Here is a 111,233-nt window from a genome sequence, read left to right on the forward strand (position 1 = left end):
GTTTGAAGAGCGGCTGCAAAGGTAAGTCTTATTTTTAATTCAGCAAATAAAAAATGTATTTTTTGAATCTTTTTTTTGAAGCGAAATTCAAGTTACAAACTATCTTTTCTTTTGTCAAAAAATCAACTTACTCAACATGTCGTTTAGGCCTTACTTTCCTTGCCTAGTGCGCCTTTCAGAGTAACCATTGTTTCTCAAAGCGGGTGCAAAATAACGGAGTTTATTTTACACATCCAAATCTAAAAGAATATTTTTTTGAGGCCAATTACAGCAACTCTTCTTTAGGAGCTGATTTTGTGTAGTTTGGGTGGGTAAATATTTTTGAAGTGAGTATGAAATAGTACATCCACATGCTGAATTCTTTGGAAAGTACGCCTCTTTTAAAGATCATGAATAAGGAAGAAAGGAAGCAAACTCATACTAAAGTCATATTAAACTCAAAGTAAATTCAAAGTAAATTCGATTAGAGCTGAGTTAAGTGTGAGGTGGCGATAAGATTAGTAGCGGGAAAGTATAACAAAGGCTCCTCGTTGGGAGCCATTGTTTGTATTTATTCTTAGGTATTTTAAATTCGAGCGTCATATGATCTATTACCAGAATCGTCTCCTCCCCAAACCTTTTTTAAATCACGCGTATCAAACTGCCAGCTAAGGGAAACGTAAAACATTTGCGTTTTTCCATAACGTGAGTAATCATTTCTTGGATTATCTCCTTTTTTGTAATCTGTATTCAGAAAATCATCTAAGTAGTACTTAAACTTAACATTTAAACCTCGAGGCAACTGAATACCTGCAAATACAGAAGGTACAAAACGATTCGTTCGATCACTAAACCACTCTGATGTCTTATGCTTGTCTCCATCTATCCAATACTTATACTTATAGTGGAATAACAATTCATATTCAGCTCCTCCGAAAACATAAAAATGATTTCGGAATGATCCTAGTTTTATGGCCAATGGCAAACCTAAAGTATATGAGCGGTGCTTTTCTTTCTCTAAATCGAGTGCATCATCCTCGGTAATAAAACCAATATTTCGAATGGCTAGTCCGGAATACAAGCCAACAGCATCACCAAAATCCATATGTACATATTGACCTACATGAAAAAAAGCGGTAAATCGAAGGTTGGATGAAATATCTTGCATCTCCCCAGGGAAAGGCACTTGCTGTTCTACATCTGCCCAACTAAAAATCAGCTCTCCACTTGTTACTGTATATACATCGGTTTGGGCGTAAACTTTAGAGAGGCTAAACAAAACCAGTGCAACTAATAGAACTTTCTTCATAGAGTAAAAATTTAGGTTAATAATTAATGTTTAAACAAATATACACAATAAGCGTTCACTTGAAAGCAAAAAAAAAGAGACGTCCTATTATGAACGCCTCTCTATATTTTTATGCATTAATTATTAATCCTCAGTTGACTCCTCTTCCTCCTCTTCGGTAGCATTCGGGTCAAATAGCTCGTTTTCGATTAACAAGTTATACCATGTTAAGACTTTTTTAATGTCAGACACATATACTCTGTCTTTGTCGTACAGAGGTAAAATATCTTCAAAATAAGCTTTTAACTCTTTGCCCGAACTTTTAGGAGCAATAGAAGCTCCTCCATTCTCTTTCTCATAAATTGCTTTGAACACATCAAACAACTTAACATCCTCATCTTCGGTATATATAGAGATATCCTCTAGAGCACTAATGCGAGAAGTAGCGTAAGCTGGCATTCTTTTACCGTCAATTAGCGACTCAACAATAATCGAGTTTTTTGCTTGCGACACTACCTTAAACAACCCGCGTTGGCCTGAAATTGCTAATATTCCTTTTAACATTGTCTACATTTTTATTTTCTGCAAAAATATAATTCTTGATGCGTTAAGCAAAAAAAATCTTTTCAAAATAAACGAAAACCATTACTTTATGCCCCGCTCCTTTTTTATTTGCTGATACGCTTCATTCACTTTCTTGATCTTTTCTTCGGCACTTTTACGAATATCGTCGCCAAGGTGTGCCACTTTATCAGGATGGTAGCGCAAGGCCAACTTTTTGTATGCTTTTTTAAGATCCTCATCGGAAACAGATGAATCAATCTCGAGGACTTTATAGGCAGATGATGTACTTTTAACAAACATGGCCTGAATAGATTCAAAGTCGGTGCGCGAAATACCAAGGCCATGAGCGATTTGTTGAACCATTGTCAACTCTTCTTTAGAAATATGTCCATCGGACAAGGCAATACCAAAAAGCATTTGAAGTAATTGCAGTTTTGCTGCATACTGGATATTTACTCTAGCCTGATGTACAACTTCATCAACTGGGATGTTTTGGTTTAAAATATCACGCAGCATCAATAGAGCCTTACTCGACTCTCGTTCTCCAAACGTAGCCACCAAACTGCGCTTAACAAAATCAAGTTCGGAGCGCACGACTTTACCATCAGCTTTCATTACCGCCGCTATCAAAACCAATAAAGTAGCCAAAAAACCACTTCGAGCCTGTTGTTGACGGCCAACTCCTTTGCCCTTTACAAATGATGTTTGTTCTTCGGACAAGTGCCCTAGAACAAGACCCATAATCGCTCCAATAGGCCCTAATGTCCACCACCCAATACTTGCTCCTACAAATGAACCTAATAATCCCATTATAATTGTTTTAATACTTTTAATAACTGAGGAATAACCAAATGATAACCATCACATTGAATGGAAAAATCAGCTAATTCCATTTTTTTATCATCACTCCATTGGTTGTTAATGCGCGCCATCACTTCTTTATGGCTCAAGTTATCGCGCTTCATCACTCGCTTAACGCGAATCGCCTCGGGGCTTGTGATTAATATTGTTTTATCGAACTTTAGGTACGATCCATTTTCAAACAAGATAGCTGCTTCCTGAAATACATATTCACTGTTTGAATGACTTTCTTTCCAGTCTTTGAAGTGCTTAGCAACGGCAGGATGAACAATATCGTTTAGACCTTGTAATAAAGCTTTATCATTAAAAACCTTTTGAGCAACAAACAACCTGTTGTATTTAGTTCCATCATACGCCTCTTCCCCAAGTAAATTGATGATTTTAGCTTTCACACTTTGATCTTCGCTAATGATTTTTTTAGCTTCAACATCGGCTTCATAAACAGGATAACCTAATATTCTTATGAGCTTTGAAACCGTTGTTTTTCCACTGCCAATACCGCCAGTTAATCCAACACTAATCATTCACTCTCCTTTCGTTCAAGCAAATACTCGACAAAAAGTGGTTGATAAATCATGTTATGAATTTGACTTGGATGATCGTTTATTTTTACTTTTAGTCTTCGAGGTAAGCTATTAAGATCAATATTATTAAAATCTACAACAGCATTAAAGTCATCATTTTCATACAATGGACGACTGAGTCCCAAATGATAAGAGATACTTACTTCAGCTGGAAAAGCTTTTAGGATAAGACTATCTGGTAAGTTATTTGCAACAATTGGCACATTAATACTGGCTTCGGTAAATGGCTCAACAGGCAATGTAACAACAATTCTTTTGGTTGTTAACTCAACATCATCGGGCTTCTCCAACAACACATTTCTTACAATTGTGTCTGATAAATTTTCAAAAGTGATAGATCGTGTGCTTACAAAGCTCATGGTATCCAAAACATCTTGTGCTCCAGCTACCATAATTGAATCTGGCACTACAGAAATAGCGCCAGACAGTTGACACTGCTGCTCAAAACTGATGCTAGCATTAACTTTTACAGGTAGTGATTTAGTAACACGTTCCGTAAGAGGAATGAACAGAGTATCTGGTGTGATACTAACCAGTTCTACTCCAACTGCTAACTTCCCCTCTATCAACTGATAATAATCTTTGGAATTAAGATATGCCCCCTCAACCCCATTAATGGTAACACGATTTAAATTACTAATATCAATTGATTTCGCTGCAAATTGTTGTTTTAGATGATAAGGCAATATTTTAAAACCTCCACCTTTAATTTTTAGGATTAGATCGCGTTTTAAGCTACCATTTACAATTTCATTGGCATCAACATTCGAAAACTTTATTGGAAAAGAAACTTCTGTTGTATAGTTGTCTTTTTGCAAAGCATTTAGAACCCAAAAACAACCTGATAGAAATAAAAAAACCAAGAAGATAAACGCGTTTCCACCTTCGCGTACCTCCTTGGTTTTTCCTAAAATAATTTGAATATATTTTTGAATAAGTGCTTTAATATTCTCCATAATTTAAAAATCAGATTACAACAAAAGTAAGCAATCTTTATCAAACATTGAGACACCTTAAAACTTACACCTACTACTTATTGGCTGCTACATCAGACATGTCCATTACAATTGCCGACTTGTCCATTTTCACTTTTACGCCATCAGCTATTTCCACAACAACATGCTGCTCTTTAATTTCAGCAACTTTACCGTAGATTCCGCTTGTAGAAATTACCTTATCTCCCTTTTTTAGTGCCTCGCGGTATTTTTTCAATTCTTTTTGACGTTTCATCTGAGGACGAATCATGAAAAAGTAAAATACTACGATAATCAACACAAACGGCGCGAAAGACATTAATGGATTACCCTCGGCAGCCTGTGGAGGCATACTTAAAAATACGTTTAATAAATTCATAATTATAACTGTTAGTATTATTTAATATTTGCCCATACAAGCAGTTCGTGACGTTTGATTGAATCATTGGCCACTATTACAACCTGTTTAACTTGCCTACCAAACCATCCGTTTGAATCAAAAATGATTTCAACGTAAGCAGTATCCTGGGGATTAATTGGTTTCTTTGGAAATATAACATCGGTGCAACCACAGCCTTTATCAGCCTTTTGAATGACAGCAGCTCCAGTTCCTCTATTGATTACTTGGAAGCGATGTCCTACAACATCGCCTTGACTTAATTCTCCAAAATTAAATGAAAGCTCAGTAAATTCTAGCTTTCCCTTTCCTTCTGTTGAAGAATTAACTGAGCGTGCTCTTTTTTGAGTACACTGAGTCAATCCAGCCAGTAATAATAAAGACACTAAAATGATGCGCATTATTCCACTATGCTTTACCAGGCTTATTAATTAGTTTTTCAGCCAACAAATGTTCTGATATTTTATCAAGCACACCATTAATGAAAACACCACTTTTGCTTGTTGAATAGAATTTAGCAATCTCAATGTACTCGTTTAAGGATACATTAATTGGAATTTGCTTAAACTCTCTTATTTCGGCAATTGCTACCTGCATTAAAACCAAGTCGAGATAAGCCACCCTATCGAAATCCCAGTTTTTTGTGAATTTTTGGATAAGTTCCATGTTTTCACTTTGGTTAGCTAAGGTTTTTCGGCATAAACGCTGAACAAAATCACGATCTTCGTCATCTTTGAACTCTGGTAACAAAGCCTCTTTTTCCTCATTTTCCTGAGAAAAACCTTTTATAGTTTTAACCACCATTGAAATAACAAATTCAACTTCATCGTTCCAATACACGCTTTTCTCTTCAAAAATTGTGTACAAGTTGGCATAAGGAGCAATGACCTTTTCAAGCAGCTTTGCAATAAAGCGTTTGTCAGCCTCATAATCTCCTCCCTCAGTCTTCATGTACTCTATAAATAATTCAGACTCATTAACGATGTTAAAGATGGCCTTAATTGTTTCTGGATGATCAACCCATGGCGTACCATTTTTTGAATTATAAGCCATTAGAGTCTCATTGTTAGCCAACTGAACCATAAAAGCATTTTCAACAAAACGCATATTTGGGTTTAAGTCTTCTTCTGAAGGACGCTTCTTTTGCTTACGTAGTTCTATTCTATTTTCGGCAAAATTCTTTAGTTCGAGTAGTAGTAACAAAAAATCATGATACATTTCATGAGATTTTGATATACTATGGAATAACTCATTTTCAGTCTGTTGTATCGACACTTCACCCTTTTGATGATGTGCATAAGCCATTTGTACAACTTTAACTCTTAACAATCTTCTACTTAACATCCTTAAAGAACTTTTTTACTGTTATAAATGCAAAAGTAGCTTTTTTTTTAATTGCATCAAGCCCTTTTTATAAGACAATACACATTCGATAAAGTATCGCATAAAATTTAATGGTTTTAACGTAATTGAAGGATTAGAAAACGGTTTTTATTCGAGTATTTTATGATGTAAAAATTAATAATTTATGATCTACTTCAATATCCGTCGCACGTTTTTACCATCCGGAAATTATATTAAATATCTGACACTGCACATTTTAGCACTAATATACAAGAGTTACCATTGGTTTTTGAATGTATAATTGTATAAAAATACATGAAAAAATTGTAAAAAAAAGATTGGTAAATATGGAAATAATTGGCACTTTTGAAGCAAACAAGCTGTTTCCAAAACAATAAAACAAACAATGGAAGGATTTGAAAAAAAAGATGGATTTGAAAAGAATGAACGTGAGGAAATCTTTTCAAAAGCAATAAGAGCGGGTAAAAGAACTTACTTTTTTGATGTAAAAGCTACTCGAAAAAATGACTATTACCTAACCATTACAGAAAGCAAAAAACGCTACGACCAAGATGGTAAATACCATTTTGAAAAGCATAAAATCTTTCTTTACAAAGAGGATTTTGAGAAGTTTGTTGATGGACTACAGGAAACAGTAGGATTTATTAAGCAAAACCAATCATTTGACAACCCAAATGAAATGATTGAAGAAACTGCTACTACATCGGAATATACAAGTGTTGAATTTGAAGATTTACACGAATAAATATTCCCTTAAATAAAATACAAAAAAGGTTGCCGATGGCAACCTTTTTTTATGCTTCATACTTTCCAATTTTATCTTCTATCGTCACTTCGTCGATACTGTGGGATTGAATTTTAAGATTGCATAGTAATTTCTGAGCTCCAGATTCATAACATGCCTCCTGCACTTTCTGAACCAATTGCATTACTTCGCTATACACGCCCTCCACTACAGTTTCAAAAGGCGTTACCTTATATTTCAAACCAGACTTTTGGATCAGTTCAATGGCCGAATCAACCATATCATACATATCGTGTTCGTTTGACATGGGCAAAACCTGAATGGCAACATTAATTATCTTGTTATCTAACTTCATCAAATCTGCTTTAATTTATTTTCATTTATCAGATGAAACTCGCCAAAATCAATCACGCTCCTGTGAGAGAAACTGTTCTCATGGCTCGTTGCATGTTATTTATCAATTGAATTGTTTTTTTGCTCTTCTATCATCGCCTGTATTTCAAGGGATGATAACTTTTTAACATTGGTTACCAACACCGATGTATTTAAAAAATCTCCAATCTCATTACACTGAGCTATAATTTGGCTAATCATTTTCTTCAGCCCCACGTCTAGTGACACCAATCCTGTTAGAGTAAGGTAGTTGCCCTCACAAGTTATCTCTTCTAAAACACTCTCACTTTTTTTAAATGCTGTTTCAAATTCGTTACGTACAAGTTTCTTTTGGTAATCAACAAAATTAGCATAATCCTTAGTTATAATAACTATAAAATACCGAAGCATCTTACCTTGTCCTCCTAGGCCAGTTGAGATAAACAAAGGCTTTTCATCAAGCAATGTACTTTGCATTAGCATTTTACTTTGCTGATAGGCTAAAACAGACCAGGATAAAAGCTGTTTATCAGGCAATTGACGGTAACGTTCTAGTGCTTTAAAAGCCTCAACTTCATCAACTAAAGCCAATTGACAAAGTAGCTTTTTCTTTTCGTTAAGAACTAACTCATCGGAAAAAATCTCTTCTTTTCGATTCAACACCTCTTCCTTAACTAGTTGGCTCTTTTGCTCACGACTTTCTTTAAAGTATTCCATTTGCAACTTCACATCTATTTGCTCTTCAAGAACACTAATATTCCCATGGTATTTCTCCATGAGTTTCTTAAGCTTTTCGTTTCCAATTACACCTTTCATACAGTTGTAAACGCTAGTGTGAACAAAAAGTTATAAAGCAAGGTTGTTTTTATTTTATGAAAAATGAAAATTCACTACTTTTAGCTATTGTACTATCGACATAGCAAAGTTACATTTGCAAGTTCTATATTTATTAGAAGCATACAATAAAGATAATTCATGAATTTATCGGAGTTAAGTAATGGCAACGAAAGCGTAATTGTAAAAGTAAAAGGACACGGCGCTTTTCGTAAACGAATAACAGAAATGGGCTTTATCAAGGGTAAGAAAGTTACTGTTGTTAAAAATGCCCCTTTAAAAGACCCAATTGAATACCAGATATTAGATTATAAAGTTTCATTACGCAGAAGCGAAGCGAAACTAATTGAGGTGGTTACTGTTGATGAAGCCGAAAAAATAGAAGCCAATTACCAGGGAACAATTACCGATGATATCCTAAAGCATTCTGCTAATAAAAAACATCGAACGATAAATATAGCATTGGTTGGAAACCCAAACTGTGGAAAAACAACCTTGTTTAACTATGCCAGTGGAGCCAAAGAACATGTTGGCAACTATAGCGGCGTAACAGTTGACGCAAAAGCGGCTACTTTTTCTCACAATGGTTACTTGTTTAATATTATTGACTTACCAGGCACTTATTCCATCTCTGCATATTCGCCTGAAGAAACGTTTGTGCGCGAACATATAACCGCCGAAACGCCTGATATTGTAGTCAATGTACTTGACAGCTCAAACCTTGAGCGCAACTTGTACTTAACAACTCAGCTCATTGACTTGGACATTAAGGTGGTGGTTGCACTTAACATGTATGACGAATTACAAAAAAGAGGCGATGAATTAGATACAAAGCAGCTTGGAGGCATGCTTGGCATACCATTTATTCCAACTATTAGCTCCAAAGGTAAAGGTGTTACCGAGTTATTTGACAAGTTAATTGATGTGTATGAAGATCGAGATCCGATTGTTAGACATATACATGTTAATTATGGGGAGCTTCTTGAAAAAGCCATTGCCAAATTAGATGATTTATATACGCAAGCTGGGGACATTGCCAATCAGATTTCGCCACGTTATCTGGCTATTAAAGCTCTTGAAAAAGATCAACAGCTGTTTGACTATATGCAAGAGCACCCTGAACTTTATAATGAATTACTTCAAGAGGTTGAACGTTTAACGGAGAAAATTGAAAAACAATCTAAGGAAGATTCTGAATCTATTTTTACAGATGCCCGATATGGCTTTATAGCAGGGGCACTGAAAGAAACATATAAAGGAAACCCGCTCACTAGAAAACGTAAAACCGATAGTATTGATACCATTATAACTCACAGGTTATTTGGTTTTCCAATATTCATCTTTTTTATGTGGTTAATGTTTCAAACCACCTTTAAATTAGGAGAATACCCAATGAATTGGATAGAAAGTGGTGTAGGCTTTTTATCTGATTTCTTAAGTGGTGTGTTGCCCGATGGCTCATTTAAACACCTATTGGTAGATGGGGTTATTGGAGGTGTAGGCGGTGTTATTGTATTCTTACCTAATATTCTTATCCTGTTCTTTTTCATATCGTTTATGGAAGACACTGGCTATATGGCTCGTGCGGCTTTTATAATGGATAAACTGATGCATAAGATGGGTTTACATGGAAAATCCTTTATCCCTTTAGTTATGGGTTTTGGCTGTAATGTTCCGGCTGTAATGGCTACCCGAACAATTGAGAACCGTAATAACAGGCTTCTGACCATGCTAATTAATCCTTTTATGTCGTGTAGTGCACGCTTACCAGTGTACATCCTTATAATTGGAGCTATTTTTCCTGAAAATGCAGGTACCATGCTGTTTGCGATTTATGGCATTGGCATATTGCTAGCCGTTATTATTGCCCGCATTTTTAAGCGTTTTATTTTCAAGCACGATGAAGTACCTTTTGTTATGGAGCTTCCTCCCTATCGTATTCCTACATTAAAGAATACCATCCGCCACATGTGGCATAAGGGAGCCGAGTATTTGAAAAAAATGGGTGGCATTATATTAGTAGCCTCCATCATCATATGGTTTTTAAGTTATTTCCCTCAAAATGTAGAGTATTCACAAGACTTTGAAACTCAAATAGAACAACTAAAAACTCAAGAATCTATAGCTCAAAATAATGAAATTAGCTTTCAGCAAAACCTACAATTTAAAATTGACTCTTTAGAGTTATTGAAAAAAGGGGAATTCCAAAGTAATACCTACATAGGTCGCTTGGGTAAGTCCATTGAACCGGTTATTAAACCTCTGGGCTTTGATTGGAAAATGGGTGTTAGCCTAATCACGGGTATTGCAGCCAAAGAGATTGTTATTAGCACCATGGCTGTTATCTATCATTCCGACGATGAAAGCGAAGAATCTAAACAGTTAATTAATCAAATTAGGGAAGAAAAATATGCCGATGGCTCCCCTGTGTTTACGCCAATAACGGCTCTTGGCTTTATGGTGTTTATTTTGATTTATTTCCCTTGTGTTGCCGTGATTGCTGCCATTAAAAAAGAAGCTGGATCATGGAAGTGGGCTCTGTTTACCATTGCTTACACAACAGGATTGGCGTGGATAATGGCTTTTGCAGTGAACCAGATTGGTAATCTGTTGTTTTAATTTTATGATTCAGGATATTCTGACATACATAGTGGTTGCCTGGGCCTTTTATCAGGTTGTGTTGTTTTTTGTGCGGCTATGGAAACCCGCACCAGGAAAAACAGCCTGCTCAAGTGGCAGCTGTGCTTGCGATGCCAAATCAGAATTATTTACTGCCATTAAAAAAGGAAAATACCCAACTTTAGTTGAATGATACAAAAAAGCCGGATTTCATATCCGGCTTTTCTATTATTATGCTTCAGGTATTCTGTCTAAGACATCAACAAGATGTTTCCAAAACTTATCAACAGTTTCAATTTCTATTCTTTCATCAGGAGAGTGAGCTCCCCTAATTGTTGGTCCAAAAGAAATCATATCCATTCCCGGGTACTTCTCCAAGAACAAACCACATTCAAGTCCAGCGTGAATTGCTCTAACCACTGGTTCTGTATCAAATAATGTTTGATACGATTCCTTTGTAATTTTCAAAATTTCAGAATCGGTATTAGGCGCCCATCCAGGGTAACCTCCCCCGTGCTTAACATCTGCTCCTGCTAATTGAAAAACTGACGCCACCATATTAGCTATATCTTCTCTTGCACTTTCAACTGAACTGCGCTGACTAGTGGTTACAAACACATGATCGTCCATCATTTTAACAGCCGCCAAGTTGGTTGATGTTTCTACCAAACCATCAATATCACGACTCATCTCTATAACACCATGAGGGCATGCGTAAAGACCGTTTAATAAGTTTGCCTGGCTTTCTTTATCAAACACAAACTCAGGCGTATCAACAGATTCAAGTTTCATCCTCAATTCTGGTTCGGTTACTTTTAGCTCCATCTGCACATCGTGAAACAGCATATTATAAGCCACACGAACTTGTTCTTTATTCGCCGTTGGAACAACCGCAATCGCATGGGCTTCACGCGCAATAGCATTTCGCAAATTACCACCGTTAAAAGAGGCTAAACGTAAATCGTATTTCTTACTTGCTTCCCACAAAAAACGATTAACTATTTTATTGGCATTTCCTAAACCTTTGTGAATATCATCGCCAGAATGACCACCTTTTAAACCACTCACAGTTACTTTAAAGGCAAATCCTTTGTCAAGTGGAGCTTCCTTTTTAAATGGAAACTTTGCTAAGGTATCAATACCACCGGCACATCCAATAAATAGTTCCCCATCATCTTCTGAATCAAGGTTTAGTAATATTCTCGAGTCAAAAAAGCCTTCTTTCAGTTCAAAAGCACCTGTTAAACCAGTTTCTTCATCAACCGTAAATAAGCATTCGATTGGTCCGTGTTCAATATCTTTAGATACTAATAAGGCCATTTGAGCAGCCATACCAATTCCATCGTCGGCGCCTAATGTGGTCCCATCGGCTTTTACCCAGTCTCCATCAATTACAGGTACAATTGGATCGTTATCAAAGTCAAACTTTTTATCGCTATTCTTTTCACACACCATATCAATGTGTGATTGTAAAACAACCGACTTAACATTTTCTCTGCCTGCTGTAGCAGGTTTTTTAATCAACACATTGCCAATATGATCCTTGGAAGCATCCAAGTTATTGTCTTCTGCAAATTTTAAAAGAAAATCTATTATTTTTTCTTCCTTCTTGGAGGGACGAGGCACCTGACATATCGCATCAAAATGCTCCCATACCTCTTGAGGTTGTAATTCTGATAATTTACTCATTATCTAATAATCTATTGTTATTGTTATTTTGGGTCTTTATTTACGTCATCAAATAACGCTAAAATCTTTTGAATCTCCGCTTTTTTTTCCTCTTCACCTTTACTATCGTAGCCAAAACTAAGGTTGTTTAACATTCGTCTTATGGTTGTAACATTATCACACGGCAAAAAGTATTCTTCACTAGGTTGAAGTTTTTGTTGTTTAATAAAATACTCAATCTCTTTTCTACCTAATACCGCACCTTTGTTAATTGGGTTAATATAAAAAAGAACAGCAGCCTCAGCGCTTACGTTTTCATTTTCCGTCATTGCCGATTCATCAACAAATGCCAAAATAAAATTTTTGGGCAGGTTAACGCCAAATACCGGCATACCTAATTCTCTGCATAATATGGAGTAGATAACTGAAACGGATAAGGGATTTCCTTTGTGTGAATTTAAAACTTCGCTGATGTAATTGTTCTCAGGGGCAAGGTATTTACTAGTATTACGCGAAAAACCGTGAACATCGAACATTACATGATTAACTATGCGAATTTTCTCCAAGGAAGTGAGGTGTTCGTTGAGTTCTAACCAAATATCCTTACGTAATTCTGATAACTGCTCTTTTAACCTAACTATACTTGACTCGGGATATTGATACTTACAAACCAGATATGAACCATACAAAAGATCCTTATTGGGAGATAAAAGCCATGTGCGAAATTCTTCGTGGATATCGTTTAACTGGATAGAGTGTATAATATTCTCAACACGTTGCTGAAAAAGTCCATTTAAAGATTCCTCCCAGGCCTTTTCTAATTCCGGAACAATATCAACACGTTCTTTTAGCAATGCATTTTCAACCGTCTCAAACACTTCATCGTTGGGATCATCCAACAATGTAATTAGTGCTTTTATCTTCTCTCTATCCATAAAAATACTATTGTGTTAATCCATTCAAAACATGTGCTACCAAAGCTTTCATAACAGGTTTATAATCTTTACTGGCAGTTCCGGCCAGGCGATTAGCGATAATAACACAAACGGTAGCTGCCTGATGGCCCAAAAGAGCAGATAATCCATAAATTGCAGAGCATTCCATTTCATAATTGGTTATGCGATGGCTTTCGTACCTAAAGTCGCTAATTTTGTCATTAATAGCCCTATCTGCAATTTTCAAGCGAAGCTCTCTTCCTTGTGGCCCATAAAACCCTGGTGCCGAAATAGTCACACCCCTTACAACATTATTACCCTCTAATTTTGACAAAAGATTATCGGCTGCATTAACAACGTAAGGAGCTGTTAACAAAGGGTTCCAATTTAAATCTTTCGTAAAAGCTTGCTCAAACGGTAGATCAACTACCTTATTACGATTAGCATAAAAATTAAGCAAACCATCAAAACCAATGGCTTTCTCACTTAACAGCCAAGAATCTACAGGCAAGTCTTGTTGCAAAGCACCCGATGTACCAATACGAACAAAGTTTAATTGGGTGTGGTTTTGTTTAACTGTTCTTTTATCAAAATCGATATTCACTAAAGCATCAAGTTCATTTACCACAATATCAATATTGTCGGTACCAATACCTGTTGCAACTACCGTAATACGCTTGTTGTTATATGTTCCTGTGCAGGATACAAACTCACGATTTGATTTTTTAAGTTCAATAGTATCAAAAAATGAACTGATTAATTCTACCCTTCCCGGATCGCCAACCAATATTATATCTTTAGCAACATCTCCCGGCTTCAGGTGTAAATGAAAAACACTACCATCGGGATTTATTATTAATTCTGAGGCTTCTATTTTTTGCATTCGAAAAATTTTAGAATTCAAATTAATGATTTTTTATGGCAATATGCAGTGACATGTCTCATTTTTACTTTAACAAAAGGAAATAGTCGGCAAAGTAGCTTTATTAAGGTTTTGTTTTGATTGTTTTTGCGTAAGTAATTATGGAGAAATATGTAAATTCGCAGTTTTCAACATTAAAACCAAGAAACGATGATACAAAGAATTCAAACTGTTTATCTTTTATTGAGCACCTTGCTAATGGGCAGTCTCTTTTTTCTTCCATTTGCCCAAATAGAAACTGAATCGCAAGAAATTTACAACTTCATATACCGTGGTTTAAACAATGCCGATGGAGAAACAGTAATTCCTACACTGGCACTAAGCATATTACTTACTGTGGCTACTTTCGTTTCCTTAATCAGTATTTTCGTGTTTAAAAAGCGCATATTACAAATTCGTTTATGTGGCTTAAACATGGCTTTGCTATTGGGTTCAACGGGTATGATTTATTTCTTAGGCACCCAATTAATTGATGAACTAACAGGTGTTTTAAGTTATAAAATTACAGCGGCGCTGCCCGTGATTGCTTGTATACTAACTTTTTTAGCCTTAAAAGCAATTGCCAAAGATGTGGCACTATTAAAATCGATGGATAGAATTAGATAACTCTAATTTTTAAGAATAATGAGAAGCTCTTTAATCGTTGATTGAAGAGCTTTTTTTGTGCATTATTAAATGGTTTCTGGAGGCCAGACCTGTCCAACGACCAATTCCTCCTAGTATATTAGTTGGTGTTTTTTGATCGACAAAAGAAAACGGACTTCCTTGACTTAAATGGTCGATAAAAATACCATTTAATAAGGACTTTCCGATTGGATGATAGCGTATGTTGAAATACCCCAAATCATCCTACAATATAAAAGTGGTTTTACTTCAAAACACGACCACCTACCTTACCTCAACGCACTATAAGCTACAAATTAAGTTTATCGGCTATTTGTGAGATAAAAGGTATAGATATACCTACAATAAAACGCCACCTTGACCAATCTATCTCAGCCATTTCATCACTAGATAATATATCTACAGCATCAACTTCTCCATCAGGAAAATCGATGGGGCGTGGCACTTCATAATTTGCTGAAGCATTGGTGGCTCCTAATGTTATGTCGGCCCAACTTAAATCCATCAGAACACCAAAAGCAAAATGCTGTACATCAGACTTAAATGTCGAACCAATATAAGCTAAGCTTTCTCTTGCTTCAGCAGCACTATATTTTGTTTGGGCAGCTGAAAAATCAGTCGAATAACTCAGGTAGCCTCCTATCTTATCATTAATTCGAAAATTATACCCCACGCCAAAATTTATAACCGAATTAAGCTGATTCACTACTCTCGCATCCCACTCTTTTCCTGTACTCTGTCCTACAAAGGGTTCAGCTTGCATAATAGCATAAGGATCAACATTACCATAATACTCAGAACTAAAATGCAAAGTACCAGCTGTAAATACATCTACACCTAGGCCAAGAGCTACCGCCCATGGCGTTTTATAAATGGCATCAATACCTCCCTGAGAATCCAATTCATAAATGGCATTATTAGATAGGTAACCTGTATTGAATTGTTCATAGTAAAAATCTCCATCGCCGGCTATTGGAATCGTTGGTGAGGTCATTGTAGTTCCAATCCTTACCTTTTCCCATTCATAGGCAAAGCCAGCTTTAAAAACTAATCCATATTGCTTAAAGCTGTAGCTATTTTTAGCATGATACATTTCTAGAATTTCATCTTGAGTAAAGGCTTGCAAACGTGTTTCCAAATTTGAACTCTGATTTCTAGTTGAAAAGAACCCGGAAATACCAACACTAGCCTTTTCTCCTAATACCTTGCTCCAGGTTACCCCCATCCACTCTTCTTTAAATTTCTTGCCAATACGCATACTACCACTAAAATATTCCTCACCCACAAAGCCTTCAATAACATCTCCGTGAACTTGGTTACGGGTGGCAAAATCGGTGTCGGACGAATTACGCGTTAAAAAGGAATAGGCAAACTTATGACCAGGCAACCACTTAACTTTAAAGGTACCAGCAACTAGGCTTGGTGCACTGCCGAATTTAGATTTTTTCAAATCCTTGTTATCGCCAGTGGCATTTTCAAACTTAGTATTGGATAACTGATGCACCTTGGCACTAATAACAAAAGCTGGGTTCTCAATCAAACCCAGTCGACCTGGATTATAAAAAACTGCGCCTAAGTCAGACACGCTACCCACCACTGAGTTACTTAATAACATTGATTTGGTACCATATTGCTCTGTCCAATAGTGTGCATCCTGTGCTTTCGTTTCAAAAACAAAAGAAAATAGGATCAACAAAAATATATGTAGACTTGATTTTCTCATTGCAATAATTTTTAATGCCAATGCAAGCATTGCAGTTTAGGTTTGTAAGGTTATCCTCAATAATTATTTAAAAATTTATTCTAAAATGAGGATTTACCTATGTAAAATTACTTGTTTCTATTTAAATGTAAACAATTAGATGATACAACATCCAAAAAAATTACAATGTTCTTCTTATTTGGTTTGAACAAGTGATTTATCTTGTCTTTTAATCTGATAAACAATGAACAAAAAACATCAACAAAAGACTTTTTTACTATATTCAGAAATTCAAAATGAAATAACCAGACCACTTTAGAATGCAGCTACTTGCGCAGGGCCAATATTTTTTAATGGATAGAACCTTAAAGTCAATTAACTTTTTTAACGAAGAAGTTGATGAAAAGACTATCTGCGTTTATGAGGTATTTCGTATTGAACAATCAACTCCCTTGTTTATCAATGAACATTTGGCGCGTTTGCAAAACAGCTTAATATCTGCGGGCAAAGATATTCATATACAGATCAGCAGACTCACACGCCAGTTAAAGACCCTGTACTCGGCTAATAATATTAGTGATGGGAATATTAAACTTGACTATCGTTTTACACCCACTGGTGAAAGCTTATTTATGGCCTATTTTATAAAAAGCAACTACCCTAGCGAACGCATACAAAAAGATGGGATCGTCTGCTCATTTCAGTATGCGGAAAGAACGAAACCCGGTGCTAAAATTTACAATGCTTTAGTAAGAAATAAGGCCAATGCAATAATTGAAGAAGACAAGGCATACGAAACCATTTTAGTGAATAAAGACCTTGGTATGACTGAGGGCAGCCGATCTAACTTATTCTTTATTAAAGACAATACGCTTATTACTGCAGACGAGACAGTAATTTTGCCGGGGATAATGCGTCATCAAATAATTAAACTGGCCAATGAGTTAGGAATTGAAACTACATTTCGTATTGTTCGAGTTGATGAAATTGAACAAATGGACGCTGCTTTTATTAGTGGCACCTCGCCACGAATGCTTGCCATTAGAAAAATTGATAACCACGCGTTGGATACTGAACACCCCATATATAAAAACCTACGAACGACTCTTTGCAAGCATATTCAGCAACAGCTAATTAACGGTTGACATCTCTCTTTTTTGCGTAGTAATTAAACTATCTCAAACTACTTTAAGCAAGTTAATCATTGACGATATTTCTAGGAGGTCTTAAATTGCAAGTAACACCTTAATCGTTCCGTTGACAAACAAACTTGTATAATTATTTCGACATCTTACTATTGGGTGCATAATAAATTTACAAGAATAGCTCACCATTTAAAATAAGCTTTAATTGAATTATCATGAGCTCCCAACTAAGATTTCTAATCCTATGGCTTTTTATTATTCTCACAGCTTGTAAAAAAGATCCCCTAGAAGAGGTAAATCCCAAAAGTATCGACTTGCGACTTTCTACAGTCACAAGCTACGTATACAATACCCCTCAACAAAAAACAGAATTTATTTATGAAGATCAACTGCTTGTTCAGGCTTTGGAATTTGAGTTAGTTGATAATGAATGGCTACAGTCTGCACTAACAATAGTTGATTATACCAATGTCAATATAGGTTTAACTTATGAGTATTTACTCAATGGTCAATGGATCAAATCATCCTATTTAGAACTTTATTTAAAAAATGATTTATTAATGGAGCGAAAGGTATTCTGCCAAAATGAAACGGACTGGATTGAAGAGGGTAAGTATGTTTATAGTTATAGAGATGGTCGATTAATAGACGAAGTTTATTCTCCAATTATTAATGGCGAGTACCAATTAGAGTATAAAACCATGTGTTTTTATAAGGAAGACCGACTTTTTGAGATACGTGATTATGAAATACAACAAGTTATACTATGGGTTTGCAATCGAATATTTGCCTTTAACACGATTGATGCTGATCACATTGAAATAATTGAATCGGTGAAAAATAATTTGGATGAATGGGATCCCATTAAATCTTATCAATTAAGATTTGAAAATGGCCGAATAAGTGAATACACAACTCCTGAGGGCTCTATCAATTTTATGTATGATGAATATGGAAACCTCATACAAGAATCAAATAGCGCCGGCGAGCAAATAATATACAGCTACGAAACCGGCAAAGGCAATGCTGCTCTTTTATACATGAATCCTTTCGTTAATCAAATGGGCTTTCCAAGCATAAAAAGTACGCAAGCAAATGCCAACATAAGGAGCCTCATCGAAATGAAAACCCATGAGTAGTAAGCCTGTATTACCTGATAAATAAGCATAAATTTAGTTTTCACCTTATTATCCTGTTACTATGAAATATTTTATCCTATTGTGTTTAGTATTCGCTTCAACTGCTAGTCTAACACAAAATAATGTACATTTATACAATACAGAACAATTCATCTGTGAATCAAAACACTACCCCAACGAACACTTTACCATACAAGTTGCTTTTCCATCTGATTATCAAGCCAAAAACAATTATCCAATTGTCTATCTACTCGATTCAGACACCTCTTTTGGTTTGACGAAAGGAATTGTTGACTTGCTCCTGGCCGGAAAGGAAATAAGGCCAATAATAATAGTGGGCATTGCTTACAACAAAGATCTTCGCACTTGGTGGGTCAATCGTTCCCGAGATTTTATTCCAACATTAGACACCCTCAGTAATTTTGGCAAAAAATGGCCCAAAGCAGGTAAAGCCGATACTTTTGCTAATTTCATTAGCAATGATCTAATGCCAACGATTCGCAATAAATACCATGTAAATGAAGCAGAAACAGGTATCATAGGCTTCTCATTTGGCGGGCTTTTCGCTTCTTATGTCCTTTTTACTAATCCAGATTTATTTAATAAATATGTAATAATATCACCTCTTACTCAATGGGATAATAGGCTGATTTCCAAACTAGAAAACTCATACAAGCAAAACAACAATACCTTGGACAAATCAATCTATATTGCCTTATCATCACTCGATTCGCCGGCCTTGGTTAATACCCCAACTCTTGAATTGATAGAATCCATTAACACAAAAGCCTATTTAAACCTAAAAATAGAATATAAAACCAACGTGGGTGACACTCATTACTCTGGTTACCCCAAGGGGATTATTGATGGATTAAAATTTGTATACCCACCTAAAGATTAAACTCAATTAAAACAGATAAAATACTATTAAACAAACTATTGCTAATTATTAACAAGCATTAGCACCTGCCTCAAACACTCGTCTTTATTTAGGGACGATACATTCACCACACTATAAGCCCCCTCTCCTTTGATGGCCGCTAAGCGCCACTGCATCTGACTACAGGTATGCTTTTGTCCATTGGAATACCACCAACACGAATACATGGGTTCTTCACCGTCTTTCTCTATTTGAAAAGTATAAACATCATGGCCTCCAATCGTGATGATATTCTCATTTTTGATGTGATAACCACTGGCTCGCCAACAGATAAACGGATGATGGTCGGAACCCAGAAAAAAGGCTGGTGGTTTAATGTAAATCAGCACTTTGTCATTGCTCATTTTCACCACTCCATCGGTACTGCACGATTGCTGCATGCCATCTATACCTAAATCCAGAGGCTCTTGTGCTTCCTGTACCTGATTACGATCAACAAAGTAAGCGCCTGCAATAAGAAGCACAAATAGGCTAGCAACAATCAGCGGTAAGCGGATTGCTTTTGAATGGGTGTTTGTTATCGTATTGAAGAAACGCCTGGCAAAAGCCCCCAACAGCAATAAAGGCAGGCATATATAGATAAGAAATACTACCAAACCTATGAACTCATGCAAAGCCGTATCGGGCATGGCACTGAGCATGACTGTGAGTATGATGCGAACCACATTACCTGCTGCCACCAAAGCAAAAGCAACTGTTGCAAAGGCGATAATCACGAAGACTCCTCCTTGAGCTTTACTTCGCTTGCTCCAAAAGGCCAATGAGAAAACAGCTACAACCAGCGTTGAAGAAAGCATATTGAGGCCCAAACATTCGGGTGCAATGGTGAAGTTGATACCATTTAATACCAGACAATTGCCCGCTACCTCAATTGTCGGATAAAACACCTCCAGAACATTACCTGCTACCTGCGTTAGATGTAAACGTATGGCAAAACTAAACACCTGAAACAGGTACTGTAAGGCCGGTGTTGTTACGGCAATCAACATATAGGACAAGAGTGTTGGTCGATACGGTATCGCCATTAAACAAAGCATGACAGTCATGCCCAAGCCGATGTAAAACATACTGTAAATATGTAGCACATAATACAGGAGCAGAAATACAAATGCTCCAATCATCGTTAAGCGTTGGTATACTTTGCTGTGGCGTCGAAGGGTAAAAGGCAGAGCCAGTATAAACAAAATTTGCTCAAAGCGTAAGCCTCCGTATTTATCAATTACCGGTACTGCTGTAATGACCAATAAAAACAGGACGATAAAAGCCTTGTTTTTACCACCTCTTGTGTACTTGCTTATGTGAGTCATTAAGCTCGTAACGATTGTAGCCAACGAAGCAATTTTCTCACATAAGCAAGGGTTATTCAAGCACACATTTAGCGCCAACTGGCGGATATGACGGTAATACATCATGTTACTTAAACTTGAAATAAACAAAACTAAAAATGGCCAATACAACAGCTATTAAAGCCCACTCATGTGGTTCCGGCACAGCACCAGAGTCTTTCAGATTGGCATTTTTCAGGCTATCAACACTTTCATCAATATCAAAGCGCTCGTAGTCCTTTTGTGTTTCAAGCACAATTAAGCTGGAAACGGGTGATACAATATAGGCTGCATCACACATATCGTAAATCACTTCCGGTATTTGCTTACTGTCTTGCAAAAGCAAATGACCGGCTTTTTTCATTACAGCATGGTAGTTATACAAGCGCATCAGGTGAGATGGCCCTTCTACCCTATTATTCAATTCATTATCTGCATTTGAGCAACTTATAATCATGTTCGAATGAGGCAAGGCAATCGCATTGCTATTTAAATCATATTGACTATACCATTGATCCATTTCTTTGCTTTCACGCTCGTAAGAATTTATGGACTGACAGCTCAGTAGTTTATACTGCTCCAGGCTTGCTATATAATCCGACTGCTGTCCGTTAATCAGCAAACATGATAAAGGTTTCCGGTAGTTTGAAAAGGATTTTATCAAGCCATTGTAAAACGCCGACCCCTCTAATTCTGTTGGTACCGGTGAATTCTTCTGTCCTTTGGTGATGAGTAATGCGGAGTCAACATCTGTAATTTTGTGCACAGGGAACAAACTAAACGCTTTCTCTGATAGTTGTTGATAGAGTTCATCCATATTTGATAAATCCACTTTCATCAATTCATTGGTGTACACATACACCGGTCGATCACCAGCTTTAATAAACATCTGCTCCATTTCATCCTGAGTCCATTCACGATTCACATCTAAATAAACCACTGATGGATCAAAGTAACGATCTGACACCAATGCCTCCACACGGTATTCCTTTCCTTTAAAAGCAAAAGATTTCTCACTTAGTGGAATCAGTCGTAAACGGGCTTGCCAGTTATCGAACAGACTTCCATTATACAGGTACTGGTTCCTAGCTTTTTTATCAAATGATCGCGGTAAATGCACCTGCTGGGTATCTCCAATCACCTTTAGATGAATAACTTCTTTAGCTCCTGTATTATCAGGCCCTGATACTTGCATGGGTTCGAAATACAAGTATCCACCCTTTTGCTTCATTGGCGATGTGATGCCAATCATCACGCGTCGGGCCTCACTCGATGTACACGGAAAAATGGTTGCCGTTAATCGATTGCCCTCCTGCCAATGCAATACCACCGGGTCGCGCTGTTCAACACCAACAATCTGCTTGTAGGCGGTGGCTGCTTTCCGGCGCGTTGTCAGCCTCGACTTCTCTTCCTTGCCATCAATCCACAACGATAAGGATGACGCTACAGCACCTTCGGGCAGGTAAAAAGTAAACAGAGCCTCCTGTTGATTGCGCTCCCATTTATTATTGTTTTCAATCCAAAATGTTTTCTCAAAATAAGCCAAACGGTAAGCCGGATAGAGCCTTACATCGGTTAATGCTTTGCTCACTTTTAAGTCGCGCCCCGACCACAGCTTCTCGTAGGCATAATGGCGCGTATTGGCACTGGCAGATAATATCTTAACCTTTTCCTCATTGCTTAACTCAATTGTCCCCTGCCTCAAGGCAGCAGTAGCAAGCAATGGATCGTGTTCACGTATCTCGGAAAAAGAACCACGATTAAAGTCAAATCCCCACCAATCGCTTGTGTGTTTATCGTATAACAAACCCAAACCAAGCGTGCGTTTAGCCCAAAAGGATGAATGACATTTTTGGGCGTACAACACCCACTCTGGTAATTCGGATTCCTCGTTTAGCACAATATCCTCCTGTGCAGAGAGTATTTTGTTAGAATGGTAAGCATACAATCCGGTATATGTCATCAAAATTAATACAGCACTTAATAATCCAGTCATGACAAACTTTGGTCGCACATTTATACAGCTTTGCTTCCGAACACACTGTATAAGCATCACCAGCATAATAAAAGGCACTACCAGATGAATGGAAAGCCCTAATAAGATAAGACCGATAATGGCAATGGGTATAGTTGGTAATAAAACGATGGTGTAATACAATAGCACCAATATGCCTATCCCTGTAATAAATGACAAGGAATTTGACAGCCAGAGTGGTAATTGCTCATTCACGGCGATAAATACAAAAGCAAACAAAACCAGTATCAGTAAAACCTCTAACCACAAGGGTGTCAAGGCAAATACATGCACATCTTTGTTAAGACTGAAACAACTAACCAGTAATATGGCCATGAGTATGTGCCAGTTAATGCGCGGACGAACCAAGCGAAACAGATTCGTTTTCTTTGGCCAGTCGCCAAAAGAGATAAAGAAATACAAGGCTGCAATGCCATAATTGATAAGAGCCATCCCCTCTAAAGACGAATTGCTTTCAGGGACGAAGTGATAAATGGCCATCGTCATTGGCAATAAGGCCAATCCGATTTTTTGTACTGGGCTTAATTGTGTTTTCATAGGGAATAGTAAAGTACTTTGAATTACAAAGTAGTTATTTTAAAAAAATTATGCGTTAATGTTCTGAATCAAATTATTCAAGCCATCCAAGTGCTGTTTAAAGAGGGCTCGCCCAAGATCAGTGGTCTGATAAGTTGTTTTAGGTTTACGCCCAACAAATTGCTTGTGCACAACAATTAGTTCGTGCTTTTCCAGTGCTTTAAGGTGACTTGCAAGGTTACCATCCGAAGCATTCAAATGCTCCTTTAAGGAATTGAAATCCACCTTCTCATTGACCATTAAAATGGCCATAATGCCCAGTCGCAGACGACTATCGAAGAGCTTACTTAAATTATCGATGATACTTTTCATGAGAACAGTTTTAAATTATTTCTCATGTTTTAAATACATCACATTACCATATACAATGTGCAAAACTCCAAAGCCAAATAACCAGAAAACAATGCCATAGCCAATAAAGAACGTGCTTACCAAACCAAGAACAATTTCAGATATACCTAAATATCTTATTTCTTGATGTGTGTATCTGCTGGCGTTGAGTAAGGCCAATCCATAGAATATTAAGGTACAAGAGGCTAGCAAGTATAATTCGCCATGATAGATTAAGGCAATACAGAATAAACCGCCGCTAAGGATTGGAATAAACAAGTTAATTAGGAAATACTTGGTAGAGGCATCCCATATCTGCAGACCTTTCTTTTTACTGTTTTGAAAAGTAAAGAAGAATGCAGCACCAAGAGCCAAAACAAGTGTAAAAGCTGCTATGAAAGCAACATGTATAAAGGGCTTGCTATTAATTGGGAAACCAAAAAAACGATTAGTTACTTCAATGGGTGAAGCAAATTGGCCTCCTCCCACATACCACCAGGCATAACTTCCACAAACCAAAGCAATGCAACCGGCAGCTACCCCCGATAGTCCACTTAATGACAAACATTTACTTGAGCGTTCCATCAAGGCTTTAATCTCCGATAATTGACTTAATTGTTCCTGTTGATTCATTTTAAAAGTTCTTTGAAATTCAAAGTAAGTAAATCTGATTTAGTTTTGCAATTTTTTTATTGCAAAAAATAAAAGAACCAACACAAACCCCAATCACAAACAACCATAAGTCACACTTTATATGACAGTTACAATACATCATTGACTTTTAATCTTGAATAGGTCTATTTGGAATAATTCTAATATCGGATAATGGCATTTATTAAATCAAGCTATTTACTTTTTAAGCCTAACTCACTAAAAATCCACACTCATGCTTATCTACGGATGGAGAACAACACACATTAAATCAGAGGCTAACACCTATGTTTCATGCCCACATTGTGGCGAAAAAGGAGGTATTACAAACAATGTATTTGGCAGCTATGTCCATATCTTTTGGACTCCAACCATCTCGATCGGCAAAAAAGGTGCTGCTCAATGTCATCATTGCAAAAAAGTTGCGAACCCAAAGAGATGAATGAAGATCTTAAACAGGCCTACAAAACAATGAAAAGTGACACTAAAATTCCTTTCTGGCATTTTTCAGGTGCATTCATAATTGTCTTTCTTATAAGCTTATTAACGATATCAAATAAAGCTGAAGCTCAAGATGAGCTACTTTATTTGGAAAGCCCGTTAAGTGGTGATGTTTATGAGTATGAGAATGGCCCTGAACGGTTCTCTACCTTAAAAGTAGTGGAAGTAAGTGAGGATAGTGTTTATTTTCTATATAACAACTACGATTTCTCTCAAAGGGCTGGTATCGAAGAAATTGATGTCGACTCCTGCTATTCAGAAGATATTTACATGATGTCGCGCCAAGAACTGAAAGACATGTACAGTTCAGGCACCATCTATGATATTAATAGAAACTAAAAGTCACTTAAATCAATAATCTGACTGATAGAACAACTCTATCAGTCTTTTTTACGCCTCTTCACTCCTCTTAAGGCCTCTGCTTCCAAAGGGTTATCCGGCCAATGATGCTTAGGATAGCGTGCTTTGAGCTCTTTCTTGACTTCGAAATAAGCATTGTTCCAAAAGCTATTAAGATCGTTGGTTATTTGAACAGGCTTAAAACCTGGAGATAATAGGTGCAACAACACATTTACTCCCCCTAAGTTTACCTTTGGTGTCTCAAGCATGCCAAAGACCTCTTGCAAACGAACCGCAAGAATGGGTGCTTCGCCATTGGCTTGGTAGCTTAGCTTTACAGAAGAACCACTTGGCACCGCTATGCGCTCAGGCGCCTGTTTATCTAATAAGCCCTGTAATTCGTATTCCAAATGATGGTGCAATACATCTTTCAGATTAATCTTCTTGAGATCTTCGGGCTTTTTAACAGATGATAAATAAGGGGATAACCATTCGGCATTGGTTTTTAAAAGATTATCAGTTGACACGTCGGGCCAGCTGTGTTCTTTATCCCATTTTCTTAAACTTAAAACTCGGTTTTGCCATTGCGTTACATCCTTGCTAAAATCGAGTAACCAAGCTCCTTCTTTCTTCAATGCATTTGAAATTGCTTCACTTTTTAAGGATTCATCAAACTGTTGTAAGGGCTTACTTTGCAACACAATACTTCCAATTCGCAATTCTGTTTGAGCCTTAAAGCCGCCCCTTTTAGTATCCCAACTAACAGCATCTACAGTTTTTAGCATTGGAGCCAAATCCTGTGGATTCAATGGCGATGCTAAAAATATCTTGCCTACTCCTTCGCGCGCATTCACATTAGCAATGGCCAACCAGGCCTCATGTGCCAAATCATCTTTATGTCCTGCTGCAGCTATACTACCATTGGCCAATTTAAACTGTGCATTATTTCCAGGTTTAGCATGCGCAATGCGTTCGGGAAATGCATGCACCAACAACACCCCTGTTTCAAAGGGATCATGTGACGAATTATCGGCATCAACATTTAACATACGACTGTATTGCTCTGCAATTTTAGCGATGCGACCCAAATGTTTGTTTTTAATTGTCCCTGTTCTATGACGTCGCAAGGCATCAATCCTTGTATTAATGTCAATACCAGCCTCTTTTCCCAAAGGATCACGTTCCTCTAACAAAGCTGCCACATCACTCGCCAAAGCCGTTAATCCATCCTCTTGAGCCATTAACAGCATGTGCGCCAAACGCGGATGACAAGGCAAACGATGAACGGCTTTACCATGCTCTGTAATTCGGTTATCATCCATGGCTTCCAAATGATGTAACAATTCTGTAGCCTGCGATACATGACCTTGCGGAGGAGCACTCATCCACGTTAAAGTATTTATATTTTCAACTCCCCATTGTGCCATCTCCAATACCAACGAAGCCAAATCGGCCTCTTCAATTTCGGGTGTTCGATGCTCTTGCAAGCGATTATGAGTGGCTTTACTCCACATTCTGTAGCACACGCCAGGTCCTAATCGCCCTGCACGACCAGCTCTCTGATCAGCTGAATCGAGAGTTATATCAACCGTTTCTAAACGTGACAAACCTGAATTTGGATTGAACTTAAGCGTTCGTGAAAAACCACTGTCAACCACAACTTTAACTCCTTCAATAGTAAGACTGGTTTCAGCTATAGAGGTGGCTAGTATAATTTTACGTTTACCCTCCCTGTGTGGCATAATTGCAGCATACTGCTTATTGGGTGGTAATTGTCCGAATAAAGGATGAATGGAAATATCGCGATGCTTTTTCTTCAGAATAGTTTCACAAGCTCTTATTTCTCCTTCTCCAGGCAGAAATACAAGTATATCCCCATCTTGTTCTTTCACAGCCTTTGACACAACCCGAGCTGTAAGCTCAGGCAGCATTGTCACATCATTATCTCCTTCATGTATAATCTCGACTGGGTATTGTCGACCTTGACTAAGCACTGCTGGTGCTTGCAATAAATGGGTTAATTGGGGCATATTTAAGGTGGCCGACATAATCATTAAGCGAAGATCGGGGCGCAATACCTGTTGTGCCTCACGTGAGAGTGCTAAAGCCACATCTGCAAACAAACTACGTTCGTGAAACTCATCAAAAATAACCATACCAACGCCTTCCAAAGCATTATCGCTTTGCAGCATACGGGTTAGTATTCCCTCCGTTACAACTTCTAGCTGTGTATTGGGTCCAATACAATTATCGAAGCGAATACGATATCCTACACGCTGCCCAACTTTTTCGCCCAAAAGATCAGCCATGCGCAGGGCAATACTACGCGCCGCTAATCGTCGAGGTTCCAACATGATGATTTTTTGACCATTGAGCCAATTCTCATTTAACAATGCCAAGGGTAGAAGTGTACTTTTACCTGCTCCAGGAGGCGCATTAACAATTAAGGCATTGCTATTGGATAAGTGCTGCTTCACCTCATCAATAACCTCAGTAATGGGTAAATCTATGTTGTATGGATTGAAATTCACGCTTTCTGTATTAGAGTGCAAAAGTAGATATTTATTAATGAAAAACCCGACATGAATTACTTCGTGTCGGGCTACTTACCTTTTGTAAAAATGCTTTTACTCCTCTATCCCATAATTCTGACCAAACTTCTCTACAACGTAATCGATATCCTTATCGCCACGTCCAGAAAGGTTCACTAATATGGTTTGATCCTTTGGCAGTTCTGCCGCCAACTTTAAAGCATAAGCCACTGCATGAGAACTTTCTAAAGCGGGAATAATACCCTCCTGACGCGCTAAAAGCATAAAGGCATCAACAGCCTCTTTATCGTTTATACTTTGGTAATTAACGCGCTTAATATCTTTTAGGTATGAGTGTTGTGGCCCAACACCAGGGTAATCTAATCCAGATGCTACTGTGTTAACAGGTGCTGGTTCTCCATTTTCATCTTGCAATAAGTAACATTTAAAGCCATGGATCATACCTGGTTGCCCCAAGCTTAAGGTGGCAGCATGTTCGCCGGTTTTAAAACTGGTTCCAGCAGGCTCAACTCCATAAATATTTACCTTTTCATCATCTAGAAAAGCAGTAAACAAACCAATGGCATTGGAACCACCACCAACGCAGGCAACCAAGTTGTTTGGTAAAGCTCCTGTTAACTCTTGAAACTGCTCTTTGGCTTCGCGACCAACAATGGCTTGAAAATCGCGCACCATCATAGGAAAAGGATGTGGTCCTACTACCGAGCCAATGGCGTATAACTGGTTAACAGGATCGGATAGATAGGCTTCAAAGGCTGAGTCAACGGCCTCTTTAAGGGTTTTTAATCCATGAGTAGCCGGAATAACATTGGCCCCTAAAATTTTCATTCGAACCACATTGGGATGTTCTTTGTATATATCTACTTCACCCATGTAGATATCGCATTCCAGGCCAACCAAAGCCGCAGCGGTAGCCAATGCTACACCGTGTTGCCCTGCACCTGTTTCAGCAATAATTTTTTTCTTGCCCATTTTTTTGGCCAGCAAAGCTTCGCCTAAGCAATGGTTAATTTTATGTGCTCCTGTGTGGTTTAAATCTTCGCGCTTGAGGTAGATTTGCGCACCGCCCATTTTTTCAGAAAGGTTTTTTGCATGAAAAACCGGAGATGGACGTCCTGTGTAGTGTTTTTGCAAATAGTATAATTCTTCTTGAAAAACCGGATCGTCTTTAATTTTTTGATAGGCCTCGGTAATCTCCTGCATAATAGGCTCTAGCATTGGTGGTACAAAACGTCCTCCGTACTCACCAAAAAAGCCTTCTGCATTAGGCATTACCTCATCGGCTAATAATGATTTATCCATTTATTTTAGTATTACAACCTTTACAATTAATAAAGGTCATGGTTAATAATTCTATAAAAAAACAAAAGCCGCAGGTGGAATTCCTACGGCTTTAAATATTTTAATACATACAGCTTCTATCCCACCTTATTAAAAGTTGAGCATTGCCACCAATACATATGAAGTTGTTGCTTTATCATTTTCTTAATTTCCTACAATTATACTTATTTCATTGATGGAGACCAAACTTGCATCCTTATTTCTGTATCATGACATAAAGCTGGCCATGTAAAAAACGAGTGACCCTTATTTTGGTTCCCTTTTCAATAAAACCACTTTCAGCTACAGCATCATACAATTCATCGTTAATGATTATTTTGCCTGATGGTCGTAAACTGGTGTTGGCCTCTCCAAGCTCACCTACCAAGTCAACCAATGCTGCTTCTACACCAATATAACCCAATTCAATGTTCTCTTCGGTTTGCAAAGCAATTTTAGCTCCGAAAGTAGACGAGGCAAACAGCTTTTTACTCAAATAGATAATAGCAAGAAAACCACCAAAGAGACCAGATAGAACAATGCCCATCGCTTCCAGAAGCTTATTGAATCCGACCCCATCGAAATTAAATACATCGTTATTGAGCAGACTTAAGGTTAAGCCTCCCAAAACAAGTGTTACACCAGATACACCGGCTACACCAAAACCAGGAATCACGAATACCTCCAATGCGATTAACACCAAACCAATAATGAAAATGATAATTTCCCAATTATCCGCCAGTCCATCGATGTACAAAGGAGAGAAATACAAAACTGCTGCAATGCCTGCTGCCAACAAAGGAAAGCCAACACCTGGGGTTTGTAATTCAAAGTAAATACCTCCCATTATAACCAGTATTAAGATACCTTGTAGTACAGGACTGGTTAATAATCCTTTTAAACCATCGTAAAAAGACGGCTTGAAAGATGTCATCTCATAGTCATATATTTTTAATTTGGCCAATACTTCTTCAATACTATTAGCTTGCCCCTCGCAAAAACCATTTTCAATGGCTTCCAATGTGGTAAATGTTAATATCTTACCAGTGTCCACTACATTTTCGATATAAAAACTCTCATCTACCATTGCTTCAGCAATATGTGGATCGCGACGCCAACGATACGTTGTATCTTGCCCCATAACAATGGTATCTTTGCCATGTGCTTCTGCTGTTGCACGAATGGTAGAACGCATGTACGACTGATATTTATCTGGCATCTTTTCTCCGCTTTGGTTCACCACCGTTGCCGCTCCAATATTTGCTCCTGGTCGCATATAAATACTATCGCAGGCTATGGAAATTAAAGCTCCTGCTGAGGCAGCATTGTTATCGATAAACACATGAACTGGAATACTACTATTTAATATTTTAGTACGGATTGAATCGGCAAAAACTACTTGACCACCGTAAGTATTCATGTGCAAAATAATCACATCGGCCTCTGCAGCTTCTGCTTCAGCAAAAGCTTCTTGCGTGTGTATCCAGGATGTACTGCCTATTTCACGAAAAATTTGATAGGTATACACTTGTGTTGTTTTGATACTATCGGATGTTTGAGCTGCCACTTGCCAGCCCATTAATAAACAAAGGAGTAAACTTATTGTGCTTTTTTGAATCATCGTATTTTAACCATTAAGTTAGATGCTTAAAAGTAGAAAGAAATTATTAATAACTAAGCTATAAATTGTGATAGTCGATTGCCAATCTTAGGAACGTTTACACTCGCTGTGTCGGTAACAACTTATAATATGATCATTAACCATGCCTGTAGCCTGCATAAAGGCGTAACAAATAGTGCTTCCCACAAATGAAAAACCATCTTTCTTAAGCTGCTTACTCATGGCATCAGAAACATTTGTTGTTGCAGGCACTTCTGATAGGTGCTTAAAACTATTTTGTATGGGTTGATGATTGACAAATTCCCATATATACTGATTGAATGAATCGTGAACTTTCTGCATGTGCAGAAATGCTTTAGCATTTTTAATGGCTGCGTTTATTTTTAGTCTATTACGCACGATACCTTTATTATTTAGCAGTTCTTCAACCTTTTGAGGTGTATAATTCACTATTACCGAAGCATCAAACTCATCAAAGGCATCTCTAAATGCAGCTCGCTTGTTGAGTATGGTTGACCAACTTAAACCAGCTTGAAAACCCTCTAAAATTAAAAATTCAAATAACTGTTGATCATCGTGAAGTGGTACCCCCCATTCCTTATCATGATAAGCTCGGTATAATTCTGATCCTTCGCACCAGTTACACCTTATCTTTCCCTCATTCATAAGCAGCTTTTTAAATAATCGTTTTTAATTCATCATCATCCAGTCCCAATTGGTTTGGCTTAGTATTTATTAAGATACAATAAGCAAGCATCTATAATGCAAAAAAGCGCCCTATTGCAGGCGCTTCTCGTTCAGTTACTTTTTATAATACTTTAAAGCCTCTGGCATATAAGCTTGTAAATTCTTTATCCTGGTATCATCGGCAGGGTGGGTACTCATAAACTCTGGTGGCTTTTGACCCCCTGAGGCCGCCATACGCCCCCAGAATTGAACAGCCTCCTCGGGATTATATCCAGCCATGGCCATAAAAATAAGCCCCATCTTATCTGCTTCTGTCTCATGCGTACGAGAGTATGGCAACATAAATCCATACTGAGCTCCTAAGCCGAAAGCCGCCATATAAATGGCTTTTGTCTCTTCAGGCTTTTCATCAACTGCGACAGAAAGAGCCGTTCCTCCCATTTGCACAGCCATTTCATTACTCATTCGTTCATTACCATGTTTGGCAACAGCATGCGCTATCTCATGCCCCATAACAACAGCTAAGCCCTCTTCGTTTTGAGTAAATGGTAAAATTCCAGTGTAAAAAACCACTTTACCTCCAGGCATACACCAAGCATTGGGTATATCTTCATCCACCAAATTAAACTCCCAATCAAAACCTTGTATATGGCTTGAATATCCATTATCCGCCATGTATTTCTCAACAGCAGCTGCAATGCGTTTGCCACAACGCTTCACCATCTCAACCTGCTCTTTATTGGTCGACAGTTTATTTTCTTTCAGAAACTGATCATATTGATTAAAACTCATATTCATCATTTCAGAATCTGAAACTAGGTTTAATTGCTTACGGCCAGTAATTGGCACAGTTGAGCATCCGTCGAATAGTAGCATGGCTATGGTCATTGTAACAGCAAGTGACGAAACCTTTACAATTTTCTTCATATTAATTGTTTTAAGTCCTTTTTATAAAATCATCAGCTACAAAAATAAGGTGTTAGTTCAACAATATTTCTACTTTTGCTGCTCAAATAATATAAAACAATTACCCTGCTGATGAATAAGCTATTAAAGAACCACCTAAAACTACATTTTGTTGTGCTTTTATATGGTATTACAGCCATTTTAGGTAAATTAATTCTGTTACCCGCTGCCCAAATGGTTTGGTATCGAATGTTTATAGCTATGGTGGTACTTGGTGGTGTTATTTGGTTTAAAAAGATACCATTCCAAATTGGCTGGCAATCCATCTTAAAAATAATGGGTGTTGGTTTGGTTGTTGCTTTTCACTGGATTACCTTTTTTCATGCGGTAAAAATATCCAATGTTTCAGTCACACTAGGATGCATGGCTTCCACCACTCTCTTTGCGAGCTTTCTCGAACCTATCATATTTAGAAAACGCGTACAATGGGTAGAAGTATTCATTGGCTTATTAATAATTGGAGGACTTTACCTCATCTTCCAATTTGAGCTAAGCTTTTGGAAAGGCATTGTTACCGCTTTAATTTCAGCTTTTTTGGCAGGTCTTTTCACAGTTTTAAACAAACTCTTTATCGATAAGCATCATCCAGTAACGATCAGCTTTTATGAGATGATAAGCGGTTTTATTAGTATAGGTGTGTTTCTTTTACTAACCGATGTACTACCAAACAACTTACTAATGCCAAACAGTACGGATATAATCTACATCCTTATTTTGGGTATAGCATGCACAGCTTATGCATTTGTGGTGGCTGTGGATGTAATGAAAGTGCTTTCGGCATACACCGTGGTTCTTGCCATTAATATGGAACCCGTGTATGGCATTTTATTGGCCTTTGCTATATTCGGACAAAGTGAATTTATGTCAGGAGGTTTTTACATTGGTACTTTGGTCATTCTTGCAGCCGTTTTCTTACATCCTGTTATTGTAAAAATGCAAAGTAAACAGGGCAAACCCGTTTAGTAAATTTACTTTACAATTGAACATTAAGCCAATCAATTGCTTTCTATTATTATGAAGGTATTATTGACAGGTGCAACTGGCTACATTGGTAAACGCTTACTTCCTTTGTTAATTCAAAAGAGGCACCATATAGTATGCCTTGTTAGAGATAAAGATCGGTTTCATATACCTAGTTCTTTTCAATCCTCAATTACAGTCATTGAAGGTGACTTAACAACTTTTGAGTCATTAAATTCTATACCGGAAGACATTGATGCAGCCTACTACCTAGTTCACTCCATGTCCAGTGCAAGCAATTATCAATCATTAGAATTAAAATCAGCATTAAATTTTAGAAAAAAAGCCGATCACATTGGTATTAAACAGGTTGTTTACCTAAGTGGTATTATAAATGAGTATAAACTATCGCCACATTTACAATCACGTAAGGATGTTGAGCTAGAATTAAACAAAGGAACTTTTGCTTTAACATGCCTAAGAGCTGGGATTATAATTGGTGCTGGAAGTGCATCTTTTGAAATAATACGCGATTTAGTTGAAAAGCTACCAGTAATGATAACTCCGAAATGGTTGAATACAAAATGTCAACCAATAGGCATTTATGATGTTATAAATATCCTCATTAAAAGCCTTGGAAACCCACAAATGTTGAATACTAATTTTGATATTGGCGGCCCCGATGCACTTTCTTATAAAGAAATGCTTTTAAAGTTTGCCTTCGTGCGTCAACTTAAACGGTACATTTATGTAGCACCTGTGATGACTCCTCGTTTATCGTCTTATTGGTTATACTTTATCACTTCAACCTCGTATAAATTAGCCACAGCCTTGGTTGACAGCATGAAAATTGAAGTAATTTGCAGAGACAATAGAATTAATCAGCTTCTCGAAATCGAACCAGTTAGTTATGTTGAATCTTTAAAATCAGCATTCAGCGAAATAAAAGATGAGAAAATATTATCAAGCTGGAGAGATGCATTGATTGTTAGCAACCATGACTTTAAGTTATCTGATTTTATAATGGTACCCACCTATGGCTGCTTTATTGACAAGCGTATAATCAATGTTTCAAAACCCAATGTAACCTTGGAAAAAATATGGCGCATTGGTGGTTTTACCGGATGGCATTTTGCCAATTGGTTGTGGCAGTTAAGAGGTTTTATCGATCGTTTAAATAAAGGTGTCGGACTAAGAAGAGGGCGCACTCATCGAACAAAAATAGAATCGGGTGACGTCATTGACTTTTGGCGCGTTGTTTATGCCAATAAAGACGAAGGGCGATTATTATTATATGCCGAAATGAAACTTCCTGGTGAAGCCTGGCTTGAGTTTAATTTAGACGGTAGACAGTTAACACAGACTGCCACATTTCGCCCAAAGGGTCTCTTGGGAAGGCTATATTGGTTTGCAGTTCTACCATTTCACCATTACATTTTTAATGGTATGCTAAAGCAACTTGCATAAAAATTTTTTCAGGCAGTTGCTTTTATCAAAGAAAAAGGGAACACAAACGCGCTCCCTTTATCATTTAAATTCTGTACATATTTTATAAGCCCAACACTGCTTGCTCAGGATCAAAACCTCCTGCTAAAAGTTTTGCTGGGTCTTCAATCATTTCTTTTACTTTTACCAAAAAGCCTACCGAATCTTTACCATCAATAATACGATGATCGTAGGACAAGGCTAAGTACATAATTGGACGAATTTCCACTTGTCCATTCACAGCTACTGGACGCTCAACTATGTTGTGCATTCCCATAATGGCTGATTGCGGTGGATTGATGATTGGTGTACTCAACATGGAGCCAAAAACACCCCCGTTGGTAACTGTAAAAGTGCCTCCAGTCATATCTTCCAGGCCAATTTTTCCTTTCCGTGCTTTTTCAGCAAGCCCCTTTAGCCCCGATTCGATACCATCAAGACTTAATGTCTCAACATTTCGGATAACTGGCACCATTAATCCCTTGGGTGTTTGAACTGCCACCGAAACATCATGGTATTCTGGCATTACAATTTCTTCTCCATCAATCATAGCATTCACCATCGGATGATGCTTTAAGGCCAAAGATGCAGCTTTAATGAAGAATGACATAAAACCTAGTTTTACACCATGCTTATCAATGAATTTAGCTTGATACTTTTTTCGCAATTGCATTACTGCCGACATATCCACTTCGTTGAAAGTCGTTAGCATGGCCGTTTCGTTTTTAACGGCCACTAATCGCTGACTTAACTTCTTTCGAAGCGATGTCATCTTCTGTCGTTCAGCATCGCGGCTGGCAGAATTGCTAATAAAAGCTGAAGTACCACCTGTTGAAGCTTCACTTTCGGCTGGCAGTTCCTTTACCAAGTCAACTTCCTTAGTTGATATGCGCTTTAAGCCATCAATTACTTGATTAACATCTAAGTTAAGATCATCCATTTTCTTTTGAGCCAATGGAGATACTTTCGCATTTGGATAATCATTTGATTTTTCAGGCTTCACATCAGCCTTTGCTGCTACTTTATCATCTGGTTTTACAGATTTTTCAGGCTCAACTGTTTCTTCAGTATTTACTTTACTCACACTCGCTTCACCAGCAAAATCAGTATCTACTGAGCAAGCTACTGCACCAACAGCCACTGTTTCGCCACCTTCAACCAAAATTTTGATCTTACCAGCCTCTGTAGCCAACAAGGAAAGGGTTGCTTTATCAGATTCTATTTCTGCTATTTCCTGATCTTTCTCTACAATATCACCATCTGAAACCATCCATGTAGCCAATTCTACTTCAGTAATGGATTCACCAGGCGTAGGAACATTTATTTCAACAATCATATTTACAAAATTTTAATCCGAAGTGAGAAGACTTAAGCCTTATACCCATACTTCTGACTACTGATATTTAACTACTGACTAATTCTTATATTGAAAACCTTGGTTTTTCTTCAAAATACTTGTGTTGTTTTAAAATCTCAGTTCTGGATTTTCCTTCAACACATTGCAAACCACAATACTTCAATTGACGTTCGCAGTGACAAGCCTTAAATACTTTATTCACAATTTCGTTTTGACCAATTACATGCAGGCCATTTAGACCTGTTGCAGGACTACCACTAGCAATACGAGCTACAGGAACAATGTCTACTCCAACCATTTTACTGCGGATGTAATTCCAAGCACCCATATTTTCAGGCTCTTCCTGCACCCAAAGGTGTAACATTGCGTTCTTGTATTTTTTAAGGATATCGTTCACTTGTTCTTTTGGGAACGGATGCATCTGTTCCATACGAATCAAAGCCACATCACGCGCATCTAATTCTTCTTTGCGTGCCAAAAGATCGTAATAGATTTTTCCTGTACAAAATACCACACGCTTCACTTCATCCACATCCACATTGTTGTCATCGATGATTTCTTTAAAACCACCCTCTTCAAAATCACTTAATAAAGATGTGCATTTTGGATGACGCAACAGACTCTTAGGCGTAAATACCACCAAAGGAATTCGAAACTCTCGTTTCAACTGACGACGTAAAACATGGAAGAAGTTAGCTGGTGTGGTACAATTAACAACTTGCATGTTGTTGCGGGCAGCCAATGACAAGAAACGTTCTACTCGTGCACTTGAGTGCTCAGGACCTTGCCCTTCAAAACCGTGAGGCAGCAACAATACAAGGCCATTCATTAAGCCCCACTTTTCTTCGGCTGATGAAATATACTGATCAATGATAACCTGTGCCACATTGTAGAAATCCCCAAATTGTGCTTCCCAAATGGTTAATCCACTGGGTTTAGCCAATGAGTATCCGTATTCAAATCCCATCACACCATACTCCGATAGTAATGAGTTAAATACCTTAAAGGTCGCCTGATCAGGTGAAATATGCTGTAAAGGCCGATAGCGCTTGTCGGTGTCTTCTTGCATCATGGCAGCATGGCGGTGAGCAAATGTACCTCGCTCTGCGTCTTGTCCGCTTAAGCGAACAGGATGTCCTTCACTTACTAATGATGCATAGGCCAACTGTTCTCCCAAGGCCCAATCTAAACGATCTTCTTCTACCATCGTTTTTCTATCGCCAACAATTTTATGCAGTTTCTTAAAGAACTTCTTATCCTCTGGCAAATAGTTGATTCGATCTAGCAGCTTTAAAAGGTTCTTACGTTTTAACGATGTGTCTGGTGAAGTAACAAAATCTTCAGGTTCTGAGTAGCGATAATCAGTCCAGTCATCGTGCAGGAATCGTTGAATAACCACTTTCTCAATGGTTTTAGAAGCACTTAACTCCTCCTCTAATAATTGATTGAAATTAACTTCTTCTTTTTTAGCGTCTTCTTTCGACACCACATTTTCACTTTCTAATTTAAGCTTATAAATATCACGTGGATTCTTGTGTCGCGCTATTTCCTTATACAACAATGGTTGCGTAAAGCGTGGTTCATCTCCCTCGTTGTGTCCGTATTTACGGTAGGACAACAAATCAATAAATACGTCTGAATTAAAGCGCTGACGATACTCCATGGCCAGCTCTATGGTATAAACCAAAGCTTCCACATCATCTCCATTCACATGAAAAACAGGCGATCGGGTAACCTTACCCACATCGGTACAATAAGTAGAAGAGCGTCCCTCGAGATATCCTGTTGTAAAACCAACCTGGTTGTTAATAACAATATGAATAGTACCGCCCGTTTTGTAACCACGTAGCTGTGCCATTTGCACCACCTCATAAGCTACACCTTGTCCTGCAATAGCAGCATCGCCATGCACAACAATCGGTACTACTTTATCAAAATCTTTGTTGTATTTATGATCAATCTTCGAACGGGAAATACCCTCAATAATTGGAGCAACGGTTTCTAAATGAGATGGGTTTGGCGCTAAATTAACCCTTACTTTCTTCCCGTTTTCTGTTTCAATATCGCTGCAATAGCCCAGGTGATATTTCACATCGCCCAATGAAATGCCATCTTCGTACTCATCGCCCACAAACTCTTTAAAAACGTTTTGATAGGGCTTTTGAAGTATGTTGGTCATAACATTCAAACGACCTCGGTGGGCCATCCCAATCACAACCTCCTCGGCACCTAACTCAGCACCTTTATTAATAAGAGCGTGTAAACCTGGAATTAAAGTCTCTGAACCCTCTAAAGAAAAACGTTTTTGACCCACAAACTTTTTGTGAATAAAACTCTCGAAACCAACAGCTGTATTCAACTGCCTAAAAATTGTCTTTTTCTTTTCAGGCGAAAAGGCTGGGGTGTTTTTAACACTCTCCATACGCGTTTTCATCCACGATAGAATTTCGGGGTGGCGAATATACAAGTATTCAACCGCTACCGACTGACAATAGGTTTGTTGCAGGTGCTCTATAATTGTTTTTAAAGGGGCATCGCCTATACCCAACTCATTACCAGCCTGAAAAACCGTATTAAGGTCCTTATCAGATAGTTTGAAGTTCTCAACATCTAAGGTTGGAAAATACTTACGACGTGAGCGAACCGGATTGGTTTGCGTAAACAAATGTCCTCGCTGACGATAACCGTGTATCAGGTTTAAAACATGAAATTCTTTATCAACGACCCCTGAAGAGGTTGGTTGCTGGTAATTTTCAAGTGCAAAATCAAAACCTTGAAAAAACTGCTGATAGTCTTTATCAACCGAATCGGGATCTTGCTTATATTGCTGGTAAAGTTCGTCTATCGAGCCGATTTCACTGTTACCCAGAAATGAGAATTTATCCATAAAACTAAATTAGTCTCAAATACTATTTGTGTTTCTTTCCTCTATTAACAAAGAAGTGACTTTAAAGTTAAAATTTTTTTATGCTCTAAGAGGTATTATAAAACAGGTTTTTATCACGGGCTTTTACTTGTGTAAGATTCTGAAAAGTTTATACAGCTTGCTTGTGGTCATTAATGTCATTAAAAAACATGCTACATTTGTTATCCTAATATCAAGCTCATGACACAAGGATTTCTGAATGCAATAGCGACTTATTATTATCAAAATGCCAAAGATGAACTGGCTGATTATTGCTTTGTTTTCCCTAGTCAACGATCTGGTATCTTTTTCACTAACCACCTACGGCAAATGGTTAAGGAGCCATCGTGGGCGCCACAAATAATGACTGTGAACGATTTTTTCGATTCTCTTTCCAATTCTATTGTGGCTGATAACATTACGCTTCTTTTTTCCTTGCACCAGATTTATAATCAAGTAACGGGCAAAGACAGTACTTTTGATGAATTTTTACCTTGGGGCGAACTCTTTTTGGGTGATTTTGATGACATTGACAAATACCTGGTAAATGTTGATCAACTTTTTTCAAATATTATATCGTATAAAGAATTAGACGATGATTACAGCCACCTTAGTGAAAAGCAACTCGAAGCCATTAAAACATTTTGGGGCACATTTAAAGCCGACCAGTTATCGTCGCATCAAAATCATTTTTTAGAAAACTGGGAACATATACCTCCTGTTTATAAGCAATTTAAAAACTACCTAAGCGAACGTTCTTTGGCCTTTGAGGGGATGATTTACCGACAGGTAGCTGATCAACTTAAGCAAGATGGTCAATTGGAGATTAAGTGGAAGAAAATTGTTTTCGTAGGTTTAAATGCCTTAACACCTGCCGAACGCAAAGTAATGGACAACCTACAAAAAAGAAATCTGGCCCATTTCTTTTGGGATTATTCGCCCTGGATGCTACCATCTGAACAATCGCAAGGAGAAGCTTTTCAAACGCGTGGCCCTGGCTTATTTTTAAACGAAAACAAACTGCGCTACCCATCGCCCAAAGATTTTGTTTTACCACTTAACGAAAAAGGGCCCGAAATAACAATAACGGCAGTGGCGAACCCTACTGAGCAACTTAAATCGGTACATTCGTTTCTTAAACAAGAGTATGAAAGTGATTTAAAAACTGCCCTCGTTCTGGCCGACGAAACCATGCTGATGCCGGCACTTCATGGTATACCTGAAAATGTTGATCGCGTTAATGTTACAATGGGTTACCCGCTTAACCACACACCCATATTTGGTTTGTTAAATCTATTGTTTGAAATGCTGCGCAATGCCCGCAAAAGCAAAGAAGGCATTTGGCTTTATCATCGTCATGTATTACCCATTTTACAACATCAATATATTTCATTACTGGCCGAAAACGATTGCCGTACCCTGCATAAAAAATTGGTGAAAGAAAACATCATATTTGTTAAGGCCAAAGATTTGCACATTAACCCTTTATTTAAGTTGATATTCAGTAAGGTTAGTAATGGCAGTGAAATGACCACCTACCTGACCAATATATTGAATAAGATTTATGAATTACTACAGCCACAGGAGGATAAAATTTTAGAACAGGAATTTGTTTTTACTCTTCACAAAAGCATTGTTCGTTTGCAGGATTTACTGGAGCATAATCAGCAAAAAGAAATTAATTCTGATACATGGATAAAGCTATTTAAGAAACTGGCCGATTTTCAAACAGTTCCTTTTAAAGGGGAGCCATTGGCTGGTTTGCAAGTGATGGGAATATTGGAAACCCGAGCCCTTGATTTTGATAAACTAATCATTCTGGACTTAAACGAAGGGGTATTTCCTCGAACTTCGGCACCCAATACATTTATTCCTGCTACTTTGCGCGCTGGCTTTGAACTGCCAACCATCGAGTTTCAGGATACCATTTTTTCATATTATTTCTTCCGCCTCATCCATAGAGCAAAAAAGGTAGAGTTGTTGTATTCAACAGGTGCTCAAGGCATGAAATCCAATGAAATGAGTCGCTACCTCTATCAGTTAAAGTACGAGTTTAACGCTCAAATACAATCACAATCGTCATCGGGCCATGTTTCTTTATTAAGTCCTCCACTACCCATTGCACACAAAACACCTGAGGTAATGGAGCAACTGGAAAAGTACAAACAAGGCAACGATAAGTTTCTGTCGCCAAGTGCCCTTTCGGTTTATATCGAATGCCCCATGCGCTTTTATTACCAAAAGATTGCAGGTATTCGTGAGCCAGATGAAATAACCGAAGAGGCTGATGCCCGTATCTTTGGCCTTATTTTTCATGATGTGGTGGAGAATTTATATAAAACACAGGAGGGTAAAGAAGTTGATGCTAGTACAATAGAAGCATGGATAAGCAATAAAAAACTATTTGATGGATTAATTCGTGACGGCTTTAATACCCACCTGAGTGATTATGAAAAAGGAAAAAACACCTTTACCGAGATCCATGGTAAAAACGTCATGGTTTTTGAAGTTATCAGGCGTTACCTCTTACAATTTTTAAAACTCGAAAAAGAAAGAACTCCCTTTACCATTGTTAGCCTTGAACCCAAAGTGGAACATTGTTACAGCAGTGGAGAACTGAATTTGAATATTGGTGGTTACATCGATCGCCTGGAAAGTAAAGATGGTATTTTACGGGTAATGGACTATAAAACGGGAACAGGAGATCCGACCATAAGTAAGGTAAGTGATTTATTTGATACCGATAAACACAAAAAAAATAAGGCCACCTTTCAAACACTTTTGTATTCCTTAATATTAGAAGAAACCGAATACGAAAATACACCCATACAGCCTGGTGTAATATGGGTGCGCGATGTATTTAAGAAAAGCTATGATACCCAATTATTTCTGAAAGAGGGGAAAACAAAAAATCCAATCTTGCTACAATCTGTTCGAGATCAGTTTAAAGCAGGGTTGAATGAAATGCTGGAAACCCTGTACAACCCAGATATCGCATTTCATCCAGTAGACAATGTGGATAAATGCAGATTTTGTACTTATAAGACACTTTGTAACCGATAATTACTCATCCAACAAATCAGGGCGTATCTTTTTGGTACGCTTATAAGCCTCTTGCTCTCGCCATTCATCAATTTTAGCTTGGTTACCACTTAGAAGCACATCAGGAACTTTCCAACCATTGTAATCGGCAGGTCGCGTATAGACAGGTGGCGACAACAAATCATCCTGGAAACTATCTGTTAAGGCCGATGTTTCGTCAGACATCACACCTGGAATCAAGCGTATGATGGCATCAGACACTACTGCGGCAGCCATCTCCCCTCCTGTTAATACATAATCGCCTATGGATATTTCCATGGTTACATAGTTATCACGCACACGTTGGTCAACGCCCTTATAATGGCCGCATAAAATCATAATATTACCACACAAGGATAGGGAATTAGCAATTCTCTGCTCAAAACGCTGACCGTCGGGAGTCATATAAATAACATGTTCATATTCACGCTCTGCTTTTAGCTTCTCTATTAAATCAGCTATTGGCTGAATCGTCATGACCATGCCTGCACCACCACCAAATGCATAGTCATCCACTTTTTTATGCTTATCCAGGGTATAATCACGTATATCATGAAAACACATTTCCACCAGACCTTTATCAACAGCTCGTTTCATTATCGACTGAGTTAATGGTCCTTGAAACATCTCTGGAAACAAGGTTAGAATATCTATGCGCATGGTATCTTATATTTTGTCACAAAGATAAAAATATGTACCATGTGCTTCGTGTTTATCTACCAATAAATCCTACAAATACGGTCATTTACCATACTCCGAAGACTATTCACAGAGCAGTTATCTCTTTTTAAGGTAAAAAATTTGCCTATTGCCCGATTTACAATATATTCGTAAGATAAATTGACGCTAAGGCCAACAACTAGTCTGGCGATGTAAACGAACTCAAAGCTTATGGAAGCACAAGACCTAAACAAACCAAGCGAAGAAGGAGCTGGTTTGAATTCAGAAAATCAAACTGAAAATACGCCAGCTAGCAACACACCAGAAAACGAGGTGCCTACTCCTGCGGAAGAAACTCCAGCCGAGGAAACTAAAGAAGTAAAAGAAGAAGAAGAAAAAACAGAAGCAGCCTCTACCGAAGAAGTTGTTGAGGAAACAAATGACGAAAGTCCTCAGTTAGAAGCTGTAGACCACATTATGCTTAGCAAAGAAGAGTTGGTACAACGACTTGGTTCTGTGCTTAAAAACTTCCCTGTAGAAAACATCAAAGATGAAGTAGAAGCGATTAAATCGGCTTTTTACAAAAAGCACTCTGCCGAAGTTGAAGACTTGAAACGTAAATTTATTGAATCGGGCGAAAAAGTAGAGAATTTTGCCGCTCCTGTTGATACTTTAGAAATTGATTTAAAAGCATTTCTAAAGCAGTTTAAAGAAAGAAGAGCTGAATTTAATAAGCGTTTAGAGGAAGAAAAATCGGCCAACCTGGAAGCTAAACTTCAAGTAATTGAAGGCATTAAGGAACTGATTAATGGTCAGGAATCATTAAACGAAACATTTACCCATTTTAGAGAGTTTCAGGATAAATGGAGAAATATTGGTTCTATCCCTCAAAACCGAGTACACGACTTGTGGGAAACCTACAACCATACCATTGAAAACTTTTATAGCTATATAAAAATAAATAAAGAGCTTCGCGATCTTGATTTAAAGAAAAATCTTGAAGCTAAGACTAATTTATGCGAAAAGGCCGAGCAATTACTGCTTGAACCAACCATTGTTAAAGCATTTAAAACGCTTCAGAAATTTCATGAGCAATGGCGCGAAATAGGTCCTGTGCCACACGAAGTAAAAGAAGAGTTGTGGCAGCGATTTAAAGAAGCGACATCAAAGATTAATAAACGTCATCAGGAATATTTTGAAGGTTTAAAAGACCAGTTACAGAAGAATTTAGAGGCGAAGACTGAACTTTGCGAGAAAGCTGAGATTCTTTCAGAGGTTGAATTACATTCTCCTAAAGAGTGGGAAGCCAAAAGTAAAGAGTTAATAGAACTTCAAACAATTTGGAAAACAATTGGCTTTGCTCCTAAGAAAGATAACAACCGTATTTACGAGCGTTTCCGCACAGCCTGCGACAAGTTCTTTAATAATAAACGTCAGTTTTTTAAGTCGTACAAATCAGAGCAGTCTGAAAACCTACAGCTAAAAACCGATTTATGTGTGCAGGCCGAAAGCATGAGGGAAAGCACAGATTGGAAACGCACCACAGACGAATACATTAAGATTCAAAAGAAGTGGAAAGAAATTGGCCCTGTTCCACGCAAACAATCTGATGCCATTTGGAAACGTTTTAGAACAGCCTGCGATGCCTTTTTCGAGCACAAAAATAAGTTCTTTAGTAAAAAGGATGAGTCGCAAGATGAAAACCTAAAACTCAAAGAAGCGCTAATTGAGGAAGTAAAAGTTTTTGAAGCCAGCGATAACGCTGAAGAAAACTTTAAAAATCTTCAGGATTTCCAGCACCGTTGGAATGAAATTGGCCATGTACCAATCAAAGAAAAAGAGCGTGTTAATCAAGAATTTAGAGCTCACATCAACAAATACTTCGACAACTTAAACTTAAACGAGTTTGAGAAAAATGTTGAGAAATTTAGAAATAAGATTGAGAGCTATAAAACAGAGCATGCCAACGATCGTTTGATTCAAGAACGTAATAAGATTATTAATAAGCTTAAGCAGCTTGAAAATGATATTACTGTTTGGGAAAACAACATTGGCTTCTTTGCAAAATCTAAAAAGTCAGAAGCTCTGGTACGCGATTTCCATCATAAAATTGAAACAGGCCGACGCAACATCAAACTACTGAATAAGAAGTTAGATATGCTTGAAGGAAAAAAGTAAAAAATAATATTCAAATAGAATGAAAGGCCGACAACTTGTCGGCCTTTTTTTATGCCCATAATCGCAGCGCCAATTAATATGATGCTATCTTTGTTGGTTGTTTAGCTATAAACAAGCAGAAAAAAAGTACTATTAGAAAGTTATGGAGCAGTTAATTACCATCATATCTGAGAAACGAAACATTGGTTTCACTCTCATCCCCTTTTACGCACAAAGTAACGAAACAAACGCATTACAACTTATTGAACCCGCTACTGTTGAGCATATAAAAGATAAACGATTTGAGTTTTCTCCTGCTCAGGCCGAAGTGGTAAAGCTTTTAAACACCATTAATGAGCAGAACCTATTCAAGCGTTTCTCCAAACAAAAAAACCTCAAGCTATTTTTCGATAAATTAGAAGAACAGTTTACCCTTGATCATATCCGTCCTTTAATGGATGCCAAAATATCTGAAGCCCTTGAAATAATTGCTCTGGCCGATATCCCTGTTTTCTTTAAGAATCCGAACTACAGCCATATGTACCAGTCGGATAGAATTAAAGTAAGTGCGCTCTATCATCAGCCTCAGTTTGAATTTGACCTGGATGAAAATGGCTTACGCTACACGCTTAAGATTAAAACAGAAAAAGGCGAAATGGGCATGACCAATCGCGAAGTGGTTGAGCTCACGTCTTCTCCCTGCACCTTTTTGATAAATAATGAACTGTTTCGTTTTGAAAACATCGACAGTAAAAAATTTAAACCCTTTCAAAAAGTCAACCACCTTTTAATACAAAAGCGCAGTGTTGATGCTTACATGGCCTCTTTTGTTGAGAATTGTATTCGCGATTACCACGTACAAGCCAAAGGTTTTTTCATTAATAACAAAGGCGTTAATCTACAAGCTGTTTTGGTACTGGATAAGGATCTGGCTCAACAGCCTGTTCTTACGCTTAAATTCAAATACGATCAACGAGAATATTTGGCAGGCACCAAATCAACGGTTTTTGTTAATCAGCGTAAAATGAAGGGGCATTATATTTTCGACCGCTTTAAGCGCAAAACACAGGAAGAAGAAGCCATAATCCATATTCTGCAATCGCTAAGTTTAAAGGCCATAAGCGATTCGCAATACCGTCCAATGATCGATGAAGAAATTTCGTCGGACTTACACATGCATATTGAATGGTTAAACACGCATGCAAAAACACTTTTAAAAGAAGGCATACAAATTATACAGCAGGGCTTTGATGAGCGTTACTACGCTGGCCACGTTAACTTGAGCATGCAATACCAGGAAGAAAACGACTGGTTTGATATAAAGGCCATTATCCAGGTTGGAGAGTTTAACATTCCATTTCAGGAGATTCGTCAATATATACTGAGGGGAAAAAGAGAGTTTAAATTACCCAACAATGAGTTTTTTGTTATACCAGAAGAATGGTTTACCAAGTTTACCGACCTGATGCATTTTGTAAAGGTAGATGATGGAAAGATGACCTTGGATAAAATGCACTACAACCTACTTGAGCAAGAACGTTTGGATGATGTGTCGCCCGAATGGCAAAAGAAGATGGCCCAGCTGCAGCAGAAAAAGATCAATTTTGAATCGCCTGATGGTCTGCAAGCTACTCTTCGTCATTATCAGCTGGAGGGTTTTAACTGGATGAAGTTGCTTAATTCAAATCAGTTTGGTGGCATACTAGCCGATGACATGGGTTTGGGTAAAACCATTCAAACTATTGCCCTATTAATGAACCAATACGAGTCAAATAAAACGGATGAAACGAAGCAAGCATCTGAGCAACTGGAAATGTTTGATTCCATTCAAGGCTTTAACAACAGCTCCTTGCCTGCCAGTTTAATTGTTATGCCCACATCTTTAATACATAACTGGGCCAATGAGATAACGAAATTCGCTCCTCAATTAAAAATCTATTTATACACTGGAAATAATCGAACCAAATCAAAAGAAATAGGCAAAATTATTAAGCATTACCACATTGTATTAACCAGTTATGGCATTGCGCGCAACGACATTGAGTATCTAAAAAACTACACTTTCCATTATACCATTTTAGATGAAAGCCAGAACATTAAAAACCCTGGCTCAAAGCTTTACCAAGCCGTTAGCGAACTAAAAGCCAAACACAAGTTGGTATTAACAGGCACACCCATTGAAAACGCTTTGGTTGATTTATGGGCACAAATGAACTTTGTCAACAACGGTTTACTGGGTAACCTAAATTTCTTTAAGAATCACTTTGCTGGCCCCATTGAGAAGAAGCAAAATGAAGTAAAGGAAGAGAAATTACGTCAGCTGATTAATCCATTTATCCTACGACGCACGAAAGAGATGGTAGCCAAAGAGCTACCTCCTGTAACTGAGCAAACCTTGGTTTGTGATATGACCGAAGATCAGCAAAAGTTTTACGAGCGTGAGAAATCAGGCATTCGAAACGAATTATTAAAAGCCATTGAACAAACGGGTGTTAATAAAAATGCCATATTGGCGCTGCAGGCATTAACAAAGCTACGACAGATAGCCAATCACCCGGCATTGGTAGATCAGGACTATACTGGCACATCGGGTAAATACGAGCAGATTTTTCAGAAACTAAATAATGCTATCAGCGAAAACCATAAAGTATTAATATTCTCATCTTTTGTAAAAGATTTAGAATTGATTGAAAAGGATTTGCAAGCACAAAAAATCAAATATTCTAAGCTCACGGGCTCAACTAGCAATCGTCAGCAGGTTATTAAAGATTTTACCGATGATGAAAACTGCCGAGTTTTTCTAATTTCTTTAAAAGCTGGTGGCGTTGGCTTAAACCTGATTGAGGCAGATTATGTGTTCGTGCTTAATCCATGGTGGAACCCGGCTGCCGAAGCTCAGGCCATTAATCGTGCTCACCGCATTGGACAAACAAAGAATGTATTCGTTTATAAATTTATTTCGTCGGGAAGTATTGAAGAAAAGATTGCGAAGCTACAGGAACGCAAGACTGCCCTGGCCGATTCATTTATTACCAACAATAATCCATTAAAAGATTTATCAGAAACAGAGCTTCGTGAATTATTTGCATAGTTTTTGCTACGCTGATGAAGATTTAAGTTTTTTCAACATTTACAGGTATAACCAATCGCACAAAGCTGCGTATGCCATTAAAAAATACTGACTTTATGAAATTAACTAGCACCATTGTACTATTATTCGCAATTGTATTGAGTTCATTCGCTCAAGAACCTGATCATACACAAATTAGAAAAGTAGGTTCTTTTGATAAGATAAAAGCATCAAAAGGGATTAACGTAACCCTTATTGAAGGCGACAAAGAGGAAATTGATGTCCACATTAAAAACGGCGAGGTAACAGATGTAATTACCGAAGTTAAAAACCGAAAGCTAACGGTTAAAATGAAAACCAAGATATACAAGGACGTTCATGTTCAGGTATACGTTACATACAAACGCTTAAGAGATATTGAAGCTGGCTCGGGAGCAACTATTGATGCCGACAATACCATTTATGCCGAAAGCCTTAAGTTAAGAGCTGGAACCGATGCAAATCTTCTATTAGATGTTGATGTTAATAACCTGGAAGTTAAAGGCTCAACATGTAAGATTGAGTTAGAAGGAAAAACAAAATTTCAAGAAGTAAATATTGGTACTGGTGGTAAGTACCTTGGCTTTAACTTGGAGAGTGACGAGGCCTACGCCAAATCAACATTGGGCAGTATTGTTGAGGTATCTGTTAACAATAAATTGAGTGGAACTGCTGGTTCTGGCGGCATGATATATTACCTGGGCGACCCTGCAAAACTTGAGAAAAGCGAAAATACAGGTGGTAAAGTGAAAAAGGAAAATCAAACGACCTAAAATAGTATTTGCTCAAAAAATACTATTGTTGCGATTATATAATAGAAAACCCAGTCCTTTCCGACTGGGTTTTTCATTATACCGTTTGGTCAATAGAATGAGCTTTATTTTCAACTGCGTTTCAATAAAGCTTTTCATTGATTCAACGGCATTTACCAATGTAATTAGCAAAATGGCAAAAGGCTCATTTTGTAATACATTTGGTATTACTTCTTCATTCTGGGTTTGCGTTTTTTCTTCTTCTTTTCCACAGCATGCCCAAACTTGCCAATCTTCTTACCTATTTCAAAGTAATGACCATGTGAATAGCATATTGGTTTTGCTTTTTGCAAACTGAAAGCACCTGTTTTCTCATCTATGTACTTTTCATCCGCTTTCACATTCACTACCTCAGCCATAAACATATCATGGGTACCCAACTCTTTAATCTCTGTTACCTTACACTCAATGTTAATAGGCGACTCCTCAATAATGGGCGCGTTAACAACAGAAGCTTTACCAGGCGTTAAGTGCATCTCCTCAAATTTATTATACTGACGCCCCGAACGAACACCACACCAATCGGTAGCATAGGATAAGTCCTTTATGGTTAAGTTAATGACAAATTCGCCTGTTTCTTTCAGTGTTTGGTACGAATGACGGCCTTTTCGCACAGAAATATAACACATTGGTGGGTCGGAACAGATTGTACCCGTCCAGGCAATGGTAATAATGTTATAATTTTCGGGCGAATTACCCAATGAAACCATTACAGCAGGTAATGGATAGATCATATTTCCAGGTTTCCAGTCTTGCTTTGCCATTTTTAATCTTTTTCACAAAGATACGTTACTAGTCATTATACGCTTTATTCAATCACTAAAATATTTATAAGTGTTTAAGCACAATAGTTTGTCTTAAAACAGAATCTAACTTAACTATTACTTCATGAGGAAATTATTATTTACATGGCTATTTGCCTTGATCTGTCAGTTTAATTATGCTCAAACTGATGAGATTAGTCTTACTTACTCTCCTGCTTCACTTTATCGCTTTGAAAAATGGGTTGATGGTAGTCATGATGGGCAAACCAAATATTTTATATTGGGAGCATTTAACTTGGATTATTATCGATACATCAATACTTGGTTAAAAATAGGCGTCAACCTGATGTATGACAAGGTTATATCGGAAGGAACAGGGGATCTGCAATACTACACATTCCCTCCAACAACATCTGTTATTTTTGATTATCGGTCAACAAAATCGACCTTTGTTATTGCCCCACAAGTTGAATTTGAATATTTACGCAATCCAAAATTTCGCCTGGCAAGTGGCCTTAGCTTTGGTTATGGTAAAGAACGGCATAAAAACAATGGCGGATTGAATTATTCAGTCGATCTTGAAGGTTTTACTTACCACATTAACCTACTGTCCTTTAAGTGGGGAAATAAACATGGATTAACTGGGCATATTGGTGCCGGGCACAAAGGTTTTGTGAACTTAGGCTATTTTGTGCGCTTTTAACAACAAAGAGCTAATAACTCGATTTCTATAGCTATTAGCTCATTTGCTTTACCTTTTTTGTCCAAAGAAATAGGATACAAACAGAAGTACTATTGCAACTATGGCTCCCATATGATCCCCGTCGCTAATGGATACATGTGCCGCCGCTGCTAATACAAAATCAAAGAAAAATCCGGCATAAGCCCATTCTTTCAAAGCCTTTGATTTATTCGATACTATTGCAATTACACCCAAAATTTTTGCTACTGCTAATGGGTAAATAATATAGCTTGGAAATCCCAGGTTAGAGAACGTTTCACTAACCATAGCATTATTAAACAAGTACATACCTGCCGACATCATCATCATGGCTGACAGTAAACCTGTAGCAATCCAATAAATTATCTTATCTCTTTTACTCATCCTACTTATTTTTAAATATTTTAGAATAAAACAGAAATAACACTAAATAGTTGTATAAAATCAAAAACTCCCGCATCGGGCGATGTGGGAGTTTTCTATTATAGTAAGATGCCTAAAGCATCCTGGTCCATCAAATTATATTACCTCAAGGTGCTCTTCATTGGTAATTTTCTCGCAATAATTACACTTAAGTGCCAATGGTTGTTTTTCAACTAATGAGAATTTAGTTACCATTTCCTCATTATTAGTAATACACTTAGGGTTAAAACACTTTACAATGCCCACAACCTCATCTGGTAATTCAACAACCTTTTTGTCTACCACTTGATAGTCCTCAATAATATTAAGCTTGGCAAATGGAGCTACCAAAGCAATTTTATTGATCTCATCATCGGCAAAAAACTTTTTAGCAACTTTAATAATAGCCTTGTGACCTTGTTGCTTACTTTTTAAGTTAGTACCAAAAGTTATTTGATTCTCAATTTTATCCAGCCCTAAAATAGAGATTACTTTAAATAAGTGTGTTGCTGGTATATGGTCGATTACTGTACCATTTTTTATTGCTCTTACGCTTAATTCTTTCTTTGTCATGATTCAATGTCTTTTAAAATGCTCTTACTTCAATCCTAAAATAGACGCCATAATGGCCATACGGGCATAAACACCATTTTCTGCCTGTTCAAAATAGTAGGCTTTAGGGTTCGCATCCACATCGGTGTGAATTTCGTTTACACGTGGCAGTGGATGAAGAATACGTAAATTATCCTTCGTATTATCTAACATTGAATTACGTAATACATATACGTTCTTCACTTTTTCGTACTCGATAGGATCTGAGAAACGCTCACGCTGAACACGTGTCATGTAAAGAATATCTGATTCTTCAATAATATCGGTAAACTCAAGGTGCTCGTAATATTTAATCCCTTGCTTGTCAAGGAATAACTTGTACTCATCAGGCATCTTTAACGAGTCTGGTGAGATAAAGTTAAACGTAGGGTTAAATTGCGACATAGCCATTAATAAAGAATGTACGGTACGACCATATTTTAAGTCTCCCACAAGAAAGATATTCAAGTTCTCAAGGGTTCCTTGTGTTTTATAAATTGAATACAAGTCCAACAGTGTTTGTGTTGGGTGTTGATTAGCTCCATCGCCAGCATTAATAACTGGTACATCAGATACTTCAGAGGCGTAACGCGCTGAACCTTCTAATGGATGACGCATCACAATCAAATCGCTATAGTTACTTACCATTTTAATGGTATCGTTTAACGACTCTCCTTTGGATGTAGATGAAGACGATGAATCGGTAAAACCAATTATACCACCACCTAAACGGTTAATGGCCGTTTCAAAACTAAGGCGTGTGCGTGTTGAAGGCTCAAAAAACAAACTTGACACTACTTTACCGTCTAATAACTTCTGATTTGGGTTAGCTTCAAATTCTGCTGCCAACTCCACAATGCGTAAGATTTCTTCTTTGGTGAAATCACTGATGGACACTAAACTTTTGTTCTTCATTTGCATAACTATTTACTGTGAGAATGCTCCCACGTTATTTGGTTCGGATTACAAATTATTTTGGATAGCAACTGGTGTATGCTAGAAAACAGCACAAAAAAAAGACCTGAAATAAAAATCAGGCCTTCTTTAATATATCTAAAACTAATAAGTTGCTCAACGCGAATACGATTGATTGAAAAAGAAAAAAAACGGTTTATTAAACCATCATTTTCCGGATGATTGTGTGACTTTCGTCGGTGTAAATATTGATCAATCTGATGTCTCATTCCGGAGTTCAAAGATAGGTAATTTTCATGTTATAAAACAACCTTTCTTTCATGTTAATTTTACATCAACTTCTCCAAACAAGCTATTACCTACTAATAATAAGACTTTTAGAAAACATCTTTTAATAAGCGATCAAATGATTTTCACTTCAATTTTTCGGCAAAAACTTTTTTGAACTTTTCCATTTTTGGATTGATAACAGCATTACAATACGGTTGGCGAGGATTGTTTTCGAAATAATCTTGGTGGTAATCTTCGGCCTTATAAAACTTGTCAAATACGGTTACTTCTGTTACAATTGGATCGTCAAATACCTTTTGATTTCCCAGTTCTTCAATTACCAAATCGGTAATTTGTTTTTGCTGTTTGTTGTGGTAAAATACCACTGATCGGTACTGTGTTCCAACATCGGCCCCCTGCCTGTTTAAAGTCGTAGGATTATGGGTTGCAAAAAACACTTCCAATAAATCTTCAAAAGCTACCTTTTGAGGATTGTATGTTATTCGTACAACTTCGGCATGCCCCGTAATACCTGAACAAATTTCTTTATAAGTAGGATTATCTGTTTGGCCACCACTATAACCCGATTCTACCTTCTCAACCCCCTCTAAGGCATCAAAAAAAGCCTCGGTACACCAAAAGCAACCTCCTCCAAATGTCGCTACTTCTTTTTCTTGTGCTATCATGTTTATACTTACTAATAAGGTTAAAACGATATAACTAATTGCTTTCATACCAATGTTATCCTAATTATTTTTATCAATTGGGCTATCCGCCCAAACCGGACTTACTTTTTGTTCTTGATCACAAAAACTAAGGAAAAAAGATCAAGACTACTTTTTAAATAACTTTCTTATTAGTTCATATTGTGTCTGTTTTTATAGGTATTCATGATTTCCGCTCCGCTTCAATTTATCTCAAACTTAAGTGCGGCCAGGTGATCTTCGAACAAGTTCTCAGTTTCCTGGTCTCTCTAAAGCTTTTGATAAAACGTAAGCTATTTAAAAGAGAGGCCATAGTGCACCGCGTTTAAAAACACCCAAGCTTAGAAAAACTACCTAAAAACAACTTAAATTGAAACAATTGCATTCATATCAAAAAACCTTTAGGACACGATTGCTTTCATACCTATTTCTTTCAAGCATAACAGGAGTTTACTGGTATTGTTTAAGCCCAAAAAAACGGATGTCATCGCTTGGAGCGATGACATCCGTTTTAAGGCATAAAAAAAGCTCAAAGCTGATACATCAACTTTGAGCTTTTCTTTGATTTATTGGCATTTACACCTCACACGAATCGCCCATGCAATTAGGCTTTACTTCGGGTGCTTTAATAATTTTTAAACGAATAGCTCCGTGATAAATCTGACATCCCACACAAATTCCGAATACAGATTCGAGGTACAACAGTAGCAAGCATATTAAACAGAGCATACAAACAATGTTAAAGTAGCTAACATCGTTTACTAACTGAAGCGATAAAACAAATATGGTAATTGAAAGAATTAAACCCAAACTCCAGGCAAAACGCTTTTGAACGGCACCTATCCATAGTGGACTTTGATTATAAGTTACCATTCGCGACACCAAGGCCGTTGGCGAAAACTTTGGGTTAACAAATACCCCAATTGCAAAATTGATGGCTAAAAACCCTGATATATACGGAATAATCTCGTAGTTATTCAGGATAAATCCATTTATAGAAGCAATAATACCGAGCAGCAACATGATACCAGCACTACCTCGCCACACGCGTTCATCTACAACTTTATAACCCAAGTCGTCTTTAAATTCTCCAAAACTAAAAAATGCCATATTGTCTAATGTAAGTTTAAGCCCCAAAATTAAAAAGATTTGACTAAATGCTGTGTTAATGCATTGCTAATTTCTAAGCTATTAAAAGTTTAAACGGATGTCATTTTAATCTTCAAAATTCATTTTTTTCAAAAACGTCATGGTGACATTTGGCCATACACCGTGTTTTCTCTTAATGTCACGATGACATTTGATCAAACACAAGCGTTTCATGAAATGTCACGGTGACAATTGGTAAAACATCAGCGTTTGGCAATTTGTCATGATGACAAGTGGTGATTCGCTACCGTTTTTCCATTTGTCATTATGATTCTGCGAAAAACGGTTTTTTCCAGAATCATATACTGATGTCATCGTTTAGAGCGATGACATCAGTAGTTACCCCTTAATCAAATCCTTTAGCTGCCCTTTAAGGGTGGAGAGTAAATTTTCAATGCTTATCTCTAGTATAAATCCTTTTTTACCGCCACTAACAATTACTTTTCCCATTTGCTCTGAACTTTGCTCCAGAAAGGTAGGGTACAATTTCTTCATGCCAATGGGCGAACACCCGCCTTTGATATACCCCGTGTACTTTAGCAACTCCTTATGGGGCAGCATCTCTATCTTTTTCTGAGCTGCTGCTTTGGCGGCATTCTTTAGGTCTAATTCCTTATTAATCGGAATAATAAAAACAAATAGCTCATTTTTAGCGTTTCTGGCAACTAAGGTTTTGTGTACTAAGTCAGTATTCCGCTCATTCATGCGAGCCACCAAGGTTCCATCTGTATTTTCTTCATCAGATAGATATTGAAATGCACCATACTCCACTTTATTACGATCGAGTATGCGCATGGCGTTGGTCTTTGTTTGTTTTGTCATAGAACTTTGTTTATTCACTGATGTCATCGCTTAAAGCGATGACATCATTTGCTACCACTTACCGAATTTCCTGAATGCTTGAATTGTTTGATAATATCCATATCCAATAAAAATACGCCCTACAAAATCAATTATGTATGCAATACCGCATGGAGTATACTCTTCCATAAAATCAAAACTGTGCGCAGGATACAAGAACTTAACAAAGTAGCCAATTGAGCTAGGTAATTCATCAATAAACTTTTCCTTTTCTACAATCGCGAGAAAGTACAATGTAAAGAATAATACACCGATACCTATAGTAAAGAACACTCCTCTTTTCCAATCATTTGAATAATCATTTGACAATCTATTTAATTCAATTATCAACCGGTCAGAGCTATTCCACCACCTCTTTTTATCTCTCTTTAAGTTCTTCCTGAAGGCTTCCATCTCCAACTTAAAATATTTGAAAGCATCAATCCTATTGTTAAGAGATAAAAACTCATGCTTCAGAATCCTGAAAGTTTCTTGCGTTCCATTACTAATCTTTATCCCTTTCAGGCCTATAATATTTTCAAATCGGACTCCTTCCATGTTTAGAAACCTAAACTCTGAATTATAAAATTTAAGGCTTTTATTAAAATTTGAGTTTTCCAAATCTAACCTATCAGCTGAAAAATTAAATTCAACATAATCCTCAAATGTACATTCTTTAAATGCTAAGACTTTGATAAATTTTAATGTATCATAAGTGAAAGTTACCCTGTCATTAAACGTGCAGTTAGTAAAATCAGTCCACCTGAAAATATTACTACTAAAATTAAAAATTCGAAATGTTTGAAATACACAACCAATAAAACTTAAGTTCCCTTTCATAAAGGAAACATTCTTTAGAATCAATGATTCATGATTATCAAAATTACATTCTTGAAATATCATTTGGTGAAATACTCTTACATCAATTATAGAGCATTTTGCCAAATTACAACCCTTAAACAAAAGAGGTGAAGATATTTTCGAATCTACAATCTCAATATTTTCAAATTTGTCAGGTATTATAATGATAACTGCTCCACAATCAATCCATTTATTTCTAATGCTTAAGTCTTCTCCTTTAATAAGCTCTTCGAAATGTTCTTTTGTGGTAATTCTATCCATTGATTAATACTATAAAAAATTCACGTCGTTACAAATTGACTTCTACAATAAAATTTGTCACTAAAAATACAAGAAACCATTTTACTTAATTATCTACTTTACAAAAAGTTATTAACAAGCCACAGGAGAAAGGACAGATATTAAACCATATCTTTTTGTCACTATATTCTTTGGTTTCAGCTTATGTCTCATTCTAATTTATGTATTTTTGTTCTTCTAAAGACAAAAATGCATGAGTGGATATCCCCCATTGGCCGAACGAATGCGGCCAACTAATCTGGAACAATACATAGGACAGAAACATTTGGTTGGCAATGGTGCTGTACTGCGCAAAATGATTGATCGCAAAGTGATTTCATCCATTATACTATGGGGGCCTCCTGGCGTAGGTAAAACCACTTTGGCCAAAATTATTGCCAAGCAATTAGAACGTCCATTTTTTATACTATCTGCCATTAACTCAGGTGTAAAAGATGTACGTGAAGCCATTGAAAAGGCACGCAAGGCACGCTTTTTTAGTTCCCCCTCGCCCATTTTATTCATCGATGAAATACACCGTTTTAGCAAATCGCAACAAGACAGTTTATTAGGTGCCGTTGAAGAGGGTGTTGTAACCTTAATTGGTGCCACCACTGAGAACCCGTCTTTTGAGGTTATTTCGCCATTGCTATCGCGATGCCAGGTTTACGTACTCAAATCCCTTGAAAAAGAAGACCTACTCGATTTAGTAAACAAAGTACTTAGCACCGACATCGTTCTTAAGGAAAAAAATGTTGTTGTAAAAGAAGATACCGCCCTGTTTCGCTATTCTGGTGGCGATGCCCGTAAACTCCTCAATATACTTGAGTTGGTTACCAATGCCGAGATAACTCAGGATACCATTGAAATTACAGATGAACTGGTAACAACTCATCTGCAACAAAACCCTGCGCAATACGACAAGAACGGCGAACTACATTACGATATTATCTCAGCATTTATCAAATCCATAAGAGGCAGTGATCCTGATGCGGCGGTTTATTGGTTAGCACGCATGGTTGAAGGAGGCGAAGACCCCAAATTTATTGCTCGCCGTTTGATTATTTCGGCTTCTGAAGATATTGGATTGGCCAACCCTAATGCCTTGCTATTGGCCAGCAACTGCTTTGAAGCAATTAAAATGGTGGGTTGGCCCGAGTCACGGATCATCCTGTCGCAGGTAACCATTTACCTGGCCACCAGCCCCAAAAGCAACTCGGCCTATCAGGCCATTAAAGACGCTCAAACACTTGTTAAACAAACAGGCAACTTACCCGTTCCCTTGCACTTGCGCAATGCGCCTACCAAATTGATGAAAGAGATGAATTATGGCAAAGAGTACCTATATGCTCATAGTTATCCTAATAATTTTGTAGAGCAAGATTACATGCCTGATGAACTACAGAATCAGCGCATTTATCATCCACAGAACAATCAGCAGGAGGCAAAAGTTAACGAACGGATGGAATTTTTGTGGAAAGATCGATTTAAAGAATAAAATAAATAGACTCAAGACATAAGATGCAAGTATCAAGATTGATTAGTATTTTTGTCTTGCAATAATAACAACGGACTTCGGACATCCGAACTTCGGACTAATTTACAAGCATGGATATTAATAACATACCTAAGATTAAACATACAGACAGTGGTAACTTCTTTTTGCTAGCTGGTCCTTGTGCCATTGAGGGCGAAGATATGGCCTTGCGCATTGCCGAACGTGTGGTTGAAATTACCAACAAACTGAAAATACCTTATATTTTTAAAGGTTCGTACCGCAAAGCCAATCGCTCACGCATCGATTCATTCAGCGGTATTGGCGATGAAAAAGCGCTAAAGATTTTACGCAAAGTAAGTGAAACATTCGATGTTCCTACGGTAACAGATATCCATGCTGCCGAAGAGGCTGCCATGGCTGCAGAGTACGTTGATGTTTTGCAGATACCTGCTTTTTTATGCCGTCAGACAGATCTGTTGGTGGCAGCTGCTAAAACAGGCAAGGTCGTCAACATTAAAAAAGGACAATTCTTAAGTCCCGAATCCATGACCTTTGCGGTTAATAAGGTGCGCGATATGGGTAACAACGAAGTGGTGTTAACCGACCGAGGTACCATGTTTGGCTATCAGGATATGATTGTTGATTACCGAGGTATCCCAGCCATGAAAGAGTTTGATGTACCAGTTGTTTTAGATATTACTCACTCTCTTCAGCAGCCTAACCAAACAAGTGGTGTTACAGGTGGTAAACCTGAGTTAATTGAAACGGTTGCTCGTGCAGGTATTGCTGTAGGTGCCGATGGTTTATTTATCGAAACTCACTTTGATCCAGCCAATGCTAAATCTGATGGTGCCAATATGTTACATCTGGATCTACTGGAAGGTTTAATGACTCGCTTGGTGGAGATTCGCAAGGTGGTCAATCAGTTTTAAGAAACTAGAAAACAATATAGATAGCGTCAATTAATTAATTGGCGCTATTTTCGTTCATGGGCAAATACAATAAAAACTCCGTTCCCTTGCCTACCTCGCTCTTCACTTCAATGCGGCCTTTATTTTTATTCAACATGTCTTTGGACAAATGTAAGCCCAACCCAGTACCTTTTTCCTCTGCTGTTCCAGTAGTGGTTAAATAGCTAGTAATCTCAAACAAAGAATCTAACTTAGAAGCTTTAATACCTATGCCAGTATCTCGTACAGATAAAACGATGTAAGCTCCTTCCTCCCAAGATGAACACCTTATTTCACCATTCGCTTGAGTAAACTTAATTGCGTTATGTATTAAATTACGCACAACAAACTTCAGCATGTCTAAATCGGCATACATAACTATTTGCTGATCAACGTCGCTTACCAAGTGTATACCTTTATTTTGAGCCAACACGCCAAAATTATCAAAAGCACTGTCAATAATGGTCTTCACTCTAAAAAACTGAGGACTAACCTTCATTTGCCCCAGCTGACTTTTAGCCCAAACTAATAAGTCATCCAATAATTTATAAACGTTTTCGCTACTTAGGGCAATTTGATCAACGTACTCCTTAATTTCCTCTTTTGTATAATAATCCAGGTTATTTTTTAACAGGCTCGTAAAGCCCAAAATACTGTTAAAAGGATTTTTAATGTCGTGCGCTATAATTGAGAATAACTTGTCTTTGGTCGCATTTAGCTCCTTAAGTTTAACTTCACGTTCTTTTAATTTGAGTTCAATTTCCTTTTTACTATCAATATCCGTTACAATACCAATTATCTCAATAATATGACCATCAACATCTTTTATGGGAGATACATGTAAATCACCCCAAAAACTAGTGCCATCCTTCTTGCTAAACTGACATTCCAGGTTATAATCTTTAATCTCACCCGCCAATAGTTGTGTAAACTTCAACTCTGATTCGTGATGCCACATTGGATGAGTAATATCGAGATATGAACAACTATACATATCATCTTTTCCATCGAAGCCCAACATACGTCTAAAACGTTCGTTTACCAACACAAAACTCCCTTTTGGCGATACCACACCTATGCCAGCAACGGTACTATTAATCACTGCATCCAGTTTATTTCGATGCTCTAAAAGCTCTGTTTCGGATTGTTTTAAGGGTGTAAGATCCATGCCCACCGATTGGTATTCAAAAATAGAACCGCTTGAATCAACTAAGGCACGATCGAGCCATCTCATCCATTTTTTTGTGCCATTTTTTAAAATAATAGGATGTTCAACCACACTAATAGGGTTCTCAACCGATAAGCCGTTTATTATTTGCATGGCACGTTCCCTGTCATCGGGCGAATACCAATCAAATATACTTTTACCAATCAATTCAGAATTATCTGTTTCAAACGTTCTACAATATTGTTCGTTGGCATAGATTAACACACCATCTTTATCAAAACGACTAATAAGCGCAGGAGCATCTTCCACTAAGGAAAAATATCGTTCTTCACTGGCTTCCAAAGCTTCAATTGTTTGTCGATAAGGTGTTACATCATAAAAAAACAAACACACATTATCTTCTCCAAAAGGAAAAGAACGGTAACGAACAAACTTACCACTTGCATCTAAATGAGATTCAAAGGACGATTTCCGAGTAAGCATCAGATTTAATCGCTCGCTTTCCATTTGCTCCGATGGCAATACGTCACTTAGGCTTAAACCAACTATTCCCAATCGACCAACCACCGTACCAGCCGATGGGTTTGCTCTTATTATACGGTAATTAGAAACGATATCATACTTATTATAAATGGGCTGAAGAATAGCAATACCAACGGGAGAATTATCAAATAGATTATCTAAGAAATGAGCATCTCTATCTAATTTTAATTCCAATTCGCGCTGATGCGTGACATCCTCCTTAACAGCAATATAGCCAGTAAGAACATTATTGGCATTGTTAACCGGGCTAATAATGGCCTTTTCCCAAATAACCTGACCCGTTTTGCTAATGTTTTTGAAAACACCACGCCAGGTTTCTCCGTTTCTAATGGTGGACCACAAATGAGAATAAAAAACATCATCGTGATAATCACTGCGCAACAAACGTGGGTTCTTTCCCATAACCTCAGCCTCGGAATACCCATACTTATCAACAAATGTCTTGTTGACATAACGGATCATTCCACGCTCATCTGTTAGAATAACAATGCTCTCAGAATAGTCTAATGCTTTAATAAGCTCGTCTCTTATTTCCATTTTCCCCCTGTAAGACCATAGCAAATAAGTGAAAATGATAGTAAAACGCAAACTCAAAGGCGAATATGTTATCTTCCATCATAAGTTAATATTAAGATATAAGTGATTAAATGAAACATGACAAAACCCACTTTCTAATACACCGGATTTTATATATTTGTGTCAGAACTAACATTTATAATAAATAGGATATGATGAAAAAATTATTCGCATTGGTTGGTGCTGCAGCTTTGCTGCTTAATATTTCCACGGCTAATGCTTGTACCAATGTTTTGGTAACTAAAAATGCTTCGGTAGACGGTTCAACCATAATTTCTTATGCTGCCGATTCACATGATTTATATGGTGAACTTTATTTTTGGCCCGCTACCTCATACCCCGAAGGCACAATGCTTAAGGTAAATGAGTGGGATACCGGCAAGTACCTTGGTGAAATTAAACAAGCCAAACAAACCTATACGGTTATTGGCAATATGAATGAACATCAGTTAACCATAGCTGAAACAACTTTTGGAGGTCGTTCTGAGCTACGTGATAGCAAGGGTTTAATTGATTATGGTAGCTTAATATACATTACGCTACAGCGTGCTAAAACAGCTCGCGAAGCCATTAAAATTATGACTGACTTAGTAGCTGAATATGGTTATTACAGCTCTGGCGAATCATTTTCTATTGCTGATGCCAATGAAGTATGGGTAATGGAAATGATTGGTAAAGGCGAAAATAATAAAGGTGCCGTTTGGGTAGCTGTTAAAATTCCTGATGGATACGTTTCTGCTCATGCTAACCAAGCACGTATTACTACTTTTCCTTTAAAAGATAAAGAGAACTGCCTTTACTCTGAAGATGTTATTTCTTTCGCTAGAGAAAAAGGTTATTTCAATGGTAAGAACAAGAACTTTAGCTTTGCTGACGCCTATGCTCCACTTGACTTTGGTGCTGTACGCTTTTGTGACGCACGTGTTTGGAGTGCTTTTAACATTATGAATCCAGCTGACATGGGTCAGTATGTTGAGTACGCACAGGGTAATTCTCGTGAGCGCATGCCTTTATTCATTAAACCTGATCGTAAAATTTCGCACCGCGATGTGATGAACATTATGCGCGATCACTACGAAGGAACTCCACTTGACATGACTAAAGATGCTGGTGCTGGTCCTTACAGCAAACCTTACCGTTTCCGTCCGCTTACATGGGAAGTAGAAGGTGAAAAGTACTTTAACGAACGTGCCATTGCAACACAGCAAACAGGTTTTTCTTTTGTGGCTCAAATGCGTAGTTGGTTGCCAGCTCATATTGGTGGTATCCTTTGGTTTGGTGTTGATGATGCAGCATCTAGTGTTTACATGCCAATGTATGCTGGTATGACCGATGTTCCTAACTGCTTGGCGGTAGGTAATGGCGACTTATTGAACTTCTCGTGGGATGCTTCATTTTGGGTGTTCACATTTGTTAGTAATCAAGCCTATGGTCGTTATAGCCACATGATTGAAGACATTAAGAAAGTACAAACAGAATTAGAAGATAATTTAACCACTTTCACAAGTGCTATCGATCAATCTGCCAAGGCTCTTTATGATCAAAGCCCTGAGTTAGCTCGTCAATTCTTAACTGACTTCTCAATGAATCAGGCCGAATTAGTAACAGAAAGATGGCGTCAATTAGGTGAGTTCTTATTGGTTAAGTACAACGATGGTAACTTACACGAAGAGGTTGACGGTGAATTCTTACGTAATGAGCATGGTAATCCTAAGCATGCTTCATTCCCAGGATACTCACAAGAATATTACAATACCATTGTAAAAGATGCTGGTGATAAATTGAAACTAAGAGAATTACCTGCTGAAAAGTAATTACTTATTTCAAGTACAAATAATTGCATAAAAAAAACCTCGCTAATGGCGAGGTTTTTTTTATGCTTTATACTTTTCAGTTCATCTACGATAAACCTGTAATAATACCGTCATCATCAATATCCATACCTTCTGAGGCTGGTACAGATGGCAAACCTGGCATACGCATCATTTTACCTAAAATCGGAATGATAAACCCTGCTCCGGCAGCAATTTCAAACTCTCGAACGGTAACGGTAAACCCGGTAGGACGACCTATAAGCTTTTCGTTATCAGAAAACGACTTCTGTGTTTTAGCCATACAAATAGGCAGTTTGTCCAATTGAAGACTTTGTATCTTTTTAATATCAGTAAGTGCTTGTTTTGAAAAATCAACCCCATCGGCACCATATATTTCACGGGCAATGGTCTCAATTTTTTCCTTCACTCCTAATTCATGGTCGTACAACTGCTTGAAGTTATTCTTGTTCCCTTCAATTTCTTCAACAACTGCTTGTGCTAACTCCATGGCACCATCGCCTCCCATTGCCCAGGCTTTGGTAGGAACAGCCTTAACACCCAACTCCTCACATAAGGCTTGAAGCAATAGAACTTCCTCCTCTGTGTCAGAAATAAAATTATTGATTGAAATAACAGGATTTAAACCAAATTTTTGAGCATTCTCAATGTGCTTAGCTAAATTGGCAAAACCAACTTTTACACGTTCAGTACTAGGGGTATTCAACTCATCTTTACTAGCTCCTCCATGATGACGCAAAGCGCGTATAGTAGCAACAATTACCATACTCTTAGGCTTTAAACCTCCTGCTACACATTTTATATTTAAAAACTTTTCAGCTCCTAAATCAGCTCCAAAGCCAGCTTCTGTTACCACATAGTCCGATAAGGAAAGTCCCATTTTAGTGGCAATAATTGTATTGGTTCCTTGAGCTATATTGGCAAACGGGCCTCCGTGTATAATGGCAGGATTACCCTCCAGTGTTTGAACCAAATTTGGCTTAACTGCATCTTTAAGCAAAAGAGCCATGGCGCCCTGGGCGTTCAGGTCTCTTGCATAAATGGGCTTTTTATCAAATGTAAAACCAACAAAAATATTTCCCAAGCGTGTTTTTAAGTCTGCAATATCAGATGACATACACAGGATAGCCATTATTTCAGAGGCTGCTGTTATATTAAAACCATCCTGACGCGGAATTCCATTTGGCGTACCTCCCAAACCTACAACAATATCGCGTAAGGTACGATCGTTCATATCAATTACGCGCTTCCAAACAACCGTTCTAGGGTCAATTTGCAAACTTCTTGTTTTACTCTGGATATTATTATCAATTAGGGCTGCCAATAAGTTATTCGCCTTTTCTATGGCCGAAAAATCACCCGTAAAATGCAAATTTATATCCTCCATTGGTACAACCTGGGCATTACCACCACCGGCAGCTCCTCCTTTAATACCAAAAACAGGACCTAAAGATGGCTCACGCAATACAGCTGTTGCTTGCTTACCAATTTTATTGAGTCCTTCAGTTAATCCGATTGAAATGGTAGTTTTTCCTTCTCCAGCAGGCGTTGGGGTTAGCGCCGTTACTAAAATAAGGTTATTACCATCTACTTTTGAATTGTCGATAAGGCTTAATGGCAATTTAGCTTTATGCTTACCATATAACTCTAATTCATCTTCGGGGATATTCAATTTTGCAGCAATCTTAGTGATGTGTTGCATCTTTGCAGCTTGCGCAATCTCTAAGTCACTTTTTACTTCATTTGAAGTGTTAATTGGGTTACTCATATTTTTCTATTTCTTGTTAAAGGGTACGTATTGCAATGATCGTTTACCACGCAATTACAAAGGCAAAAATAGAAAAATAGATAACAGTTGAGTATTGATTTAAGTAATTGATAGAAAAATTAAAAAGTTTTATCAACTATTGACCAATCGCTTATTAACAACTTCTTTAAACGATTTACCAATGGGGATATATTTATCTACAGAATCTAACTTTAGTTGATTGCCATAGAAAGCTGCAATTTTCTCAATGTTAACGATATAAGACTTGTGTACACGCATAAATCCATGATTCTCGAGCTGTTGTTCCAGGTTTCGTAATGATTCCAAGGATACAATTTTTTCGTTGGCACAGAAAAATGTCACATACTCTCGTAACCCTTCTATATACAGAATATCTTTAAACTTAACGCGATAGATTTTATGGTCGGCCTTAACCATCATAAAATTCTTCGCTTCAACCTTAGGCGGTAATGATTGAAAATCGCTTACCACATTTTTGTACGATAAACGATCTCCTACCTTATTAATGCTATGCATAAATCGCTCAAACGAAAAAGGCTTAACTAAATAATCCAACACATCTAATTTATAACCTTCGACAGCATACTCTTCATAAGCTGTTGTGAAAATTACCAATGGTTTCTTGGTCAGTGATTTTAAAAAATCAATCCCCGTAATATCAGGCATTTGAATGTCAAGAAACATCAAATCAATGTCATCTTTTTGAATGACTGACATTGCTTCCAAAGGAGACTTATAGCTGCCTACTAATTCTAAATGGGCAAATTTTGCAATAAAACTCTGAAGTAATTCGCGAGCAGGAAACTCGTCATCTATTATGATACAACGCACCTTCATTTTAATTCAATTTTGAGTTTGAGTTGATATTGTCTTTCATCCATATTTATACGAATAGAATGACAATCGGGGTATAAATACAATAATCGTCGCTTCACATTTTCGATTCCAATGCCGCTATTTTTATCAGCCGCTGCCTTTTGCTTTGGCACACTGTTGGATACTTCAAAGCAGATATGCTTGTCTTCAGTCGTGAGCGTCATTGAAATCCAACCATTCTCTGTGTCTTCAATTTTACTGTGCTTAAAACTGTTTTCCACAAATGGAATCAGTAACATTGGCTCAATCAGTTTCATTCGATCAGCTCTATCAATATCGACATGTATATTAGGTATACCCTCAATCTTAATTCGTTGAAATTCAATGAAGTTTTTAATATAATCCACCTCTTTGCCCAATTTCACCTTTACGTCTTCAGATTCGTACAAAACATAGCGTAGCATAGCCGATAACTTGAGAACCATCTCAGGTGTTTTTACAGAGTGTAGCATGGATAAACTGTAAATATTATTGAGTGCATTAAACAGGAAATGCGGGTTCATTTGAGACTTCAGAAACTTCATTTCGTTTACCAAGTTCTGGTTCACTAAATTTAATTCCGTTTGCTTGCGCTGCCTTGAATCGCTATAAATCCAATATAAAGTACTGATAAACAACATAGAAATAAACGATGGGACGCCCATCATGTTAAAACCCAAAAAACGTCGTTCCTTAAATCTTGGATGTTCTTTTTTGAAGATTAGCTCTTTGTTTTCACTTAAAAAGCGGTCGTTATCAATCGTTTTCTCCCAATCCTTATCACTTCGTAATTGCTCCATTGAGCGCACTCCCCACTTGGCACTCGTTTGATGATAAACTCCTCCGGTTATGAGCATGGTTAATAAAATACCAAGTAAGTATTTAAAATAATAACCTTTAGCAATGTAGCGAGGCAGTAACCAATATGCATTAATATAAAATATAATTATACTGGCAATTAAGGTGCGTAGGACGAAAGCAAATGCTTCGGCTGCATCCATAATCAATAATGGGAGGTACGATAAGAGTAAACCATAACCAAGCCACCACCCTATATGGATGAATAAATCTTTCCGTTTTATTTTTAAATGCTTCATTCAACTACAAAATTAAGCTAATTCCAATCATCGTCTTTTCTTTTCAATCAAAGCGCACATTTTATCAACCAATGACAAAATAATACATTCTATAGCTTCTTTATTTAGTATGTAGAGAAAGATGATGGAATCATTGAATTGTTTTCGAGGGCTTAAGTACAATAACCATATTTGTTTCAGTAACAATTTAAAAAGCAAAAATATGGAAACAAATCGCCCTCCCCCAAGCAATGGAATCTCTCCAAATTCCATTATTAAACCCAGTTTAGTTACAAGCAGTGTAGTCCTTAACTGCAACTAGTACGATCCCTTACTTTTCTACCTCGCTATTAGCATCCACTTCCCAAAAAGGGTAATCATACTCCTCATCATGCCATTCCTTAATAGGCTTTTGAGGTCCTTTGTTCCGATAAAACACGGCCAGTAATCCTCCAGCTACAGTTCCCCACAAGTGCGATTCCCAGGAGTACGGCACATCCCATTCAAAGGGAAAAATACCCCATATCATTCCACCATATAAAAAAACAACCATCAGAGAAATAGCCATGAGCGGTATATAATTGCGTAAAAATCCACCAAAAACAAGGAATGCTGCCAAACCATAAATTACTCCGCTGGCACCAATATGCCAGGCATCTCTGGCTCCCAACCAAACCCAAAGGCCCGTTAGTAAGTAAATGAGTAAAAAAACCTTAATAGAAATACCTCTGTAAAAATAAAATAAAGACGTTCCTAATACAAATAAAGGAATCGCATTAGCGAAAAAATGTTCCCAATCGGAGTGAACTAGGGGTGCCAATAAAATACCTGGCAAACCAATCAAAGACAAAGGCTTTATACCCCATTCAACCAAGCTAAATCCTTCAAGGGTTTCAATCAGCTTTAATGAAAAGGTTATAAGTAAAAAGAAAATTGGCACGATTAGGGCCGTTTTAATCTTACGCAACTCTATATCCGATGGCTTTATCACTTTACTTTAATCTACTTTTCAAGGTCATAACAAAAGCTTCAATATCTTTTTCTGTAGTGTCAAAGGAGGTCATCCAGCGCACCTCTGAGCGATGCTCGTCCCACACGTAAAAGAAAAAATCATTTTGCAGGGGTTCAATCAGTTCATGCGGAATTATAGCAAACACACCGTTGGATTCAACCTCCTGTGTTAATTGAACGCCATCAATGCCTTTTACTTTTTGAGCCAACAACTTAGCCATTGCATTAGCATGTAATGCATTTTTCTTCCATAAATCATTGCTCAACAATGCTTTAAACTGCGCCGATGTATAACGCATTTTGGAATGAAGTTGAGTTGATTGTTTGCGTATATATTTTACATTCTCGGCCAATTGAGCATTTGCAAACACAATGGCTTCGCCAAACATCAAGCCATTTTTAGTTCCTCCAAAGGACAAAACATCAACACCAGCATTAATTGATGTATCTACCAAAGAGCACTCAAGAGCAACAGCTGCATTGGCAATACGAGCTCCATCCATGTGTAAATAAAGGCCTAAACTGTGCACATAATCGGCAATTTCCTTTATTTCCTCAAGGGAATAAATTGTTCCTAATTCTGTTGCCTGCGTAATTGAAACCACTTTTGGTTGGGCATGATGTTCAAAACCAAAACCATGCATGTACCTTTTTATACCCTCAACAGTAATTTTCCCATTATCAGTGTCAATGGGTAATAATTTACATCCTGATATTTTTTCAGGAGCACCACATTCATCAACATTGATATGGGCAGTGCATGCACACACAACAGCATTATAGGATTGTGCTAAAGCCTGTATGGCGATGACATTCGCACCTGTTCCATTGTATACAAACAATGTTTCTGTGTCTTTACCGAATGTATCTTTAAAAAGCCGTAAAGTTTCCTCAGTGGTTGAATCTCCTCCATAACCAATTGCGTGGCCACTATTTACATTCGCAATGGCTTCCATCACTTCTGGATGAACACTTGCATTATTATCACTTGCAAATCCTCTTATATAACTCATTTATGTGATTTTATTTTGTGTCTATATTTTTTTATGGATGAAGTAAACATCTCTTGAGAGATGCAACGGTAACCAATCGGAGCCTCATCAATAAAATAAAAATTACCTCCCCAATCGTGTTGTACCGATAAAAATACACGACGGTATTCCTTATGCATAAAAACATGACGATGAATAATTCTATTGCTTAAAACAAACTCCTCTATCGTTTCACCATCGGGATAACTATCCTTAAGTGCGGGTGCACCATTAAGCTCCTCAATAGAAGCTACAGCATCCTTTTCTATAGTCTCCTCTTTATTTGCTGAGTCAATCGTCACATTCGAACTCGTCTTTTTCTCAGGTGTTGTTTTCGCAGATGTTGTAGAAGTTACTTTGTTCTTCGCATTATCTTTTTGTTGTTCTCCTTTTTCTCGCATTTTATCAATGCGATACTTTACCTGAAGCGAATAATCCATATCATGCTCAAAATCACCAAGCTCCCCATTTGATCGTTGCTTAGCTTTATTGAATCGAATTTTTGCTACTGGCTTTTCGAAAAACACGGTGTCGACACCATCAAATGTTTTAAATAAGCGAACTGGCATAAAATAGGGTTCAATTGTGCTTGTATTAAGTCCCTGAGGAATAAGCGTTGAGAACTCTATTACTTTGCTTACATAACCCTTTTTTATAAATGTGAAATAGTAAGTTTTGTTCCATTTCAAAGATGAAGAAAACGTTCCATTGGGAAGCAATTTTACAGATGCAGTAATATTGCTTTCTTTAAGCTGCACCACCACATTACTAAAATCATTGTCAACATTGAGCACCTCGCCGCTAACAGGATATTGTGCAATAGCCTGCATATAAAATAAAAAGCCGACTATACACAAGCCGGCTCTCAAATATATTTTACGATTACTTTTCACTTTTAGGCAAATGTTTGTCTAAAAGTAGCAAATTAATCATTAAAAACTAACAATGGTGTGGTTGAGTGAAACAACATCTTTTTAGCCAAATTTGGATTTATTATTCGGTTGATTAAGTTTCTTTTTCGACGTGTAAAAGACAGAACATCCACTTTATTGTTATTCACGTATCCTTCAATACCAACAAATAGATCTTCATGTTCTATTAAATCACATTTTACATTTTCTTCGTTGTAATTACTCTTTATGTGTTCCTTTAAACCTGCCATGCGTACTTCATCCCATTTCGAATGCTCTTTGGAACTAACATGTCCACAGGTTACCATCATGTCTAAAGGCCTAATCAGCTTCTCTAATTTTTCCAATGAACGAAAATCAGCCTCTTGAAAATCTGTTGCGTACAATATATTTTTCAACATGCCTAAACCTGTATAACTAAAGTTTTCAGGAATTGCCAATACAGGCACTTTGGCTCCTTCCATCACTTCTGCTGTAACGCTACCAATTAAATCAGCAGCCTTTCTGTCGGCTCCTCTTGTGCCCATTATTATAACCAACGGACGGTATGCCCGACTGTATTTTATAATTTCATCTTCGGCAATACCTTTTACCAACTCCATTTTAAGAGAAACTGGTTTGTCAAACTTTTCATTTTTAAGATTTAAAAAAGCTTTCATCCATTCCATGCCCTCGCGAGCTTTCTCTTCTAACTCCATTACCATTTCCTCAGTATTTACCTCATAGGCAAAGGTATCTGAAAATGGCATTGTACTTACAATTGGGTTAAAATACGTGTGGAATACAGTTAACTCAGCATTTAGCTCATTTGCCCAATCCAAAGCAAATTCAGCAGCTTTTTTTGAATATTCAGAAAAATCAACCGGCAACAATATCCGAGGAGGAATATTATCTATTTCAACAACATCCAACTCATCTTGCATCATGCCTTCAAGCACCTGCATGGCTTTTTCTAAAGATGACTCAAATAATTTGACCTTAACACCAGTTGAAACAGCTCCTTGAATAAGGTTCGTATTCTCAAGAAAACACTCTATATCTTCTGCTTCGAGTAGCGATTTTAAGATGTGTGCTTTTTCGAAAGATAAAACGACTAAAGTTATAATTTTTTCATCCATAGCAGTAAAGTTTAGAATGTCAGACATGTTTCTAAAAAGTTACTTCTAAATGGATAAAAAATCAATCTTTATTATCAGTTTCTTTAAGCTCCTACCCTCGAAACTGTATAGACCCCTTTAACATTCTTAATTTTCTTAATAAGAGTCGCTAAGCTACTTGTATTATCAACAAAAACAGTTAAGGTGCCTTCAAACACTCCTTCGTGCGAATCGATGGACATGGACCTGATTTTCACTTTCATTTCTTTGGAAATAACTTGTGAAATATTGGTTACTATGCCTATATCGTCAACACCTGTTACCTTTAAAGTAGCCTGATAACTGGTGTCTGCCCCACTGGTCCAATCTGCTTTTACTATACGATAGCCAAACTTTGTTTGCATATCCACAGCATTTGGACATGATTTACGATGTATTTTAATGCCTCCCATAGCTGCTACAAAACCAAAAATTTCATCGCCAAAAATAGGATTACAACACTTGGCCAATTTATAATCGACGTGTGTCAGGCTACGATCAATCATTAATACATCATCATCTGGTAATTCGTCGTTACTAGCAATAAAGTTTTCAGCACTACGCTCTTTCTCTACTTCAATATTCTCTTCATCCTTCTTTTCTGATTGAGTGATAAAATCCTTAATTCTGGCAAATTCAATTTTATCAATAGCAATGGCTCGCATGAAGTCCTGCACCGTTTTGTAAGCAAATTTCTTGACCAATTGATTTAACAACTGATCTGTCAATTCAAATTTCCAATTCTTTAAACGGCGTACCAGCATTTCTCTACCGATTTCGGCTTCTTTAAACTCTATATCTCTTAAAGCTTGCTTAAGTTTCGATTTTGCTTTAGACGTTACAACAACCTTTAACCAATCCTTTTTTGGCTCTTGGTTATTGGCGGTTTGAATATCTACATGGTCGCCATTTTTTAGCACATATTTGATGGATACATTTTTATTGTTGATGCGTCCGCCAACACACTTTCGTCCAACTTCAGAATGGATTTCAAAGGCAAAATCCAGTAGTGTTGCCCCCTTTTTTAATCGACGTAGATCTCCTTTAGGCGTAAAAACAAATACCTCTTCATCGTAAAGATCTAACTTAAAATCATCGATAAAATCTACAGCATTCAATTCAGGATTTTCAAGAATCTCACGAACGTTAGCTAACCATTCATCCATTCCTTTTTCGCCCTTTTGCCCTTTATACTTCCAATGCGCCGCCAAACCTTTTTCGGCCACCTCGTTCATTCTATTGGTACGAATTTGTACTTCAACCCATTTTTGCTCTGGACCAAGCACTGTTGTATGTAAGGATTCGTAACCATTTGATTTGGGAACAGAAATCCAATCACGTAAACGACTGGGGTTGGGTTGGTATTTATCTGTCACAATGGAATAGACTTGCCAACATTCAGCTTTTTCTTTTTCCAATTCACTCTCGAGAATCACTCGAATGGCAAACAGATCGTAGACATTTTCAAAATCGGTATTCTGCTTCTTTAATTTATTGTAGATAGAATGAATCGTTTTCGTTCGCCCTTTGATTTCGAACTGAAGCCCCAACTGGCTTAACTTATCTTCAAGAGGTTGAATGAATTCTTTAATGTATTTATCACGAGCTCTTTTGGTTTCATTTAATTTTTTAGCAATAAAGGAATACATTTCCCTATTGGTAAATTTCATTACCAAATCTTCCATTTCAGATTTGATGTTGTATAAACCAAGACGATGAGCCATAGGAGCATACAAATACCCAACTTCACTACTTATGCGTTGTTGATCTTCATCGTTATACAAGGCCAAAGAACGCATTGTGCGTAAACGATTAGCAATAATCAAAAGAACAACTCGAATATCTTCGGCAAAAGTGAGCAGTAATTTTCTGAAATTATCATTTTTAATGGATGTGCCTTTATTGTAAAGTTCTCCAACCTTAACTAATCCTCTGGTAATAATTGCTACCTGAGATCCAAAGAGCTTTTCTATTTCCTCATTAACGATGGTTCCTTCTAAAATAGCATCGTACAAAAGGGCACCAATAACAGCCACACGACTAAGTCCCAATTCATTGACAACGATTAAAGCTACTTCTAAAGACTCAATAACCTTTAATTCCCCTGCTTCATTACGCGTCAGATCTTGCTCTGAACCTACAGTAATATTTAAAGCTTTGCGAATTAACTCCACATCTTGCTCCTCCATCATTGGGTTACAAGATGTTAGTAATTGCCTATAATTTTTTTTAATGATTGCTCTTTCTTTCTCCGTAATCTCGTTCGTCAAACTCATGTTTTAACTTTTACAATCTTGTAGATTCAAATATCCTGTGGTTACATCCTACTTACTAGTGCATCAACATAGTGTTACTACACAAAAATGGTATTTATTTTCACTATTCTTAGTACTTTTTAATTAATCATAAATAGCAATGCAACTGTAAAGTTATAACTTTATCAAAAATACTCTTAATAGAAAAACAGAAGTTTGCTTATTACACTGACGATTTAATAGTTTTTGTACATGAACACAGTAATTGCAGTGATGAATATAATTGACATATTAACTTAGCTTTTGTACCTTAATTAACTTTAATAACATTAATTTTAAAGGCCATGAAGTATACAGGATTATTTTTAGGAGGTTTGTTGACCGGAGCAGCTCTGGGGGCCTCTTTAGCGTTGCTTTACGCCCCACAAAAAGGGAGTGAAACACGCGAGCAAGTGAAAGAAAAGCTTAAAGAAATGGAAGCTGAATTACAAAATTTGCGTGATAAAGTGAAAGAAAAAGGTGGTGAGTTAAAAGAAGAAATGAAAGTAAAAATGAACGACCTTGAGAAGAAAATTGAAAACCTTATCCGCGAGTACAAAAAGAACCTTGAACCTACTCATGGGGCAAATTAAGCAAAGAAATTTTTAACCTGATTACGAGGGTGTACATAAGTTATAAAACTTAAATACATCCTCGTATTTATGTACACACATCATGAAAGAAAAACTGTCTGAGGAAGTCAATGAGGTAAAAGATGACCTTGAAGATTACATTAATGCTCGTTTGGATATGACCAAGCTTCATGCCGCTGAAAACTTATCACGTTTTGTGTCTGGCATGGTTGTAAAAGTAGCTCTCTCCTACTTGTTCTTTTTTGTATTGTTATTTGCATCTTTGGCAATGGCTTTTTGGCTCAATCATATTCTTGAAAACGATAGCATTGGTTTTTTATTGGTTGCCAGCTTTTACATGTTAATAGCAATTATTTTCTATTTATTAAGAAAGTCATTAATACAAAGACCTATAATCCAATCTTTTATCCAGCTATTCTTTCCCAAATTCGTTGATTATGATGAATCTAAGTAAAAACTCATATAGCCATATTAAATCGTTTGAAGACTTTGAGAATGAAAAGATGAAGCTTTATTTTCAAATGCGCTTATCTGAAAAAAAACTACAGTTGAAATATGTTGAACTCTCTGCATTTTTAAATCCAATGCGTTTTGTTCCATTTTTAGTGAGTAGTTGGTTAAAGCCATTAGCTCTTTCTTTTAAAGATTTAATATTCAGCTTTTTTAGACCGAGCCAAAATTTTCAAACTTCGGACGAAAAAAGTGACGAAAAATCGGAATAAGACTATAAATTAAGGGCTATATTTTTTCTTTTCTTAAGGAATAAACACTATTTTTGCAGCCGATTTACGTAATCTCTTACTGAACAAGGGAGTCATGTAATATTGCGTAGATAAAGTTTAATCCAATAAAAAATTCAAAAATGGATTTAATTAAAGTAGCCGAAGCCGCTTTTGAAAGCGGAGTAGAAATGCCTGATTTCGGACCGGGTGACAACATTGCGGTATCGTACAAGATCAAAGAGGGTAACAAAGAGCGTATTCAGGTATTTAAAGGCGTAGTTATCCAAATTAAAGGACACGGAACTAGTAAACGTTTCACTGTTAGAAAAATTTCTAACAACGTAGGTGTTGAACGTATTTTCCCATTCAACTCTCCATTCATTGAGAAAGTTGAGTTATTACGTCAAGGTAAAGTGCGTCGTGCTAAACTTTATTACTTACGTGGACTTACGGGTAAAAAAGCTCGTATCAAAGAGAAAAGAAGCTAAGCCATTATATGATGGTAAATTAAAAACCGACATTTTGTGTCGGTTTTTTTTATGCTTATTAATCAGTTAATTGTAATTCTAACTGCAAATCTAAAATATCGAAATGCGATAACCAATAAGCACTTGTACTTATGGTTGTCATTATAGGATTAACACTTCTACTATTTAATACAGAATAACACCCACCTGATTGAGTGTCGTATAAATGCTTGCCTAATACATTAGCTCCCAAGTACCAATTATGAGCTAGCCAGGCACTTTTGGCATCATTTTCATCGTGTGTAATTTGAAATAGCTTAGAATACATTGCCACCATTAACACCGCTTCGGTTGATAACTGCTCAGCTTGAAGACTTTTCTTGTCAGTACCTTTTTCCAAACCGATTACCGCCAGGTTTAACTTTCCTTCACTCATCACTTCCTTATCCAAAAAGCGAATTGAACGCTTGGCAACTCCTAAAACTGCTTTATCTTTTAATAAACCATAGGCTGCCAATAAACTAGTTGGTACTAAAGCCATATTTTCACTCACTTTGTTCTCAAACCAGTACCACTGACTGTAAATATCCAATGGGAACAAGGCCATAATTTCTTGACTCCACCCTTTCAAAAGATCATACAAATGCGGATCGCTTCCATCGTACTTTAATATTTCGGCAATACCTAAAATAGCCAAACACTTAGCTTCTACTGAAACCAGATCTCCTGAATCTATAATCTTTTGAAGTAGTTCAAAGCTCACATCCTTAATGCCAACATCCTGGCAACTAGCATACAAAACACCTAATGACCAAACTACGTATCCTAAATCATGTGATGAATACCCCTCGCCTACCTGCCCAGAAACACTCAAATAAGAAGACCAGGTTCCATCATTGTTTTGCATTAAATTGTAAAAAGCTAAACACCTGTTAATGCCTTCATCGATGTATTTATCTTCAACTAAGTTATTGGACTTTGCAAGCACCAACAAAGCCATGGCGTTTGTACGCAAATCGTAGCCTTCTTTAAAATCAGGAATTCCGAATGTTGACTGCTTAAAAAAACCAAACTGCCCCGATAAGGATTGTAAATGATTTAAATTTAAATCAGGAAGCAAAGCTGCATCAAAGGAAAGGTTTTTCACGTCCGATTCACTTGGCTTCATATTAAGGAGTTGCTCTTTTATACGTTTGGCGATGACCACCCATGAATTTTGGGCTCCAAAGAGTAAAGCATTCTGACGGTACATTTTTACTTCAATGCCAGATCTTAAAATCTGATTAAGTTCAATGGCCAACTCTTTAGATGAATTAAAGGGATAAAAACATCCTTTTTGATCGGACAACAATTCTTTAGCGTACCAAGTTGGCGTTGACAGTACAGCTCCTCCACTACTAACAGCCATCGACAAAAACTCATCCTCAAGCACCTTTTCATTAATACATGCAGAAACGTAACAGTCGGCTGTATTCATTAGTTCGTCAATAAAGCTTTCTAAAGCAGATAGCTTTACAATAAGTAAGTGTTTGGATACTCCCCTTTGAAAAGCTAATCGTTTTAAAGAACGCTCATATTCTATTGTTTCACTAGCTTGATTTGTATTAACAAGAACTAATTTAATATTAGGATTGGTTTTACTAACAGCAGGCAACGCATTAATAAGGTTTTCAAAACCACTCCCCGCACACATTGAACCTGTTGAAATAATTAATTTATCAGCTTCAATGCCTAATCGTTTATTTATTTCCGAACGTTTAACTGGCTCAAAAACAGGAACACCAAACTCAGTTTTTAATAACTTTTCGCGATTAAGCTTGTAGTAATGCTCTAAAAACTCTATGCCCAACTGACTAAAAGCCAATACACGAGATGATTTAGCTGCGATTTTTTGAACTATGGCTTTTTCAATTGCAGGTGGCTCACTAATAATTCCATCGATAATTGTTAATAGAGGAACCCTTAACTGTGTGACCAAATTTATTAAGTAGGAACCATCTTTGCCTCCATATGCATTATACTTATATAATAATATGCAGTAATCGTATTGGGCATTCAGCAAATCTGCAACTGAATTATAGCTATCTATTTTATTTTTATCGTAACAAACAGCTCCATCTTTACCTTGCTGACCAAAGTTAACGACATCAATACTATCGCACTCTTCATTAAACTGCGACAAGTAAAAATGAAGTCGAGAGGTATAAAGTGTGGTATTCTGACATTCATTAGATGTAGGAGCAACTATTAGTACATTCATCCGATTTTGGGTTTTATTAATCTGATAAATAGATTTTTCTTCATGTAAATTTAAAGAAAGTGCATATCTGATAAAAATAAAAATTGATTACACCAACGCACTAATTCCTTTTGTGAATACTCATTTTTTCATGAAGACAAACCACCTAAACACTACTAGCATGCAACCTTTCAGACACTATTACAACTTCCTAATATTTATTCGTCCTTCAACTTTAAAATGCGCTAATAGTTAAAAACCTTTTAAGAAGTTCTTGAGTAACTTTTCTCCTTCTTTTTTAAGATCCTTTTCTACCTGTTTTTTGGCTTTGTCTAAACCAAAACTTAACTGAGGATCCTGAACAGTACCTTTAACCAATACATCAACCATTAAGTCATCGCCAGAAGTTGGCAAACTAAAACCCATTAATCCAGCCATATTTGCCACTTCTTTGCGCGATACAGGCATGGTAATTTTGTAATCAATCGATTGATCAACACCTTGCTTGCCCTCAACTCTAACGGCCTTACCGCCAATTTTTGTTGTAAAAGGTTTTATAATCACATTACCCTTATCAATAATGAAGTTAATATTTAAATCTTCGGCACGCATCTTTCTATAGCTATCATTCTTAAGCGTTGAGGCCAGCGTATTTTGAATTTTAGAATTAGCAACTTCAATACTTTGAGAACGCAACCAACCTCCACCATTAGCCGTTGACATAATAGGCATTGCATCCTTGTTTAATTGACTCTTATACTCAAATTTAGGAGACACTTTTCCAGTTGTATTCTTGGCAAGAGGCAATAAAGAGTCAACTACACTGAATGAATGAGCCGCTTTATTCAAGTCCAGCTTTTTTCCTTCTATTGAAAAATCAACAAAAGGCTTACTCATGTTTGCTGTATTATATTGTCCACTCATCATCATAGAACCATCGAGCAATTGCATATTTAATCCATTAAGCCGCACAACACCGTCCTTGACAGTTATTTTGCCCTTGGTATTATACACATCCAGCTTATCGTATTTCAACTGCTTAATAAGCGATTGAAAGCTTAAGTCTAAGTTTTTTGGCACTTCAATTAGGCTGATATCTTCCTCAATTGCATGCCCTTCTTCTACATCGGTTGAACTTAAACTCAAAAGCTCATTGGTATTTATCAACTTAGATGAATGATTTAATTTCCCTTGTAAGATTCCCTCCTTAAAAAGGTAAGCCAGGTAGTTCGATAATTCTCCACTTAATTTAAAATCACTATTGCCTAAGGTGCAATCAAAGCTTTCTAACCTGATAGCTTTTGGATTAAGTGTCATTGCTGATTGCTTGATAAAAATGCCCTGAGGCAAATCCGTACTTTTATATTCAAAATCAGTTAATTCAACAATGCCTTTGGCATTTATCTCTTCATAGTTTTCACTTTCAATTAATCCATAATGCCCATCGAGATGCATATCAGCCTCAATAATACCCTTAATATCAAAACTATCGAGTGGTATAGCATTAGCGAGTGAGTTTAGGTTGATTATTCCTTTTGCATCACTTTTGAAAGTAGGATTGGAAACAGGTTTTTCAAGGTACAAAGAGGCATCAAATGGATTATCAGCTATCTCAAAATAAAACTGTTCCATATTAGTGATGGTGTTATCGCTTGATCCACCTGAGTTGCTCACTTTTAAACTCACATTAATATTATCAATTGACTCTGGTAAATCGGGGTATTGAATCATACCGCTTTCTACACCTAAATCAATATCAAACGCAGGTAATTCATCCTCACTCAAATAATCTCCAATTACAGAAGCATTCAAATGCATGGTTCCTTCTGTCTTTAACTCTTCAAACTCTTTTAAGTAATCCTCAGGAATCAGAGCTAGTAAAGATTTAAAGTCTGTTTTTGTTGTTCCCACTTTTAAATCGAGGCCATATCCCTCTTCCTTAACAGCAACAAAACCCTCCAATTTCATTTCCAGGTTATTAATGCGTAGTTGGTTATCCAAAAATTTGAATATCATATTTTCCAAATCAGCATTTAGACCAGCCACTAATCCCAAGGATGCACCATTTACATAATCGACTTCTTCGTACTGTACAAATACATCCTCAACTCCTGCAGTAATATCCAGGTTGGTTGATTGCTGCGACATATCGCCCGATAAATTCAGGCCAAACCCAGCAATTTCTGATCTTAAAGCCAAAGTGGCATCGTTATACTTTATTGTTGCGTTATCAATTACAAAAGACTCTAACACCACCTTAAATGCTGATGCTTCAGATGAATCATCTTCTTGAACGACCTCTTCATCCGAACTAATGGCAATATCCCAGTTGGCAGATGAATCTGGTAAAACAATTGCGTTTACCAATAAATCGGATAGTAAAACAGATTTTACCTCTGCTTCTCCTGAAAGAGCACCTATAACACCCACTTCGGTAACGAATTGCTTTAGATAAACAAGAGTATCGGCTTTAAAAACACCATTGCCAATAACCGATAATCCCTCAACTCCTACATAAATATTCGGAAAGCTCTTAAATAGCGATAACGAAAAATCATCATAATCAACACGTGCATTAACACTGGCATTAATCTGCTCTTTAATAACAGACTCTATCTTACCTTTAAATATAAAAGGCAGAACAAACATCAGTACCAATACACCCAGAACAACACCCCCTGATATCTTCAAAAACTTCTTCATCGTCAAATACAGTTTTACTTTGTGAGAATAACAAAGTTAACAAAACCTTTAAATCAGTTCTAACAGGTCAATAAAAGAACTTAAATATTCAACATAGGCTCATTCATTTTTATATTTTTGTATTTCTCGAATAAATCTATTACACATGAAACGACCATGTAAATTTGAGTATCCAAACTTTAACACAGGAGGATGATGAAATTTACGTGAGAGTTCCGTATAGCAAATGAAAGCAATTTAGATTCTTATGAAAATACAAATGACTCTTGCACTGCTATTGATAATGACAACGCAGTGGCTTAATGCTCAAATAAGAGCCGATTGGGAAGGCGGCGTACCCGAAGGCTGTACAACCATTACAGTTGGTAAAAGTGCTAGTTTTGATGGCTCTGTTATGACATCGCACACCGATGATAGCCACCGAACACGTTCGTGGATGAATATTGTTCCTCCACGTAAACATGGACGAAAAGACAAAACAACCATGTACTCGCGCGAAAAGGATGATACACGTAAAATGCCAGCCTATAAACATACACCCGTAGGAGATATTCCGCAGGTTAGAAATACATATGGCTTTATCAATTCAGCTTATCCTTGTATGAATACCAAACAGTTAGCCATTGGAGAATCAACGTTCGGAGGACGAGAGTCATTGGTATCTGACAAAGGTTTAATTGATTGTCAACGTTTAATACAATTGATGCTTGAACGTTGTACAACTGCCAAAGAAGCTATTGTTTTAGCTGACGAATTAACCAAAAAATATGGTTATCGCGATTGGGGCGAATGCCTCACTATTGCTGATAAAAAAGAGGTATGGCATTTGGAAATGGTAGGTCCTGGCAAGGATAAAGTAGGTGCCATTTGGGTGGCACAGCGCGTACCCGACAACCACGTTAGTGTAAACGCCAACGCAGCTCGCATACTTGAAGTAGATACGACCGACAAGGCTAACTTTTTATATTCAGACAACCTGTTTGAGATGGCGAAAGACAGTGCCTGGTGGAACGCTGAAGAAGAACCTTTTCGCTTTGCATATGCCTATGCACCAGAAGGGCGAGAGTCAATGGCAGCACGCCGACGCGAATGGCGTACTTTAAGCATGATGGCACCTTCTTTAGGTCTTGATCCTGAAGCAACAGATTATCCGTTTTCAGTTAAGCCCGATTCGAAAGTAACGCTTCATAAAATGATTGAAGTGTTTAAGGATTATTACGAACACACGCCATATGACATGGTCGGTCATCTTAAAAAAATAACTGAAGAAGGCGATACAATACCGCACCCATATGCCAATCCATTTATGCCTTACGACAAATATGATTTGCACAACATTGAAGGCGGTTGGGGTAAGCTTGGCGAGCGAACTATTGCGCGCTGGTACACTATGTATGGCACCATTACCCAAAGTCGCGATTGGCTGCCTGATGAAATTGGTGGCTTAGTATGGATGGCTCAGGACAACATTGCCACTTCGGTATACATACCTATTTACTGTAGCGTTACTGATCTTCCTGCATCCTACAAAGCTGCTGGTAGAAATGGATTTAACAGAAATTCTGCCTGGTGGGCTTTCAACCGCATGAGTACATTGGCGGGTTTACGCTGGAACGATGCTCGGCACGATGTGGATAAAGTTCTTTTACCATTACAAGAAGAAATTTTTGCGAAACAAAGGGAAACAGAGCTTGCCGCCATGAGCATGGGGAGAAAACAAACCATTGCTCATCTGACACGATACACTATGAACTGGGGCAATCGCGTAACAAACACAGCATGGCAAATAGGCGATGATTTATGGACTAAATACGACGAGAAGTTTTAATCATTTTAGTTGATTATAAATAACAAAGGCTGCTTCATGTGAGGCAGCCTTTGTTGTTAAATTACCTATATAATCTACTGTATAATTATTTTTTGTATTGTTCTTTCACTACCTATCTCTAGAACTAGCAAGTAAACACCTTCATTCAAATTCGAAATGTTTAATTCTTCCTTAAAAGTCAGTCCATTATTTGATAAGTTTTCTGAATAGACTATTTTTCCACTTAAGGCTATTATCTTACATTTTACATGATCTTCAATATCAACACCATCTTCCAGCGCGATAGTTATGGTTTCATCTGCTGGATTTGGATATACTTTAAATTTATCTTTCAAACTAGCGAAATCATTACTGATTGACGTAGATCCATTAATAGTATGTATGCCTAGATTAGAAATCACACCTTGTGCCTCTACCTTCCATTCATTACTATCATAAGTGGTTGATGGACCAGATACAGTGGCCTTTCTTATTAAAGTTGAATTCTCTCCAAATTTTGATGAGCTGTTAAATGTACCAATGATATCAATCAATGTGCCGTTCCTAAACAAACCGATGGGATCATTACCATTAAAAGACAATGTCCATGAATTAGACGGCTCTATTAAATCTGCCACCGACTTTATGGCTGTATTTGCCTGATAATGGCAAACAACAAATACTTTTCCACTAACCAATGTGCCACTGAGATTGAGCTCACTTCCCCATGCCCCAGCACCATTACTTTGTTTCATAATAGAATAGTCTGACAGATCGATTGCATCATTCGTATAATTTGCAATCTCAAGAACTTTGTCATAACTACTTCCTTCAACATACTCCGAGAAAAACAATTCATTTGCACCGCCACTACTTGATGGTAATGAACTACTAACAACATTACTATTAGCGCTACTTCCATCGTTATTATATGCAATTACATAATAGTAGTATATCGTATTTTCAACAACACTAGCATCTTCGTATTTCAGAACATCCGACAAAACACTAGTCAACTCTGTAAAAATGCTATTATCTACCGATTTATAAACTTTGTAGCCTATTGCATTATCAATGGCAGACCAGTTAATTGTTAATTTATTACTACTTGTTTCTATGCTTGTGGTTGGCGCCAGTAATCCAGAACCTTCAGTTATCCATGCTCTCTCGACCAATTCAGGATGTTCTACAAAAGGATTACTATTACCCTGAAAATATTCTATTCTATCATTCCGTTCAATTTCATCCTGATCAACAGGATCATTGATATGCCATTGATACAAGGTATTTAAATCTCCAACCGTTGATATTTCTCCAACTTTTGTTGGATACATGGTAAAGAAATAAAAAATAGCTCTGGCGCAATTCCCTTTATGATCTTCCCTTGGTTCAAATACTGAACCATTTGACTCACTATAAGCATCTATATTTGTAGTTGGTTTTGATGACTGTGACCCACTCAAAAACATCCACATATTAGTGTTGTTATCGTCTATTTCTCCAAAAGGATTATTTGAACGCTCAGAATTCCAGTTCTCGTAGGTTGGAAACAAATGATGAATATCAGAACGCATTGGTTCTGATTGACCAAAGAAACTTTGTGGCACAGTATGTTCACAATTAACTGGCGATGGATTCGTGCTTGTATTCGATGTACTCCAAGTCTTTTGATACCCTGAGTATACACATACAATAGAGTTACTTATATTATCTATATCAGAATACATCCGATATCTTGCATCGCTGTATCCTAATTCAGTATGCTTACCATCGTAATAGTTGGTTTTTAACCATTGCTTTAAAGCATTACCATTTAAATCACTAGGCGGGGTTTGGGCTATTACTATCGAAAATGCAGATAATAACCATAGGCAAACCACAATATTTTTTATAGTAGTGGTTAATCTCATATTCATTAAATTTGGTTAAAGTCAAAAAAGTCTCTACCGAAATGGTAGAGACTTGATTATTAATAAACTCTTTTAGTTCTCGGGGCTTATATCTTCAATAAATTCGAATTCTGGACTAGGACCTGATTTAACGCATTTAAACTTATAAATATACTCATTGCGTGATAAATCATTTTCGTATGAATCCCAAGTAACTTCATAGTAAACATCAATTCCACCAACAGTGGTAACAGCATCAGGATACTTTACAATTAACATTTGTATAATTCCTTCAGGAATTCGTTCAATTATAACCTCTTTTGCTTCATCTTCAGATAAATCCTCAAATGTTTTACCTTCTATTCCTGTTGGAATTTCATATTTGATACGATTCTTAATTCTTAAATCGAAATTCACATACTTAGCGCCTGCTCCATAGTAGTATTCTCCATCAGGATAAGGGGCATAATCTTCATTAATCTCAGCTTTTACATAGTCAACTATCATCTGGTAATCGGCCTTACCCATTGTAAATTTAATGGTTGGATCAAACATCCAAGTTGTTCCGTTGTGTACAAACTGATTGTTCACAGTAATAAAAGGACCATTTGAGTCAGACATCCATTGGCCTGCTGAGAAAACATACTTGTCTACCTTCGTAGATGTAACCCTATTGGCGTAGTAACGATATGCAATGTACATCATATCTGTTTCTTGAGCATAAGGGTATTTTTCAGACATAAACGTTGGAATATAATTTTCAGGAGCATCTGATGAACTAAAATTATGATAATTCCCTGGAGATCCCATCATCTCATAATCCACATATGATAGAACTAAACATTGATCTTTTTCTTCCCATTCGCTACCATTATATTGATAGAAAATTTCTCTTGTATCTGATTCTGCAGTTATACCTTTTTTAGAAACAGTGACATCATTTAAACGCCAACGCGTTGCATTATCACTCGGGCAAAGATATTTAAAAGCGATATAACAAGACATACCGTCGTACCCAGATAGGTCTACCAATTCAGAAAGAACAAAATCATGATTATTACCTGCTGGTTTTGTTTCCACAACTATTTCTTCCCAAGTTGCACTTGATACATTATCAGTATAGTCTGTTGATATTAATATTTTAAGGTCACTCCAATCCGTAAGGTAATTAACGTATTGATTCACTTGAAATTTGGTATCATTAGCAGATGACAAATCAATAACTGGAGAAACGAGCCAGTCTTCACATTGTCCAGCATTATAACCACTTGCTTCTGCAAAGAAATCAGCACTATAGCTCTTACTAACCCATAAATCTTCTCCAAGAACATTGACAGAAGTAAATTGACCTAGAGTACCATCATCAAATGTTTCATTAAAAACTGGAGTATAGCCAATTTTAGGCTCTCCGATATAGTACTTATAATTAACACGTACGATATCGCCTTCAACAGGATTTTCTATTCCTGCAGCTAAAATTGTTGGCATATATGTTTCAGCCTCAAAACCAGGATAAAACCCTTCTCCTTCAGCTACTAATCCTTCGTCAACAAGTGCATAATCTTCTTTTGATAATCTATATTGATCAGCTGCTTCTAAAGTGATTAAGTCATCTGGCTTATCAGTAGTGTTGTACTCTACTTTAGCTACAGAGTTTTTATTCAATGCAATATAATTGGTATGAAGAACAAACCTCATGTAATCTACATCTGTATACTTTTCATTAAAAGATAAATCACTCTTAACAGCACTTGCATATGCCGAGTCTTCGGCATTGGTTGCATCTTCAAGTGCTTGTTTGCTAACTGTGTTATAATCTTCAGCAGACATAATAAATTCAACAGCCTCACTGTAAGGCTCTCTCACATCATCTAAATCATTATAAACATCTTCCATTGGATTACATGACCAAAGTAATGCCAACAGTATGGGTATATATTTAAAAAGCTTTTTCATTTCTATATTTTTATTTGGATACTGTTTTACCTACAAGAAAATATTAATTAAAACTTAACCTTTAAACCTGTTGACCAAGTTGTTCCAAATCCATAATACACAGTTGCAGTAGATACTTCATGACTTGTTCCATCAGTGGCATCTGTAATATATTCTGTATCTAACAAGTTATGAATACGACCATAAACCGTGGCATCAAGAGAACCAATTTTAAATTTATAATTGGCATTAATATCAAGTATTGTCGCGTCTGGTAACTGCCATGCATCCACTTGATCTTCTTCGCTGGTTCTGTTAGTAGGGTCAAAATCAGAGTAATTATCACCAAAGAAGTTTAAATCAGCTCCTAATTTTAACTTTGGTAACACCTCGTAATCAACTCCTAACCATGCAGTGGTTTGTGCAGAGTTTCCAACATGTACATCTTCGATATAAGCATTAAAAGTTCCAATCAATGATTGATCTTCATCGTAAGCTTCAAAAATTACATTGTCAGTCCAACGCCAGTCACCAACTGAAACCATGGCTCCAATATTAAGACCTCTAACTGGCTGATATTTGGCCTCTACCTCTACTCCATAGTGTTGTGCATTAATCCCTGGTATGTTAGCTGTTAAGTCTCCAAAACTTTTAACAAGACCCTTATCTTTCCATAAGGTGTAATATATATTTGCTTTTACATTTAACTTACTAGTTCTAAAACCATAACCTAATTCTCCTGTTATAATCGTTTCATTTTTAGCATCCTCGTTAAAGTCGTTTGTATAACCTAAAAATGCATTCCTAAAATAAGGTGCTCTGGCTATATACCCAGCATTAACAAATACATTATTCTTTTCGTTGATATTATAATTAGCACCACCTTTTACGGTATATGTATAAAAAGATAACCAATCTGTTACTTGTCCTTCTTCAGGCGTATATTGGAAATAATCGGTTCTTCTATAGCTGTTTTGTGCTGCAGATAATGACAAGAAAGCAGAGTAAGCGTCTGTTTTATATTCGCCCTGCAGAAAACCACCTGCCCATAAAACTTCTCCCAAGTTGTGGTAATTAACTTTATCACCAACTGTTAACCTCATTGTTTCATCGCGGTTAACATTACTATCATCCAACATATACTGACCACCTAAAAGGTCATCAATTTCATACATGTGATAACCTTTATAATATCTACCATCAAGACCAGCAGTTAAGGTTGTAGCACCAAAGTGTTTTGTATAACTTGAAAGAATACCGTACCAGTCATGAGAGTTGATACTATTAGCAATTACAGCTGTTGAGCCATTATCGGCTTGAGAATTCTCATTTATCACATAATCATAATCCAAATATCCTTCAGGCGTCAACTTGGTATCTTCAGTTGGCCTACCATCATCGTAATTTATTTTCAACCAGTCATCGTTTTCACCGTAAACGCGTCGGCCACCACCTTTTGATTTAGAGATATAAACAGATGTAGCTAACATTGACGATTCATCTATATTCCAATAATGGTTTAAAGATATCTGTGGTTTATGATAGTAGTTGTGTGCGTATGCACCATTATAAATTTCTCCGTTACGATAACCAAAATCAGAATTCCATTTATCCTTCTCCCTATGTGATCTATAATCTTCTATTAAATGCTGATTTCCGCGTTGGTTATGCCACTGAGGCGCACCAAAAGCTGTTAAAGAAACGCGATGTTTATCATTTATGATTTTTGATATATTCATAAAGTAAGACCACCCTTCGAAATTAGTAGCCTGGATATAGCCATCACCAACTGTGCGAGAACCAGAAGCTGTTACTGCCCAACCGTTTTCTAATAAACCAGTTGAAAAAGTTAAGGCCTGTTTGGTATAACCATCATTACCAACACCTGTATAAAAAGAACCTCCCTTTTGTGCATCGGTTGATCGGGTAATAATATTAATAGTACCACCTACAGATGAAAGTGCTAACTTCGAAGCACCTAAACCACGTTGAACCTGCATTGTTTGTGTCACATCTGATAAACCAGCCCAATTTGACCAATATACCTTACCACTCTCCATATCATTAACAGGAACACCATTAATTAAGACTCCAATATTATTAGAATCAAAACCACGCAAATAAATACGACTATCGCCATAACCACCACCTTGCTTTGTTGCATAAACCGAAGGTGTAGATTTTAATATCTCAGGATACTCCTGAGTACCAAGCTTCTCCTCAATAAGTTGTGGTTTAATTGAGGACATTGCCACAGGCGTTTCTCTATCCTTAGCTATAGAGGCAACTACAGCAACTTCAACTATTCCTACAGATGATGTAGTAAGCTTAATTGTACCAAGATCGAGATCTTGATTGATAGTTACCTGTTTTTCTAAATCCAAGTAGCCCAGATAGCTAAACATAAGAGTTACCTCTTTATTAGGCACGTCAAGTTCAAAGCCCCCATTTAAATTTGTTACCGTTCCAACTGCATTGTTGTTTTTAACGTAGATAGCAGCACCTATAAGTGCTTCATTTGTATCACTATCCACCAGCTTACCTGTTACTTTACCTTGCCCAAAAAGTGCCGTAACATTAAACATCATTAAGGAACAGCAAAGAGCTGCTAAAACATGTTTTTTCATTGTGATGTGTTTGGTTAGTAAATATTTACCGTATGACAGTACTTGTTTTTTCATTTCTTCTCTGCAAAGTTGAAAAACTAGACCAATGGGTCGGTTTTCTAAATGTTAAAATTCTGTTAATTCTGTATGAATTACTAAAAATTAACACAGAAGTAATTAACATTTATTAAGAAGTTATCAACAAGATGAAATCCTGACTATCAAGAACTAAACACAAAGCAAGGTAATTACGCTTTTTCTGTATACGACTGCTTTTGTGCAACCCCATCCCAGTACATATCAAATGCGGCATCAAATTCTTGGGAAAAGCTCTGCAAAGGCTTTGGGAGCGAAAGGAAGTAGTTGGCAGTAGCGCGTGTAAATGCAAAATCAAAAAAGGCAATCATATCGGTTTTATAAGCCTTAAGAATACCCATGTTTACTTTTTGCATAATGAATTGGCGAGGCCCCGTTTTAGTATCTTTCACTAATTCAAAATGCAATTTCATATATGGGCTCGACTCGAATATATTAATATAGTAGAACTTACTTGGGTTTGTGATAAACCATTTGACAATACCACTAAACACCTGTTTGGTATTTTCTTTTTGATTTTCATTTAACACATTAACACATTGTTCCTCCACCTCGAACATGAGCTGCTTATAAATATCTATAATCAATTGTTCTTTATTGGTAATATGATGATATAAGGTACCCTTAGCAATACCGATGCGCTCAATAAGCTCATTCACCGAAGCGGCAAAACCCTTTTCTACAAAAAGCTCCATGGCGCCATTATAGATATCATTCTTTTTACTCATTAATGCGTATGTGTGAAGTATTAATTTAGCTACGAAAGTAAGAGAAAATAATTAGTGATAAAAAAAAGCTGCTTCCAAGTAATTTGAAAGCAGTCTTTCTACTGTTTGTGTATTGTATTAAATGAACTTGTAAACACAAGTGTGCGTATACTTCTCTCCTGCTTTTAAAACTGCATTTGGGAAGTTCTCTTTATTAGGAGAATCCGGAAAAATTTGCGTTTCCATGGCCAAACCTGCCCACTTTTCAATTGGAGCCCCTAGTTTACCCTTCTCAGAACCATCAAAGTGACTACCTGTATACATTTGAATACCTGGTTGGTCGGTATACACTTCCATGGCACGACCAGAAGCTGCATGCTCTAATCTAGCTGCTAATTTTAAAGTACCATCAAAGCCATTAATAACAAAGTTGTGATCAATTCCATCAACCAACTTTACCTGAGGGCAATCGGCCACCAATGCTTCATTAATTGCTTTTCCAGTCACAAAATCCATTGCAGTTTCTTTCACATCAGCAATCTCACCAGTTACAGTTCCAATCTCGCCATCAATAGGTGTGAACTTATCTGCATTAATTGTTAATTGATGATCTGCGATAGTACCAGTACCTGCTCCCTCAAGATTGAAATAGGCATGCGAAGTTAAGTTTATGATCGTATCTTTTGTTGATGCAGCATCATATTCTATTACGAACTCATTATCATTTGTTAAACCATAAACCACTTTCACAGTCAATTCGCCTGGGTATTTTTGGTCGCCATTGGGACTCACAAGTGTTAATTGGTAAGCCTGTGCAAATTTCGGTAATGTAATTGCCTCAACATCCCAAACTCGCAGGTTAAAACCATCAACACCTCCATGTAAATGATTAGGCCCATTATTTACATCCAACTGAAACTGCTCGCCGTTTAATTCGAACTGCCCTTTTACAATTCGGTTGGCATAACGGCCACAAAGTGCCCCATAATAGGCATCTCCAGCTAAAGCTTCTTCAACAGTTTCGTAACCAATTACCACATCGGCTACTTCACCTTGTGCATTAGGTACTTTTATAGAAACTATCTGTCCTCCGCGTGCAATAAATGCTACTTCAACATTATTGCTATTTTTTAATGTAAAAACATCAGATGGTTTTGTCATGATATTAGAATTTTAAAGGCACACAACTAGGCATGCCTTAGTTGTTAATACTACAATTCAACTTTTACTGCACCTTTAGAACGGATAAATAACTTGTGACAGTTACCTTTTCCGAATACAGACTCCAAAGTAGAAGTGTAATCATCCAAAATATCGTTAGGAACAAAAGCCTGAATGGTACCAGCAAATCCACCACCATGAACACGCCATGCACCTTTACCCTTTAGAACCAACTCACTTAAAGCTAGAGCTAAAGCAACATTCTGATGCTTTGTTTCTCCGCCAACAAAAATGTTTTGGTTGTACATGTATGAGCTAAATCCTGATTCAACAACCAACTCCAAAAACTTATCGAAGTTACCTGATTCCAAAGCATCTACCTGATAAACAACACGTGAGTTATCAGCCTGGAAGTGAATAGAACGTAACAAGGCACGGTCACCAACTTTCTCGCGAATAGAAGGAATCCCTTTCACAACATCCTCCATTGAAAGAGGACGTAATACCTCTTGCCCAAGTTCTTGAGCTACTGATTTCATCTCACCAGGTAAAGCATTGTACTCTTCATCTAAACCACCATGACTTCCACCCGTATTTGTGATAACCAATGAATAACCTGTTTTTGCAAAGTCAAAATCCAATGCCTTAACAACAGGATTGGCTTTATCGGCAAAATCAATGGTAATAAAACCACCAACAGCACAAGCCGTTTGATCCATTAAACCACAGAATTTTTTACACGCGTGCTCTGCTTTCTGACCAAATTTGGCATTGTCTACTGGATCTAATTTTCCATCATTAAAAAGATTGCTGAAAATGGCGCCAATTAGCACTTCAAACGAAGCAGAAGAGCTTAATCCTGATCCTTCTGGCACACAACCATGTATAACGGCATCAAAACCCTTTACCTCTAAACCAATTCCTTTAATTTCTTTTGCAATGGTTCTTAGAATATTACCAGGCGTTAACTTAAATTCGGTAACCTCTAAATCATCAAGGTTTACTTCAAAAGGGTCGAAACCTACAGATGTAATACGCACTTTATTAGTTCCGTTTGGAGCTGCTACAGCAATATTATCAAGGTTTACAGCACCTGCTAAAACACGACCTAATTGATGATCGGTGTGATTACCACCAACCTCAGTACGACCTGGAGAGCTTAAAAGCATTACGTCATCAGAACCATAAATACTTTTGAACTCATTCATATATTTGATATAACGATCGGCTTGTTCTTTTAAAACTACTTCGTCAGTACCATAAATCTCTTTGAAGAACGAGTTATTTCCTCCGTTAATTTTCTCTATTAAACTTGAAATTTGCATATCTAAACTGATTTTAAGTGTAATTGTTTATTTAGTTTTATAATGGGTAGTCGGTAGATCGCGTAAACGCTGAGCTGCTTGCTCTGCTGTGATATCACGCTGTGCATTAGCCATCATCTCGTATCCTACCATGAATTTTTTTACTGTAGCCGAACGTAATAATGGTGGATAAAAATGCATGTGTAAGTGCCACTCAGGATGCTCTTCACCGTCGGTTGGCGCCTGGTGCATACCTGCAGAATAAGGAAATGACACTTCAAATAAGTTATCATACATCACCGTCAACTTTTTATACACATCAGCCAATGCCGTTTTTTCATCATCGCTTAACTGCGTAATGTTAGACACGGCTCTTTTACTCACAATCATCGCCTCAAAAGGCCAAGTTGCCCAAAAAGGAATCAACGCTACGAAGTGCTCGTTTTCAACCAACACACGCTCGCCACTTTTTAACTCCTCAACTACATAGTCTTCCAATAAAGTCTTGCCATGCTTTTCAAAATAGGCTTTTTGCATTTTTGATTCCTTGGCTGGCTCAACAGGCACAGAGTATTGCCCCCAAATTTGCCCATGTGGGTGCGGATTACTGCAACCCATTATATCTCCCTTATTTTCAAATATCTGAACATGATTGATGTAATCAAGAGAACCGATTTCTTTATATTCATCACACCACAAGTCAACTACCTTACGAATATTAGATACTTCCATTTCTGGAATCGTTAAATCGTGACGAGGAGAAAAACAAATAACTTTACAAAACCCTCTTTCACTCTCAGCCTTATATAATTCGCCCTTTGTATAATTTCCCTCAGGAATATCTGGCATTAAGGCACTAAAGTCGTTTTGAAAAACAAAAACATCTTTATAATCTGGATTCTTATGCCCACCAGCACGCTCATTTCCAGGGCATAAATAGCATTTCTCGTCATACTGAGGACGCTCTTCTATTGCAGGCTTTTCAACCTTGCCTTGCCATGGACGTTTGGTTCTATGCGGAGATACCAAAACCCAGTCACCATTTAATGGATTATAGCGACGATGCGAATGTTCTGTAAATTCAAATTGTTCCATAACTTATAATGTAGCGTTTGTAATTTTATATTGATCGTTTAAAAATAGGATCGGTAAATTCGCTTTCGTTCTTTGGTTTAAATTTAAAGTAGAAAGCTCCTTTTTTGGATTCGGACATATCCTTTTCTTCAAGACGTTCCAGTACTTTTAAGGAAAGTATTTTCTTTCTGAAATTGCCAGGATCGAATTTCCTTTGAAAAATCTGATCGTATAAATTTCGTAAGCGTGTAATAGTAAACTTCTTTGGCAACAACTTTCTACCAATAATCTCATAACTGGAGCGTAAACGAAGCTTCTCCAATGCTTTTTCAACCAATACATTATGATCGAAAATCAAGGATGGCAACTCTTCCAGAGTATGCCACTTTGCTCCATAGTCCTCTATGAGGTTGCTTGCTTTTTCATCTATATTGATTAAAGCATAATACTCTACTGTTATTACACTACCGCCAGGATCACGCTTAGGATCTGAGAACGTATGTACCTGCTCCAGGTAAACATCTTCTAAACCCGTCAACTTGTGAAGAACACGCCTAGCGGCATCTTCTGTTGTTTCATTAGCATTCACCCATCCGCCCAACAAGGACCATTCTCCTTTTGCTGGCTCAATAGCACGCTGAAAGACTAGTAATTTCAATTTCTCCTGTTCATATCCAAAAATAACGCAATCAACTGATACGAAGCGTTTGTTCTCTTGATACTGATCGTAGATACTCATGTTCATAACAACAAATATAAAAGTAAAAATTACTTTTAAAACATTTTAAAGGTTAATTTTACTTTTAATGGCATAAAAAATTTCTAACAATTACCTTTAATGAGAGTGACAGCAAAGAAAAAGCCCCTTGAATAAAAATTCAAAGGGCTTAATTATAAGATAATTATAACTTATATTATTTCTCAAGCTCTTTCCAAGCTAAAGCACTTGCTCCAACTATAGCAGCATCACCTTCGCTTAACTGAGACGGAAGTAGCTTAATTTTATTTTTAAAGATTGGCAATAAATGCTCCTCAATACTTTCCTTGGTAGGATTTAAAATCAAATCTCCTGCTGCCAATGGTCCACCAAATAAGAAAATTGCTTCTGGACTTAGGTGATGAACAGTATCAGCAATACCTTGCCCTAAATAATGCCCTGTGATTTTAAAAACTTCCAAAGCAACTTCATCACCTGCCACAGCAGCATCATAAATCATCTTCGAGGTTAATTCATTAAAAGAATGCTTAGCCAATGGACTATCAACTGCATTGTATTTAGCCAACAATTCAAAAGCCGTACGCTTCATTCCTGGTGCAGAACAATATGCTTCTAAATGACCTTTAGCACCACATCCACAATTGCGACCATTCGGCACCAAAGTTGTATGACCACATTCTCCGGCAAAACCATCGTGCCCGTATACTAAGTCACCGTTAACAACCACTCCGCTGCCAACACCCGTTCCTAATGTATACATCACAAAATTCTTCATGTCTTTTGCGCCGCCATAAATCATTTCTCCAATAGCTGCCGCATTGGCATCATTAGTTAAAGCCAATGCTTCAATATTTGGGAAGTGACCTCGTAATAAACGCACTACAGGTACAACGCCTTTGAATGATAAATTTGGTGCAAACTCAATGGTACCACTGTAATAATTACCATTTGGTGCTCCAACACCAATACCTACAATTTCAATATCTTCATTCATGAATTTAGCATTTGTAATCAGCTTATTAATCGCTGCTGCTAAATCATCAATGTATACATTAATATCTCCATGCGAAGGGGTTGAAATACTATCTTTAGTTAAAACATGCCCCAACTCATCCACTACTCCAATGGCAGTATTAGTACCACCTATATCCACGCCAACAGATACTTTCTTCATTTGATTAGTTTTTAATTAGTTATATAAACAATCATGACTCCTTGAAATACAACAAGAAGTCATGATTCTAAATTAATGCTTTTTTATCATTACTCCACAGGAATGTCTTTATTAACATTCTTACATCCTGCTAATGCATACCATAATAAGAATACTAAAGCCGCTACAATCACCCAGTAAGAAGCCATATAACTTACAGTGATATCAGCAACAGCACCTTGAATAAGTGGTAAAACACCACCTCCAACAACCATAACCATAAAGATACCTGACCCCATCTCGGTGTATTTACCAATACCTTCAACCGCTAGGTTAAAAATACCACCCCACATAATAGAAGTACACAAACCACACAAGGTAAATAACATCACAGCCAAAGGAACTGTTTGTAGTCCAAAACTAATATCAGCTTTAAATACTGGCATTGCAACCTGAATAGATGATGGTAAAAGAATACCTAAACCAACAAAAATAATACCCATGGCACTAACAAATGTCAACTGAGATTTGGCAGAAAACTTAGCACCAAGTGCACCTCCAAATAAACGACCGATTAACATTAAAAACCAATAAGTACCAACAACCGAACCGGCTGCGCCAGGATCAATACCCATTCCCTTTGCCCCCTCAGCAACATCCTGAGGTGCCGTTAAGAATAAATTAATAAAGTTTGGAATACCAACTTCGATACCTACATATAAAAAGATTGCAACTGTTCCGAAAACAAAGTGACGGAAAGACATTGCGTTGTGCTTCTCTTTTTTCTTTTCACCTGTTTCTTCGGCTCTATTGTGAGGCTCAGGTATTGCAACTAATGCAATTACAATAAACGCAGCAATAAAAATACCAATTGCAATTAATAGTGCAGGTACGGCATTCTTCATTGTTGCCTGAGCAATATCTCCAATAAGATAACCACCTAAAATAGGTACAATAGTTGCAGCCATAGAGTTTAATGAACCACCAAACTGAATTAATTGGTTACCTTTTTTACCACCACCACCAAGTGTGTTAAGCATCGGGTTAACAACTGTATTAAGCATACACATTGAAAATCCAGAGATAAAAGCACCGGCAAGATAAACAGTGAATATTGGCGTAAAACTATCACCACGCTCATATGGCATATACCCCGAAATTAGCATAATACCAACACCTAAAATTCCTACTCCAATAGCTGTTAGAGCAGTAAACTTATAACCTTTACGTTTAAGAAGTAAACCAGCAGGTAAACCCATAAAGAAATAAGCCAAAAAGTTGGCAAAATTACCTAATTGAGACATCCAGTTAAGAATTCCTTCTTGTTGTTTGGCTATTACACCCATCGGATTTGATAATCCTGTTACAAATGAAATCATTGCAAATAGGAAGAACATCATCACTATTGGCAATACTTTGTTGTTTTTGCTAGACATAATTAAATTAATTAATTCAAGAAGACATCAGTTAAGCTGCCTCCTATTGATTTTTGTTTGTGTATAATTTATTAATTTATATTTTCAAATACTTACATTACCTTATCAAACGATTTCGCACTAATTCATTTCGTTTGATTTAAAACGGAAAGCAAGATAATATTAAATCATACAAATTTGTTAAATCTTCTTTAAAAACCGCTTATAAAAAATTGATTTAAATTATTACGAATTTACATAATAGCAAAAGAGCCACTCTCTAAATAGAAAGTGGCTCTTCGTATATGAAATTAACTATTAATGCTCTAAATAAGTTACCCTCAGCTCATAAATAGTAGTGTAATAACCGTTAACACCACCAATTTCTGATGGCAATACTATTTTTGCCTCACCTCCAAAACGCATGTGCAAAAGGGCTTCATTAAGTCCTAAAGGCACCCCTGTTCCACTCGCCGATCCGGCATCGTTAACAGGAAAAGTAGTATAGGACGCAGGAGAATAAGATGATTCGTTCGTACCAGCATATGCTTCATAGGTAACATCCGTCTCTTCGTCTTGCGCAATATTAAAAGCAGTAAAACGGTAACCTACTCGCTTAAACACTTTAATCGAATCTCCTTCACCGATCTTTGTATGAAACATCATTAAACCAGATTCAAAACGATGATCAACCGTATCTATAGAAGCAGCTGTCATTGAATCAATACGAGTCATACCACTGTGCATTCCTTCATGGTAATAGCGATCTAATAATTCCTGTTCGGCCTCTATCAACTCTTTAGGATTAATATAGTTGCTATTGGTTTCACAGGCCGACATAAATAACGCACCACCTATTAATACTGGAAATATAATTTGTTTAAATAACTTCATGTTTATTGTATTTGTCTTTTCGACTGAAGCACAAAGAAAATCATTTTTGCGTAATCTTCAAACCTATTTATTTAACTGATGAAGCACGGTTTACTTCCACCACTTCAATATCCATCATAATAATGGCTAATTTAGGAATTTTATTACCGTCGCCAGCAACTCCATGGGCCAAATAAGGTGGCATAATTATTTTGCCAATCGACCCAACACCCATTTGTTGTACAAATTGCTCGAGACCAGCCTCAACCTGAGCTTTGCCAATTGTAAAGTGTAACATCCCGTCGGTGGCTGATGAATAGCAAATTGTACCATTCAGCAATCTGGTGGTATACGCCAATGTAACAACATCATTTAAAACTATTGAGTCACCTGTTGATGGAGTTGTAATTTGATAATAATAGCCCGTTGGGGCCTTTTGCATATCCAGCTTGTTATCTTCAATATACTTCTCAATAACTTCAGCTTCTGCACTTACCATTTTCCTATTCATCTCCAAAAGCATATCTTGTGTAACACGCTTTCTTTGCTTTGGCTTTTCATTACACGCTCCTAAGAACAGGAAGATGAATCCCAGAAGAAGTAATATTCTATTATTCAAAACCATTGGCATCACAAAACTCAATTAGTACCTCTTTAAACCGCTTTACTGTTTCATCTAGTTTTAATTTACTTTCTCCACCTGCAGCGTTAAAATGCCCGCCTCCATTAAAATAGGTTTCACTAAATTTATTTGCAGGAAAGCCACCCCGCGAGCGAAATGATATTTTCACAATGTCCTTTTTCTCGGTAAACATAGCAGATAAATTAACCCCCTCAATCCACAGCGCTTGATTAACAAACCCCTCTGTATCACCTGGCTTAAAATTAAATCGCTTTAACTCCTCCTGACTCAAAGCTATAAATGCAGCATTTTGATCAGGGATACGTTCCATCTTTTCGCCCAATGCGTGCCCTAGTAAACGCATGCGGTCAAAGGAATTATTATGGAATATCATATGGTGGATATGCTCCTTATCGATACCCATCCTAAGTAATTCAGCAACTATCAAATATGTTTCTGGTCGGCTTGAATTATAGTTTAAAGACCCGGTATCAGTCATTATCCCTGCATATATACATTCCGCCGCCTCTTTAGTGATGTATGGCTTTAAACCTGCCTCACTTAGCACATGAAACAACAATTCACAAGTAGAAGAGGCTTCTGGCACACTAATTTGGATAGGGGCTGTATTTTCCTCCGGATATGGGTGGTGATCAATCATTATGCGTGGGGTTGTATCATTCTCAAATACTTGTCCCATTAATTTAATTCGCGACAAAGCATTGAAGTCAACAAAAACAACCAGTTCACTATCATTAATCAGCTGCTTCGCTTTCTTAATATTTTTATCGTAAATCAACACATCTTCAACACCATGCATCCAATTCAAAAAATCAGGGAACTCATTGGGTGAAATCACCGTAACATCTTTACCCATATTTTTTAATGTATTGCAAAGACCTAGAGAAGAGCCTAATGCATCACCATCGGGGTTGTTATGCGGAACAATTATAACTTTTTGACTGTTGTTTATGTTGGTTGTAAATGATTCTATTTGTGACTTGTCTTGAATATTCATCTTAAAAATTTATTGAATTCACAAAGATATAGATTTTGAGACATTATTTTTTTTGTATTTTAGGATTTATAATTTTTTACCTTACACTATATTATTAAGAAATATGGCAGGACTTAAAACACTTACCATGATTAAGCCGGGAGCTGTAAAGAACAGACACATCGGCGCTATTTTAAATATGATTGAAGAAGCCGGATTTCGTATTTCGGCCATTAAATCTTTAAAGTTATCAAAAGAAGATGCAGAAACATTTTATGAGGAGCACAGAGATAGACCATTTTTCCCCGACTTGGTTGACTTTATGTCATCTGGACCAATAATGGCTGCTATTCTTTTAAAAGAAAATGCTGTTGAAGATTTTAGAAAATTAATTGGCAGTACTGATCCGGCTGAAGCAGAGGATGGTACTATTCGTAAACTTTTTGCAGCTAGTAAGGCTCATAATGCCATTCACGGATCTGATAGTGATGCCAGTGCCGATCGAGAAAGTCACTTCTTCTTTAGTGATAAAGAATTATTAGAAAGACATCCTTAATAAGAGAATATTGAGCTTTTGCATAAAGCACTAACTCCAAATACGAAGCCCTTTGCTACTGCGAGGGGCTTTTGTTTTCTGCATCTCAATATAATTTAGGTGTAAAATAGGCATTCTGTTCCAACCTTTAACAAATTGGTTTTGTTCCAGTATAACATTATTAATTTCAGCGTGAGTTATCTAAACACAATGTCCAAAACTACACGAGCACCAATGGCTTCGTTCATTTGTGTAATGATTTTATCTTTCCACATCATCAGTTCATTACGCACTACACTAGAAGTAAGCTCTACATGTAAAACACCATTACGAATGTAAATACGATGCGTAACCCGAGCCACAGCTGGCCCTAAAACTCTAGGCCAATAGTTTACCGCACGTTGCTCGTGTATGCCCGTATTAAGGTTTTGCTGCTTAAGCACCTGCTTAACCAACTCTCCTATCGCCTGGGTTTTACGTCGTCTCATCGAAAGTATCGTTTATTGTTGAAATTAATCTGCTAAAACTTGCCCTTGTGCCACATCAAACAACTTGAAGTCTTTACCCGTTCGCTCTACAATATCAAGTAAATACGAACGGTTTGTATCCGTTATAAACACCTGATTAAAAACATCCTCCGACACCAATTGTAACAAACGATTACTTCGAGCATCGTCAAGCTTATCAAAAATATCATCGAGCAATACAATTGGTTTTATGCCATTGTGCTTATGAATAAATTCATACTGAGCCAATTTCAATGCTATAAGAAAGGTCTTCTTTTGCCCTTGCGAAGCAATCTTTTTAATAGGATAACCGCCCAACAACAACTCTAAATCATCTTTATGAACACCTTTAGTAGTATAACCTAGTATTGCATCTTTGGAGCGCACCTCAAGCAATTGCTCTTTAAGAGAGCCATTATGTAAATGCGACTTATAATTCAATGCTATCTCCTCTTTTCCATCAGAAATATAAGCGTAATACTTTTGAAATACAGGCACTAATTCTTTAATAAAATCAATGCGTTTACCATATATACGCTGGGCTAATTGCTCCAATTGCTCATCCCACAAATCTAGCATTGAAAAATCGCGCGACTGCCTTTCTTTTAATTGCTTAAGCGTGGCATTACGTTGTAATAGAGAGCGATTATAGCGCATTAAATCATCTAAAAACGGCTTATCGTACTGTGATATTACTCCATCCATGTATTTTCGACGCTGCTCACTGCCCTCGTTAATCAACTGTTCATCTGAGGGAGAAATCATTACCAGTGGCAATAAACCAATATGCTCCGATAATTTCCCATACTCCTTTTTATTTCGTTTAAAATGCTTCTTCTGCGATTTCTTTAATCCACAATAAATATGTTCATCTTCATTTTGACGTTCATATTGACCTTGAACAACAAAAAATTCCTGTTCATGGGTGACATTCTGACTATCAACAGAATTAAAATAGCTTTTACAAAAAGACAGGTAATAAATGGCATCCAGCACATTTGTTTTACCGGCACCATTCTCTCCTACCAGGCAATTAATACCCGACGAAAATTCAATTTCGGCCTGTGTGATGTTTTTAAAATTGATGAGATTAAGGTGCTTAATATGCATGTATATTGGTTTTGTGCAAAAGTAACTAATACGGTTTACGAAACAAAACGAGCCTCAAAACCAATTGTTCGTTTAATTGGAATTTAATTCATTAAATACATCCTAATATTCCCCATTTCAATCGAAAATAGACAATGTAAGAACCAATAGTACATGAATGAAATAAGCATATACAATCCGTACTTAAAATTCATTGGACATGAAATAACTACTCAAGTGCGATTAATTTATCAACAAGCTACAAAAAGTAAGAAGCCACCTTTTGTTTTTAGGCCAAAACGATTACTTTTGGCATTCGAATAAAAATTTACTTTAAAATGTCAAAAGAGAAAAATACGCAACAAGATGATAGCTTCGAGAATGTGGAGAGCGCATTGAGTAAGACGGAGCACTTTATTGAAGAGAATCAGAATAGACTAAGCATGATTGCTTTGGCAATTATTGTTATTGTTGCTGGTTATTGGGGTATACAGAAATTTTATTTCATGCCTTTAGAGGAAAATGCTCAGAAAGATATTTTCTATGCTCAGCAGTATTTTGAAAAAGACTCTTTCAACTTGGCATTAAACGGCGATGCACAATATGCCGGATTCATGGATATTATTAATGAGTACGGTTCAACAACTGTAGGTAATTTGGCTGTGTATTACGCAGGCGTTTCAAACTTACACTTGGGTAACTACAGCGAGGCTGTTGACTTGTTAAAAGATTTCTCAACAAGTGAAGAAATGGTTGCTGCTACAGCTGCTGGCGCTTTGGGCGATGCTTATGCTGAATTGAATAAAAACAGCGATGCTATTTCTCAATACAAAAAAGCTGCTTCGTTTGATAATACCTTAACTGCTCCTACATACCTTATGAAACTAGGTACTATGTACGAATTAGAAGGTGACTTCAAAGGTGCTATTAAAGCTTATCAAGAAATTAAAGATAAGTACTCTACATCGGCTGAAGCTCGTCAAGTAGATAAATATTTAACACGCGCCGAATTACAATCAAAGTAATTTGAACTAAAATATAAGTAAGAGGTTGTCTTTTTAGGCAACCTCTTTTATTTTTGCACAAAACTTAATACAATGGCAACAAGTCTTAAAAACCTATCGGATTACAATATAGAAGATGTTCCATCGGCAGCTGATATGAAATTCGGCATTGTGGTATCGGAGTGGAACACTGAAATTACAGAAGCTCTTTACCAAGGCGCTTATAATACACTTATTAAGCATGGTGCTTCGGAAGAAAATATTATTAAAAAATATGTACCTGGTAGTTTTGAGTTAACTGCAGGTGCTAAGTACATAGCTGAAATGACTGACGTGGATGCAGTCATTTGCTTGGGTTGTGTTATTCAAGGTGATACACCTCATTTTGACTTTGTTTGTCATGGTGTTACCCAAGGTATGACACAGTTGAATATGAAATACCCAATCCCATTTATTTTTGGATTGCTAACAACACTTAATCAGCAGCAAGCTCTTGACCGTTGTGGTGGTAAACACGGAAACAAAGGTGACGAAGGAGCTGTAACAGCTATTAAAATGGTTCACCTCAATAAATCATTAAAGAACTAAGCTTATCAGTTCACTGATATATTAAAGCCCGGCTTATTGTCGGGCTTTGTTGTTTTTGCAATGTTTTACTATTGCAATCTATCATTCAATTATACCGATCTATTCAAAATGTGCCTTCAGTTTGTTTCACTCCTAAAAGCACTTTGAATATGTATCGGCATTATACCAGCACATTTTAATATTTAATTGGTATTACCTGTTAATGCGTTTAGTATAATTACCATGGCTCTTGTAACTTAAAATATTACCATCTTCATCCCGCTGGAAATAAAGTGTTTCGCCTAAGTCCTTATTGTCTCTAATTCTACGAAACGTATCCCCCTCAATGTGCTTATAAAATGTGATGGCCTCTGCTGGCTTATCACGAGGTAAAGGCATGGTGCACAACTTACCGTTAAGTATGCCAACATACACTTCGCTACCCCATGGCTTTGCACTGTAGTAGCCTACAAAGTCGTTTAATTTAGTAATCTCCCCTGTTTCTTTTTTTGATGCTTTAACTAAATTCAAAATGGCATCTATCCCTTTTAGATACTTCGATGGATTGCTACCATTGGCATTAATCATTACCGAATAAGCACGCTTGTTTTTTAGATCGAGTTGCAAGGTTGTTTGATATCCGGGGCAATTACCACCGTGACCAACCCAAGTGCTGCCATTAGCACCTTTATACACCACAAAGCCTAAGCCCCATGTGGTTTTCCAATTAGGATTTGTCCAATGCACATTTTGCATATACTTTAATGTTGAGGGCCTTAAAATTTCATTTATTGTACTGTCTCTTAAGCGAAATTGCCATGATGCAAACTTACCTAAATCATGTACATTGGAAGAAAATCCAGCAGCTGGCGTAATACCATTCGCCACAAAAAAATTGACTTTATCCCTTGCTCCTTCTCTGGATAAAGCACTGTAACCTTGTGCCAATTCCTTTCCATATAATTTCTTAGGAAGCTCAGTTCTGGTATTTGAAAGTCCCAAGGGTTTAATAATATTCTGATCTATATAATCGTTGTAAGCTTGACCTGAAACTTCCTCGACAATTTGCCCCAATAAGGTTAAACCCAGGTTACTGTATTGAAAATAAGTAGCTGCCGGATAAAGTGTTTCCTGATCCTTTAATTTAGCATCAACATCCTCTGTACTGGGAAAGGGAAAATCGGGTCCGGTCCAGTAAGGAAAAGCCGCTTCTCTTGGCAAGCCCGAAGAATGTGTTAGCAAAGAACGAACAGTAATAGGACCACTTGACGGATATTGTTGTTGTAAATTATAATTCGGCAATAAATCACTCACTTTATCATCCAAACGCAGCTTACCTTCATCGTATAATTTCATGATGGCAACCGATGTAAAAAGCTTAGAGATAGAACAGATACTGTATAAGGAATGAGGACTCGCTTTAACTTGCTTGTCAGGGTTTGAATACCCTACAGCACCTGACCACAATACTTCCTGATCATCGATAACAATTGCTGAAATACCTGGTAAACGGTCAAAATCCTTTTGAGCATCTAACCACACTTCAACTAGTTCTAAAGCTTGGGAATAATCTTTTTTTGGTTCTTGAGCCTGAAGGCCACACAGAATAATTAAAAGGGAAAGCGTAACAGTAATTCGTTTCATAATGGCGATTTTGATGAATAAAGGAATTGTTTATCGCAATTTATTAAATATTTAAGCTCAAACAAATTACTGCTAGGTAGCACCACGGCAATCCCATTTTAAAGTTGAATCCCTTTAGGATTCAATAATTGAGAATTTTATTTTGCCCCAGATTTAATCTGGGGTTATTCTTATTCAACCACGCTGTGGTTGTTGGGGATAAATCCTGAAAAGGATTTAATATTAATAACCCTGCATGGAATGCAGGGGGTATGATATATACCTTTTTAGTAGCAACCACAAAGTGGTTGAATCTTAAATTCGATTTCCATGTAGGTAGCCACATGAACGAACTGAACCCAATTATTTTAATTATAATTCCGCTAACGCCGTTACAAGCACAATCCTTAATACCCAAAGATAATGAGAAGTTCAAATCGAGAGTTTAAGCAAAGCTCTATTGGCAATTTATCATTACTTTTGATAACAAAGAGAATCGTTCATGTCAGAATTAAAAATATACCGTGCTTCGGCCGGCTCTGGAAAAACATACACCCTTTCAGGAGAATTTATTAAGCTATTATTTAGTGATCCGCAAAGCTACAAAAGCATTTTAGCAGTAACGTTTACCAACAAGGCAACTGCTGAAATGAAAAACCGCATTCTGGAGAACCTGTTTGCTTTATCCACGGCTGACAAACCAGATTATTTAGATGAGCTGATGAAAATACATCAGAAGCCGGAAGCTTATATTCGCAAGGTAGCACGCACGCTTCTGATTAACATATTAAACGACTTCTCAAAGTTCTCAATTAACACCATCGATAGCTTCTTCCAGAAAGTGATACGCTCCTTTGCTTACGAAGCCAATTTACCAGCTAATTTTAAGGTGGAGCTGGATTCCGATCGCATCTTATCACAGGCGGTAGATAACCTCTTGCGCGAATTGGAACTCAAAGGCAATGAAGACCTTAAAGAATGGTTGATCAAACATACCCTTTCAAAAATTGAAGAGGGAAAAGATTGGAATATTGCCAGCGAACTCAATTCATTGGGTAGAGAAGTTTTTAAGGAAGAGTTTCAAAGCCTCAAGCCTGAGGTTCTGGAGAAGCTTCGCGATAAAAAGCAATTAAACGCTTATCGCTACCAGCTAAAAAAAATAAGTGATCATTTCGAAAAATCGATTCAGCAAGCGGCTCAAAAAGGTATTGAAACATTAAAGCAACATGGGATAAGTTGGGATAAACTGCAGGGTAAATCGCGCTCTCCACTTAAAAAATTAGAAAAGCTAGTCAATGTATCCAAAGCGGCCGATTACCTGGAGATTCGAAAACTCATCCCCTTGGTCAATAATCCTGAGGAGTGTTTTCACAATAAAAACTCCGAGTCGGATAACAGTTTAATTATCGACTGTTTTAATGCAGGATTGAATGAGGCTTTGACTCGTTTGAAAAGCACTTTTGAAGAGGAAAAAACGAACTTTTTTACTGCCAAAGCCATCCTGTCTAACCTTAATGCATTGGGTATTACCACCGACATAGCATTGAAGGTAAATGAACTGGCTCGAAACGAGAACTTGTTTCTTTTGGCCGATGCCAACCGCCTACTGCACCAAATCATTGACGAAAACGAAACACCTTTTATCTACGAAAAAACTGGTACACGTTTTCATCATTATATGATCGATGAGTTTCAGGATACCTCGCGTTTGCAATGGAATAACTTTAAACCTCTCCTACAAAATAGTGTGAGCTTTGGACACACAGCCATGATTGTGGGTGATGTGAAACAATCGATATACCGATGGCGTAACTCAGATTGGAAACTACTAAGCGACCAGGTGAACATCGACTTTAAGAACCATGGTATTAATGCCATGACACTGGATACCAACTGGCGCAGCACCGAAAACGTCATCAACTTTAATAACATTGTTTTTACGAGTGCCTCTCGCATGCTGCAAACCGAATTTATTAATTCGTCAAAAGAAGCACTCTCAGAAGAAGACATACCTGCCGATCTGCAGCAAAAAATAAACATTGCCTATGATGACACCGTGCAACAGGTGGCCAACAAATCACAGGGATCAGGAGGCTTTGTGCATGTTGATTTTGTAGATGGTAAAAATGCCGAGTTCAGAGCCAATGCCACTGAAAAGGCTGTTATTCAAATCGAACGTCTGGTAGACGAAGGCTACGAATACCAGGATATTTGCGTGTTGGTGCGCCGCAAAAGCGAAGGGAAAGAAATTACTGAAGCATTGCTTTCGGGTACTTACTCACCAAATGGCAGAAAACATCCGGTTATTTCAAACGAAACTTTGTTATTGAGCAGTTCACCGGCTGTTAATCTTATTATTCAGCAAATAAAATACATTCAAGAGCCAGACAACGAAGTGTTTGAGGCATTTATTAAGCTCTACAGTCACTTCTACCAAAACCAAACACCCGATGATGAAAGCCATTGCGACACAGCCATCTTACACGGTGAACAACATGCCTTTGAAGAACTGTCCAATGAACTATTGGAACTAAAAGGCCAACCTTTATTTGAAATGGCTGAGACTTTGGTGAGGCGATTACCAGATGACTTACATCAGAACCAATTTATATTTTTACAAGGATTATTAGACACTGTACGCGATTACGTTAGCAACTACTCGGTTAATGTGCACGATTTTATTAATTGGTGGGACGATAAAGGCCACGGAACAGCTATTTCAGTTCCCGAAGGGCAAAATGCCATTAATGTGATGACCATTCATAAATCGAAAGGTTTGGAGTTTAAGGCCGTGGTACTTCCCTATTGCAACTGGAATATTGATGACAAAGGGCGTGGCAGTCTCATCTGGACCAAACCATCGTGTGCTCCTTTTGATGAATTGGAGTTGGTACCAGTCAACTACTCCGACACCTTGCTGCATTCTATTTTTATCGATGAGTACCTGAGCGAACGCCTGCACCAATTTGTGGATAACCTCAACCTGCTATATGTAGCACTCACACGTGCCGAAGAAAGCTTGATTATAATGGGTGAAAAACCGGGTAAAACAGGAGGCTTCAAAAATTCCTCTCACCTATTGTTTCGTTTAATTAACCAGTTTAACCTACTATCGGGCTTAGACGAGAATTTACACCAACAATTACTAGATGGTTGGGATGATCAAGAGCAAGTGTTTGAGTTTGGAAGTATTCCTCAGCAAGCAAAGAAAGCAGCCTTTAGTGAACAAAAGCAAGAACAGTTTAAAACCGTTGCTTTTGGTTCGCGCATAAAAATACATCCTGAAAGTGTCGCGATGAATACACCCGATAGCCTCAAGCACTTAAAACACGGCAAACTCATGCACCGCCTGTTTGAACTAATTCTTACTAATAAAGATGTGGATACAGCCATTACCAAATTAATATTAAACGGACAGATCAAAACTTCTGAGAGAGATAGCGTTCGAACGTTTGTACACTCAAAAATTAACCAGCAGCAGGTTATAAACTGGTTTAAACCCGAGAATAAAATCATTAACGAGGGAACCATTATGGTACCCACAGGCACCTATCGTCCCGATCGTGTCATTATCACCAAGGAAGAAGTGATTGTAGTGGATTATAAGTTTGGCGAATTGAAACAAGATAAATATGCCTTACAGGTAAAGCGCTATATGGATTTACTCAAACAAATGGGCTACCAGAATGTGAAAGGGTTTTTATGGTATTTGCGCGAAGAGGATGAAATTGTGGATGTGACCGACCAAGCTGTACAAGGGAGCCTGTTTTAGGAGACAAAAAGAGAATAATTTGACTCAATAAGGATCGCATCCGGATTAACGTGCTGCTTATCCAGATCCGATGTATTTTTTTAGGGAATTACACATGGGGATAACCATGTGCCCTTTGGGGATTATCATGTGCCCCCTGGGGATCGTCGTTCGCCCCTTGGGGATAATCGTTCGCCCCCTGGGGATAGACCTGTGCCCCTAGTAAATATCCTTGCGCCCCATGGGGATAATGTTTCGAAACTAGGGGCGAATGCTTTGCCCCTAAGGGACTGTTCTGCACCCCTTGGGGATCATTATGTGCCCCCTGGGGATTATTGTTCGCCCCTTGGGGATAGCGATGCGCCCCTTGGGGATGATCACTAGCCCCATTCTCATAAATACTAATTATTAACACCTTACGGTGTAAGTTCTGGAAATTTAGTAGATAACCTGCGGACGCTTACGGGCTGAGGACCAGGTATTGTCCATTTCGAAAAGATTATAATCGGGCCACTCCTTAACACCTTTTATGCCCCTATCCATAACCCTGGCAATATCGTTGGCCAAAGCAGGCCCTTTCCAACTCCCCGTATTAAACAGAACCACATATGAAATACCATTGTCAGCCCTTGCCATCAAAGCCGATGTACCGGCTAAAGTACCCGTTCGGTACCAGGTATGAGAGCGGATACGGCGCCAGCCCAAAGGGCCAAATTTATTTTCCTCTTTACTCACCATGGCCTCTACACTTTCGGCCTGTAAAAAATCGGGGTAAGTATCAAAACCATCAATGGCCAGCATCAATTTCATCAAATCGGTAGATGAGGCAATCCAGCCACCTGCAGCACCCAGGGCATGCATATCGTTACCGCCATAAGTACGTAACACTTGTGTGGTGTCTCCCTTGTGATCCGACACATAAAAAGTTGGTGTTGGCTCGTAATACTTCACCTCCATCTCTGCCCTTTCGTGCAAATGGCTTCCTCCTATGCGCATATCAAAAATACCCAAAGGATATAATAAATTGGTTTGAATGTACTTCTCGTAATCCATTCCTGATACATCAGCAATAACCTCACCCAACAACATGTAGCCTAAATTGGAATAATAGGTAGATTGACCGGGTGTAAAATGCAGGCGCTTATTAAGTACAAATCGAATAATATCACTTTTACTAACAGGTAAAGGCACCTGTAATGAGCGTGCTACAATGGTAGGCATAAACATTTGATCGCCCCAACGGGTTGTCCACCCACCACTATGCTCCAACAAGTGTCGCACCGTAATATCTTCAACTCTCTTATCGCGGTAATTGAGGTAAATCGAATCATTAAGTATACCATTAACACCAAATACCTTATCATCCAAACTAATGAGTCCCTGCTCACGTAGTTTCATTACACCAGCAGCTGTTACAAGCTTGGAAATACTGGCAATGCGAAACAAATGATGTGGCTCAACAGCCTGGTTCGTTTCATTATCGGCATTACCAAAGCCTTTGGCATACACCAATTCACCATCACGGGCAACGGCCACAGAAGCACCTTGCAACATCTCGCGACGCATAAAACGTTCAATCTGCTTGTCTAAAGGGGCAAAATCCTTATTGTCCGACATAAAGCCGGGAACATGAAATGAGCTAGCCTTGGTTATCGTTGGATTTAAGTCACTGCCATACGACTCCACAACAGGGTTTACCATCGAAGATGTAACCCACACCGTACTAGTGACCGCCAATGCTAATAATGATTTATAAACGAACTTCATGCACTATTTTGTAATTCGATACAAAAGTAATGGTTTCATCTTAGCAATGAAACCATGTACTCATAAAAAGATATTGTTGAACTAATATTGTCCTAATTATTTTTTCGCTAAAGCCGCGATGGCTCCAACTTTTTTCTACAGTCAAAAAAGTTGGCAAAAAGTCCGTCGGCTGCACCCATTTCTCACAAAAAACCAGGTTTCATGACTGAAATTGTTTTAAACTCGACTTTTTTCGTTCCTACAAAAGCCTCAAACAGAAAACAATTTTTAATCGTCATTTCAATCCTGTTTTTTGGCTCACTGGCTGAGGCCGAGATAATACAAGACGTACAGCTTGTTGTACAAAAAGGTTTAGGACGCTATTGTTGTTGAACTAATGTTGTCCACTTTTTTCTATTGGGCTATCCGCCCAAACCGGACTTCATTTTTTGTCATGACACAAAAAACGGAAGCAAAAAAAGTCTAGGCTACACCCTTCTCACTCAAAAAACTAGGTTTCATGACTGAAATTGTTTTAAACTCATCCTATCTCGCACCTCAACAGGATTCAAACAGAAAACAATTTTTAAGCGTCATTTCAAACCTGTTTTTTGGCTCACAGGCTGAGGCCCATTTAGGAAATTCGCTTTTAAGCATATTAACCACCTCCCCACTTCGTGGTACTCCTCCTTGGCAAGAAGGAGAAGGATGAAAAACCGTCCCCTCCTGAATTTTAGGAGGGGTGCCGACAGGCGGGGTGGTATAATTAGTTTTAAAAGCAATTTCCCTGGAGGCCCATTCCCACCTAGTCCTACTGAATATTCATTAATTACGCATAGGACCTAAATGATTCTTTAACTAAAATGGCTTAATGCCGCAACCTATCGCTTTTGTTAATGCTGGATTGGCAGCTTTGCCAGCTTGTACAGCTTTGATCGCATCTTCAAGATACTTAACCTTTACTTGTGATGCTTCTTGTGGGCTATCATCAATGGCACCAATGTAGGCCACTTTAAAACCATCCGATGTATTATCCAACAAGAAGATATGTGGCGTTTTGGTTGCTCCATAGCTTTTGTACACACCTTCATTATCCAACAAATATGGGAAAGCATATCCTTTTTTTACCATGTGCGAAAAGCCATCTGTCTTATACTTCACTGAATCATTTGGATTGATGGCCACAACAGGAAATTTTTGAGGTGCGTAGTTTTTATGCAATTCATTTATGCGCTCTTCGTAAAACTTGGCATAAGGGCAATGATTACACGTAAAAATAAGTATAACGCCATCGTGCTCGCTATAATCTGACAGAGCTACCTTTTGATAATCGGTATTTGTTAATTTAAAATCAGGTGCTTTATCACCTATTTCTACTTGTGCTTGTGTTGCCAATGATACACCAACAACCAGGCCTAATAATAAAATAATTCTTCTCATATCTGTGTTTATTAATTATTGTACGTTTGAAATAAGCTCCAATAACGAGGGTACGTCCATCTCACCTTCGTGAAACGCTTTCTTTTTTTGATGATACACCACGGTTGCAGGTATGGCTCCCGACCAAGTGGCATCAATCTTATCAATCCACTCATTGGGGTTTCGCTCATCAAGTAAAACTACTTCTGGCTTAATCTGACGTTTACTTAAAAATGGTAGTAGCTGTTTTTCCTTTTGCGATTTAAAATCGAGACTAACCAATAGTACCTTTAGGTTTGAACCGAGTTGTTGTACTTCGTCTGATTCAAATATGGGTAATTCTTCAACGCAAGGATGACACCAGGTAGCCCAGAAATTGATTACATATAAGGTATCGGCACCCGCAGCTACACGTTCCTTTAGTTGACTAATCGTAATATTCTCTACCTCCTGAGCCAGCATGGGTGCTAAGGTAGTTGATAGGCTGATAGCCAAAATAATGAGTATTCGTTTCATATACTCTAATTAATTACAAGTTTTTAAGCCACTTTATTAGTGGAGCTATTAATATTTTTCTCTCTCGGATCAAGACATATATAATCCTGACGATATGGTGTTTTGTTTTTAATGACGCTGTAAATAGTTCTCAGCATCTTATTT

General features: G+C 37.4%; 92 protein-coding genes and 1 pseudogene. 28 read left to right on the forward strand and 65 right to left on the reverse strand.

Annotated features, from left to right (window positions below; translation table 11 throughout):
• Window positions 1–565: 565 nt before the first annotated feature.
• The 8 genes from FNN09_RS09590 to nusB form a co-directional block, all read right to left on the reverse strand.
• Window positions 566–1,288: an outer membrane beta-barrel protein gene (locus tag FNN09_RS09590; protein WP_143301907.1), complete on the reverse strand. Its 723-nt coding sequence runs from the start codon at window positions 1,286–1,288 to the stop codon at window positions 566–568.
• A gap of 123 nt (window positions 1,289–1,411) precedes the next feature.
• Window positions 1,412–1,831: a DUF5606 domain-containing protein gene (locus FNN09_RS09595; RefSeq protein WP_143301909.1), complete on the reverse strand. Its 420-nt coding sequence runs from the start codon at window positions 1,829–1,831 to the stop codon at window positions 1,412–1,414.
• Window positions 1,832–1,912: 81 nt separating this feature from the next.
• Window positions 1,913–2,641 carry a TerB family tellurite resistance protein gene (locus FNN09_RS09600; RefSeq protein WP_143301911.1) on the reverse strand — a complete coding sequence of 243 codons (729 nt, stop codon included), beginning with the start codon at window positions 2,639–2,641 and terminating at the stop codon, window positions 1,913–1,915.
• Window positions 2,641–3,216, reverse strand: coding sequence for a dephospho-CoA kinase (gene coaE / locus FNN09_RS09605; protein WP_221932466.1), 576 nt, complete (start codon window positions 3,214–3,216; stop codon window positions 2,641–2,643). Before coaE ends, FNN09_RS09600 begins: the two co-directional genes overlap by 1 nt.
• Window positions 3,213–4,232, reverse strand: coding sequence for a YbbR-like domain-containing protein (locus FNN09_RS09610; RefSeq protein WP_143301913.1), 1,020 nt, complete (start codon window positions 4,230–4,232; stop codon window positions 3,213–3,215). Before FNN09_RS09610 ends, coaE begins: the two co-directional genes overlap by 4 nt.
• 73 nt (window positions 4,233–4,305) lie before the next feature.
• A complete protein-coding gene (gene yajC / locus FNN09_RS09615) occupies window positions 4,306–4,629 on the reverse strand; it encodes a preprotein translocase subunit YajC (protein ID WP_255434078.1) in 324 nt (107 codons plus the stop codon).
• 17 nt (window positions 4,630–4,646) lie between these two features.
• Window positions 4,647–5,048 carry a DUF1573 domain-containing protein gene (locus FNN09_RS09620; RefSeq protein ID WP_143301915.1) on the reverse strand — a complete coding sequence of 134 codons (402 nt, stop codon included), beginning with the start codon at window positions 5,046–5,048 and terminating at the stop codon, window positions 4,647–4,649.
• Between the two features lie 7 nt (window positions 5,049–5,055).
• Window positions 5,056–5,991, reverse strand: coding sequence for a transcription antitermination factor NusB (gene nusB / locus FNN09_RS09625; RefSeq protein WP_143301916.1), 936 nt, complete (start codon window positions 5,989–5,991; stop codon window positions 5,056–5,058).
• A 406-nt stretch (window positions 5,992–6,397) separates the two neighbouring features.
• Between nusB and FNN09_RS09630 the strand changes: the two genes are divergently transcribed.
• Window positions 6,398–6,757 (forward strand): DUF3276 family protein, encoded by a 360-nt coding sequence (locus FNN09_RS09630; protein ID WP_143301918.1) that lies wholly within the window; start codon window positions 6,398–6,400, stop codon window positions 6,755–6,757.
• 49 nt (window positions 6,758–6,806) lie between these two features.
• On the opposite strand, the gene FNN09_RS09635 is transcribed toward FNN09_RS09630, so the two are convergent.
• Both FNN09_RS09635 and FNN09_RS09640 read right to left on the reverse strand, forming a co-directional pair.
• Window positions 6,807–7,112, reverse strand: a complete 306-nt coding sequence (locus FNN09_RS09635; RefSeq protein ID WP_143301920.1) for a thiamine-binding protein — start codon at window positions 7,110–7,112, stop codon at window positions 6,807–6,809.
• Window positions 7,113–7,207: 95 nt separating this feature from the next.
• Entirely contained in the window at window positions 7,208–7,945 is a 738-nt protein-coding gene (locus tag FNN09_RS09640) for a hypothetical protein (protein ID WP_143301922.1), read from the reverse strand.
• Between the two features lie 159 nt (window positions 7,946–8,104).
• On the opposite strand from FNN09_RS09640, the gene feoB reads away from it, so the two are divergent.
• Window positions 8,105–10,582: a ferrous iron transport protein B gene (gene feoB / locus FNN09_RS09645; RefSeq protein ID WP_143301924.1), complete on the forward strand. Its 2,478-nt coding sequence runs from the start codon at window positions 8,105–8,107 to the stop codon at window positions 10,580–10,582.
• 4 nt (window positions 10,583–10,586) lie between these two features.
• Window positions 10,587–10,775, forward strand: coding sequence for a hypothetical protein (locus FNN09_RS09650; RefSeq protein WP_143301926.1), 189 nt, complete (start codon window positions 10,587–10,589; stop codon window positions 10,773–10,775).
• A 38-nt stretch (window positions 10,776–10,813) separates the two neighbouring features.
• Here the strand turns inward: FNN09_RS09650 and FNN09_RS09655 are convergent, their stop codons facing one another.
• Genes FNN09_RS09655 through FNN09_RS09665 form a run of 3 tightly spaced genes read right to left on the reverse strand, consistent with a single transcriptional unit; the run spans window position 10,814 to window position 14,068 of the window.
• Window positions 10,814–12,271, reverse strand: coding sequence for an aminoacyl-histidine dipeptidase (locus tag FNN09_RS09655; RefSeq protein ID WP_143301928.1), 1,458 nt, complete (start codon window positions 12,269–12,271; stop codon window positions 10,814–10,816).
• 23 nt (window positions 12,272–12,294) lie between these two features.
• A complete protein-coding gene (locus FNN09_RS09660) occupies window positions 12,295–13,185 on the reverse strand; it encodes a transglutaminase-like domain-containing protein (RefSeq protein WP_185968954.1) in 891 nt (296 codons plus the stop codon).
• A 7-nt stretch (window positions 13,186–13,192) separates the two neighbouring features.
• Window positions 13,193–14,068, reverse strand: a complete 876-nt coding sequence (locus FNN09_RS09665) for a nucleoside phosphorylase (RefSeq protein ID WP_143301932.1) — start codon at window positions 14,066–14,068, stop codon at window positions 13,193–13,195.
• 189 nt (window positions 14,069–14,257) lie between these two features.
• On the opposite strand from FNN09_RS09665, the gene FNN09_RS09670 reads away from it, so the two are divergent.
• Window positions 14,258–14,713 carry a DUF4293 domain-containing protein gene (locus tag FNN09_RS09670; protein ID WP_143301934.1) on the forward strand — a complete coding sequence of 152 codons (456 nt, stop codon included), beginning with the start codon at window positions 14,258–14,260 and terminating at the stop codon, window positions 14,711–14,713.
• A gap of 30 nt (window positions 14,714–14,743) precedes the next feature.
• Here FNN09_RS09670 and FNN09_RS09675 read toward each other — a convergent pair whose 3' ends face one another.
• A complete protein-coding gene (locus FNN09_RS09675) occupies window positions 14,744–14,950 on the reverse strand; it encodes a hypothetical protein (protein ID WP_143301936.1) in 207 nt (68 codons plus the stop codon).
• 70 nt (window positions 14,951–15,020) lie between these two features.
• Entirely contained in the window at window positions 15,021–16,454 is a 1,434-nt protein-coding gene (locus FNN09_RS09680; RefSeq protein WP_143301938.1) for a hypothetical protein, read from the reverse strand.
• A 332-nt stretch (window positions 16,455–16,786) separates the two neighbouring features.
• Here FNN09_RS09680 and FNN09_RS09685 point away from each other — a divergent pair, with 332 nt between their 5' ends.
• The 3 genes from FNN09_RS09685 to FNN09_RS09695 all read left to right on the forward strand — a co-directional run bounded on the left by FNN09_RS09685 (window position 16,787) and on the right by FNN09_RS09695 (window position 19,618).
• On the forward strand, window positions 16,787–17,578 hold the full coding sequence (locus FNN09_RS09685) for an aminotransferase class IV (RefSeq protein WP_185968955.1): 792 nt from the start codon (window positions 16,787–16,789) through the stop codon (window positions 17,576–17,578).
• Between the two features lie 215 nt (window positions 17,579–17,793).
• Window positions 17,794–18,717 carry a hypothetical protein gene (locus FNN09_RS09690; protein ID WP_143301942.1) on the forward strand — a complete coding sequence of 308 codons (924 nt, stop codon included), beginning with the start codon at window positions 17,794–17,796 and terminating at the stop codon, window positions 18,715–18,717.
• Between the two features lie 61 nt (window positions 18,718–18,778).
• Window positions 18,779–19,618, forward strand: coding sequence for an alpha/beta hydrolase (locus tag FNN09_RS09695; RefSeq protein WP_143301944.1), 840 nt, complete (start codon window positions 18,779–18,781; stop codon window positions 19,616–19,618).
• Window positions 19,619–19,659: 41 nt separating this feature from the next.
• On the opposite strand, the gene xrtN is transcribed toward FNN09_RS09695, so the two are convergent.
• The 4 genes from xrtN to FNN09_RS09715 are packed head-to-tail and all read right to left on the reverse strand — an operon-like array spanning window position 19,660 to window position 24,556.
• Entirely contained in the window at window positions 19,660–21,069 is a 1,410-nt protein-coding gene (gene xrtN / locus FNN09_RS09700) for an exosortase N (RefSeq protein WP_143301945.1), read from the reverse strand.
• Window position 21,070: 1 nt separating this feature from the next.
• The gene (locus tag FNN09_RS09705; protein WP_143301947.1) at window positions 21,071–23,554 is read right to left on the reverse strand and encodes an XrtN system VIT domain-containing protein; all 2,484 of its coding nucleotides are present in this window, start codon (window positions 23,552–23,554) and stop codon (window positions 21,071–21,073) included.
• A gap of 48 nt (window positions 23,555–23,602) precedes the next feature.
• Entirely contained in the window at window positions 23,603–23,905 is a 303-nt protein-coding gene (locus FNN09_RS09710) for a transcriptional regulator (protein WP_143301949.1), read from the reverse strand.
• A 15-nt stretch (window positions 23,906–23,920) separates the two neighbouring features.
• Complete coding sequence (locus tag FNN09_RS09715) at window positions 23,921–24,556, reverse strand: hypothetical protein (protein WP_143301951.1); 636 nt, start codon at window positions 24,554–24,556, stop codon at window positions 23,921–23,923.
• Window positions 24,557–24,976: 420 nt separating this feature from the next.
• On the opposite strand from FNN09_RS09715, the gene FNN09_RS09720 reads away from it, so the two are divergent.
• On the forward strand, window positions 24,977–25,414 hold the full coding sequence (locus tag FNN09_RS09720) for a hypothetical protein (protein WP_143301953.1): 438 nt from the start codon (window positions 24,977–24,979) through the stop codon (window positions 25,412–25,414).
• Between the two features lie 41 nt (window positions 25,415–25,455).
• Here FNN09_RS09720 and hrpB read toward each other — a convergent pair whose 3' ends face one another.
• The 5 genes from hrpB to FNN09_RS09745 form a co-directional block, all read right to left on the reverse strand.
• Window positions 25,456–27,945 carry an ATP-dependent helicase HrpB gene (gene hrpB / locus FNN09_RS09725; protein WP_143301955.1) on the reverse strand — a complete coding sequence of 830 codons (2,490 nt, stop codon included), beginning with the start codon at window positions 27,943–27,945 and terminating at the stop codon, window positions 25,456–25,458.
• A 96-nt stretch (window positions 27,946–28,041) separates the two neighbouring features.
• Window positions 28,042–29,268: a tryptophan synthase subunit beta gene (gene trpB, locus FNN09_RS09730; RefSeq protein WP_143301956.1), complete on the reverse strand. Its 1,227-nt coding sequence runs from the start codon at window positions 29,266–29,268 to the stop codon at window positions 28,042–28,044.
• A 235-nt stretch (window positions 29,269–29,503) separates the two neighbouring features.
• A complete protein-coding gene (locus tag FNN09_RS09735; RefSeq protein WP_143301958.1) occupies window positions 29,504–30,907 on the reverse strand; it encodes a nodulation protein NfeD in 1,404 nt (467 codons plus the stop codon).
• 87 nt (window positions 30,908–30,994) lie between these two features.
• Window positions 30,995–31,573 (reverse strand): DNA-3-methyladenine glycosylase I, encoded by a 579-nt coding sequence (locus tag FNN09_RS09740; protein ID WP_143301960.1) that lies wholly within the window; start codon window positions 31,571–31,573, stop codon window positions 30,995–30,997.
• Window positions 31,574–31,708: 135 nt separating this feature from the next.
• Window positions 31,709–32,521 carry a M48 family metallopeptidase gene (locus FNN09_RS09745; protein ID WP_143301962.1) on the reverse strand — a complete coding sequence of 271 codons (813 nt, stop codon included), beginning with the start codon at window positions 32,519–32,521 and terminating at the stop codon, window positions 31,709–31,711.
• A 111-nt stretch (window positions 32,522–32,632) separates the two neighbouring features.
• On the opposite strand from FNN09_RS09745, the gene FNN09_RS09750 reads away from it, so the two are divergent.
• Together FNN09_RS09750 and FNN09_RS09755 are read left to right on the forward strand one after the other, a co-directional pair.
• Window positions 32,633–33,523, forward strand: a complete 891-nt coding sequence (locus FNN09_RS09750; protein ID WP_143301964.1) for a DMT family transporter — start codon at window positions 32,633–32,635, stop codon at window positions 33,521–33,523.
• A 51-nt stretch (window positions 33,524–33,574) separates the two neighbouring features.
• Window positions 33,575–34,987, forward strand: a complete 1,413-nt coding sequence (locus FNN09_RS09755) for an SDR family oxidoreductase (protein WP_143301966.1) — start codon at window positions 33,575–33,577, stop codon at window positions 34,985–34,987.
• A gap of 82 nt (window positions 34,988–35,069) precedes the next feature.
• On the opposite strand, the gene odhB is transcribed toward FNN09_RS09755, so the two are convergent.
• Together odhB and FNN09_RS09765 are read right to left on the reverse strand one after the other, a co-directional pair.
• Entirely contained in the window at window positions 35,070–36,341 is a 1,272-nt protein-coding gene (gene odhB, locus FNN09_RS09760) for a 2-oxoglutarate dehydrogenase complex dihydrolipoyllysine-residue succinyltransferase (protein ID WP_143301968.1), read from the reverse strand.
• Between the two features lie 85 nt (window positions 36,342–36,426).
• Window positions 36,427–39,249, reverse strand: a complete 2,823-nt coding sequence (locus tag FNN09_RS09765; protein ID WP_143301970.1) for a 2-oxoglutarate dehydrogenase E1 component — start codon at window positions 39,247–39,249, stop codon at window positions 36,427–36,429.
• Between the two features lie 219 nt (window positions 39,250–39,468).
• Here FNN09_RS09765 and FNN09_RS09770 point away from each other — a divergent pair, with 219 nt between their 5' ends.
• Complete coding sequence (locus tag FNN09_RS09770) at window positions 39,469–42,330, forward strand: PD-(D/E)XK nuclease family protein (protein WP_143301972.1); 2,862 nt, start codon at window positions 39,469–39,471, stop codon at window positions 42,328–42,330.
• On the opposite strand, the gene trmD is transcribed toward FNN09_RS09770, so the two are convergent.
• On the reverse strand, window positions 42,331–43,008 hold the full coding sequence (trmD, locus tag FNN09_RS09775) for a tRNA (guanosine(37)-N1)-methyltransferase TrmD (RefSeq protein ID WP_143301974.1): 678 nt from the start codon (window positions 43,006–43,008) through the stop codon (window positions 42,331–42,333). It abuts the gene before it with no gap.
• A gap of 231 nt (window positions 43,009–43,239) precedes the next feature.
• On the opposite strand from trmD, the gene FNN09_RS09780 reads away from it, so the two are divergent.
• The 3 genes from FNN09_RS09780 (at window position 43,240) to FNN09_RS09790 (ending at window position 49,047) form a co-directional block, all read left to right on the forward strand.
• On the forward strand, window positions 43,240–45,186 hold the full coding sequence (locus tag FNN09_RS09780; RefSeq protein WP_143301975.1) for a DUF349 domain-containing protein: 1,947 nt from the start codon (window positions 43,240–43,242) through the stop codon (window positions 45,184–45,186).
• 142 nt (window positions 45,187–45,328) lie between these two features.
• Window positions 45,329–48,256 (forward strand): DEAD/DEAH box helicase, encoded by a 2,928-nt coding sequence (locus tag FNN09_RS09785; RefSeq protein ID WP_143301977.1) that lies wholly within the window; start codon window positions 45,329–45,331, stop codon window positions 48,254–48,256.
• 95 nt (window positions 48,257–48,351) lie between these two features.
• The gene (locus FNN09_RS09790; protein ID WP_185968956.1) at window positions 48,352–49,047 is read left to right on the forward strand and encodes a head GIN domain-containing protein; all 696 of its coding nucleotides are present in this window, start codon (window positions 48,352–48,354) and stop codon (window positions 49,045–49,047) included.
• A gap of 206 nt (window positions 49,048–49,253) precedes the next feature.
• On the opposite strand, the gene FNN09_RS09795 is transcribed toward FNN09_RS09790, so the two are convergent.
• The gene (locus FNN09_RS09795) at window positions 49,254–49,850 is read right to left on the reverse strand and encodes a flavin reductase family protein (RefSeq protein ID WP_143301981.1); all 597 of its coding nucleotides are present in this window, start codon (window positions 49,848–49,850) and stop codon (window positions 49,254–49,256) included.
• Between the two features lie 124 nt (window positions 49,851–49,974).
• Between FNN09_RS09795 and FNN09_RS09800 the strand changes: the two genes are divergently transcribed.
• A complete protein-coding gene (locus tag FNN09_RS09800) occupies window positions 49,975–50,553 on the forward strand; it encodes a hypothetical protein (RefSeq protein WP_143301983.1) in 579 nt (192 codons plus the stop codon).
• A gap of 48 nt (window positions 50,554–50,601) precedes the next feature.
• On the opposite strand, the gene FNN09_RS09805 is transcribed toward FNN09_RS09800, so the two are convergent.
• The 7 genes and pseudogenes from FNN09_RS09805 to FNN09_RS09835 all read right to left on the reverse strand — a co-directional run bounded on the left by FNN09_RS09805 (window position 50,602) and on the right by FNN09_RS09835 (window position 56,564).
• Window positions 50,602–50,955, reverse strand: coding sequence for a DoxX family protein (locus FNN09_RS09805; protein ID WP_143301984.1), 354 nt, complete (start codon window positions 50,953–50,955; stop codon window positions 50,602–50,604).
• 135 nt (window positions 50,956–51,090) lie between these two features.
• Entirely contained in the window at window positions 51,091–51,546 is a 456-nt protein-coding gene (pyrI, locus tag FNN09_RS09810; protein ID WP_143301986.1) for an aspartate carbamoyltransferase regulatory subunit, read from the reverse strand.
• 24 nt (window positions 51,547–51,570) lie between these two features.
• A complete protein-coding gene (pyrB, locus tag FNN09_RS09815) occupies window positions 51,571–52,479 on the reverse strand; it encodes an aspartate carbamoyltransferase (protein WP_143301988.1) in 909 nt (302 codons plus the stop codon).
• A 413-nt stretch (window positions 52,480–52,892) separates the two neighbouring features.
• Window positions 52,893–53,489, reverse strand: a pseudogene (msrA, locus tag FNN09_RS09820) (peptide-methionine (S)-S-oxide reductase MsrA); the annotation flags it as partial.
• Window positions 53,490–54,029: 540 nt separating this feature from the next.
• Complete coding sequence (locus FNN09_RS09825) at window positions 54,030–54,563, reverse strand: DUF4395 domain-containing protein (RefSeq protein ID WP_143301991.1); 534 nt, start codon at window positions 54,561–54,563, stop codon at window positions 54,030–54,032.
• Window positions 54,564–54,941: 378 nt separating this feature from the next.
• Window positions 54,942–55,424: a Cys-tRNA(Pro) deacylase gene (gene ybaK, locus FNN09_RS09830; RefSeq protein WP_221932468.1), complete on the reverse strand. Its 483-nt coding sequence runs from the start codon at window positions 55,422–55,424 to the stop codon at window positions 54,942–54,944.
• A gap of 51 nt (window positions 55,425–55,475) precedes the next feature.
• On the reverse strand, window positions 55,476–56,564 hold the full coding sequence (locus tag FNN09_RS09835; protein ID WP_143301993.1) for a hypothetical protein: 1,089 nt from the start codon (window positions 56,562–56,564) through the stop codon (window positions 55,476–55,478).
• Window positions 56,565–56,796: 232 nt separating this feature from the next.
• Here FNN09_RS09835 and FNN09_RS09840 point away from each other — a divergent pair, with 232 nt between their 5' ends.
• Both FNN09_RS09840 and kdsA read left to right on the forward strand, forming a co-directional pair.
• Complete coding sequence (locus FNN09_RS09840; RefSeq protein ID WP_143301995.1) at window positions 56,797–58,080, forward strand: replication-associated recombination protein A; 1,284 nt, start codon at window positions 56,797–56,799, stop codon at window positions 58,078–58,080.
• Between the two features lie 110 nt (window positions 58,081–58,190).
• The gene (gene kdsA / locus FNN09_RS09845; protein ID WP_143301997.1) at window positions 58,191–59,012 is read left to right on the forward strand and encodes a 3-deoxy-8-phosphooctulonate synthase; all 822 of its coding nucleotides are present in this window, start codon (window positions 58,191–58,193) and stop codon (window positions 59,010–59,012) included.
• Window positions 59,013–59,046: 34 nt separating this feature from the next.
• Here the strand turns inward: kdsA and FNN09_RS09850 are convergent, their stop codons facing one another.
• On the reverse strand, window positions 59,047–61,278 hold the full coding sequence (locus tag FNN09_RS09850) for a PAS domain S-box protein (protein ID WP_143301998.1): 2,232 nt from the start codon (window positions 61,276–61,278) through the stop codon (window positions 59,047–59,049).
• 194 nt (window positions 61,279–61,472) lie between these two features.
• On the opposite strand from FNN09_RS09850, the gene FNN09_RS09855 reads away from it, so the two are divergent.
• Window positions 61,473–63,131 (forward strand): dipeptidase, encoded by a 1,659-nt coding sequence (locus tag FNN09_RS09855; RefSeq protein ID WP_143302067.1) that lies wholly within the window; start codon window positions 61,473–61,475, stop codon window positions 63,129–63,131.
• 85 nt (window positions 63,132–63,216) lie between these two features.
• Here FNN09_RS09855 and FNN09_RS09860 read toward each other — a convergent pair whose 3' ends face one another.
• The 8 genes from FNN09_RS09860 to FNN09_RS09895 all read right to left on the reverse strand — a co-directional run bounded on the left by FNN09_RS09860 (window position 63,217) and on the right by FNN09_RS09895 (window position 73,234).
• Window positions 63,217–64,917 (reverse strand): formate--tetrahydrofolate ligase, encoded by a 1,701-nt coding sequence (locus FNN09_RS09860; protein WP_143302000.1) that lies wholly within the window; start codon window positions 64,915–64,917, stop codon window positions 63,217–63,219.
• Between the two features lie 132 nt (window positions 64,918–65,049).
• Entirely contained in the window at window positions 65,050–65,775 is a 726-nt protein-coding gene (locus FNN09_RS09865) for a LytTR family DNA-binding domain-containing protein (protein WP_143302001.1), read from the reverse strand.
• Complete coding sequence (locus tag FNN09_RS09870; protein ID WP_143302003.1) at window positions 65,772–66,890, reverse strand: sensor histidine kinase; 1,119 nt, start codon at window positions 66,888–66,890, stop codon at window positions 65,772–65,774. Before FNN09_RS09870 ends, FNN09_RS09865 begins: the two co-directional genes overlap by 4 nt.
• A gap of 310 nt (window positions 66,891–67,200) precedes the next feature.
• Window positions 67,201–67,860: a rhomboid family intramembrane serine protease gene (locus FNN09_RS09875; protein ID WP_143302004.1), complete on the reverse strand. Its 660-nt coding sequence runs from the start codon at window positions 67,858–67,860 to the stop codon at window positions 67,201–67,203.
• Between the two features lies 1 nt (window position 67,861).
• Complete coding sequence (locus FNN09_RS09880; protein ID WP_255434079.1) at window positions 67,862–68,893, reverse strand: low specificity L-threonine aldolase; 1,032 nt, start codon at window positions 68,891–68,893, stop codon at window positions 67,862–67,864.
• Window positions 68,890–69,804, reverse strand: a complete 915-nt coding sequence (locus FNN09_RS09885) for a hypothetical protein (protein ID WP_143302006.1) — start codon at window positions 69,802–69,804, stop codon at window positions 68,890–68,892. The genes FNN09_RS09880 and FNN09_RS09885 overlap by 4 nt, the downstream gene beginning before the upstream one ends.
• 32 nt (window positions 69,805–69,836) lie before the next feature.
• A complete protein-coding gene (locus FNN09_RS09890; RefSeq protein ID WP_255434080.1) occupies window positions 69,837–70,967 on the reverse strand; it encodes a universal stress protein in 1,131 nt (376 codons plus the stop codon).
• A gap of 56 nt (window positions 70,968–71,023) precedes the next feature.
• Window positions 71,024–73,234: a bifunctional (p)ppGpp synthetase/guanosine-3',5'-bis(diphosphate) 3'-pyrophosphohydrolase gene (locus tag FNN09_RS09895; RefSeq protein ID WP_143302010.1), complete on the reverse strand. Its 2,211-nt coding sequence runs from the start codon at window positions 73,232–73,234 to the stop codon at window positions 71,024–71,026.
• 323 nt (window positions 73,235–73,557) lie between these two features.
• Here FNN09_RS09895 and FNN09_RS09900 point away from each other — a divergent pair, with 323 nt between their 5' ends.
• From FNN09_RS09900 to rplS, 4 genes are all read left to right on the forward strand, one after another.
• Window positions 73,558–73,845, forward strand: a complete 288-nt coding sequence (locus tag FNN09_RS09900; protein WP_143302012.1) for a YtxH domain-containing protein — start codon at window positions 73,558–73,560, stop codon at window positions 73,843–73,845.
• Window positions 73,846–73,927: 82 nt separating this feature from the next.
• Complete coding sequence (locus tag FNN09_RS09905) at window positions 73,928–74,299, forward strand: phage holin family protein (protein ID WP_143302014.1); 372 nt, start codon at window positions 73,928–73,930, stop codon at window positions 74,297–74,299.
• Window positions 74,283–74,567 carry a hypothetical protein gene (locus tag FNN09_RS09910; RefSeq protein ID WP_143302015.1) on the forward strand — a complete coding sequence of 95 codons (285 nt, stop codon included), beginning with the start codon at window positions 74,283–74,285 and terminating at the stop codon, window positions 74,565–74,567. Before FNN09_RS09905 ends, FNN09_RS09910 begins: the two co-directional genes overlap by 17 nt.
• 140 nt (window positions 74,568–74,707) lie before the next feature.
• A complete protein-coding gene (rplS, locus tag FNN09_RS09915; RefSeq protein ID WP_143302017.1) occupies window positions 74,708–75,055 on the forward strand; it encodes a 50S ribosomal protein L19 in 348 nt (115 codons plus the stop codon).
• Window positions 75,056–75,113: 58 nt separating this feature from the next.
• Here the strand turns inward: rplS and FNN09_RS09920 are convergent, their stop codons facing one another.
• On the reverse strand, window positions 75,114–77,294 hold the full coding sequence (locus FNN09_RS09920) for a glycosyltransferase (RefSeq protein WP_143302019.1): 2,181 nt from the start codon (window positions 77,292–77,294) through the stop codon (window positions 75,114–75,116).
• 231 nt (window positions 77,295–77,525) lie between these two features.
• Complete coding sequence (locus tag FNN09_RS09925) at window positions 77,526–79,976, reverse strand: AsmA-like C-terminal region-containing protein (RefSeq protein WP_143302021.1); 2,451 nt, start codon at window positions 79,974–79,976, stop codon at window positions 77,526–77,528.
• 247 nt (window positions 79,977–80,223) lie between these two features.
• On the opposite strand from FNN09_RS09925, the gene FNN09_RS09930 reads away from it, so the two are divergent.
• Window positions 80,224–81,804, forward strand: coding sequence for a dipeptidase (locus FNN09_RS09930; RefSeq protein WP_143302023.1), 1,581 nt, complete (start codon window positions 80,224–80,226; stop codon window positions 81,802–81,804).
• A 74-nt stretch (window positions 81,805–81,878) separates the two neighbouring features.
• Here the strand turns inward: FNN09_RS09930 and FNN09_RS09935 are convergent, their stop codons facing one another.
• The 13 genes from FNN09_RS09935 to FNN09_RS09995 all read right to left on the reverse strand — a co-directional run bounded on the left by FNN09_RS09935 (window position 81,879) and on the right by FNN09_RS09995 (window position 98,354).
• Window positions 81,879–83,699: an endonuclease gene (locus FNN09_RS09935; RefSeq protein ID WP_143302024.1), complete on the reverse strand. Its 1,821-nt coding sequence runs from the start codon at window positions 83,697–83,699 to the stop codon at window positions 81,879–81,881.
• Between the two features lie 66 nt (window positions 83,700–83,765).
• The gene (locus tag FNN09_RS09940) at window positions 83,766–85,628 is read right to left on the reverse strand and encodes a choice-of-anchor J domain-containing protein (RefSeq protein ID WP_143302026.1); all 1,863 of its coding nucleotides are present in this window, start codon (window positions 85,626–85,628) and stop codon (window positions 83,766–83,768) included.
• 47 nt (window positions 85,629–85,675) lie between these two features.
• The gene (locus tag FNN09_RS09945) at window positions 85,676–88,234 is read right to left on the reverse strand and encodes a TonB-dependent receptor (RefSeq protein ID WP_143302028.1); all 2,559 of its coding nucleotides are present in this window, start codon (window positions 88,232–88,234) and stop codon (window positions 85,676–85,678) included.
• Between the two features lie 227 nt (window positions 88,235–88,461).
• The gene (locus tag FNN09_RS09950; protein WP_143302029.1) at window positions 88,462–89,037 is read right to left on the reverse strand and encodes a TetR/AcrR family transcriptional regulator; all 576 of its coding nucleotides are present in this window, start codon (window positions 89,035–89,037) and stop codon (window positions 88,462–88,464) included.
• Between the two features lie 117 nt (window positions 89,038–89,154).
• Complete coding sequence (locus tag FNN09_RS09955) at window positions 89,155–90,177, reverse strand: aldose epimerase family protein (protein WP_143302031.1); 1,023 nt, start codon at window positions 90,175–90,177, stop codon at window positions 89,155–89,157.
• 50 nt (window positions 90,178–90,227) lie between these two features.
• Complete coding sequence (locus FNN09_RS09960; RefSeq protein ID WP_143302033.1) at window positions 90,228–91,502, reverse strand: galactokinase family protein; 1,275 nt, start codon at window positions 91,500–91,502, stop codon at window positions 90,228–90,230.
• 27 nt (window positions 91,503–91,529) lie between these two features.
• Window positions 91,530–92,576, reverse strand: a complete 1,047-nt coding sequence (locus tag FNN09_RS09965) for a UDP-glucose--hexose-1-phosphate uridylyltransferase (protein WP_143302035.1) — start codon at window positions 92,574–92,576, stop codon at window positions 91,530–91,532.
• A 25-nt stretch (window positions 92,577–92,601) separates the two neighbouring features.
• Window positions 92,602–93,300, reverse strand: a complete 699-nt coding sequence (locus tag FNN09_RS09970; RefSeq protein WP_255434081.1) for an NUDIX domain-containing protein — start codon at window positions 93,298–93,300, stop codon at window positions 92,602–92,604.
• A 169-nt stretch (window positions 93,301–93,469) separates the two neighbouring features.
• Window positions 93,470–94,447 (reverse strand): ROK family protein, encoded by a 978-nt coding sequence (locus FNN09_RS09975; protein ID WP_143302037.1) that lies wholly within the window; start codon window positions 94,445–94,447, stop codon window positions 93,470–93,472.
• An 89-nt stretch (window positions 94,448–94,536) separates the two neighbouring features.
• Window positions 94,537–95,862, reverse strand: coding sequence for an MFS transporter (locus tag FNN09_RS09980; protein ID WP_221932469.1), 1,326 nt, complete (start codon window positions 95,860–95,862; stop codon window positions 94,537–94,539).
• 297 nt (window positions 95,863–96,159) lie between these two features.
• Window positions 96,160–96,735 (reverse strand): hypothetical protein, encoded by a 576-nt coding sequence (locus FNN09_RS09985; RefSeq protein WP_143302041.1) that lies wholly within the window; start codon window positions 96,733–96,735, stop codon window positions 96,160–96,162.
• 67 nt (window positions 96,736–96,802) lie between these two features.
• The gene (locus FNN09_RS09990; protein WP_185968957.1) at window positions 96,803–97,333 is read right to left on the reverse strand and encodes an FKBP-type peptidyl-prolyl cis-trans isomerase; all 531 of its coding nucleotides are present in this window, start codon (window positions 97,331–97,333) and stop codon (window positions 96,803–96,805) included.
• Complete coding sequence (locus tag FNN09_RS09995; RefSeq protein WP_143302045.1) at window positions 97,326–98,354, reverse strand: bifunctional oligoribonuclease/PAP phosphatase NrnA; 1,029 nt, start codon at window positions 98,352–98,354, stop codon at window positions 97,326–97,328. The genes FNN09_RS09990 and FNN09_RS09995 overlap by 8 nt, the downstream gene beginning before the upstream one ends.
• A gap of 127 nt (window positions 98,355–98,481) precedes the next feature.
• On the opposite strand from FNN09_RS09995, the gene ndk reads away from it, so the two are divergent.
• Window positions 98,482–98,889 (forward strand): nucleoside-diphosphate kinase, encoded by a 408-nt coding sequence (gene ndk / locus FNN09_RS10000; RefSeq protein WP_255434082.1) that lies wholly within the window; start codon window positions 98,482–98,484, stop codon window positions 98,887–98,889.
• Between the two features lie 176 nt (window positions 98,890–99,065).
• Here the strand turns inward: ndk and FNN09_RS10005 are convergent, their stop codons facing one another.
• Together FNN09_RS10005 and FNN09_RS10010 are read right to left on the reverse strand one after the other, a co-directional pair.
• Entirely contained in the window at window positions 99,066–99,356 is a 291-nt protein-coding gene (locus FNN09_RS10005) for a DUF721 domain-containing protein (protein WP_143302048.1), read from the reverse strand.
• 24 nt (window positions 99,357–99,380) lie between these two features.
• A complete protein-coding gene (locus FNN09_RS10010; RefSeq protein WP_143302050.1) occupies window positions 99,381–100,484 on the reverse strand; it encodes a DNA replication/repair protein RecF in 1,104 nt (367 codons plus the stop codon).
• Window positions 100,485–100,801: 317 nt separating this feature from the next.
• On the opposite strand from FNN09_RS10010, the gene FNN09_RS10015 reads away from it, so the two are divergent.
• Both FNN09_RS10015 and ribH read left to right on the forward strand, forming a co-directional pair.
• Complete coding sequence (locus FNN09_RS10015; protein ID WP_143302051.1) at window positions 100,802–101,488, forward strand: tol-pal system YbgF family protein; 687 nt, start codon at window positions 100,802–100,804, stop codon at window positions 101,486–101,488.
• A 72-nt stretch (window positions 101,489–101,560) separates the two neighbouring features.
• Complete coding sequence (ribH, locus tag FNN09_RS10020) at window positions 101,561–102,055, forward strand: 6,7-dimethyl-8-ribityllumazine synthase (RefSeq protein ID WP_143302053.1); 495 nt, start codon at window positions 101,561–101,563, stop codon at window positions 102,053–102,055.
• 192 nt (window positions 102,056–102,247) lie between these two features.
• Here ribH and FNN09_RS10025 read toward each other — a convergent pair whose 3' ends face one another.
• Entirely contained in the window at window positions 102,248–103,678 is a 1,431-nt protein-coding gene (locus FNN09_RS10025) for a serine hydrolase (protein ID WP_143302055.1), read from the reverse strand.
• 481 nt (window positions 103,679–104,159) lie between these two features.
• Here FNN09_RS10025 and FNN09_RS10030 point away from each other — a divergent pair, with 481 nt between their 5' ends.
• Window positions 104,160–107,429, forward strand: coding sequence for an exodeoxyribonuclease V subunit beta (locus tag FNN09_RS10030; RefSeq protein WP_143302057.1), 3,270 nt, complete (start codon window positions 104,160–104,162; stop codon window positions 107,427–107,429).
• A gap of 417 nt (window positions 107,430–107,846) precedes the next feature.
• Here FNN09_RS10030 and FNN09_RS10035 read toward each other — a convergent pair whose 3' ends face one another.
• Entirely contained in the window at window positions 107,847–109,175 is a 1,329-nt protein-coding gene (locus FNN09_RS10035; RefSeq protein ID WP_143302058.1) for a serine hydrolase, read from the reverse strand.
• Window positions 109,176–109,674: 499 nt separating this feature from the next.
• Here FNN09_RS10035 and FNN09_RS10040 point away from each other — a divergent pair, with 499 nt between their 5' ends.
• On the forward strand, window positions 109,675–109,866 hold the full coding sequence (locus FNN09_RS10040) for a hypothetical protein (RefSeq protein WP_143302060.1): 192 nt from the start codon (window positions 109,675–109,677) through the stop codon (window positions 109,864–109,866).
• A gap of 146 nt (window positions 109,867–110,012) precedes the next feature.
• Here FNN09_RS10040 and FNN09_RS10045 read toward each other — a convergent pair whose 3' ends face one another.
• Window positions 110,013–110,594, reverse strand: a complete 582-nt coding sequence (locus FNN09_RS10045; protein WP_221932470.1) for a thioredoxin family protein — start codon at window positions 110,592–110,594, stop codon at window positions 110,013–110,015.
• Window positions 110,595–110,609: 15 nt separating this feature from the next.
• The gene (locus FNN09_RS10050) at window positions 110,610–111,089 is read right to left on the reverse strand and encodes a TlpA disulfide reductase family protein (RefSeq protein ID WP_221932471.1); all 480 of its coding nucleotides are present in this window, start codon (window positions 111,087–111,089) and stop codon (window positions 110,610–110,612) included.
• Window positions 111,090–111,233 lie beyond the last annotated feature (144 nt).

The sequence above is a fragment of the Carboxylicivirga sp. M1479 genome (genome assembly GCF_007097485.1).
In the GTDB taxonomy this organism is placed as follows: Bacteria; Bacteroidota; Bacteroidia; order Bacteroidales; family Marinilabiliaceae; genus Carboxylicivirga.

Coding starts and splice junctions, on each gene's coding strand:
- FNN09_RS09925 (WP_143302021.1), bottom strand. CDS start 79,976: ATGAAGAAGTTTTTGAAGATATCAGGGGGTGTTGTTCTGGGTGTATTG.
- feoB (WP_143301924.1), top strand. CDS start 8,105: ATGAATTTATCGGAGTTAAGTAATGGCAACGAAAGCGTAATTGTAAAA.
- FNN09_RS09590 (WP_143301907.1), bottom strand. CDS start 1,288: ATGAAGAAAGTTCTATTAGTTGCACTGGTTTTGTTTAGCCTCTCTAAA.
- FNN09_RS09955 (WP_143302031.1), bottom strand. CDS start 90,177: ATGACAAAACCATCTGATGTTTTTACATTAAAAAATAGCAATAATGTT.
- FNN09_RS09970 (WP_255434081.1), bottom strand. CDS start 93,300: ATGAACATGAGTATCTACGATCAGTATCAAGAGAACAAACGCTTCGTA.
- FNN09_RS09780 (WP_143301975.1), top strand. CDS start 43,240: ATGGAAGCACAAGACCTAAACAAACCAAGCGAAGAAGGAGCTGGTTTG.
- FNN09_RS10035 (WP_143302058.1), bottom strand. CDS start 109,175: ATGAAGTTCGTTTATAAATCATTATTAGCATTGGCGGTCACTAGTACG.
- FNN09_RS09610 (WP_143301913.1), bottom strand. CDS start 4,232: ATGGAGAATATTAAAGCACTTATTCAAAAATATATTCAAATTATTTTA.
- nusB (WP_143301916.1), bottom strand. CDS start 5,991: ATGTTAAGTAGAAGATTGTTAAGAGTTAAAGTTGTACAAATGGCTTAT.
- FNN09_RS09680 (WP_143301938.1), bottom strand. CDS start 16,454: ATGAGAAAATCAAGTCTACATATATTTTTGTTGATCCTATTTTCTTTT.
- FNN09_RS09670 (WP_143301934.1), top strand. CDS start 14,258: ATGATACAAAGAATTCAAACTGTTTATCTTTTATTGAGCACCTTGCTA.
- FNN09_RS09795 (WP_143301981.1), bottom strand. CDS start 49,850: ATGGCAAAGCAAGACTGGAAACCTGGAAATATGATCTATCCATTACCT.
- FNN09_RS09840 (WP_143301995.1), top strand. CDS start 56,797: ATGAGTGGATATCCCCCATTGGCCGAACGAATGCGGCCAACTAATCTG.
- odhB (WP_143301968.1), bottom strand. CDS start 36,341: ATGATTGTTGAAATAAATGTTCCTACGCCTGGTGAATCCATTACTGAA.
- FNN09_RS09860 (WP_143302000.1), bottom strand. CDS start 64,917: ATGAGTAACCCAATTAACACTTCAAATGAAGTAAAAAGTGACTTAGAG.
- FNN09_RS09600 (WP_143301911.1), bottom strand. CDS start 2,641: ATGGGATTATTAGGTTCATTTGTAGGAGCAAGTATTGGGTGGTGGACA.
- FNN09_RS09660 (WP_185968954.1), bottom strand. CDS start 13,185: ATGGATAGAGAGAAGATAAAAGCACTAATTACATTGTTGGATGATCCC.
- FNN09_RS09920 (WP_143302019.1), bottom strand. CDS start 77,294: ATGAATGTACTAATAGTTGCTCCTACATCTAATGAATGTCAGAATACC.
- trpB (WP_143301956.1), bottom strand. CDS start 29,268: ATGGATAAATCATTATTAGCCGATGAGGTAATGCCTAATGCAGAAGGC.
- FNN09_RS09995 (WP_143302045.1), bottom strand. CDS start 98,354: ATGAATATTCAAGACAAGTCACAAATAGAATCATTTACAACCAACATA.
- FNN09_RS09790 (WP_185968956.1), top strand. CDS start 48,352: ATGAAATTAACTAGCACCATTGTACTATTATTCGCAATTGTATTGAGT.
- xrtN (WP_143301945.1), bottom strand. CDS start 21,069: ATGATGTATTACCGTCATATCCGCCAGTTGGCGCTAAATGTGTGCTTG.
- FNN09_RS10025 (WP_143302055.1), bottom strand. CDS start 103,678: ATGAAACGAATTACTGTTACGCTTTCCCTTTTAATTATTCTGTGTGGC.
- FNN09_RS09950 (WP_143302029.1), bottom strand. CDS start 89,037: ATGAGTAAAAAGAATGATATCTATAATGGCGCCATGGAGCTTTTTGTA.
- FNN09_RS09785 (WP_143301977.1), top strand. CDS start 45,329: ATGGAGCAGTTAATTACCATCATATCTGAGAAACGAAACATTGGTTTC.
- FNN09_RS09740 (WP_143301960.1), bottom strand. CDS start 31,573: ATGAATGAGGGAAAGATAAGGTGTAACTGGTGCGAAGGATCAGAATTA.
- ybaK (WP_221932468.1), bottom strand. CDS start 55,424: ATGACAAAACAAACAAAGACCAACGCCATGCGCATACTCGATCGTAAT.
- FNN09_RS09900 (WP_143302012.1), top strand. CDS start 73,558: ATGAAGTATACAGGATTATTTTTAGGAGGTTTGTTGACCGGAGCAGCT.
- FNN09_RS09640 (WP_143301922.1), bottom strand. CDS start 7,945: ATGAAAGGTGTAATTGGAAACGAAAAGCTTAAGAAACTCATGGAGAAA.
- FNN09_RS09905 (WP_143302014.1), top strand. CDS start 73,928: ATGAAAGAAAAACTGTCTGAGGAAGTCAATGAGGTAAAAGATGACCTT.
- FNN09_RS09855 (WP_143302067.1), top strand. CDS start 61,473: ATGAAAAAATTATTCGCATTGGTTGGTGCTGCAGCTTTGCTGCTTAAT.
- FNN09_RS09715 (WP_143301951.1), bottom strand. CDS start 24,556: ATGAATCAACAGGAACAATTAAGTCAATTATCGGAGATTAAAGCCTTG.
- FNN09_RS10045 (WP_221932470.1), bottom strand. CDS start 110,594: ATGAGAAGAATTATTTTATTATTAGGCCTGGTTGTTGGTGTATCATTG.
- FNN09_RS09890 (WP_255434080.1), bottom strand. CDS start 70,967: ATGTCTGACATTCTAAACTTTACTGCTATGGATGAAAAAATTATAACT.
- FNN09_RS09935 (WP_143302024.1), bottom strand. CDS start 83,699: ATGAATATGAGATTAACCACTACTATAAAAAATATTGTGGTTTGCCTA.
- FNN09_RS09685 (WP_185968955.1), top strand. CDS start 16,787: ATGGATAGAACCTTAAAGTCAATTAACTTTTTTAACGAAGAAGTTGAT.
- coaE (WP_221932466.1), bottom strand. CDS start 3,216: ATGATTAGTGTTGGATTAACTGGCGGTATTGGCAGTGGAAAAACAACG.
- FNN09_RS10015 (WP_143302051.1), top strand. CDS start 100,802: ATGTCAAAAGAGAAAAATACGCAACAAGATGATAGCTTCGAGAATGTG.
- ribH (WP_143302053.1), top strand. CDS start 101,561: ATGGCAACAAGTCTTAAAAACCTATCGGATTACAATATAGAAGATGTT.
- pyrB (WP_143301988.1), bottom strand. CDS start 52,479: ATGAAGAACAAAAGTTTAGTGTCCATCAGTGATTTCACCAAAGAAGAA.
- FNN09_RS09765 (WP_143301970.1), bottom strand. CDS start 39,249: ATGGATAAATTCTCATTTCTGGGTAACAGTGAAATCGGCTCGATAGAC.
- FNN09_RS09825 (WP_143301991.1), bottom strand. CDS start 54,563: ATGGCATTTTTTAGTTTTGGAGAATTTAAAGACGACTTGGGTTATAAA.
- FNN09_RS09800 (WP_143301983.1), top strand. CDS start 49,975: ATGAGGAAATTATTATTTACATGGCTATTTGCCTTGATCTGTCAGTTT.
- FNN09_RS09975 (WP_143302037.1), bottom strand. CDS start 94,447: ATGAAGAAAGTATCTGTTGGCGTGGATATAGGTGGTACTAATACTGCC.
- FNN09_RS09695 (WP_143301944.1), top strand. CDS start 18,779: ATGAAATATTTTATCCTATTGTGTTTAGTATTCGCTTCAACTGCTAGT.
- FNN09_RS09980 (WP_221932469.1), bottom strand. CDS start 95,862: ATGTCTAGCAAAAACAACAAAGTATTGCCAATAGTGATGATGTTCTTC.
- yajC (WP_255434078.1), bottom strand. CDS start 4,629: ATGAATTTATTAAACGTATTTTTAAGTATGCCTCCACAGGCTGCCGAG.
- kdsA (WP_143301997.1), top strand. CDS start 58,191: ATGGATATTAATAACATACCTAAGATTAAACATACAGACAGTGGTAAC.
- FNN09_RS09595 (WP_143301909.1), bottom strand. CDS start 1,831: ATGTTAAAAGGAATATTAGCAATTTCAGGCCAACGCGGGTTGTTTAAG.
- FNN09_RS09850 (WP_143301998.1), bottom strand. CDS start 61,278: ATGGAAATAAGAGACGAGCTTATTAAAGCATTAGACTATTCTGAGAGC.
- FNN09_RS09940 (WP_143302026.1), bottom strand. CDS start 85,628: ATGAAAAAGCTTTTTAAATATATACCCATACTGTTGGCATTACTTTGG.
- FNN09_RS09960 (WP_143302033.1), bottom strand. CDS start 91,502: ATGCAAATTTCAAGTTTAATAGAGAAAATTAACGGAGGAAATAACTCG.
- FNN09_RS09620 (WP_143301915.1), bottom strand. CDS start 5,048: ATGCGCATCATTTTAGTGTCTTTATTATTACTGGCTGGATTGACTCAG.
- FNN09_RS10005 (WP_143302048.1), bottom strand. CDS start 99,356: ATGAGACGACGTAAAACCCAGGCGATAGGAGAGTTGGTTAAGCAGGTG.
- FNN09_RS09650 (WP_143301926.1), top strand. CDS start 10,587: ATGATTCAGGATATTCTGACATACATAGTGGTTGCCTGGGCCTTTTAT.
- FNN09_RS09880 (WP_255434079.1), bottom strand. CDS start 68,893: ATGAGTTATATAAGAGGATTTGCAAGTGATAATAATGCAAGTGTTCAT.
- FNN09_RS09655 (WP_143301928.1), bottom strand. CDS start 12,271: ATGAGTAAATTATCAGAATTACAACCTCAAGAGGTATGGGAGCATTTT.
- FNN09_RS09930 (WP_143302023.1), top strand. CDS start 80,224: ATGAAAATACAAATGACTCTTGCACTGCTATTGATAATGACAACGCAG.
- FNN09_RS09720 (WP_143301953.1), top strand. CDS start 24,977: ATGTCATCATTGCAAAAAAGTTGCGAACCCAAAGAGATGAATGAAGAT.
- FNN09_RS09945 (WP_143302028.1), bottom strand. CDS start 88,234: ATGAAAAAACATGTTTTAGCAGCTCTTTGCTGTTCCTTAATGATGTTT.
- FNN09_RS09755 (WP_143301966.1), top strand. CDS start 33,575: ATGAAGGTATTATTGACAGGTGCAACTGGCTACATTGGTAAACGCTTA.
- FNN09_RS09865 (WP_143302001.1), bottom strand. CDS start 65,775: ATGAAGGTGCGTTGTATCATAATAGATGACGAGTTTCCTGCTCGCGAA.
- FNN09_RS09910 (WP_143302015.1), top strand. CDS start 74,283: ATGATGAATCTAAGTAAAAACTCATATAGCCATATTAAATCGTTTGAA.
- FNN09_RS10010 (WP_143302050.1), bottom strand. CDS start 100,484: ATGCATATTAAGCACCTTAATCTCATCAATTTTAAAAACATCACACAG.
- pyrI (WP_143301986.1), bottom strand. CDS start 51,546: ATGACAAAGAAAGAATTAAGCGTAAGAGCAATAAAAAATGGTACAGTA.
- FNN09_RS09630 (WP_143301918.1), top strand. CDS start 6,398: ATGGAAGGATTTGAAAAAAAAGATGGATTTGAAAAGAATGAACGTGAG.
- trmD (WP_143301974.1), bottom strand. CDS start 43,008: ATGCGCATAGATATTCTAACCTTGTTTCCAGAGATGTTTCAAGGACCA.
- FNN09_RS09805 (WP_143301984.1), bottom strand. CDS start 50,955: ATGAGTAAAAGAGATAAGATAATTTATTGGATTGCTACAGGTTTACTG.
- FNN09_RS09690 (WP_143301942.1), top strand. CDS start 17,794: ATGAGCTCCCAACTAAGATTTCTAATCCTATGGCTTTTTATTATTCTC.
- FNN09_RS10050 (WP_221932471.1), bottom strand. CDS start 111,089: ATGAAACGAATACTCATTATTTTGGCTATCAGCCTATCAACTACCTTA.
- FNN09_RS10040 (WP_143302060.1), top strand. CDS start 109,675: ATGACTGAAATTGTTTTAAACTCATCCTATCTCGCACCTCAACAGGAT.
- FNN09_RS09870 (WP_143302003.1), bottom strand. CDS start 66,890: ATGAAGCATTTAAAAATAAAACGGAAAGATTTATTCATCCATATAGGG.
- FNN09_RS09835 (WP_143301993.1), bottom strand. CDS start 56,564: ATGGATAGAATTACCACAAAAGAACATTTCGAAGAGCTTATTAAAGGA.
- FNN09_RS09750 (WP_143301964.1), top strand. CDS start 32,633: ATGAATAAGCTATTAAAGAACCACCTAAAACTACATTTTGTTGTGCTT.
- FNN09_RS09895 (WP_143302010.1), bottom strand. CDS start 73,234: ATGAGTTTGACGAACGAGATTACGGAGAAAGAAAGAGCAATCATTAAA.
- FNN09_RS09965 (WP_143302035.1), bottom strand. CDS start 92,576: ATGGAACAATTTGAATTTACAGAACATTCGCATCGTCGCTATAATCCA.
- FNN09_RS09985 (WP_143302041.1), bottom strand. CDS start 96,735: ATGAAGTTATTTAAACAAATTATATTTCCAGTATTAATAGGTGGTGCG.
- FNN09_RS10030 (WP_143302057.1), top strand. CDS start 104,160: ATGTCAGAATTAAAAATATACCGTGCTTCGGCCGGCTCTGGAAAAACA.
- FNN09_RS09635 (WP_143301920.1), bottom strand. CDS start 7,112: ATGAAGTTAGATAACAAGATAATTAATGTTGCCATTCAGGTTTTGCCC.
- FNN09_RS09770 (WP_143301972.1), top strand. CDS start 39,469: ATGACACAAGGATTTCTGAATGCAATAGCGACTTATTATTATCAAAAT.
- FNN09_RS09745 (WP_143301962.1), bottom strand. CDS start 32,521: ATGAAGAAAATTGTAAAGGTTTCGTCACTTGCTGTTACAATGACCATA.
- FNN09_RS09705 (WP_143301947.1), bottom strand. CDS start 23,554: ATGAAAACACAATTAAGCCCAGTACAAAAAATCGGATTGGCCTTATTG.
- rplS (WP_143302017.1), top strand. CDS start 74,708: ATGGATTTAATTAAAGTAGCCGAAGCCGCTTTTGAAAGCGGAGTAGAA.
- FNN09_RS09710 (WP_143301949.1), bottom strand. CDS start 23,905: ATGAAAAGTATCATCGATAATTTAAGTAAGCTCTTCGATAGTCGTCTG.
- FNN09_RS09735 (WP_143301958.1), bottom strand. CDS start 30,907: ATGATTCAAAAAAGCACAATAAGTTTACTCCTTTGTTTATTAATGGGC.
- FNN09_RS09665 (WP_143301932.1), bottom strand. CDS start 14,068: ATGCAAAAAATAGAAGCCTCAGAATTAATAATAAATCCCGATGGTAGT.
- ndk (WP_255434082.1), top strand. CDS start 98,482: ATGATTAAGCCGGGAGCTGTAAAGAACAGACACATCGGCGCTATTTTA.